This is a genomic window from Achromobacter sp. 1014246743, assembly GCF_059760725.1.
This window is the reverse complement of sequence record NZ_JCBANA010000025.1, coordinates 1-81,816: the sequence shown is the minus strand read 5'-3', so window position 1 is coordinate 81,816 and position 81,816 is coordinate 1. Positions and strand designations below refer to the sequence as shown.

The 81,816-nt window shown below is 65.4% G+C and carries 68 protein-coding genes and 1 pseudogene; 42 read left to right on the top strand and 27 right to left on the bottom strand.

Annotation, left to right across the window (positions count from 1 at the left end; all coding sequences use genetic code 11):
* Positions 1-117: 117 nt before the first annotated feature.
* From AC6LJ2_RS12845 to AC6LJ2_RS12835, 3 genes are all read right to left on the bottom strand, one after another.
* Positions 118-1,092: a LysR substrate-binding domain-containing protein gene (locus AC6LJ2_RS12845; protein ID WP_498151489.1), complete on the bottom strand. Its 975-nt coding sequence runs from the start codon at positions 1,090-1,092 to the stop codon at positions 118-120.
* Between the two features lie 97 nt (positions 1,093-1,189).
* Positions 1,190-1,621, bottom strand: a complete 432-nt coding sequence (locus AC6LJ2_RS12840; protein WP_263909759.1) for a RidA family protein — start codon at positions 1,619-1,621, stop codon at positions 1,190-1,192.
* An 18-nt stretch (positions 1,622-1,639) separates the two neighbouring features.
* Complete coding sequence (locus AC6LJ2_RS12835) at positions 1,640-3,097, bottom strand: 2-hydroxymuconic semialdehyde dehydrogenase (RefSeq protein WP_498151488.1); 1,458 nt, start codon at positions 3,095-3,097, stop codon at positions 1,640-1,642.
* 182 nt (positions 3,098-3,279) lie between these two features.
* On the opposite strand from AC6LJ2_RS12835, the gene AC6LJ2_RS12830 reads away from it, so the two are divergent.
* On the top strand, positions 3,280-3,753 hold the full coding sequence (locus tag AC6LJ2_RS12830; RefSeq protein WP_498151487.1) for a MarR family winged helix-turn-helix transcriptional regulator: 474 nt from the start codon (positions 3,280-3,282) through the stop codon (positions 3,751-3,753).
* Positions 3,754-3,764: 11 nt separating this feature from the next.
* Here the strand turns inward: AC6LJ2_RS12830 and AC6LJ2_RS12825 are convergent, their stop codons facing one another.
* The 5 genes from AC6LJ2_RS12825 to AC6LJ2_RS12805 all read right to left on the bottom strand — a co-directional run bounded on the left by AC6LJ2_RS12825 (position 3,765) and on the right by AC6LJ2_RS12805 (position 8,953).
* The gene (locus AC6LJ2_RS12825) at positions 3,765-4,658 is read right to left on the bottom strand and encodes a YihY/virulence factor BrkB family protein (protein WP_445657500.1); all 894 of its coding nucleotides are present in this window, start codon (positions 4,656-4,658) and stop codon (positions 3,765-3,767) included.
* Between the two features lie 226 nt (positions 4,659-4,884).
* Positions 4,885-6,525, bottom strand: a complete 1,641-nt coding sequence (groL, locus tag AC6LJ2_RS12820; protein ID WP_498151486.1) for a chaperonin GroEL — start codon at positions 6,523-6,525, stop codon at positions 4,885-4,887.
* Positions 6,526-6,562: 37 nt separating this feature from the next.
* Positions 6,563-6,850 carry a co-chaperone GroES gene (groES, locus tag AC6LJ2_RS12815; RefSeq protein ID WP_006221616.1) on the bottom strand — a complete coding sequence of 96 codons (288 nt, stop codon included), beginning with the start codon at positions 6,848-6,850 and terminating at the stop codon, positions 6,563-6,565.
* A gap of 548 nt (positions 6,851-7,398) precedes the next feature.
* Positions 7,399-7,914 carry a nucleotidyltransferase family protein gene (locus tag AC6LJ2_RS12810; protein ID WP_498151491.1) on the bottom strand — a complete coding sequence of 172 codons (516 nt, stop codon included), beginning with the start codon at positions 7,912-7,914 and terminating at the stop codon, positions 7,399-7,401.
* 727 nt (positions 7,915-8,641) lie between these two features.
* Positions 8,642-8,953 carry a hypothetical protein gene (locus AC6LJ2_RS12805; protein ID WP_263909785.1) on the bottom strand — a complete coding sequence of 104 codons (312 nt, stop codon included), beginning with the start codon at positions 8,951-8,953 and terminating at the stop codon, positions 8,642-8,644.
* 378 nt (positions 8,954-9,331) lie between these two features.
* Between AC6LJ2_RS12805 and AC6LJ2_RS12800 the strand changes: the two genes are divergently transcribed.
* On the top strand, positions 9,332-9,781 hold the full coding sequence (locus AC6LJ2_RS12800) for a lysozyme inhibitor LprI family protein (RefSeq protein ID WP_263909787.1): 450 nt from the start codon (positions 9,332-9,334) through the stop codon (positions 9,779-9,781).
* Positions 9,782-9,885: 104 nt separating this feature from the next.
* Here AC6LJ2_RS12800 and AC6LJ2_RS12795 read toward each other — a convergent pair whose 3' ends face one another.
* From AC6LJ2_RS12795 to AC6LJ2_RS12765, 7 genes are all read right to left on the bottom strand, one after another.
* Positions 9,886-11,994, bottom strand: a complete 2,109-nt coding sequence (locus tag AC6LJ2_RS12795; protein WP_498151485.1) for a TonB-dependent siderophore receptor — start codon at positions 11,992-11,994, stop codon at positions 9,886-9,888.
* A 303-nt stretch (positions 11,995-12,297) separates the two neighbouring features.
* On the bottom strand, positions 12,298-13,719 hold the full coding sequence (locus AC6LJ2_RS12790) for an efflux transporter outer membrane subunit (RefSeq protein WP_498151484.1): 1,422 nt from the start codon (positions 13,717-13,719) through the stop codon (positions 12,298-12,300).
* A gap of 10 nt (positions 13,720-13,729) precedes the next feature.
* A complete protein-coding gene (locus tag AC6LJ2_RS12785; protein ID WP_263909791.1) occupies positions 13,730-14,659 on the bottom strand; it encodes an efflux RND transporter periplasmic adaptor subunit in 930 nt (309 codons plus the stop codon).
* Complete coding sequence (locus AC6LJ2_RS12780; protein ID WP_263909793.1) at positions 14,652-14,846, bottom strand: DUF1656 domain-containing protein; 195 nt, start codon at positions 14,844-14,846, stop codon at positions 14,652-14,654. The genes AC6LJ2_RS12785 and AC6LJ2_RS12780 overlap by 8 nt, the downstream gene beginning before the upstream one ends.
* Complete coding sequence (locus tag AC6LJ2_RS12775; RefSeq protein WP_498151483.1) at positions 14,836-16,848, bottom strand: FUSC family protein; 2,013 nt, start codon at positions 16,846-16,848, stop codon at positions 14,836-14,838. The genes AC6LJ2_RS12780 and AC6LJ2_RS12775 overlap by 11 nt, the downstream gene beginning before the upstream one ends.
* A gap of 243 nt (positions 16,849-17,091) precedes the next feature.
* Positions 17,092-18,024 (bottom strand): LysR substrate-binding domain-containing protein, encoded by a 933-nt coding sequence (locus tag AC6LJ2_RS12770; RefSeq protein WP_263909798.1) that lies wholly within the window; start codon positions 18,022-18,024, stop codon positions 17,092-17,094.
* A gap of 136 nt (positions 18,025-18,160) precedes the next feature.
* Complete coding sequence (locus AC6LJ2_RS12765; RefSeq protein ID WP_498151482.1) at positions 18,161-19,045, bottom strand: MurR/RpiR family transcriptional regulator; 885 nt, start codon at positions 19,043-19,045, stop codon at positions 18,161-18,163.
* Between the two features lie 76 nt (positions 19,046-19,121).
* Here AC6LJ2_RS12765 and AC6LJ2_RS12760 point away from each other — a divergent pair, with 76 nt between their 5' ends.
* Positions 19,122-20,018, top strand: a complete 897-nt coding sequence (locus AC6LJ2_RS12760) for an oxidoreductase (protein WP_498151481.1) — start codon at positions 19,122-19,124, stop codon at positions 20,016-20,018.
* Positions 20,019-20,104: 86 nt separating this feature from the next.
* Here AC6LJ2_RS12760 and AC6LJ2_RS12755 read toward each other — a convergent pair whose 3' ends face one another.
* Positions 20,105-20,452, bottom strand: a complete 348-nt coding sequence (locus AC6LJ2_RS12755; RefSeq protein WP_498151480.1) for an antibiotic biosynthesis monooxygenase — start codon at positions 20,450-20,452, stop codon at positions 20,105-20,107.
* Positions 20,453-20,662: 210 nt separating this feature from the next.
* Between AC6LJ2_RS12755 and AC6LJ2_RS12750 the strand changes: the two genes are divergently transcribed.
* Complete coding sequence (locus AC6LJ2_RS12750; protein WP_263909806.1) at positions 20,663-21,073, top strand: VOC family protein; 411 nt, start codon at positions 20,663-20,665, stop codon at positions 21,071-21,073.
* Between the two features lie 99 nt (positions 21,074-21,172).
* Here the strand turns inward: AC6LJ2_RS12750 and AC6LJ2_RS12745 are convergent, their stop codons facing one another.
* Both AC6LJ2_RS12745 and AC6LJ2_RS12740 read right to left on the bottom strand, forming a co-directional pair.
* Positions 21,173-23,053 (bottom strand): TRAP transporter large permease, encoded by a 1,881-nt coding sequence (locus tag AC6LJ2_RS12745; RefSeq protein ID WP_498151479.1) that lies wholly within the window; start codon positions 23,051-23,053, stop codon positions 21,173-21,175.
* Between the two features lie 8 nt (positions 23,054-23,061).
* On the bottom strand, positions 23,062-24,075 hold the full coding sequence (locus tag AC6LJ2_RS12740; protein WP_263909810.1) for a TRAP transporter substrate-binding protein: 1,014 nt from the start codon (positions 24,073-24,075) through the stop codon (positions 23,062-23,064).
* 262 nt (positions 24,076-24,337) lie between these two features.
* On the opposite strand from AC6LJ2_RS12740, the gene AC6LJ2_RS12735 reads away from it, so the two are divergent.
* From AC6LJ2_RS12735 to AC6LJ2_RS12710, 6 genes are all read left to right on the top strand, one after another.
* Entirely contained in the window at positions 24,338-25,165 is an 828-nt protein-coding gene (locus tag AC6LJ2_RS12735; protein WP_263909812.1) for an IclR family transcriptional regulator, read from the top strand.
* A 44-nt stretch (positions 25,166-25,209) separates the two neighbouring features.
* Positions 25,210-26,382 carry an acetyl-CoA acetyltransferase gene (locus AC6LJ2_RS12730; RefSeq protein ID WP_498151478.1) on the top strand — a complete coding sequence of 391 codons (1,173 nt, stop codon included), beginning with the start codon at positions 25,210-25,212 and terminating at the stop codon, positions 26,380-26,382.
* Positions 26,379-28,046 carry an acyl-CoA synthetase gene (locus AC6LJ2_RS12725; RefSeq protein ID WP_498151477.1) on the top strand — a complete coding sequence of 556 codons (1,668 nt, stop codon included), beginning with the start codon at positions 26,379-26,381 and terminating at the stop codon, positions 28,044-28,046. The genes AC6LJ2_RS12730 and AC6LJ2_RS12725 overlap by 4 nt, the downstream gene beginning before the upstream one ends.
* Before the next feature lie 87 nt (positions 28,047-28,133).
* Positions 28,134-28,898 carry an SDR family NAD(P)-dependent oxidoreductase gene (locus tag AC6LJ2_RS12720; RefSeq protein ID WP_263909815.1) on the top strand — a complete coding sequence of 255 codons (765 nt, stop codon included), beginning with the start codon at positions 28,134-28,136 and terminating at the stop codon, positions 28,896-28,898.
* A 151-nt stretch (positions 28,899-29,049) separates the two neighbouring features.
* Complete coding sequence (locus AC6LJ2_RS12715) at positions 29,050-29,535, top strand: PCC domain-containing protein (RefSeq protein ID WP_498151490.1); 486 nt, start codon at positions 29,050-29,052, stop codon at positions 29,533-29,535.
* Positions 29,522-29,920: a PPC domain-containing DNA-binding protein gene (locus AC6LJ2_RS12710; protein ID WP_263909817.1), complete on the top strand. Its 399-nt coding sequence runs from the start codon at positions 29,522-29,524 to the stop codon at positions 29,918-29,920. Before AC6LJ2_RS12715 ends, AC6LJ2_RS12710 begins: the two co-directional genes overlap by 14 nt.
* A gap of 16 nt (positions 29,921-29,936) precedes the next feature.
* On the opposite strand, the gene AC6LJ2_RS12705 is transcribed toward AC6LJ2_RS12710, so the two are convergent.
* Positions 29,937-30,689 (bottom strand): sulfite exporter TauE/SafE family protein, encoded by a 753-nt coding sequence (locus AC6LJ2_RS12705; RefSeq protein WP_263909818.1) that lies wholly within the window; start codon positions 30,687-30,689, stop codon positions 29,937-29,939.
* Positions 30,690-31,056: 367 nt separating this feature from the next.
* Here AC6LJ2_RS12705 and AC6LJ2_RS12700 point away from each other — a divergent pair, with 367 nt between their 5' ends.
* From AC6LJ2_RS12700 to AC6LJ2_RS12670, 7 genes are read left to right on the top strand one after another with little or no spacing between them, the layout of a single operon-like run.
* Positions 31,057-32,031, top strand: a complete 975-nt coding sequence (locus AC6LJ2_RS12700) for a methyltransferase (RefSeq protein WP_498151476.1) — start codon at positions 31,057-31,059, stop codon at positions 32,029-32,031.
* Between the two features lie 31 nt (positions 32,032-32,062).
* Complete coding sequence (locus tag AC6LJ2_RS12695; protein ID WP_263909820.1) at positions 32,063-32,311, top strand: acyl carrier protein; 249 nt, start codon at positions 32,063-32,065, stop codon at positions 32,309-32,311.
* Positions 32,312-32,333: 22 nt separating this feature from the next.
* On the top strand, positions 32,334-33,227 hold the full coding sequence (locus AC6LJ2_RS12690; protein ID WP_263909821.1) for a diiron oxygenase: 894 nt from the start codon (positions 32,334-32,336) through the stop codon (positions 33,225-33,227).
* A gap of 14 nt (positions 33,228-33,241) precedes the next feature.
* Positions 33,242-34,198, top strand: a complete 957-nt coding sequence (locus AC6LJ2_RS12685; RefSeq protein ID WP_498151475.1) for an NAD(P)H-dependent flavin oxidoreductase — start codon at positions 33,242-33,244, stop codon at positions 34,196-34,198.
* 56 nt (positions 34,199-34,254) lie between these two features.
* On the top strand, positions 34,255-35,040 hold the full coding sequence (locus AC6LJ2_RS12680) for a hypothetical protein (protein WP_263909823.1): 786 nt from the start codon (positions 34,255-34,257) through the stop codon (positions 35,038-35,040).
* A complete protein-coding gene (locus tag AC6LJ2_RS12675) occupies positions 35,041-35,424 on the top strand; it encodes a thioesterase family protein (RefSeq protein ID WP_263909824.1) in 384 nt (127 codons plus the stop codon).
* A complete protein-coding gene (locus AC6LJ2_RS12670; protein WP_263909825.1) occupies positions 35,399-35,920 on the top strand; it encodes a 4'-phosphopantetheinyl transferase family protein in 522 nt (173 codons plus the stop codon). The genes AC6LJ2_RS12675 and AC6LJ2_RS12670 overlap by 26 nt, the downstream gene beginning before the upstream one ends.
* 17 nt (positions 35,921-35,937) lie before the next feature.
* Here the strand turns inward: AC6LJ2_RS12670 and AC6LJ2_RS12665 are convergent, their stop codons facing one another.
* On the bottom strand, positions 35,938-36,855 hold the full coding sequence (locus AC6LJ2_RS12665; RefSeq protein ID WP_498151474.1) for an MBL fold metallo-hydrolase: 918 nt from the start codon (positions 36,853-36,855) through the stop codon (positions 35,938-35,940).
* 219 nt (positions 36,856-37,074) lie between these two features.
* Between AC6LJ2_RS12665 and AC6LJ2_RS12660 the strand changes: the two genes are divergently transcribed.
* The 3 genes from AC6LJ2_RS12660 (at position 37,075) to AC6LJ2_RS12650 (ending at position 39,701) form a co-directional block, all read left to right on the top strand.
* Positions 37,075-37,953, top strand: coding sequence for an RNA polymerase sigma-70 factor (locus AC6LJ2_RS12660; protein WP_263909827.1), 879 nt, complete (start codon positions 37,075-37,077; stop codon positions 37,951-37,953).
* Between the two features lie 122 nt (positions 37,954-38,075).
* Positions 38,076-38,492, top strand: coding sequence for a cupin domain-containing protein (locus AC6LJ2_RS12655; protein ID WP_445657485.1), 417 nt, complete (start codon positions 38,076-38,078; stop codon positions 38,490-38,492).
* A gap of 159 nt (positions 38,493-38,651) precedes the next feature.
* Positions 38,652-39,701 carry a LysR family transcriptional regulator gene (locus AC6LJ2_RS12650; protein ID WP_445659211.1) on the top strand — a complete coding sequence of 350 codons (1,050 nt, stop codon included), beginning with the start codon at positions 38,652-38,654 and terminating at the stop codon, positions 39,699-39,701.
* Here AC6LJ2_RS12650 and AC6LJ2_RS12645 read toward each other — a convergent pair.
* The 3 genes from AC6LJ2_RS12645 to AC6LJ2_RS12635 all read right to left on the bottom strand — a co-directional run bounded on the left by AC6LJ2_RS12645 (position 39,676) and on the right by AC6LJ2_RS12635 (position 42,015).
* Positions 39,676-40,431 (bottom strand): SDR family oxidoreductase, encoded by a 756-nt coding sequence (locus AC6LJ2_RS12645; RefSeq protein ID WP_498151473.1) that lies wholly within the window; start codon positions 40,429-40,431, stop codon positions 39,676-39,678. The genes AC6LJ2_RS12650 and AC6LJ2_RS12645 overlap by 26 nt on opposite strands.
* A gap of 9 nt (positions 40,432-40,440) precedes the next feature.
* Complete coding sequence (locus AC6LJ2_RS12640; protein ID WP_263909831.1) at positions 40,441-40,920, bottom strand: carboxymuconolactone decarboxylase family protein; 480 nt, start codon at positions 40,918-40,920, stop codon at positions 40,441-40,443.
* A gap of 204 nt (positions 40,921-41,124) precedes the next feature.
* Positions 41,125-42,015, bottom strand: coding sequence for a LysR family transcriptional regulator (locus AC6LJ2_RS12635; protein ID WP_263909833.1), 891 nt, complete (start codon positions 42,013-42,015; stop codon positions 41,125-41,127).
* 113 nt (positions 42,016-42,128) lie between these two features.
* On the opposite strand from AC6LJ2_RS12635, the gene AC6LJ2_RS12630 reads away from it, so the two are divergent.
* The 7 genes and pseudogenes from AC6LJ2_RS12630 to AC6LJ2_RS12600 form a co-directional block, all read left to right on the top strand.
* Positions 42,129-43,010 (top strand): alpha/beta hydrolase family protein, encoded by an 882-nt coding sequence (locus AC6LJ2_RS12630; RefSeq protein ID WP_498151472.1) that lies wholly within the window; start codon positions 42,129-42,131, stop codon positions 43,008-43,010.
* Positions 43,011-43,071: 61 nt separating this feature from the next.
* A complete protein-coding gene (locus tag AC6LJ2_RS12625) occupies positions 43,072-44,649 on the top strand; it encodes an ABC transporter substrate-binding protein (protein WP_498151471.1) in 1,578 nt (525 codons plus the stop codon).
* Between the two features lie 7 nt (positions 44,650-44,656).
* Complete coding sequence (locus AC6LJ2_RS12620; protein ID WP_263909839.1) at positions 44,657-45,598, top strand: ABC transporter permease; 942 nt, start codon at positions 44,657-44,659, stop codon at positions 45,596-45,598.
* Complete coding sequence (locus AC6LJ2_RS12615) at positions 45,595-46,452, top strand: ABC transporter permease (protein WP_263909841.1); 858 nt, start codon at positions 45,595-45,597, stop codon at positions 46,450-46,452. Before AC6LJ2_RS12620 ends, AC6LJ2_RS12615 begins: the two co-directional genes overlap by 4 nt.
* A 74-nt stretch (positions 46,453-46,526) precedes the next feature.
* Positions 46,527-48,086: a dipeptide ABC transporter ATP-binding protein gene (locus AC6LJ2_RS12610; protein ID WP_263909843.1), complete on the top strand. Its 1,560-nt coding sequence runs from the start codon at positions 46,527-46,529 to the stop codon at positions 48,084-48,086.
* A 34-nt stretch (positions 48,087-48,120) separates the two neighbouring features.
* Positions 48,121-49,431: an omega-aminotransferase AptA gene (gene aptA, locus AC6LJ2_RS12605; protein ID WP_498151470.1), complete on the top strand. Its 1,311-nt coding sequence runs from the start codon at positions 48,121-48,123 to the stop codon at positions 49,429-49,431.
* Positions 49,432-49,435: 4 nt separating this feature from the next.
* A pseudogene (locus AC6LJ2_RS12600) lies at positions 49,436-49,564 on the top strand (alpha/beta hydrolase); the annotation flags it as partial.
* Positions 49,565-49,651: 87 nt separating this feature from the next.
* Here AC6LJ2_RS12600 and AC6LJ2_RS12595 read toward each other — a convergent pair.
* A complete protein-coding gene (locus tag AC6LJ2_RS12595; protein WP_498151469.1) occupies positions 49,652-50,017 on the bottom strand; it encodes a hypothetical protein in 366 nt (121 codons plus the stop codon).
* Positions 50,018-50,362: 345 nt separating this feature from the next.
* On the opposite strand from AC6LJ2_RS12595, the gene AC6LJ2_RS12590 reads away from it, so the two are divergent.
* From AC6LJ2_RS12590 to AC6LJ2_RS12570, 5 genes are all read left to right on the top strand, one after another.
* Positions 50,363-50,914, top strand: a complete 552-nt coding sequence (locus AC6LJ2_RS12590; protein ID WP_498151468.1) for a DUF4148 domain-containing protein — start codon at positions 50,363-50,365, stop codon at positions 50,912-50,914.
* Positions 50,915-50,938: 24 nt separating this feature from the next.
* Positions 50,939-52,096: a glycosyltransferase gene (locus AC6LJ2_RS12585; RefSeq protein ID WP_498151467.1), complete on the top strand. Its 1,158-nt coding sequence runs from the start codon at positions 50,939-50,941 to the stop codon at positions 52,094-52,096.
* 190 nt (positions 52,097-52,286) lie between these two features.
* The gene (locus AC6LJ2_RS12580) at positions 52,287-53,558 is read left to right on the top strand and encodes an EAL domain-containing protein (RefSeq protein WP_263909851.1); all 1,272 of its coding nucleotides are present in this window, start codon (positions 52,287-52,289) and stop codon (positions 53,556-53,558) included.
* Between the two features lie 110 nt (positions 53,559-53,668).
* Positions 53,669-56,962 carry a hybrid sensor histidine kinase/response regulator gene (locus AC6LJ2_RS12575; RefSeq protein WP_498151466.1) on the top strand — a complete coding sequence of 1,098 codons (3,294 nt, stop codon included), beginning with the start codon at positions 53,669-53,671 and terminating at the stop codon, positions 56,960-56,962.
* Complete coding sequence (locus tag AC6LJ2_RS12570; protein ID WP_498151465.1) at positions 56,959-57,603, top strand: response regulator; 645 nt, start codon at positions 56,959-56,961, stop codon at positions 57,601-57,603. Before AC6LJ2_RS12575 ends, AC6LJ2_RS12570 begins: the two co-directional genes overlap by 4 nt.
* Positions 57,604-57,712: 109 nt before the next feature.
* On the opposite strand, the gene AC6LJ2_RS12565 is transcribed toward AC6LJ2_RS12570, so the two are convergent.
* Entirely contained in the window at positions 57,713-58,339 is a 627-nt protein-coding gene (locus AC6LJ2_RS12565; protein ID WP_498151464.1) for a thiol:disulfide interchange protein DsbA/DsbL, read from the bottom strand.
* A 352-nt stretch (positions 58,340-58,691) separates the two neighbouring features.
* Here AC6LJ2_RS12565 and AC6LJ2_RS12560 point away from each other — a divergent pair, with 352 nt between their 5' ends.
* The 5 genes from AC6LJ2_RS12560 to AC6LJ2_RS12540 are packed head-to-tail and all read left to right on the top strand — an operon-like array spanning position 58,692 to position 64,004.
* Positions 58,692-61,652, top strand: a complete 2,961-nt coding sequence (locus tag AC6LJ2_RS12560) for an ESPR-type extended signal peptide-containing protein (RefSeq protein WP_498151463.1) — start codon at positions 58,692-58,694, stop codon at positions 61,650-61,652.
* Between the two features lie 6 nt (positions 61,653-61,658).
* Positions 61,659-61,973 carry a hypothetical protein gene (locus AC6LJ2_RS12555; protein WP_498151462.1) on the top strand — a complete coding sequence of 105 codons (315 nt, stop codon included), beginning with the start codon at positions 61,659-61,661 and terminating at the stop codon, positions 61,971-61,973.
* Positions 61,974-62,005: 32 nt separating this feature from the next.
* On the top strand, positions 62,006-62,500 hold the full coding sequence (locus tag AC6LJ2_RS12550; protein WP_498151461.1) for a helix-turn-helix transcriptional regulator: 495 nt from the start codon (positions 62,006-62,008) through the stop codon (positions 62,498-62,500).
* Between the two features lies 1 nt (position 62,501).
* Positions 62,502-63,221 (top strand): aquaporin Z, encoded by a 720-nt coding sequence (gene aqpZ / locus AC6LJ2_RS12545; RefSeq protein ID WP_263909863.1) that lies wholly within the window; start codon positions 62,502-62,504, stop codon positions 63,219-63,221.
* Positions 63,222-63,269: 48 nt separating this feature from the next.
* On the top strand, positions 63,270-64,004 hold the full coding sequence (locus tag AC6LJ2_RS12540; protein WP_498151460.1) for a carbonic anhydrase: 735 nt from the start codon (positions 63,270-63,272) through the stop codon (positions 64,002-64,004).
* Between the two features lie 80 nt (positions 64,005-64,084).
* On the opposite strand, the gene AC6LJ2_RS12535 is transcribed toward AC6LJ2_RS12540, so the two are convergent.
* Entirely contained in the window at positions 64,085-64,738 is a 654-nt protein-coding gene (locus AC6LJ2_RS12535) for an isochorismatase family protein (protein WP_263909867.1), read from the bottom strand.
* 297 nt (positions 64,739-65,035) lie between these two features.
* On the opposite strand from AC6LJ2_RS12535, the gene AC6LJ2_RS12530 reads away from it, so the two are divergent.
* Positions 65,036-65,932 (top strand): LysR substrate-binding domain-containing protein, encoded by an 897-nt coding sequence (locus tag AC6LJ2_RS12530; protein ID WP_263909869.1) that lies wholly within the window; start codon positions 65,036-65,038, stop codon positions 65,930-65,932.
* Between the two features lie 8 nt (positions 65,933-65,940).
* On the opposite strand, the gene AC6LJ2_RS12525 is transcribed toward AC6LJ2_RS12530, so the two are convergent.
* Complete coding sequence (locus AC6LJ2_RS12525; protein ID WP_445657479.1) at positions 65,941-66,615, bottom strand: lysozyme inhibitor LprI family protein; 675 nt, start codon at positions 66,613-66,615, stop codon at positions 65,941-65,943.
* 242 nt (positions 66,616-66,857) lie between these two features.
* On the opposite strand from AC6LJ2_RS12525, the gene AC6LJ2_RS12520 reads away from it, so the two are divergent.
* The 4 genes from AC6LJ2_RS12520 to AC6LJ2_RS12505 form a co-directional block, all read left to right on the top strand.
* Positions 66,858-67,550, top strand: coding sequence for a hypothetical protein (locus tag AC6LJ2_RS12520; protein WP_498151459.1), 693 nt, complete (start codon positions 66,858-66,860; stop codon positions 67,548-67,550).
* A 4-nt stretch (positions 67,551-67,554) separates the two neighbouring features.
* Complete coding sequence (locus AC6LJ2_RS12515; RefSeq protein ID WP_263909875.1) at positions 67,555-68,103, top strand: RNA polymerase sigma factor; 549 nt, start codon at positions 67,555-67,557, stop codon at positions 68,101-68,103.
* A 16-nt stretch (positions 68,104-68,119) separates the two neighbouring features.
* Complete coding sequence (locus AC6LJ2_RS12510) at positions 68,120-69,088, top strand: FecR family protein (protein ID WP_498151458.1); 969 nt, start codon at positions 68,120-68,122, stop codon at positions 69,086-69,088.
* Between the two features lie 173 nt (positions 69,089-69,261).
* On the top strand, positions 69,262-81,816 hold a 12,555-nt coding region (locus AC6LJ2_RS12505; RefSeq protein ID WP_498151457.1), incomplete at its 3' end, for a filamentous hemagglutinin family protein.

The window sequence follows — 81,816 nt, the reverse complement described above, 5'->3', positions numbered from 1 at the left end:
GTGGCGGGCTTTGCCCGCCGTTGTGGGGGGTAGGGGCTTGTGTGGCGCGTTTGGGATGGCGGCTGAAGTTGGCTTGGCGACTGCTTGTGTGTGCCTGGCGGTGGGTGGCTTGGCCGTCTATTCGGTTGTTGGTGTTGGGGGGCGTTGTGCCGTGATTTGCTTCAGGTAGTCCACCAGTCTTTGGCAGGCGGGGGTCAGGGGGCGGTCGGCGCGGATGGAGTAGCCGACGTCGCCGAAGGTGCCGAAGACGGTGGTGGGCAGGCGGGCCAGCAGGCCCATGGCGAGGAATTGGGCGGCGGCGTCGTAGGGGATCAGGGCCAGGGCGTCGCTGTGCATCAGGATGCCGATGTTGGTCAGGAGCGAGAGCGACTCTACGTGGCGGGCGGGCAGGCGCAGGCCGGCGTCGAAGAAGGTGCGTTCTATCGAGGCGCGCAGGGGCGAGGTGGGGGCGGGCAGGATCCAGATGTGGTCGATCAGGTCGGGCAGGGCGATCTGCGGGGAGCGGGCCAAGGGGTGCTGGGCTCCGACGACCAGGCACAGGTCTTCGCGGTAGAGCTTGTGGTGGTCGACGGCGACGCCGGAGATCGAGGCCATGTCGGGGCCGGGCAGGCGGCCGACGACGATGTCGACGTCGCCGGTGGCCAGGGCGGGCAGGAGCTGGGCCGAGGGGCCTTCGCGGACGGTGACCTGGATGCCGGGGTGGTCGGTCATGAGGCGGGCGATGGCTTCGGGCAGCAGCTTGGCGGACGCGGCGATCAGGGTGCCGACGACGACGTGGCCGCTGGCGCCGCCCAGGACGGCGTCGATGTCGTCGGCCATGTAGCGGATCTCGGCCATCATGGCGTGCACGCGGCGGCCCAGGACCAGGGCCAGTTCGGTGGGGGTGACGCCGCGGTTGGAACGTTCGAACAGGGTGGCGCCGAAGAAGGCTTCCAGGTCGTGGATGGCTTTGGTGACGGTGGGCTGGGTCAGGTGCAGTTCGCTGGCGGCGCGCGACAGCGAGCGGCGCGCCAGCACGCGTTCGAAGATCTGCAACTGGTGCAGTTTCAGCTTGTGGCTGAGCGCGTTGGGCGTGATGCGGAAGTTCGACATGCGCGCGGCCGTCCCGGCGGGGCGCCGGGGGCGGGGATCCTGTTCCGAAGGAAAAGCCGGAAGGCGGTCGCGCGCCATGGCCGTGCGCGGGGAAGGCTTAACGCGCGAGCGGCTTGTAGGCGACCGCCTTGATTTCAATCAGCAATTGCGGGTGCGGCAGCTGATGCACCGCCACGGTGGTGCGTGCCGGCCCATCGGCGTTGAAGAACTCGCCGTAGACCTGATTGTAGCCACCGAAGTCGTTCATGTTGACCAGGAAAGTACTGATCTCGACCACGTCGGCAAGGGTGGCATCGGCGGTGGCAAGGATGTCGCGGATGTTCTCGATGACGGCGCGGGTCTGCACGCGGATGTCGAGCGTGGCCGTGCCCAGGGCGTCGACTTCGGCGCCGGCGATGCGGTTGTCGGGCAGGCGCGAGCTGGTGCCGGAGACGAACAGGAAGTCGCCGGCACGCTTGATGTGGGGATACTTGCCGCGGGGCGTGGCTTTGCCGGCGACGACGGTGGCGCTGACGGGGGCGGTGGTCATGGTGGTTTCCTTGGAGGCCTAGAGCTTGATGCAGACGTTGGTGGGTTCGGTGTAGAAGTGCAGCGAATGGCGGCCGCCTTCGCGGCCGATGCCGGACAGGCCGCTGCCGCCGAAGGGCGTGCGCAGGTCGCGCAGGAACCAGCAGTTGACCCACGCCAGGCCGACTTTCATGGCCTGGGCCACGCGGTGGCCGCGGGTCAGGTTCTGGGTCCAGACGGCGGCGGCCAGGCCATAGCGGGTGTCGTTGGCCAGGCGGATGGCCTCGTCTTCGGTGTCGAAGGGGGCCACGTGGCAGACGGGACCGAACACCTCTTCCTTGATGCAGCGGGCGGTCTCGGGCAGGCCGGTCCAGATGGTGGGCTGCACGTAGGCGCCGGCGTCGCGGGCGTCACCGAATTCGGGGATGCCGCCGCCGGTGACGACGGTGGCGCCTTCTTCGCGGGCCAGCGCGAAGTACGACAGTACTTTCTCGCGGTGTTCGCGCGACACCAGGGGGCCCATGCCGGTGGCGGGGTCGTCGGGCCAGCCGATGCGCAGCGCCTGGGCGCGCTCGGCCAGCGCGGCAACGAAGCGCTCGTAGATCGGGCGTTCGACATACACGCGTTCGGTGCACAGGCAGACCTGGCCGCAATTGGCGAAGACCGAGCGCGCGGTGCCGTCCACGGCGGCATCGAAGTCGGCGTCGGCGAATACCAGCGCCGCATTCTTGCCGCCCAGTTCGAATGACACTGGTTTCACGCCCGGCGCCACGGCGCGCATGATGGCCGCGCCCGTGGCCGATTCGCCGGTGAAGGTGATGCCGTCGATGTCGGGATGCGTGGTCATGAATTCGCCCGCGGACGCCGGGCCGAAGCCGTGCACCAGGTTCAGCACGCCGGCCGGCAGGCCGGTGTCGCGCGCCACTTCGGCCAGCAGGGTGGCGGTGGACGGCGTGACTTCCGATGGCTTCATGATGACGGTGTTGCCAAAGGCCAGCGCGGGCGCGACCTTCCAGGTCAGGAGCAGCAGCGGCAGGTTCCACGGCGAGATCACGCCCACCACGCCCAGCGGCTTGCGATAGGCGTAGTTCAGCGCCTGGCGGCCGTCGGGCGTGTCGGTCAGGTAGCTTTCCATGTCCAGCGTGCGGGCCAGTTCGGCAAAGGCGCGAAAGTTGGCCGCGCCGCGCGGAATGTCGATCTGGCTGGCCCAGGACACCGGCTTGCCGGTGTCGCCCATCTCGGCCTGCAGGAAGTCGTCGAAGCGGCGATTGATGCCGTCGGCCAGCGCCAGCAGGTGCTCGGTGCGGGCGGCGACGGGCAGCGCGGCCCAGGCGGGCAGGGCGCGATGCGCGGCGGCCACGGCGCGGTCGACTTGTTCGCGGCTGGCCTCGTGGGCTTGCGCGATCAGGGCGCCGTCCACCGGGCTGTGCTTGTCGAAGGTGGACGCGCCGTCTTCGAAACGGCCGTCGATGTAGTTGCGCAGTTGGCGGATCGTCATGATCGAGATTCCTGAAGGGGCCGTGGCGGTCTGGCGACCGGGTCAGGCCTTGCTTATAAAGTACGTATACGTACTATTATGGCGATAGTAAGTAGGTGCCAAGGCGAAGTCAATGCCGGGTTTTGCCGGAGGGGGCAAGGTCAGCGCCTACAATCGCCACGCGTATTTCAAGGAACCGCCCGATGCCCGCATCCCGTTCAGCCCCGCCCCAAACGTTGCAGGATTTCGACCTGACCCAGGTGGCGTCCCACTTGCTGCGGCGCGCCCATTTCCGGGCCGAGGGGCTGTTTGCGCAGGCGTTTCCCGAAGAAGACCTGACGCCGCGCCAGAAGGCGCTGCTGATCACGGTGCACCAGAACCCCGGCGCGACGCAAAGCCGCATCGCCGAGCTGATCGCGCTGGACCGTAATTCCTTCGCGGAAATGATCGCGCGCATGACGGCCAAGGGCTACGTGCGCCGCACACGCTCGGCACAGGACGCACGCGCCTACGCGCTGGAAATCACCGACGAGGGCATGGCGTTGCTGGCCCGCGTGCTGCCGCGGGACGCCGAGGTCGAGGCCGAGGTGCTGGCGCCGATTCCACCTGAACTGCGGCCCGTGTTCTTGAAGTGCCTGCGTTTGATGGCAGGGCTGGAGCCGGCAGAGGCGCCGTAAGGCGCGTGGCGTCAGGGAGTAGGCGGCTTGGCCGCACGGCCAAAGCGCAGCGCGAACTGGCGCGTGAACACCGCGCCAAAAAAGAAGATCTGCGCCGAGTAATAGATCCACAGCAGCAACGCGATCAGCGAGCCCGCTGCGCCATAGGCCGACACGGCGGCTCCTCGGCTGAGATACACCCCGATGCCCCACTTGCCCACCAGGAACAGCGCCGCCGTCACGATGGCGCCCGGAATGACGTCGCGCCAGGAAATCCGCGCGCTGGGCAGCAGCTTGAAGATCACCGCGAACAGCGCCACCACCACCGAGAACGAGAACGCGGTGGAAATCCAGTCGGCCACCGTCGCGAAGGCGGACGCGGCCCACAGGTCGCCGTAGTACTTGCGCGCCGCGCCCAGCGCCGCGTTCACCGTCAGCGAAATCAGCAGGAACAGCGCCAGCACCAGCACCAGGCCGAACGACAGCATGCGGCTGCGCACCATCCCGTGCAGCCCGCCTTTCTGGTTGGCTGAGACTTCCCACAGGTCATCCAGGCTGGCCTTCAGTTCGGCGAAGGCCGTGGTGGCGCTGAAGATGAGCACGAAAATGGAGATCAGCGCCGCAATCCAGCCGCCGCCCGACTCATGGGCGCTGGCCAGCACCGTCTGGATCACCTCGGCGCCGCGCTCGCCCGTCAGGTCGCGCAGCGACGAGAACAATTCCGACCGCACCGCGTCTTCGCCAAAGAAGGCGCCCGCCACCGCGATCACCAGGATCAGCATCGGCGCCAGCGAAAACACCATGTACAGCGCCAGCGCGGCGCCCTTGCTGGACGCGCGGTGGGTCGACCACTGGTTGGCGGAATCCATCAGCAGCCCGCCAATCTCGGACGGACGCAGGGCACGCAGGCTCTGGGGTAGACGCATGGGACAGGGCTCGGGCTTGGGATCCCTCATTGTAGGGACGCATGCGTCGCCGCGAAACCCGCAACTTGTAGGCAAGTGTTCCGACTCGGGACATCGGTGCGTCGCAGAACCGGGCGGCCAGGAACGCTTTGCACAAAAAGAAAAACCCCCGGGGCGAAGGTCCGGGGGTTTCTCGGGGTACTGTTCCCCGGCCGAAGCCGGGGAGGCCTTGCAGGGTAGGCGGGACTTAGAAGTCCATGCCGCTCATGCCGCCCATGCCACCCGGCATGGCCGGGGCAGCGGGCTTGTCTTCGGCCAGTTCGACCACGGCGGCTTCGGCCGTCAGCAGCAGGCTGGCGACGGAGGCAGCGTTTTGCAGGGCGGTGCGGGTCACCTTGGTGGGATCCAGCACGCCTTGCTCGACCAGGTCGGTGTACTCGCCGGTCGCGGCGTTGTAGCCGTAGTTGCCCTTGCCGTTCAGCACGTTGCTGACCACGACGCTGGCTTCTTCGCCGGCGTTCGTGACGATGGTGCGCAGGGGCTCTTCCACAGCGCGCAGGATCAGCTTGATACCGGCGTTCTGGTCAGGCGTGTCGCCCTTCAGGTCAGCGATGGCTTGCTTGGCACGCAGCAGAGCCACGCCGCCGCCAGCCACGACGCCTTCTTCCACAGCAGCGCGGGTAGCGTGCAGGGCATCTTCGACGCGGGCCTTCTTTTCCTTCATTTCGACTTCGGTGGCAGCGCCAACGCGAATCACGGCAACGCCGCCGGCCAGCTTGGCCACGCGTTCTTGCAGCTTTTCACGGTCGTAGTCGGACGTGGCTTCTTCGATCTGGATACGGACTTGCTTGACGCGAGCCTCGATCGACTTGCTGTCGCCAGCGCCGTCGATGATCGTGGTGTTTTCCTTGCCCACTTCGATGCGCTTGGCTTGGCCCAGTTCAGCCAGGCCGGCCTTTTCCAGCGACATGCCGGTTTCTTCGGAGATCACCGTGCCGCCCGTCAGGATGGCGATGTCTTCCAGCATGGCCTTGCGGCGGTCGCCGAAGCCCGGGGCCTTGACGGCGGTGGTCTTCAGGATGCCACGGATGTTGTTCACCACCAGGGTGGCCAGCGCTTCGCCTTCGACGTCTTCGGCGATGATCAGCAGCGGACGGCTCGACTTGGCGACTTGTTCCAGCACGGGCAGCAGGTCACGGATGTTGCTGATCTTCTTGTCGAAGATCAGGACAAACGGGTCTTCCAGCACGGCAACTTGCTTTTCCGGGCTGTTGATGAAGTAGGGCGACAGGTAGCCGCGGTCGAATTGCATGCCTTCGACGACGTCCAGCTCGTTTTCCAGCGACTTGCCGTCTTCGACGGTGATGACGCCTTCCTTGCCGACCTTGTCCATCGCGTCAGCGATGATCTGGCCGATGGAGGAATCGCTGTTGGCCGAGATCGAGCCGACTTGAGCGATTTCCTTGCTGGTCGTGACCGGCTTGGATTGCTTCTTCAGTTCGGCGACGGCGGCGGCGACAGCCTTGTCGATGCCGCGCTTCAGGTCGATCGGGTTGAAACCGGCGGCAACGTACTTCAGGCCTTCCTGAACGATGGCCTGGGCCAGCACGGTGGCGGTGGTGGTGCCGTCACCGGCGTTGTCGGAGGTCTTGGAGGCAACGTCCTTGACCAGTTGGGCGCCGATGTTCTCGAACTTGTCCTTCAGTTCGATTTCCTTGGCGACGGACACGCCGTCCTTGGTCACGGTCGGGGCGCCGAACGAGCGCTCCAGCACGACGTTGCGACCCTTGGGGCCCAGGGTGGTCTTGACAGCATTGGCGAGGACATTCACGCCACGGACGATGCGCACGCGGGCGTCGTCACCGAACAATACTTGCTTGGCAGCCATTTGTTAGCTTCCTTCGAAAATTCGTTTGAGGCAGGGTTTACTGGACCACGGCGAGGATTTCGTCCTCGCGGATGACGAGCAGCTCTTCGCCGTCAACTTTCACGGACTGGCCGGCGTACTTGCCGAACAGAACCTTGTCGCCAGCCTTCAGGTCGACCGGCAGGATCTTGCCGTCTTCGGTCTTCTTGCCGGGGCCGACGGCCACGACTTCACCCTGGTCGGGCTTTTCAGCGGCGCTGTCGGGGATGACGATGCCCGACGCAGTCTTGCGCTCGTTTTCGAGGCGTTTGACGATCACGCGATCGCCCAGGGGACGCAAGGCCATGAGGAACTCCTGTTACTTAAGAAGAAAGTGAATGATCGGGTTGGCCCGGGAGACTGTTAGCACTCACCGGAGTCGAGTGCTAATTATAGGGATGATGTGGTGGGGTTCAAGGGGGTGGGGGCGGCCTGTTACATCTTGAGCGGGCAGGGCGGGCTATCTGTCGAATGTCATTCAACTTGGAATTTGTGTCACTCAAGTTGGAACGGGTAGCGTCCCCATATAGTTGTCGAAATTCATCCAACTTGGGATTTACGTCATCCAGTTTGGGAATCGAGAATTTTCGATATACAAGCGCTGGTGCGGCCTCCAGCCGGATTTCGTCCCTGTAGGTCCGATTTCGTGTGCCATGCACTGGCGATGCCGCCTGTCAGCCTCGGGGTGAAGCCTCCGTGTGGCTGGCAACCCAAGGCGCCTGACCTGTGTGCGACGCCCGCCAGGCCCCGCTTTGGCCGTGTACGCTCAATACGGGCGGCGAACGACCGCCGCTCTCTACCTGCTCTGCAATTGGACGACAGGCCGATTCCGACCCAAAGCGGTCCTATGTGCGGTCAGGGTGTACAGATTGAAAGCCGAGGCCATCGGTGGCTGAATCGCTTGGAATTCACCCGGTGCATAAACGTTGAGACGCTCGCCCGCCGAGGGTTGTGCCGAACGCGCAGTTCAAACAGGTCATTCAATCCGTACGGCGCTATGACCTTCAATGATTCATCACCGTCCAGGTAAATGCCAACGCAAGTGGCAAACTCTGGCCAAGTGGCCAGCCCATCGTCCAAAGACGTTAGGGGTGAAACCACCTGGCCGAGGGCTTCTGCGAACCACTCGTGCACTCTGGCCTGGTTTGTCACTTCCCAAGTGAGCGAGGGAAGGAGCCAATGCAGCCGCTCTTGAAGTTCGGCATCCAGAGCTGGAGGCGCATCAGCATCAAAGTACGCAACGTCCACGTCATCCAAGTTCGAGGGCTCCTGAAAGCCATGCAAGCTATCCCAAACCAAGGATCTGATGGCCCCTGCACCGATGCACCACGAGGGCAAACCAAGGCAGCGAACCGCCCGCAGCGCAGCCATCAGTTGCTCAGAGGATTCGACGAGGTCGCATAGTTGTTGCTCATAGCCCACTCGAACATTTGTCATCATTTCGTCTGGAACTAGAATTTCGGGTTGCTTGTATGTGGAAGCAGCATATCCGGAATCGTCGGCTGACCGCACCTGGCCGATGGCAGTCGTTCGTCAACCGCGTCTAGAGCACGGCCGTTGTAGGGTTGGCCAAGCGGCCTGGTATGGGGCCTCGCGATGTGATGCACCCAGGTTCAATGAACTTTCTGGGAAAGAACGCCATGTTCAATGAACCAGCGAGTGCAAAGTGGATGAACCAAATTTCCCCAACTCATTGATTTGAATGGAATCAAGTTTCCACTTTCAATGAACTTCGACATCAGGAAATGGCCGTAGTTCGGAGAAGCAGGTTTTCGGGCAGAGCCGGCCGTGCATCACACCAGTGGCCAGCTCAATATGGTCTGCGGCGTTAGGAAGACTATGCGGAGCAGGGCTATGTAGAACAACCAAACGCCGATCACCTCGACAGGTGGCCAGCGCTTTGCAAAGTCGTGAGGCTCTGCGGTTGGATGGCCATATGTCGCTTCTTTGAACGGCTAGGTCTAGTCACGTCTGCGGCCTTGTTCCAGATCGACTGCTGGCATGCAGTTCGGCGCGGCGCTGCGTGAAGTCCAGGAGACGCAGGTCGCGGGCTGTGATGGCAGGCCGACGCCGTGCGCCTGCGGACCCGAGATGCGGTTCAGGTGGCGGTATCGACGTTCTTGACGCGTAGGTTGAGCGGGCGCAGCTTGGACCACAGCCACAGCCCCGCGGCGGTGCTCGTGCCTACGACCAGCGTGATGCCGGTGGCGATGAGGAAGCCGATCACCGGACTCATCAATAGCGCATCGAGGCCCTCCAGGACGCGGCCGTTCCATTGGATCGAGCCCAAGCCGAAGAAAGAGCCGATGGCGCACACGATCGCGAACGGGATCCAGGCCAGGTACTGCCCGATGGCGATCAGCTTGAACACGGACTTGAGACTTAGCTTGCGGATTTGGATGTCGCGCACGGCGCCTCCGGGTAATCAGGGTTGAGCATGGACGGGCTCGAACTTAGCCAACATTTGCATGAGTCCCGCCCCCAAATCTGTTGCGGGCTCCTGCGCCCGATTCCGGCAACACTGTAACTGAAAGCGCCCAGCAGTCGCGAGCTATGCTGATAACTCTTTTTTTGTCGTGGGATTCTGGTTCATAGTCTGTGCTGGTCAACGCAATGACGGTGCTGGGGTCATTAGGGTCACGCCCGCTTGATGGCCGCAGCCCAATCCTGGACTTCCTTGCCCGGGAAGGCGCCTGGTTCCGCGATTTGCACAACCTTTCGACAAACGGGAAAATCGACCCCTTGGTCCACGCTATCCGTGGCCGCAGACTATTCAGGAGTGAAGGACGTGCGCAACCCCGTTCCCGCGGCAGTACCGACCGGCATCATGGAAGGCCGGTGCCGGCAAAGCGCTCAAGGCAAACGTGCGATCCTGCGTGCTGTCATCTGCGCGGTCCTCGCCGGCTCTCCTTTCCTGCAGATCGAAGCCGCCCATGCCGCCGGCTTCGACTGCAAGGCCGCGAAGACCCATGTCGAACATCTGATCTGCGACGAACCCGCGCTGTCCAGGCTGGACGACCAGGTCAAGGCGCTGTACGACAAGATTCAGGCCGAAACCGCTGGCCGTGATGGTGAAACCGGTGAATGGCGCGATCCTGTTGCGAAAGAGCAGACGCAATGGCGCACGACCGTGCGTGACCGTTGCCCCGATGCCGCCTGCCTGAAATCCGCCTACGTGGAACGCATCGCTGCCATGAAAAAGAACTGGGCAGAGGCGCTGGGCCCCGCGGGCAAGTAATACGCGAAGCCCTCCGGGGGGCGAATTTTGCCATTCAACAGGGTCCTGTCGGCGCCGAAGCAAAAGTGAGCCACTGTGCCGCTTCGGATAAATGCCCCGTGATCTCAGTGGCGAAGCCCCACCGTCAACAAGGTGGTGCGTCCGTTGCCTAGCGCGACGGCGTTACGCACCCCGCCGGCGTAATAGTCTTTGTCGAAGAGGTTGTTCATGGTCAACGCCACCCTCCAGCGTTCCGCGTTGTACGCCACGCCAGCATCCGCCACGACGTATCCAGGCAGGTCATAGCCGTAGGTATAGCGGTTTCCTTCTGCGCGCAGGCCGCCCGTGAGCTCCCAGCCGGCCAGGCGGCCGTGCATCCGGTAGCGCGCAGTCAGGTTGACACTGTGTCGCGGCACGCTGTTCAGGCGGGTATTGTTGGTCGTCGGCTGTTGGCCACCATCGTCAACGGTAATGGCGGAGAGATAAGCGTATCCCCCCATGAGGCTCAGGCCATTGCCCAGGTCCGACGCCCATCCCAGTTCAGCGCCCCGCGTGCGCTGCTTGCCGACCGCGATGCTGTAGCCGTCGTTCACCGGGTCCGACTGAAGGACATTCCGGCGCTCAAGATCGAACGCCGCCAACGTGATGCTGGAAGCGCCCTCGTCAAGATCGATCTTCACCCCGGCTTCCCATTGATTGCCACTTTCCGGCTTGAACGAGCTGCCGTTCGCGTCGGTGCCGCTGTTGGGATAGAACGACGTGGCATAGCTGACATAGGGGCGCACGCCCGGCAGGACTTCGTACATCAGTGCGGCAGAGCCCGTGATGGCATGGTCGGTGCTGTCCTGCCGGACCTGCGTGCGATGTTCGGTCGAGTCGGTCGTGGCGGTGTCATGGCGCAGGCCGAAGACGGCGTTCCATCGCTCGCCGAGCGCGATCTGGTCGCGGGCATACAGGCCGACCGAGCGCACGGTGCTGCTGCTGTCGGTGCGCGGGTTGGCCGGGCAATTGATGGGGCTGCCGTAAACCGGCTTGTAGACGTCGAGATCGCGCACCGAGCAGTTGTACGACAGGCTGTTCTCGCGCGTGCGCAGGTAGTCCAGGCCCAACGTGATGTCGTGCCGGCCGAACCCGGTGTTGAATCCTCGTTGCGCATTGGTGTCCACGGTGAACGTGTCGCCGTCCCAATGCTGGTCTGTCGCCGTGCGCCGCAGCGTCCGATTGTCGGCGCGCAGCAGGCCATTGGCGACCAGCTGGCCATTGAGCGTGAACGTTTGCCAGCGCAAATTCTGGTTCACCGTCCAGCCATTGTCGAAGCGGTGCGTCAGCGCATAGCCCACGCGGCTTTGGTAGCCTCGATAGGGGGCCTGGTCGGGCTCGCCGGTAAAGCGGTCACGGGGAATCGCGCCATTGGGGTTGGACTGGACCGACCCCACGATCGGCAATCCCTGCTGACGGATGTAGCGGCGTTCCTGGTAGCTGGTCAGGATGGTGAAATCCGTGCGTGCGCCCAGATCCAGGGACAACGCCGGGGCGACGAACCGGTTCTTGAACCAGACGTGGTCGGTTTCGTCATGCGAGTTCATGGCCAAGGCATTGATGCGAAACGCCGCCTTGCCGCTGTCCGACAAAGGGGTGCCCATGTCCAGCGTAGCCTGCCGGAAATCGTGGCTGCCCACGGTGACGGCAGCATCGGCGAAGGCCTCGGCGCGCGGGCGCTTGCTGACCAAGTTGACCAGGCCGCCCGGAAGGACCTGACCGTAAAGCAGCGAGGCAGGCCCTTTCAGGACTTCCACTTGTTCCACGCCGGAAAGCGCTTCGGCGATCCGGTTGCTTGCCGCCGTGCGCAGTCCGTCCAGGAACAGGGAATCCGAGGCCACCTGGCCGCGGATGATGAGGTCGTCCCAGCCACGACGGCCGAACTGATTGGTGACCACACCGGGCACGTTGTCCAGCGCGTCGGCCAACGTCTGTGCCTGCTGCGCGTCCAAGACCGCCCGGGGCACCACGGTGATCGACTGGGGCGTCTTTGCCAGGGGAACGGACGATTTGTTGACCGCCGGCGGCGCGACCGGGTTGAACAGGCCGCTTTCGCCGGAATCGCCTTCGCCGGTCACGCGGACGGCGGGCAGTTGTACGGGGGAATCAGACGTCTGGGCAACGGCCTCGAACGGGGCGAAAGGGGTGGCCAGGGCCAGGACGGTGGCAAGTGCCGGAACGGAGCGTAGGGGCATGAAGGGACGGCAGGCGGTGGAGGACTGAGGAGAACGAATGCGCGAGACCATTCCCCATTAATGAGAATGGAAACTATTTATTGTAGACTTACCTCGTTCGACGGGGGCGGCAATGTGCGCGAAATATCCGCTTTGGGCCGCTTCCGATCACGCTCCCGTTCATGCGCCGCCTGCCGAACAGGCGCATCCCGGCCTGCGCTTGCGCAGCCTGGCTGCCCCGCATGGCGACCGCTTTGCCGCCGAGGCGCTCATGCGCCAGGCAAACGGTGAACTGCGGCGGGTGTGGGAAATGACCTGATGTGACTATCCGGCACCCAGCGCCTTGTACAAGGAGATCGCGCCGCGCAGTTGCGCCAGTTGACTGAGCGCGAGGGCATCGCGTGCTTGGTTCAGGCTGCGTTGCGCCACCAGTACCGGCAGGTAGGCGCTCAGCCCGCGCGCGTAGCGTTGGGTCGCCTGTTGCAAGGCCTGCCGGCTGTCGGCCACGGCCTCCTGCAATGCGGCTTGCCGCTGGCGTTCGCTTGTCCAGGTTGTCAAGGCGTCCTCCACGTCGCGCAACGCGGCTCGCACATCCCTCTCGTAGACGCGCCGCACGGCATCGGCGTTGGCCTGTGCCGCGGTCACGCCCGCCTGCGCGCGTCCTGCATCGTAGAGGGACTGGCTACCTTGCAGCGCCGCCGACCACGCCAGGCTCGCGCCCGAAAACAGGTCATGTATGACGCTGGCGGTGGTGCCGATACCCAGCGGAATGCGGAACCTGGGGAAGCGTTCGGCCTGGGCCGCGCCGATCTGCGCGGTGGCGGCGGCCAGGCGTCGTTCGTCCGCGCGCAGGTCGGGGCGCAGGCGAATGACGTCCGAAGGCAGCGACAGCGGCAAGTCGGCAGGGATGGGCAACGCCGGCGCGGGCGTGGCCAAGGCGGCATGCCAGTCACCGGGGAACCCGCCCGCCAGCACGCCGATGGCATGGCTTGAACGGGCGATGTCCGCTTCCAGCAGGGGGGGCTGTGCCTCGGCCGCTTCGCGCTCGGCGCGGGCTTGCGTGACGTCGGCCAGCGTGCCCAGGCCGCCGCGGTGCGCTCGTTCGGCCAGACGCTCGGCTTCACGCAGCGTGTGAATGTTGTCCTGCGCGATGACCAGGCGCCATTGCGCGGCGCGCAGCCCGACGTATTCGGACACCAGTTCGGCAGCCAGGCTCACTTGCAGCGCACGATGGTCCTCTGCCAGCGCCTGGATGCCGGCGTTGGCGGCCTCGATCGCCCGGCGCGTGCCGCCGAACAGGTCGAGTTCCCAACTGGCATCGAACCCCAGATGCCAGGTCCGCGCCCGTCCGCCGGGCTGCGAGCTGAGCGCCTTGCTGCCACGTACGGCATCGCCGGCGGCCCCGATCGATATCTCCGGCATGGCGGCCGAGGCGATCTGCACACGCTCGGCGCGTGCCTGGCGCAGGCGCGCCAAGGCGATGTCCAGGTCCTGGTTGTGCGCCAGGGCCTGCTCGACCAGCCGGTCGAGCAAGGGATCCTTGAGGGCGCGCCACCAGGTGCGCAGGCCATCGTGCTCGCCGCCGGGCCTCGCGGCATCGGCCTCGATCCAGTGCGCGGGCACGTCCAGCGCCGGCGCGTGGTAGTCCGGGCCCACCGTGGTGCAGCCGACCAGAACTGTCAGCAGCGCGGTCAGCAGGGGGGCCTGCCGCAGGCGCGTTTGCTTGTGAGGGTTGGGGGCGTGCATGGCCTGGCCCTCACATCCAGTCGTGCAGCAGCGAGAGCAGCCGGCCCTGGGGAACGGGGGAGCCTGCCGATGGGGTGACCTCGATGCTGCCGGTCATGCCGGCCGCCAGCACGACCTCATGCGGGACAAGCTCGAACTCGATGCGCACCGGGATGCGCTGCGCCAGTCGCACCCAACTGAAACTGGGCTCCACGCTCGGCAGACCCTGCGCATCGGCCTGCTGGTTGGTATCGGCGATGCCCCGCCCGATGCTTGCCACCCGTCCCGCCAACACCTGGTCGAACCCCATGAGGCGGATTCGCGCCGCCGCACCGGGCTGGATGCCGCGCAGTTTGGTTTCCTCGAAATAGCCGGTGATCCAGAAGCTGTTGGCGTCGATCAAGGCGATATTCGGCTGGCCCGCCACGGCATAGTCGCCTTTGTTCAATCGCAGGCGGGTGACGTAGCCGTCCGTCGGCGCGCGCAGCACGGTGCGCGCCAGGTCCAGCTTCGCCCTGTCCACGGCGACCTGCGCGCTGCGCAGCTCTGCCTGGGCGATGGTCACCGCCTGGTTCGCGCGCTGGATTTCCTCGGCAGGTACCAGGCTTTCCATGCCGCGGCGCCGCCGCGCATCCTCGGCCTTCTGGCGCAAGGACGCTTCGGCTACCGCCAACTGCGCCTCGGCTTGAGCCAATGCCAGCGCGAAGGTGGCGTTGTCGATGCGATAGAGCACCTCGCCCTGTTTGACGTATTGATCGTCCGTTACCGACACGTCGGCAATGGTGCCGGACACTTCAGCGGCAACGCGCACGATCTGTGCGCTGACCCGACCATCGCGCGTCCAGGGGGCGACGACATAGGCGCGCCACAGCGCGCTGACCAGGAAGCCCGCGGCGATGACCACCGCGAGAGTCAGTCCTGCTCGCAGCAGGGGTTGGGTGGGCAATGAGCGTTCAGACATACAGTACCAGCAGGGAAACGAGACAAAGGGAAATGGCGAACTCGAACAAGCCGGGATGCCACACCCGGCGCAGCATCCCGCTGCGCGCCAGCGCGTAGCGTATGCCCAGGTAGATCGGCAGGGCCGCGCAGGCATAGACGAAGAACGGCGGCAGGTAGATGCCGGCCAACGAGAACTCACTGAGCATGGGCATGGCCTTCAACGGGGGGCGAAACGTCATTCGCATGGCGGTCCAGCAGCGCGGCGATGTCCTGCAGCAGGGCGGTCAACGGCTGCAAGTCGCCCATCGCCGTGCTCGAACGCGCCGGCAAGCGCGCCAAGGATTTCGCGGCGCGGCGGGCATGTCGCGCCGCGCGAGCGGGATCAGCGGCCCGCTGGCGCAAATGGCGCAGCGTGCCGGCCACCACGCGCGGCCATTCGGCGTCCTGGGGCGCCTGGCGCAGCCAGCGTCGCAAGCGCAGGACTTCCTGGCCCAGATGCAGGCTGGTCAGCGCCTGGGCGATGGCGCGATCCATCGCCTGCGGCTGTGCCCTGAGCAAGGCGCCGAGTTGCGCGATGCGGTGTTGCTGGCGCCATTGCCATGTCCTGGCATCGGCAGGCTCGCCGCGCAAGGTTTCCAGCGCCTCATCGCGGATGCGCCGGCGCAAGCGCGTGACGTCGCGCGCCAGGTTGCGCGGCAGCAGGATCCTGAACCCCAACAGCGTGAAGCACGTCGCCAGGATCCAGGCCACGGAGCCATTGAGGAACAGTGCAAAGTCGTAGCGCATCGGGTTGTCCGCTGCCGCCAGTGTCGTGAAGGCCACCAAATAGGCAACGCCCGCCAAGGCATGGCGCGGCATCGTGGTGGCATAGACGCCCGGCAGCCAGAACAGGCACAGGACCACCAGCAACAGCGGCAGGCCTGAGACATGCGGCAGCACGATGAAGGTGCATAGGAAGGCCATCGCCACGGCAGCCACCGTGCCCTTGATGAACTCGGCGGCGCCCAGTGCGGGATTGGCGGCGGTGGATAGCAGCGCACACGCCGCCGCCATTCCGGCCAGCATCAAGTTGCCGTACGTCCAGCCGGTGGCGATCCAGAATGCGCCGCCCATCACCACGCTCAGCAGGGCGCGCAAGCCGTTCTGGAGGGCCGCTGCCGTGTCGCGGTGAAACGGCACCGACACGCGCGCCGGCGTCGGCCTGGGTTGGTGGAAATGTCCGATGCCCTCGATGGCTTGCAGGTAATCGTCGAGCTGCTCCAGCAATCGGTCGCCCGCGATCATCAGCGCAGCCTGGTCGGACGGATCGTCTGGCGAGGTCGCGCTGATCGCGGCCGCCAGCCGGGCGCGCAGGCCGGTCAGGAGCCTGGCTGCGCGCGCCCTTCCGACGGGGCCGGGTTCCTGTGCCAGGGCCTGCCCGGCTTGCCGCCATGCCTGCTCCCACTCCGGCTGCAGCGCGCGCAGCGTGGCGAGGCTGGTGCTGTGTTCGCGCAGGGGCGGCACGCCGCCCACCAGGGAAGAAAACAATGACACCATCGTGTGTCGCACCGTGCCGGCGCGCCGGGCCAGATCGGCAGACTCAGCCTTGCCCAGTGCCAACAGATCGTCTATGCCATACACCTCGGTGATAAGGTTGCGCCGTCCGGCGTCCAGGGGCTTGCGGCCGGCTTCGGCGCTGTCCTGAATGGCCTGGTGATCGGTCGCCAGCACATCCGCCGTGGCAATGGCCAGGCGGTCCAGCTGCCGGGACAGGCGATTGCGCACACTGAGGGTGCTGAACAGGGCCGACACCACCGCCAGGCACACCACGCCGAGCAGCACGGACGCGCCGCGCCCCATCACCTGGTCGAAGGTGCGTTCGGGATGCTGCATGGCGCCGTACGCCGCCAGCCCCACGGTGTAGCCCGCCAGCGCTGCGCCATAGGCCCGGAAATGACGCAGCAAAGTCATGCCCGCCACGCATAGCCCCACCCATGTGCCAAACCCGAGCAGGAACAACCAGGGCATCTGTCCGAAGGCGCTCATCAGCACGAAGGTGGCCAGCATGCCGGCCAGCGTTCCCACGACCCGCCACACGCCTTTGCCGATCACGCCGCCCTGGACGGGATTGATGACAAGCAGAACGCTGGAGGCCGCGGCATAGGGCGCGTGCAGTTTCAGCAAATAGGCCGCTACGAGGGCCAGGCTGGCAGCCAGGAGTGAACGCATCACATAGGCGGCACGCGGTGTCGTCAGGTCGAGATACGGCAGTCCGCGCGCCAGCCCTGTCCAAAGCCAGGCATGGCGTGGGAAAACGCCTGAATCCGCTTCAGGCCCGTCCGCCGGAGGCATGATGCAACCCTTTTACAGTGAGCAATACGTGTCACTGTAGGCAGGCCCAATCATTCCGAAAAGTGAATTTATTGCAATCGATTGATTGCGTATCACGCACGCCTGAGGGCGTGTCTGCCGCTAGGGTTGGGCAAGCTTTGCCGCTTGGGCCTGGCTGTCGTGGCACAGCGCATGAATGGTCTGCCGCAGCCATTGATGGGCGGGGTCGCCATCCAGTCGCGGGTGCCAGGCCTGCGTCAGCAGCACTGTTTCCAGCGGCGTCGGCAGGTCGAACAGGCGAATGCCCAGGCCCGCGGCCAGCGCACTGCTGGCCAGATGCCGGGGCAAGGGCAACAGCAGATCCGAATCCTGCAGCGCGAACAGCGCCGTATACGGATTGGGTACGACCAGCGCGACGTGTCGGCGCAGCCCCAGCGCTTCCAGGGCGTCATCGACTGGCCCGCCGGCCTTGCCGCGCCGCGACACGCTGATGTGTTCCCAGCGCGTGAGGCGTTCGGGTGTGATTTCGTCGTCGAAAATCGGGTGGTTGGCGCGTGCGGTGCCCACGAACGTCGTGGTGAACAGGGACTGCGCGCGAATCTCCGGCCCCAGCTTGCGCGAGGCGCTGATGAACAGGTCGATGCGCCCGCTGCGCAGCGCTTCTTCGTCCACATCGTCTTCCTCTGGCGAGAAGCGCAGCATCGCGCGCGGCATCTCGCGCGCCATTGCGTCCAGGAGACGGCCCAGGTGGATACTCACGAATTCATCGGTCGCGCGGACATTGAAACGCCGATCCAGCGACTTCAGGTCGATCTCGGCGCCCGCGGCGAACACCTGCGAGGCCTGCTCGACCGCCACCCGCACCTGTTCGCGCAGCGCCAGCGCCTTGGGCGTGGGCACGAGCTTGCGCCCGACCTGAACAAACACGGGATCGCCCAGCGCCTCGCGGATGCGGCTCAACGTGCGGCTCATCGCCGGCGCGCTCAGATGCATGCGCCGCGCGGCGCCAATGACGCTGCCCTCGTCCAGCAGCGCATCCAGCGCCAGCAGGAGGTTGAGATCGGGACGTGCCATCGATGCGCCTTCGTTGTTTACCTGCATGCAATCATAGGGTCTTTCGAATAACGCTCAAAGCATGCAGCAGACGGGTCGATCCCCACCGCATGCGCCACCGCTGCAGCGAGAACCAGTGCGATGGTGCCGGGCGGCATCAGGAAATGTCAGGCAGATCGATGCCCGCTCGCTCCGCCCGGCGGCTTCGCGCTTGATCGCGCAGAGCGAGGGCGGTGACAAGCGCGTCAATGACGACGAGCTGGGCCAGCCGGCTTCCCGCAGCGGCCATCTGTGACGGCAACGGCATGCCGCCGACGACAAGCGCGACTTCCGCGAGGGCGGCAAGCGGCGTGTCGTACTGGTTGGTGACGGCAATCAGCGAAGCCCCGGCCGAGACGGCCGCGTCGGCGACCGCGAGGGTCGATGCCGTGCGGCCGGTTGAACTGATGGCGATTACCACGTCCCCAGTGCCGAGGAGCCTTGCCGCGATCATTGCCGACAAGTGGTCCGGGATGCCAACGGACATCACGCCGATCGTGCGTAGACGGAAGACGGCATCGGCGGCCACCGTCGAGGAAGGACCCGCGCCGAATGAAAACACCTGGCGCGCGTGCTGGATTCGCTCGACCGCCTTGTCGAGCGCGGACAGGTCGATGGCCCCGCCGAGTGCGGTCAGTGCGTCGGTGCCTGCGCGAATGGATGTTTCCAGCACAGAGGCCGACGTCGCATCCGCGGTAAGCACTTCAGGAGGCGCGAAGAACCGGGCCGTGCCGCGAGCCCGCGCGATGTCGATCTTGAGTTCGGTGAACCCGGTGAACCCGAGCGCACGCGCGGCGCGGACCACGGTCGGCGGCGACACGCCAGCCCGGGCAGCCACTTCCGCGGTCGTGCTTGCTCCCACGAATAGAGGATCGGCGAGCAGGAGGTCGACGACTTTCGCCTCGCTTGCGGCGAGGTCGCCACTGCGGGCTTGAATGCTGCCCATCCATTGCTGCAATCGTTTCTCGCTTTCTGAAACGCCATTACCTGTTTCTTTGTCCATGTGAAATAGATTACATTCACTGGGCGGCGGGCACAAGCCTCGCGCAAGCAGATGCTGTTACCAGGATGACGCGCTCATGAACATGGAAATCAACACGGTTGTCGCGGTCGTGGGGCCGGGGGCAATCGGCACCACCATCGCGGCGGCGCTGCACCAGGCGGGCCGTTCGCCGTTACTGTGTGGGCGTACCCCACGCGATCACCTGACCCTGCTGGACGGTGAGCGCGCTATGACCGTCCCCGGCCCTGTTCGGACGCATCCCGCACAGGTCGATCGCGTCGCGGACATCGTCTTTCTGGCGGTCAAGTCCACACAAATCGAGGCGGCAGCGCCATGGCTTGCGGCGCTGGTCGGTCCCGAAACCGTGGTGTGCGTCCTGCAGAACGGGATTGAACAGGTGGACAGGGTCGGCCCGCACTTGCCGCAGGGGCAGATCGTTCCCGCTGTCGTGTGGTTCCCTGCGCAAGCACAAACCGATGGCTCGGTACGCCTGCGCGGCGATGCGCGGCTCAGCTTGCCAGACACGTCGGCTTCCCGCATCGTGGCCGAAGCGTTGCGAGGCAGCTGGTGCGCCGTCGACTTGGCCCCGGACTTCAGTGCGCTGGCTTGGCGCAAGCTGATGCAGAACGCGGCAGCGGGACTCATGGTGTTGACGTCGCGTCGCTGCGGCATGTTCGGCCGCGCTGACATCGCCCGGCTTACGCTGGATTATCTGCAGGAGTGCCTGGCCGTGGCACGTGCAGACGGGGCCGTTCTCGGCGACGACGTGCCGCAAGCGATTCTCGAAAAATTCCAGGCGGCTCCCGCCGACATGGGCACGTCGATCCTCACGGATCGAGAAGCCGGCCGGCCACTCGAATGGGATATTCGCAATGGCGTCATCGCGCGGCGCGGCCGGGTTCATGGCGTTCCTACGCCGATCAGCGACATTCTGGTGCCGCTGCTGGCGGCCGCGAGCGACGGCCCGGGTTGACCCCAAGGCCGGGCCTGCGTGGTTGAGGGCGAGGCGCACCTTTACGGCCTGGTGACCGTGCCTTCGATGCGGGCGGCAGGGCGGGGCTACGTCATCGCCGGCAGCACCAGGTCGTCGACCCGGTAAGTGTGGAACTCGCTGGTGGATACCTCATCGAGCTTGCGGAATTTTTCCAGAAACACCGGATCGGAAAAGAACTCGTCCACCTGGTTTTCGCCGGCAATGGCTTCGATGTTGACCACGGTCTTGCCGTCGGTGCTCTTGGCCAGGTTGCTCCACAGAAATCCGGCCTTGGTTCGAGCCACGTAATGCACCACATCCTGGATGGCGGCAAAGGCGTCTTCCTGCTTGCCCGGATGGGCATGAATGACGTTGACGATGAAGACGGTAGGCTTGTCGCCGGCGGCGAAGGCGGCGGCGTGTACGGATGTCATGGGCAGGCTCCTTGGGCAGTGATCAGGGAGGGCAGTTTGCCAGCCTGGAATCCACGAAAAAAGGTGTTGGCGGGCGTGACTTTGCGGACACGAGCATCCGGAATCGCGCGATGGCGCCGAATGCGTGGCGCACAATGGGGTAACTTCCCCCGAACGCATGTCGACGGACGGCGTGTCGGGAATTCAACGTCAGATTGAGGATGCAAAATCATGTTCAGCCATGTCACGGTCGGCGTCAGCGACCTGAGCCGCGCGTCGGACTTCTACGATGCGATTCTTGAGCCGCTCGGCCTGCGCCAGCGGCCCGTCACGCCGGATGGCGGGCCAGGCGCGCGCTGCTGGATCGTTCCTGGCGCGGCATTGCCGCGCTTTTATGCCTATTCGCCGTTCAATCGGCTGCCGCCTAGCGCAGGAAACGGCAGCATGGTGGCGTTTCTGGCGCCAGACGAGGATGCCGTCAGAAGCTCCCACGCCGCCGGTCTGGCCGCCGGCGGCGCGGACGAGGGCGCGCCGGCGCTTCGGCCGCATTATGGCGACGGCTACTACGGCGCGTACCTGCGTGATCCCGACGGCAACAAGATCCATATCGTTTATCGCGGAGATCTCACCGGCGACCGATGAGCGAGCCTGGTCAGGTCGGCCTGGCCATCAGCCTCGTGGGCAGCGGCAGCGGTTCGTGGCGTGGCGGTCTCGTCGAGCCGCCACCCGCCGCCGGCCTCATCACTTCAAGAACCCCGTGGAAATCCACGGCACCGCGGCCACGATCACGATTCCGACCGCAATCGAACAAAGATAGCCCGCGATAGGCCGGATGCCGGATTCGGGGGCGACCCGGCCAATTGCGCATGCCGCGTAGTAGCCGACGCCGAAGGGGGGCGCGAAAAGGCCGATGCCCATGGACAGGATGACGACCATCGCGTAGTGCACTTCGTGGATGCCCATCTGGTGCGCGATCGGAAACAGCAGCGGGCCGAACAGCACGATGGCCGGAATGCCCTCCAGCACGCTGCCCAGCACGACGAAGGCGACGATGGACACGGCCATGAAGGTGGTCGCGCCGCCGGGCAGTCCTCCCATGACGCCGGCCAGTTGCGTCGAGAACCCCGATTGGGTCAACGCCCAGGCCATGCTGGTGGCGGTGCCGATGATGAGCAGGATGGCGCCGGACAGGCAGGCCGTGTCGACCAGCATCGGCAGCAGGCGCCTGGGGTCGAAGCAGCGGTAGATCAGCAGCCCCACCAGCGTGGCGTAGACGATGCCGATGGTGGAGACCTCGGTCGCGGTGGCGATCCCTTCGACCACGGCGGCGCGGATCACGAAGGGCAGCGCCAGCGCGGGCAGGGCCACCAGCAGTGCGTGGCCGATCTGGCGGCCGGTGGCTTTGCGGACGTTGCTGAGGTCTTCGCGGCGATTGCGCCACCAGACGACGAGACAGAGCATCACGCCCAGCACCAGGCCCGGCAACAGGCCGCCGGTGAACAGCGCCGTGATCGACACGCCCGTGACCGAACCTATGGTGATCAGCACCAGGCTGGGCGGCACGGTTTCGGTCTGTGCGCCCGTGGCAGAAAGCAGTGCGACCAGATCGCCTTCGTTGGCGCCGCGCTTGCGCATTTCCGGAAACAGCACGGGTGCCACCGCCGCCATGTCGGCTGCCTTGGCGCCGGATATGCCGGACACCACATACATGGCGCCGATCAGCACGTAGGACAGGCCGCCGCGCACGTGGCCCAGCAAACTTGCCAGAAAGGCCACCATGCGTTGCGCCATGCCTGTCATTTCGATCAGCACGCCCAGGAAGACGAACAGCGGCACGGCCAACAGGATCAGGTGGGACATGCCTTCATCCATGCGGCCCACCACGACCATCATGGGCAGGTCGGTGGTCAGCGACAGGTATCCGAAGGTGGCCAGCCCGAAGGCAAAGGCAATCGGCACGCCGGCGAACACGGTGGCGGCGACCACGCCGACGAAGAAGATCAGCAGGTTCAAATTGCCCAGGCCGACCAGCACCGGCTGCAGCGCGGCCATGGCGGCCACCACGCCGCCCACCAGCACTATTGCCAGCCCGGTGGTGCGCCACTGCGCTTTTTCAACGAGGCGCAGCAATGCAATCAGCAGCATCAGCGCGCAGCCCACGGGCAGTGCCGCCGCTCGCCAGGCGTTGGGGATTTCCATGGCGGCGGTCGTGACGTAGCGCTCTTCCGAGGCGTATTCAAAGCCGGGGCCTTGCAGCATCAGCAGGAATGCCAGCGCGGCGGCGATGGAGACCATGTCCAGCACTGCCCGGGTGGAGGGCGATGCCTTGTTGACCAGCGCAGCCATGCGCATGTGCTCGCCGCGGCGGAACGCGACCACCGCGCCCAGCATGGCCAGCCACAGGAACAGGATGGAGGCCAGTTCGTCGGACCAGACCAGCGGCGTGTGCAGCACATAGCGCGCCACGATGCCCGAGAACAGAATGACGATCTCGGCGACCACCAGGATGGCCGCCGGGATTTCGACCAGGTGCCCCAGCGCACGGTCCAGGGCGGCGGCCCAAGGCCGGCTGACCGCCGCGGGCGCCCCGGCGTCGGCCAGCACGTCCCCGGCGTGGGTCATTGCCACTCTCATGACAGGCTCCCGACGGATTGCTCCAGCAGGCCCCAGGCCTTTTCGCCGTACTTTTCTTTCCAGCCGCTATAGAAGCCGGCCTTGCGCAGTGCTGCGCGGATGGGCTCGGGTTCCGGCGTATTGAACGCCAGGCCTTGTTCCGCCAGTTTGGTCTGCAGCTGGTTGTTCAGCGCCAGGACGTCGGCGCGCTCGGCCATGCCGGCCGCGTTGATGTGCCTGGCGACGACTTCACGGATGTCGGCGGGCAGCTTTTCCCAGGCGCGGCGGTTGCCCAGGAACCAGAAGCCATCCCACATGTGGTTGGTCATCGAGCAGTACTTCTGCACTTCGTAGATCTTGGCGGTCTGGATGATGGCCAGGGGGTTTTCCTGGGCGTCCACCACGCGGGTCTGCAGCGCGGAATAGGTTTCGTTGAAGTTGATGCTGGCGGGCGAGGAACCCAGGGCCTTGAACATCGATGTCCAGAGCGGGCTGACGGGCACGCGGATTTTCAGGTCGCGGAAGTCGTCCGGGCCCTTGATGGCACGGTTGCTGGTCGTAATCTGCCTGAAGCCATTGTCCCAGATGTGGTCCATGACGAACAGGCCCTTGCCGTTGATTTCCTTGCGGATGTGCGCGCCCAGGTCGCCGTCCATGGCCTTCCAGACACTGGTGTAGTCGGGAAAGGCAAAGCCCACGCCGCTGATGGAGGCGGTGGGCACCAGCGTGGACAGGATCAGGCCGGACAGCGTGAAGAACTCGACCGCGCCGGCCCGCAGCTGGCTGAGCGTATCGGTATCGGACCCCAGCTGGCTGCTGGGGAAGACCGCCAGTTCGAAGCGGCCGCCCGTGTCGCGCGCGATGTTCTGCGCGGCCTCGTTGGCGCGCAGGTTCATCGGGTGGGTCGGGGGGAGGTTGTTTGCGTATTTGTAGCGGAATTCCGGCGCGGCCAATACCTTGTGAAAGGGCGCCAGCGCCAAGAGTGCGCCGCCTCCTGCGGCGCTCATGAGTTTGCGTCGAGTCGTGTTCATGCTGTCTCCTTGGTTATGAGATCCGGCCGCCATCGAGGGCGGCCGGATAAAGCGCCGATGCCGGCTTCTTGCTTTATCTTTGCATGAGGTCCAATATATGGACCTATGTACTACCCTTGGAATTATTTAATCATATTGATTCTCTAGCGTAAATCAATAAAATAGGCTCAAGATGAAAAATCAGACTAAGAATATTGGTCCATCAAGTGGACCATCGAATGCAGCGGGTGGCGAGTCCGACACCGGGCTCCAGGGAGACGACGTGCTGGAAAGCTCTGCGCCGGTCGGCGGCGCGCAGGCCATTTCGCGTGCCATGCAGGTGCTGCGCGGCGTGTCGCGCACGCGGGGCGACGGCGCGGGGCTGCTGGCGCTGACGCGCGACACCGGCATGAGCAAACCGACCGTGCATCGCATCCTGGCAGCCCTGGCGGCCGAAGGCATGGTCGAGCAGGATCCCGCCAGCCGGCGCTATTTCCTGGGGCCGGAATGCCATGTGCTGGGCCATGTCGCCAGCGAGCGATTCGGTATCAACCGGCTGGCCGCGCCGGTGGTGGCACGCATCGCGCACGAATGCGGTGATTCCGCCTTCTTTTCCCTGCGCCGCGATGTGTTCGCGGTGTGCGTGCTGCGCGAAGACGGCGACTACCCCTTGAAGACCCACGTGCTGCTGCCGGGCGATCGGCACCCGCTGGGCATCGGTGCGGGCAGTCTTGCCATCCTGGCCGCATTGCCGGACGACGAGGTGGAATCCTCGCTGCAAGCCAACGCCGCGCTCATTGCGCGCCGTTATCCGCATTACTCGGTGCCGCTGATCCGCACCCTGGTCGATGAAGTGCGCGAACAGGGCTATTCCGTGAACCGTGGCCTGGTGGTGCCGGGTTCGTGGGGCATCGGCGTGCCGCTGCGCGACGAGCAAGGCCACGTGCTTGGCGCCTTGAGCATTGCGGCGGTGGAAGCGCGCATGGATGAAGAAAGGCAGTTCCAGTTGGCCAAGCTGTTGTCGCGCGAGGCCAAACGCCTGCTCGCGCAGGCCAGTTCCGGGGGGAAGGGGGCGCGACCGCGTCCACCGTCCCCCAAGCCCAAGTCCTGAGTCCGCCAGACGCGGGCAAGGGGCTGCACCCTGAGGAGACAGCAATGAGCAAGCGTGCCGTGATTGCGGGATGGTCGCACATCCCCTTCGGCAAACTCGATGATCCGGACACGGAAAGCCTGATGGCAAGGGTGTCCGGCGCAGCCCTGGATCATGCGGGCGTGGCGGCCGACGCCGTGGACGGCATCTACGTCGGCGTCATGAACAGCGGGTTTCAGAAGCAGGATTTTCAAGGGGCGCTGGTGGCGCTGGCGCATCCGGAATTGGCGCACGTGCCGGCCATGCGCCTGGAGAACGCATGCGCAACGGGCTCGGCCGCCATTTATGCCGCCATGGATTTCATCGAGTCCGGACGCGGCCGGATCGCGTTGGTGGTCGGCGCGGAAAAAATGACCGCGCGTCCCAACGCCGAGATCGGCGACATTCTGCTGAACGCCAGCTACCGCAAGGAAGAGGCGGATATCGCAGGCGGCTTCGCGGGTGTGTTCGGCCGCATCGCGTCGGCGTATTTCGAACGCTACGGCGATCAAAGCGAAACGCTGGCACGGATCGCGGCCAAGAATCACAAGAATGGCGTGGACAATCCCTATGCCCAGATCCGCAAGGACCTGGGCTTTGAATTCTGCAATGCCGTCAGCGACAAAAACCCCTATGTCGCCGCCCCGCTGCGGCGTACGGACTGCTCGCTGGTCTCGGATGGCGCCGCCGCCCTGGTCTTGGCCGACGCGGACCTGATGCCCGATCTGAGGCGTGCCGTGGCGTTCCGGGCCCGGCGCCAGGTGAACGACATCCTGCCCTTGAGCCGCCGCGACCCGATCGCCTTCGAGGGCGCCGCCCGGGCCTGGCGCCAGGCGCTGGCCGATGCCGGGCTGGACCTGGACGACCTGAGCCTGGTCGAAACGCATGATTGCTTCACGGTCGCCGAGCTGATCGAATACGAGGCGATGGGCCTGACCCCGCGCGGGCAAGGCTACAAGGCGCTCAAGGAGGGCTGGGTCGAAAAGGGCGGCCGGCTGCCCGTGAACCCCTCGGGTGGGCTGAAGGCCAAGGGGCATCCCGTGGGTGCGACCGGCGTGTCCATGCATGTGATGGCGTGCCTGCAGCTGACGGGGGCGGCGCAAGGCATGCAGATTCCCGGCGCTGCGCTGGCCGGTGTGTTCAACATGGGAGGCGCGGCCGTGGCCAACTACGTCAGCATCCTGGAGCGCGCCAAATGAATGCCCCGCATCCCGTCCTTTCCCCCGGGCTTGGCCAGCCGCCCACCGCGCCGCCGGGAGGTGTTGCGCCGGTCTCGCGGCGGGTAATGAACCTGGCCCACTTCCTGGTGCAGGCGGCGCGCCGCCATCCCTTGCAGCCGGCCCTGATCAGCGGCGACAGCCGCTGCAGCTGGCGCGAACTCGATGAGCGGACGACGGCCTTGGCGCAGGCGCTTGCAGACCATGGCATAGGCAAGGGTGACCGCGTGCTGGTGCACTCTCGCAATTGCTTCGAGTTCGTCGAAACGCTGTTTGCCACCCTGCGGCTGGGCGCGGTGTGGGTGCCGACCAATTTCCGGATTTCGCCGGACGAAGCCGTGTACCTGGCACGGACGTCGGGCGCCAAGGCCTTCCTGTGCCATGGCGACTATCCCGGGCATGCCGCGGCGGTGGCGGACGCCATGCCGCAGTTGTCGCTATTGGCGCGGCTGGGGCCGGGCGATTTCCCCGCGCGGGACGTGGCCGACCTGATCAAGGCGCGCCTGGGCGCGACGCCGGTTTGCGCCGACGTGGAGCACGATGACCCCTGCTGGTTCTTCTTCACTTCCGGTACCACCGGACACCCCAAGGCGGCGGTGCTGACGCATGGGCAGATGGCCTTCGTCATTACGAACCACCTGTGCGACCTGATGCCTGGCACCACCGAGCGCGACGTGAGCCTGGTGGTGGCGCCCCTGTCGCACGGCGCCGGCATCCATTTCCTGACCCAGGTGGCGCGGGCCGCCTGCACCGTGCTGCCCGCCGGCACGCGTTTCGATGCCGACGAGATCTGGCAGCTGGTCGAGCGGCACGGCGTGACCAATATGTTCACCGTGCCCACCATCGTGAAGATGCTGGTCGAACATCCTTCCGTGGACACCTGGGACCACCGCAGCCTGCGGTACGTGGTCTACGCCGGCGCACCGATGTATCGCGTGGACCAGAAGCGCGCGCTGGAAAAGCTGGGTCCGGTGCTGGTGCAGTACTTCGGCCTGGGCGAGGTCACCGGCAACATCACCGTGCTGCCGCCTGCTTTGCACGACGCGACGGATGGCCCGGGGGCGCGCGTCGGCACCTGCGGCTACGAGCGCACCGGCATGCAGATCAGCATCCAGGACGATATGGGCCGGCCATTGGCGGCCGGCGAAACGGGTGAGATCTGCGTGTGCGGCCCGGCGGTGTTCGCGGGGTATTACGCCAACCCGCAAGCCAATGCGAAGGCGTTTCGCAATGGCTGGTTCCGCACCGGGGACCTGGGCTGCATGGATGAGGAAGGGTTTCTCTACATCACCGGCCGGCAGTCGGATATGTACATCTCGGGCGGCTCGAACATCTACCCGCGGGAGGTCGAGGAAAAGGTGCTGGCGCATCCTGCGGTCGCCGAAACCGCGGTGCTGGGCGTGCCGGATCCGACCTGGGGAGAAGTCGGTGTGATGGTGTGCGTGCTGCGCGCGGGCCATGCGCTGAGCGCGGAAGAATTGATGGAATGGATGGCGCCTCGCATGGCGCGGTACAAGCTGCCGCGCCAGATCTTCTTCTGGGATGCCTTGCCGCGTTCGGGCTACGGCAAGATCACCAAGAAGCTGGTGCGCGATGCCCTCTATGAACGCGGCTGCCTGGCCGAGGCCACCGAAGCCGCGCGCTAGTCAGGCTGACCGGCAGCGCAGGCTGCCGCGCAATGCGCAGCACAACGGCTGCACAACAACGACATCAATGAACGAGGAGGCTGGATCATGGAGATGATGCAAGAGGCAATCCTGGTGACGGGCGGCGCGTCCGGCATCGGGCTGGCGGTCGCGCGCGGCCTGCTGGACGCCGGGCGATGCGTGCTGGTGGCGGATGTGTCCCAGGAGCGGCTGGACGATATGCGTGACCTGGCGCCGGCCGATCAGCTGGGCCGCGTGCTGATGGATGTATCGGACGAGGCGCAGGTGGTGGACGCGCTGGCGCGGCTGGAACTGGATTTCGGGCCGATATCGGGCCTGGTCAATTCCGCCGGCATCGGGCGCGATCTTCCGTTCCTGGACACCGACACCGCCTTGCTGCGGCGCATCCTGGAAGTGAATCTGATCGGTTCTTTCGTGGTGGCGCGAGAGGCCGCGCGGCGGATGCGGGAACGGCGGCGCGGGTCCATCGTCAATATCGCGTCGGTGTCCGGCATACGCGGCAATGCGGGGCGCGCCGCCTACGGCGCATCCAAGGGGGCCGTGGTGACCTTGACCCGCGTGATGGCGGTCGAGCTGGCGGCCTATGGCATTCGGGTCAACGCCGTGGCGCCCGGCCCGATCGAAACGCCGCTGGTCGGGCAGATGCACACCGCCGAAGCCCGCCAGGCCTGGCAGCAGGTAGTGCCCCAGCACCGGTATGCCGCGCCTGAAGAACTCAACGGCACCATCGGGTGGTTGCTTGATGAGTCCAAGTCCAGCTATGTTACCGGGCAGATTATCTGCGTGGATGGAGGGTTCACGGCCGCAGGCATGCTGCCCGCCATGCACTGAGTTTGTCATTGCCCAGGTTCCACTTATTGCGCCACAAGCGCACGGAGTCCAGACCATGCGATACACCACCGTGGATCGTTCGTTGCGGGGAATACAAGCACTGCCCCGTCCCAGAACGCTGATACACCCGGGGGCGTTCAACCCGGTACGCATTCATAGCCGCTCGGCCGGACACGGCCGCCATATCCGCCTGTCGTTGCGCCCCGGCGCCAGCCTGTTTGACGCCATGGTCGATGCACTGGCCACCGCCGGTGTCGCCAACGCCTCGATGACCATATTGGGTGGCGCCTTCCGGCACATCGACTACTGCACGGCGCCGCCCGATCCCCAACATCGGATGGTGGTGGCCTACACCGCGCCCATTCCCGCCGGCCCGGCCTACCTGATTTTTGGCAATGCCACGCTGGGCAAGACCGATGCCGGCGCGCCCCTGGTCCACTGCCATGCCGCCTTTTGCCGCGATGGCCATGCGCCGCTGGGAGGGCACATCATTCCCCAGACGAGCATCGTCGGGGATCGTCCCGTGCCGGTGCTCGTGACCTCGCTGGAGGGATTCGAGCTGCGTGCCACCTACGACGCGGAAACCAATCTACGGCTGTTGCAGCCCCAAGGAGGCGGCCAACATGAACTCGCCTGAAATCGAAAGCGGCAGCATGGGCCGCGTTGCCTATGCGCGGATCGGTCCGAACGAGGACCTGATCCAGGGCGTGGAAAAACTCTGCCTGGCCGAGGGCTTTCGCAACGCGTTCGTGCGCGGGGCGTTGGGTAGCCTGGTGGATGCCTGCCTCTACACCCGCGAAGGCGGATATCGCCACATCGCGGGCCCGGCGGTAGAGATCGTCAGCCTCGCCGGGGAAGTGCGCGCGCAGCCGGATGGGTCCTTGACGGCGTCGCTGTCAGGGGTGGTGGCGGACCCGGAGGGCCAGGTGCATGGCGGCCCCTTCGTGCCTGGCGCCAACCCGATCTGCATGACGTTCGAGGTCACGCTCGAGGAATGGCTGCCGGCGCCGAGCGGCGGCTAAGGATGGCGCGGGGCGTTCAGAACCAATACTTCGCTGCATAGATCACGGTCATGACGGCGCCGGTGACGATGACGAACGCCCGGATGGCCGACGCGGGCAGGACGCGGATCAAGTGGCCGCCCAGGTAGCCGCCTGCCAGCGCGCCGGCCAGCATGAACAGGGTGGCCGGCCAATGCACCGATCCCTGCACGATAAAGATGACGATCGCCGCGGCGGTGACAAACGTCGCCAGCAGGTTCTTCAGCGACTTGATGGCGCGCAGGTTGCCGGGATCCGTGATGGAAATCACCGCGGTCAGGATCACGCCCAGCCCGGCGCCAAAGAAGCCCCCGTAGATGGAGGCCAGCGCGATCGGCAGCACGCCGCGTGCGGGGCCGTCCTGCGCCTGTTCGCCGCGCCGGCGCGCGCTCCAGGCCTGCACTTGCGGGGCGAAGGCAAATAGCAGGGTGGCAAACGCGATCAGGGCCGGCACCGGCAGGATGAAATAGGCGGGGGGAATGGCAAGCAGGATGCATGCGCCCAGCGCGCCGCCCGCGGTGGTGGCGGCCGAGAGCAGCCAGAAGCGCCGGTCGGGGGCGGGCAGGTTTTCACGGTCGGCCAGCGCCGCCAGGATGTGGCCGGGCGATATGGCCACCGCGCTGGAGGCATTGGCGATGACGGGTGGCAGGCCCGCCGCCACCATCGCGGGAAAGGTAATCAGCGTGGCGCCGCCCGCCAGCGCGTTGATGACGCCGCCCAGCGCACCCGCGCCGGCCAGCAGTGCCGCCATGCTCCATTCCATGCCTGCACCTTTCAGGTTAAACAGTGTTTTGGTCCATATAGCGGACCTATATATATCGTGTGAAATTTATTATTGCCTATTTTGCCGGCAGGTATAGAATTCTCGAAAATAAAAGAATAAATAGAGGTTCATAATATGGACCTATATAGAGACTCCGGCGACATCCTTTAGCCGCCACCGCAAGATCGCTGTCAACTCCCAGGATGGCGCATGCGGCCGGATCACCCTCGGCTTTGCGTGCCACGTCCTGATCGCTGGTTTCCAACCCCGTCCAGGGGTTGTTGCGTGTTCACCTGTTTGGCCCGTCGGGCCATCACTGCTGAATCAGGAGGGAATCTCGATGGATGTGAGCTTCATGGCGTTTTCCCGTTTGGCGTTCGGGCATTGGGAGGGGCAACCCTTGTATGCCCTGGCCGATCTGGGCATTGCCCAACGCTTGTCCGAACCCCGCACGTGCGCCGAGCTGGCTCGGGAACTGGGTTGCGAATCCGAGCCGCTGGAGCGCTTGCTGGACTGCGCGGTGGCGCAAAAACTGCTGATCTGCGAGGGCGGGCGCTACGCCAACACCGATCTCAGCGCGCGCTTTCTCACCGAAGACAGCCCCGAATCGCTGTTGTGCTGGATCCGGGTCATGGATCGCTGGAAGCGGCCCTGGATGCAACTGGCCGAAGCCGTGCGGCGGGGCGAGGCGGTAGACAACCAATCGAAGTGGCTGGGCGAAGATCCGCAGTTCATGCGGGACTTCATCCTGGGCATGCATCAGTTTGCGTCCCGTTCGGGGCCCGCGTTCGCAGAGGCCTTGAAAGACGTGCCCATTCGCCGCCTGGTGGACGTGGGTGGGGGCGCCGGCACGTATTCCCTGGCCTTGTGCGCGGCGCGGCCCGAGGCCACCGCAAGGGTCCTGGATCTGGCGCCGGTGGTCGAGATCACGCGTCAAACCGCGCGGGCGGCCGGCCTGGCGGACCGCGTCAGCGCCCAGGTGGCCGACTATCGCCAAGACGGCTTTGGCGAGGAGGCCGACGCGCTGCTCTTTTCAAACGTGCTGCATCAAGAGAGTGCGCAGGTCTGTCGATCGATGCTGCATCGTGCGTGGCAGGCGCTGCGCCCAGGCGGCACCTTGCTGGTGCAAGGCTACTTCCTTGCCGAGGACCGGCGTGCGCCGCAGTTCACCACCTTGCACAACCTGTCCGCGCTGGCGCTGTGGGACGGCGGGCGCAGTTGGACAGTGGGCGACATGCAGGCGCAGATCGCGGCTGCCGGCTTTGAGCGCCAAGCCGTGCTGCGCCAGGAGAGCAGCGGTTTCTGCCTGCTGTCGGCCGTCAAGGTCTGACGCGATATCCACTTATTGAACCGGAGCCTATATGTCCACACTGACCGTCACCGATACCGAAGCCGAAGTGATCGCCTGGCTGAAGGAAAACCGCAATGCGCAGGTCGAAGGCATCAAAGAGAAGAACCTGATCGAAGAGCGCATCCTGGACAGCATGCAGTTCCTGGACTTCATCATGTTCCTGGGCGAACTGGTGGGACGAGACGTCTCTACCGCCATCACCGTCGAGGACCTGCGCACGGTGGATGCCATCGTCAATTTCGTCCACGTACAGCGCTAGCCCGGGCGGCAAGGAAGTCATCATGGAAATCGACTACGCAAGAATCGGCAGGCTGATGACGCTATCCAAAGGGCGTTCGCATGATCCCTACGAGCGCTTCGAGTGGCCCGCCCATATCCCGGAAGACCAACCCTGGTGCAGCAATGACTTGCTCACGACCTACGGAACGCCGCTGCAGGCGCAATTGGACGCCGCGCAGCAGATACGCCTGAGCAAGTGGGAGGCGGTCAATTTCTTCAGCCTCAACGTGCATGGCATCAAGGGGGTGCTGAGCTTTGTCAGCCGGTGCATCTACGAAGAGCGCTATGCCGATGTGTCCGAGTACCTGCATGTCTTCATGGGCGAAGAGAACTTCCACATGTGGTACTTCGCCAAGGCCTGCCTGGATTATGCGGGAAAGATATATCCGTCGATTCAGCTGCAGGGCGATGCGCAGGCGTCCACGCCGGAACTGGACGATCTGTACATGTTCGCCAGCACGCTGATCTTTGAAGAGTTCGTCGACTACTACAACCATAAGGTCGGCACGACGGACGGCATCACCGAGATCCTCAAGCAGATCAACTACCAGCATCATGTCGACGAATCCCGCCACGTGTCCTTTGGCCGGGAAATGGTGCCCCGCCTGTACCGGCTGGCGCTGGAACGCGCGGACGACCCGGACGCGACCCGGGCAGAAGTGGCGCGCACGGTGACGAACATGTTCCGGTATTTCATCAGCCTGATGTACAACCCGGCTGTGTATGCCGATGCCCAGGTCTACGAGCCGCTGGGATTTCGCAACGGCAACGCCATGCGCAACGCGCTGCGGTCGCACCCGGCGCGCAAGGCCGTCCACGAGCAATGGTTCAAGCGCAGCGCCGCCTACTTCACCAAACAGGGGCTGGTGACGGACTTGAACCTGGCCGCGCTGTAGCGCAGGGGCACACCATGGCGCAGATTGTCAGCAGTTCCCGGGTGGCAGCGCTGTTGGGCGCGCGCTTGCCCGTTCTGCAGGCCGGCATGGGCGGCGTGGCACAGCCGGAACTGGCGGCCGCCGTGTGCGAGGCCGGCGCGTTCGGCATGATAGGCCTGTACCGCCACACGCGTGACGAGATCGGCCAGTTGCTCGCGCAGACCGCCGCGTTGACCCGGGCGCGCTTCGGCGTGAACCTGGTCCCGTTCGTGCTGGATGCGGACGCATTGCTGGATCGGTTGGCCTATGTGGCGGACCGGCCGGAACGGCCGATCGTGACCTTCTTCGGTCTACCTGACCCCGCCGTGCTGCGGGCCTTGCCGACGGGGATGGACTACGGCGTGCAAGGGGGCACCTGGGATGAGCTGGACGCGGCGTTCGATGCCGGTGCGTGCTTCGGGGTGTTGCAGACGACGGAGGCGGGCGGCCATCACCTGGGCAAGATCACGCGCGCGCAAGCGCTGGATCAGGCCGCCCGCCTTGGCGTGGACACGCGCATGGTGTTTCTGAGCGGCGGCATCAGCAATGCGGCCGAGTTGCGCCAGGTATTGGATGCCGGGTTTTCCGGCGCGTTGTGCGGCACGGTCTTCGCGGCCACCCGGGAATCCGCCGCGCACGACCGCTACAAGCAGGCGATCGTGGCAGCCGAGCCCGGCGACACCGTGGTCACCGACCGGTTCAGCGTGGGATGGCATACCCATCGCCACCGGGTGATCCGCAACGCCAGCTGCGGGGGATCGCTGCCGGCGGGCGTGATCGGCTTTGCGCACTATTTTGGAAAACGCTATCCCATCCTGCGTTACAGCGTGGCGGTGCCCACCGCCCACACCGAGGGGTTGATCGAGGACATGGCGTTGTATTGCGGAACGTCCTGCAAGGACACGCATTCCATCCGAACCGTGCGGCAGGTGCTGGCCGACTTGACGGCGTAAGGCGTCGTCCTGTCCGCATTTTCAAGTGCATTCAGGGACTTCCAGGAGATTGCATCGTGATCATCGAAAAACAATGGCATCAGGTAAAGAACGTGCTGCAGGCAAAGCTGGACGACATCTTCTCGATCGCGCCCGACGCCACCGCGGAGTTCGACAGCTTGCTGGCCCATGAAGAGATCAATGCGCTGGGCTATGTACGCAATTTTCCCCATCTGACCTGCGTCATGTGCTCCATCGAAGAAGGCGAGTTGCTGGGATTTGCGCGTGGCCAGCGCAAGCTGGACCGGGATTTCAAGGCGCTCACCGCCGATGTGGCCCTGCTGCCGGCGACCTGCTACAAGGTCTACCTGGGGCTGCAGGGGCAGCGCCTGGACGGCGCGCGGGTGGAATCCTGCATTGCGCGCTGCTTCCGGCACGAAGACAAGGCGTTGGACCGTTACCGCGCCTTCAACTTCACCATGAAGGAATACGTGTACCTGGGCACCGCCGAGGGCGCGCAGGCGCATCTGGAAGCGGGGTACGACCGCCTGTTCTCCTTCTTTGCGCAACTGGGAATCCGCGCGGGTTGCGAAGAAGCCAATGATCCCTTCTTTGATTCAGGCAGCGCCGTGGCGCGCCTGTCTGCGTTGACGCCCACCAAGCGTGAGCTGGTATTCGACGGCCATGCCGTGTCGTCGCTGAACTATCACCGCAACTACTTCGGTGAAAAATTCAATATCCGCCTGGACGACAGTTTCGTGCATACCAGTTGCGTCGCGTTTGGATTGGAGCGCTGGATATCCATGTTCAAGGATCGTTTCGGCAATGCGGCCGATACGCTCGCCGCGCTGGAACGCGCCTAGATGGGCGGCCCGATGCTGCAGGCGCAGGCGTTGTTCCAGACAGGCCAGCAGTTCGAGAAGACCTGCGTGGTGGATGCCGCCGCGGGCGCGCTGAACTATGGCGGGGATCTGGACGTGCTGGCCACCCCCGTCATTGTCTATTGGATCGAGTCGTATGCGACGGAGTGCATCCGGTTGGCGGGCGGCGGGCGCTGGGGGTCGGTGGGGCATGCGGTCAGCGTGCGGCACCTGGCGCCGGCGCATCGGGGCAGCGCGGTGCACCTGACGATCACGGTCGAGGCCATGTTCGGCAATTCCCTGCGGTTCAGTGCCCGTGCCGTGGCAGGCGAGGCCGACACCCTGATCGCGACGGGCACGCATGACCGCACCCTCGTCGAACTTTGACGTCACGGTCGTGCTGGGCGCCCAGGGCCCCGCACGTGCCGGGCAGGCCGCGCGCACGAAGCTGGGCAAGCCCTACCTTTCCGGTCTTGCCGGCTTCGGCGTGAGCGACAGTTGCGGTGTGCAGGCGCGGCTATACGCCAACCGCAAGTATGTGGGCATCGATATCGAGCATCTGGACCGGCCCGACCTGGCGGCCCGCCAACAGCGCCTGTCGGCCTGGCTGGCGCGACGGGACCAGGTCGCCGTGGATTTCCTGCCCGGCTGGGTCGCCCGCGAGGCTTGCGCGAAAAGCGTGGGACTGGGGTTGCTGCATGCGTTGCCACGCTTGTCCATCACCTGGACGCGGCCGCTCGGCCCAGGCGGGAAGGAAGAAATCGGCCTGGTCTTCAGCCGCTGGCGATTCGTCGCGCGGTGCGAGCGGGTCGGCAGGGTGCTGCTGTGCGTGTGCTATCGGCAGGAATATGGCAAGCCCCGCATGGCGGTGCTGCAGCCTTGACCAGGACGCGGGGCCGGTCAGTAATCCCAGATGACCGGAACCCAGCGAAACGCGTCGCCATGGACGGCGACCCGTCCGACGGACGGGAACGGCAGATGAGCCGCCACCAGCAGCCCGCCGTTGCTGGCGAGCTCCTGGAAGAGGCCGATGCGGACGCGGGCCGATTCTTCGGGATCATGCTCGAAGCCGTTGTGCCAGTCGGGGTGGTCAAAAGCCACCGGGAACATGGCGTCGCCGGCAAAGGTCAGGCGGTCGCCGCCTGACACCAGGTCGACGACGCTGTGCCCCGGGGTATGGCCCCCTGTCAGGCGGACGCTCACCCCCGGCGCGACTTCGTGCGTGTCCTCGAAAAGGCACAGTCGATCGCGGTATTCGTTGTAGAACGCGGTGGCGGTGGCACGGAGCACGTCGGGCACTGGCCTGGGCATGACGGTATGGGTGAAATCGGGCGATGTCCAGAACGCGACTTCGGTTGCGGACACATGGATGCGCACGTCCGGGCGCAGACGTTCTTTCACGCCGGCAACCAGCAACCCGCCCACGTGGTCCATGTGCATATGGGTGATGATCACGTCCGTTACGGATTCCAGGGCGATGCCTGCGGACGCCAGCCGTTGAGGAAATTGGCCGGCACGCGGAAAGCCCGGGAACTGCCCGCCCAACCCGGCATCGATCAGGATCGTCTGGTCGCCACGACGGGCCACCATCACATTCAGCGGCCAGTCGAATGCGTCCGGCGGCATGCACATGTGGCGCAGCCAATCCGCCAGGTCGGCCGGGTCGGCGTTGGTGGCCATCGTCGACGTGGGCAAGGGCAGCACGCCGTCGCTGATCACCAGCGCGTCGATGTCTCCTATCTGCACGGCGTAACGGGACGGAACCAGATCGATGGGCTTGCGGTGGTCGCAAGGCAAGGTATGGTCTGGGGAAAGCATGGCGTATGCTCCTGAACAGGGGGTGAGGATTGCCTGGCACGGCTGCTGCCGCTGCGGCCTGGAAAGTGAAGGCATCGTAGGTCTGCCGCCCGGCATGCGGTAGATCCGCGGCGGGAAGCACGCTGTTGTGCTGCGCGCACCAATATCCTTGTCGCTGCCCGGTGGCTACGGCAAAATGCCTTTCTTCCCGTGTTGCCTTGCCTGGCGTTGCTCCTTTCCATGACTGACTCCTTGCTCCTTTTCGAGCGTCACCGTCCGCGCCTGTACGCGATCGCCTACCGCATGCTGGGGACGGTGGCCGAGGCGGAAGACGTGGTGCAGGAAGCATGGTTGCGTTGGAATGGCGCGGATCGCTCGGCGGTGCAGAACGCGGAAGCCTGGCTGGTCACCGCCACGACCCGCTTGTCGATCGACCGCCTGCGCGCGGCCAAGGCCGAACGGGAACATTACGCGGGGGTCTGGCTGCCCGAGCCGATGCTGATGGCCGCGCCCGCCACGCCCGAACAGATCCATGAACAAGCCGACGACGTGTCGGTGGCTTTTCTGTACCTGCTGGAGCGCCTGTCGCCGGACGCCCGCGCGGCCTTCCTGATGCGAGAGGTCTTCGATGCCGACTATGAAGACATCGCGCTGACGCTGGACAAGACCCAGCCAGCCGTGCGCCAGCTCGTGCGGCGGGCCAAGCAGCAATTGAGCCAGGGCGCGCCTCGCCAGGCCGTGCCGCGTGCGACGTTGCAACGCCTGCTGCACGCTTTTGCCGATGCGATGCAGCGCAGCGATTTTCACGGCTTGCATGCGCTCTTGAGCGACGACGCCGAGCTCATCGGCGACGGGGGCGGCAAGGTATCCAGCTTTGCCAGCCTGGTGGGCGGAAAACGCCTGGCGCAGCTGTTCTACGCCGGCAAGCGCCGGTACCGCGATGCCCTGCGCGTTGACGTGGTCCAGGTGAACGGGCAATGGACCTTGCTGCGCTTCATCGATGGCGAACTTGAATCGGTGCACGCCTGCGAAACCGATGGCGAGCGCCTGACGCGCATCCTGGTGCAACGCAATCCGGACAAGCTGGCACGCATCTCGGCCGCGCTGGCGCAGGGTTGAGACCGGGATCGGGCGAGGGCGTTGGTGCCTGCGCGGCAACACGGTGATCCCCCGCGGGGGCCTACCGCGGTGCGATGGGCGCTCCTACGATGGGGCTTCCCCAACGTTGCCAAGGATCGGCCATGTCAAAGCTCACGAAATTCGCACTGCCCCTTCTCGCCGCCGCGCTGTTCAGCCCGTTTGCCCATGCCGCGTCCGGGGCGGCCCCGGCCGACGCCATCGTCACGGAGCTGATGCACAGGAACCTGCCGGACATCCCGGGCAAGGACGCGCAGATGATCGTCGTCGACTACCCGCCCGGCGCGGCCGATCCCATCCACCGCCACGATGCCCATAGTTTCGTCTACGTACTCGAAGGCAGCATCGTCATGCAGGTCAAGGGGGGCAAGGAAGTGACGCTGACCCCCGGGCAGACCTTCTACGAAGGCCCCCAGGATATCCACACCGTGGGCCGCAATGCCAGCCAGACACAGCCCGCCAGGTTCCTGGTGGTCCTGGTCAAGAAGCAGGGCGCGCCGGTCCTGACGCCTGTTCATTAAGGGACGAATAAGGCGAGTCCCGGCTTCCGACGCTGCAAGCCCGTCCGTGTGGCGGGGGGCTTTCCTCCCGGAGGCATTCTCTTTTTTTGCGTGCATTGTCACAGAATGGCCCGGCGCGCCGTCTTATGGGTAGGATCAACCTACTTGCGACGCCGCCCCATGCCGCCCTCTCTTTCCGCTTCGCCGGCTCTTGCCTGCGCCAACGGCCCGGATTCCCTGGCCGACAGTTTCGCGACCAGCTATGCCGGCGTCATGGCGTTCATCGCCGTTGCCGTGGAAGGCAATTTCGCCAAGGCCGGTGACCGGCTGGGCATCGGCCGATCGGCCGTCAGCCGCAGTGTGCAAAAGCTGGAAGACCAGCTGGGCGTGCGGCTGTTCGTTCGCACCACGCGCAGCACCTCGCTGACTGCCGAGGGCCAGCGCTTCTATGAGGCGTGCCATCCCGGCGTGGATGGAATCATTCGTGCCCTGGACGACATGCGCGACCTGCGCGAGGGCCCGCCTTCGGGGCAATTGCGCGTGTGTTCCACGGTGGGCTTCGGCCGCAAGGTCGTGGCGCCGCTGCTGCACGGATTCCGCCAGGCCTACCCGAACATCGCGGTCGAACTGTTGCTGGATGACGGGCCGACCGACTTCGCCGCGGACCGCGTCGACGTGTCGTTGCGCAATGGCCGGATGGAAGACAGCCGCGTGATCGCCAAGAAGGTGATTCCCATGCAGATGATGTTATGTGCGTCGCCCGCGTACGTGGCCAGGCACGGCCTGCCGGACAGCGTCGACGCCATCTCCGGCCATCAGTGCGTGAACTTCCTGTTCGCGTCGGGGCGAGTCTACGAATGGGAATTCAAGGTGGGCGGCCAGTTGCGCAAGGTGGCGCCGTCCGCCATGCTCACTTTCAACGACGCCGACCTGGTGCTGCAGGCGGTGCTCGATGGCCACGGCATTGCGCAGATGGCGGGCTACCAAATCTGCGATCACCTGCGTGCGGGCCGCCTGGTCGCCTGCCTGCCGCAATACGCGCCGGACGACCGAGGGCATTACCTGTGCTTCCTGAGCCGCGCGCATTTGCCGGCGCGCATGCGCGTCTTCATCGACTACATGACCGAGGGCATCCGTGCCCAGGACCTGCAGATATTGGACGGCCTGCCGACCGCGCCATCAGCGCACACCGCGCAGCGCGGTGCTACTTTCTTGCGCCGGACCGGCTGAACCAGGTTTCGAAGTCGATCTTCCCCAGCCACGCACCGGCGCCTGGCACCAGCGTGTCATCGTCGAGCAAGGCGCCAAAGTACCGCGCTTGCGGGTCTGCCCGCACGCTGCGCGCGTCGCCGGTTTTATGCAGGTAGCGCTGCGCCAGCTCGGCCAGGCGTACCCGTTCGGGACCGGCGATTTCCACCGTGCCGTTCACCGGCGCGGCCAACGTGGCGTCAGCCATGGCCAGGGCCACCTCGTCGGACGCGATCGGCTGCACGAAGGCGGGCGACAGCCGTACTTCGCCGCCCTCGGCCCCCGACTGCACAATGCCGCCCAGGAACTCGAAGAACTGCGTGCTGTGCACGATGGTGTAGGGGACGCCAGCGGCCACGATCAATTGCTCCTGGGCGATCTTGCCGCGGAAGTATCCGCTTTCGGCCAGGCGATGCGTGCCCACCACGGACAGCGCCACGTGGTGGCGCACGCCGGCGCGGGCTTCTGCCGCCAACAGGTTGCGTCCCGACACCTGGAAGAATTCGAGCACGGCCCTGTCTTCGAACGACGGCGAATTGGCCACATCGACCACCGTATCCACGCCCGCGAGCGCCTCATCCAGGCCTGCGCCGGTGATCGTATTGACGCCCGTGGCCGGGGATGCGGCCATGGCTTGGTGGCCGCGCTCGGTGAGCCGCTTGACGAGTTTGGAGCCGATCAGGCCCGTCCCGCCGATTACCAGGATTTTCATGATGCGTCCTCAGTTGAACTTGGCCTTGTCCAGGCCATATGCCTTGTCGGCCGAACCGGGGACGGTCCGGAACCCCACGTTCAGGCGATTCCAGCCGTTGATCGCCATGACGGCAAAGCTGAGGTCCGATATTTCCTTTTCGGACAATTGGGTTCGGACGCGTTCATAAATGTCGTCGGGCACGCCCTGCGCGCCCAGGGTGGTGAGGGCCTCGGTCCACGCCAGGCAGGCGCGTTCGCGTGGCGAGAATTCGGTGGATTCGCGCCAGATCGCGACGTGGTGCAGACGCAGTTCGCGTTCACCGTGGATCTTGGCCTGCTTCACATGCATGTCCAGGCAGAAGCCGCAGCCATTGATCTGCGAGGCGCGGATCTCGATCAGGTCCAGGATGGATTGCTCGATCGTCCCGGACTTCAAAAGCATGCCGAACTCGACGAATTTCTTGAAGAGCTCGGGTGACAGCGCGAAAGCGTTCAGGCGTTGACTCATGATGATTCCCTCGATGGATTGGCGTGTTTCGGCCATGCCGGACCTGGCCTGGCGCGTGTGTGGATGACGCCCAGATCGTAGGTCCGCAGGGAAATCAGCAGTAGGCCCGGCCGAGGGATCATGGTGTTGCCGCGATGGCAACAATCGGCGGCAGGCCAGGGGGGGCGAACGGGCCATGTCTGCCCGAGCATGGCGGCGCGCTGTCTAGGGGATGCCGCGTGAATCCAGGGCGACGCGCAACGACCTGATGATCTCGCCTGTGAGATGGCGTTTGCGGCCTTGTTCCACGATGCTGATGCTGCGCAATTCCTGGGGGCCGGGCAGCGACAGCACTTTCAAGGCCGGGTCTTCATTCCAATAGACGTTTTGCAGAAGAGGGACGAGGCTGACTCCCACTTGCTGGCGCACCAGCGCCGCGATGCCAAGAATGGAATTGAGCTCCAGGATTTCCTGCGGCTTGACCCTCAGGCGGCGCAATACTCTGTCGGCTTTGGAGCCGGTGGCCGTATTGCGGTCATAGCGAATATAGGGCTGGGTGGCCAGCAGCGCTGTGATGTCCGGCGTCCTGGCATAGGCCTCGGCGCTGGTCAGCAAGACCAGGGGTTCGTCATACAGCCGGGAGCAGCTCAGGCCTTTGAAGTCCTGGCGGGGCGACTTCACCACCACGGCGGCGTCCAGCTCGCCGGCCAGCAGCAGTGGCGCCAACTCATCGGAGCGCGCACTGGTCAGTGTGACGGACACCTTGGGATGAACGGCCTTGAGCTGCACCAGGCAATTGGCCAGCAGGCCCATCGCCGAAATGATGCCGCCGACGGTGATTTCGCCTTCCATGCGCACGTCATGATCGGGGTCTTCCAGCATCGCGTCGTAATCGGCCACCAGGCGCCTGGCGCGCGGAAGCAAAAGCAGCCCTTCGCGGCTCAAACTCGTCTGCCTGTGATTGCGCGCAAACAGCGCGCGGCGCATTTCGTCTTCAAGCGCGCGCATTTGCTGGCCCACGGCGGCGCTGGTCAATGCCACCCGGTCGGCAGCAGCGGCAAAGCTGCCTTCCTCAGCGACAGCGATAAATGTTCTGAGAAATCGGATGCTGCTCATGTCGAGTCGGTTTTGGGTAAAGAAACACTTTACTCTAATTAAAATTAAATTAGATTTTCTTTGTTCAGGTGCTGACGGATACTGCGGGTCTTTCTCATTGAGTGGTTTAGACCATGAGCACTGCTATTCCGGATTCCCAGGCCGAACTGCTGGCGCGGCAAGCCGCGCGACGTCTCTACGATCAAGGGCCGACGACGGTCTATTCCCATGCGGGCGACACGCGCTTCGCCTATTGCCTTTATGTTCCGGAGTCCATCGAAGATGCAACGCGTCCGGTGGACCTGGTGGTCGTGGTGCATGGTTCCAACCGTGCGATGGAGACCTATCGGAACAGCTTTGCCGAGTTTGGCCGCTGGAACGACTGCATCATCCTCGCACCGCTGTTTCCCGTGGGCGTGCTGGGCGATGGCAATGGCGACGGCTACAAGCAAATTCTCGAGGGCGATATCCGCTACGACCAGATCCTGCTGGATATGGTCGCCGAGGTCGGCAGGAAGTACGGCCGCAACTTCGACACCTTCGCGCTCTTTGGCTATTCGGGTGGGGGCCAGTTCACCAATCGCTTCTGCTATCTGCATCCCGATCGGCTGTGGGCCGCGTCGATCGGCGCACCGGGTTCGGTCACGCTGTTGGACACCGAGCGCAAGTGGTGGGTGGGTGTCGCCGATATGGAGACACGTTTTGGCAAGGCGCTGAACCTGGACGCCCTGCGTCAGGTGCCTATCCATATGGTGGTGGGCGCAGCCGACCTCGAAACCTGGGAGATCACCCATCGCCCTGGCGGCAAGCACTACATGGAAGGCGCCAATGACGCGGGCCGCACCCGACCCGAGCGGCTGGAACGTCTGCGCGCCAGCTTTGAAGCCGCCGGGGTGAATGCCACGCTGGACCACATCCCCAACGTGCCCCACATGGGCATCAAGGTCATGCCAGCCGCGCAGAAGTTCTTTGCGGCGGTGTTGCGCCAACGGCGGGCGCGCCCGGTGCAGCAATAAGCACAGGCGGCATGGCCTGGATACGGCCATGGCGCCCATCCCATTGAAGGAGGAGTACTTCATGCGCAACACTGTAAAGATCGCCTTGGGCTACGCCGCGTTGGCCTTGGGCCTGGCGATGGCCGGGGCTCACGCTGCCGAGCCATCACGCATCCAGGTCGGCATCAGCGGAGATATCCGCAGCACCGACCCCGGCGTCAACCGGGACGAGAACACCGACGCCGTCGTCATGCATATGGTGGAGGGCCTGGTGGCCTACCGCGAGGACGCCACCGTGGGCCCCATGCTGGCCGAATCGATCAGCGTTTCCGACGATGGGCGCAGCTACCGCTTCACGTTGCGCAAGGGCGTGCGCTTTCATAATGGTGCGCCGCTGACAGCCGCCGAGGTCCTGTGGACCTGGCGCCGCTACCTGGATCCGAAGACCCAATGGCGCTGCCTGGCCGACTTCGATGGCCGTGGCCTGTTGAAGGTGCAAGACATCAGCAGCCCGGATCCGATGACCGTGGTCTTCACGCTGGAACAGCCCAACGCCCTGTTTCTGGCGACCATGGCCAGGACCGATTGCGGCGGGACCGGCATTCTGCATCCGGACTCGCTGACGCCAGAGGGGGCCTGGCGCGCCCCGGTCGGCACCGGCCCCTTCAAGGCGGGGCAGTGGCAACGCGGGCAATACATCGAACTGCAACGCTTTGCCGACTACGCCGCGCGTGCCGAGGCCAAGCCGGATGGCTATACCGGCAACAAGCAGGCGCTGGTGGATCAAGTGCGTTTTGTCGTGATCCCCGACAACGCGACGGCCAAGGCGGCGCTGATGGCGCGTGGCATCGATCTGCTGCCCGACGTCACGGCGACGGACGCGGCCGATTTGAAACTGGCCAAGGGCTTGACGATCCAGGTCAGCCCCGCCATGTCCATCAACGGCTTGCTGTTCCAGACCCATGACCCTTTGCTGAAGGATGTGCGCATTCGCCGCGCCATTGCGCTGTCGCTCGACTACGGGCAGATGGTGGCCACGCTGTCCAGCGGTCTGTCGCAGGTCAACAACTCGCCCGTGCCCAGCAGCAGCACCTACTATGACGCCGCCACGGCCAAAGGCCATGGCACCGATCTGGCCGAGGCGCGCGCCTTGCTCAGTGCCGCCGGCTATCGCGGCCAGCCGATCAGGATGATCGTGAACAAGCGCTATCCGCAGATGTTCGATATGGGCATTCTGAGTCAGGCCATGCTGGCGGCCGTGGGCATCAACATCCAGATGGAAACGCTTGAATGGGGCACGCAGCTCGAACGCTACCAGAGCGGCAACTATCAAATGATGTCGTTCTCTTATTCGCCGCGCTTCGATCCGGCGTTGAGTTTCGAGCAACTGCTGGGCGACAAGTCCAAGGAAGCCCGCAAGGTCTGGGACAACGCTGACGCCATCGGCATTCTGCACCAAGCCATGCGTGAGGCCGAGCCGGCTAAGCGCCAGGCGCTGTTTGATCAGTTGCACGGCATGCTGATCCAGGACGTTCCCATGGTCATCATCTACAACGGCACCGCCATCGGCGCCTTCCGTGATGGCATTCAAGGCTATCGAACCTGGCCGATTTCCAAGCCGCGCCTGTGGGGTGTGTCCTTGGCGGCGACCGCGAAATAGGCCGGCCATGTTGCGATTCTTCGTTCAGCGCCTGGGCATGGCGCTGCCCACACTGCTGCTGATCTCCATCATGGTGTTCGGCCTGATCCGCTTTATCCCCGGGGATCCTGCCCTGCTGATGCTGGGCGACATGGCAGACGCGCACAGCCTGGCCGAGATGCGCAGGACCCTGGGTCTGGATCACTCTTTCCTGACCCAATACCTGATCTGGATCCGGGCGGTGTTGGGCGGCGATTTCGGCTTGTCCATCAGCAGCAGCCAGCCGGTGCTGGATCTGCTGGTCGAGCGCTTCAGCGTCAGCGCCGTCATCGTCCTGATCTCGGTGGGCCTGGCGGTACTGCTGGCCGTGCCGGTCGGCCTCTACGCGGCCTGGAAGCAGAACAGCCTGATGGATCTGGGCCTGGTTGCCAGCGCCACCTTGCTGTTGTCGATTCCGGCCTTCTGGCTGGGCTTGCTGCTGCTTTACCTGTTCGGCATGAAGTTGGGCTGGCTGCCTATCGTTGGCTACGTCAGCGTCAGTGCGGATCCCTTGCGAGGGCTGAGCTATCTGGTCCTGCCCGTGGTGACGCTGACGCTGGTGGAGTTCGGCTCGATTGCCCGCATGGCGCGCGCCAGCACGATCGAGGTCTTGCGGCTGGAATACATCGCGCACGCCCGCGCCAAGGGCCTGTCGGAAACGGCGGTGTTGTGGGGCCATGCCTTGCGCAACGCCTTTGCGCCGACCTGGACGCTGGTGGGCCTGATCCTGGGCAATCTGCTGGGCGGCATCGCGGTGCTGGAAACCGTCTTCACCCTGCCGGGCATCGGCCGGCTCATGGTGGATTCGATTTTTGCTCGCGACTATCCCGTCCTGCAGGGATGTCTTTTGTTGATCACCAGCATCTATGTCGTGGTGAATCTGGTCGTCGACCTGCTGTATCCGGTCTTTGATCCCAGGGTGAAACTATGAATGGCAACGCCATCTCTTTGCCTGCCGCACCTGCGCGGCGCCGCAGCCTGCCGGCGCTCAATGCCTTGATCGGTGGCGGCCTTCTGCTGGGTCTGGTCGCGCTGGCCCTGCTGGGCCTGGTGTGGACGCCGTATGACTCGCTGAAGCTGAATCTGGGCCTTCGCCTTCAGGCGCCGAGCGCGCTGCATTGGCTGGGTACGGACGAGTTCGGCCGCGATGTCCTGAGCCGTCTCATCGTTGGCGCCTCGACCAGCCTGTGGATCAGCCTCTTGTCCGTGGGGGTGGCCCTGGTATGCGGCACCATGATAGGCATGCTGGCCGGCTACCTGCGAGGCTGGACCGACCGCATCCTGATGATGTTCAACGACGCCTTGCTGGCCTTCCCCGGCCTGTTGCTGGCGCTGGGCATCATGGCCGTCTTGGGGGCCAGCCAGTACAGCATTGTGCTGGCCCTGGGCATGGCCTATACGCCGTCGGTGGTGCGTGTGGTCCGTGGCAGCGTCTTGTCGCTGCGTGAACGCGAGTTCATCGAGGCGTCCAGAGTCATCGGCAATTCCGAGCTGTACACGATGTTCCGCCACATCGTTCCCAATTGCCTGGCGCCGGTGTGCGTGCTGGCAACCAGCATGTTCGGCTGGGCCTTGCTGTCAGAGAGCGCTTTGAGCTTTCTGGGCCTGGGCGTGCCGCCACCGGCCGCCACCTGGGGCAGCATGTTGGCTGCCAGCCGTCCGTATATCGCTTCGGCCGCATGGTTGGGCGTGTTTCCCGGTGTGCTGATCAGCGTGGCCTTGCTGGGTATCAATCTGTTTGGCGATGCCTTGCGCGATCGCCTCGATCCGCGCATGAGGAAGTGAGCATGACCGAGAAAGCGCCACTATTGTCTGTCAAGCAACTCAGGATACGTGCCGGTCTGGATGGACCGCTGGCCGTGAATGACGTGAGTTTCGAGCTTGCGCCGGGCGAGATCCTTGCCTTGGTGGGCGAGTCGGGCAGCGGCAAGACCATGGCCGCCCGCGCCGTGATCGGCCTTTTGCCCGCACCCATGCAGATGGCTGGCGGCAGCATCGGCTTCAAGGGCCAGGTCCTGGACACGCAGAACGCCCGCGCCTTGCGGCGTGTGCGCGGAGCCGAGATCGGCATGGTGTTCCAGGAGCCCATGGTGTCGCTCAATCCGGCTTTGACCATCGGCCGGCAAATGAGTGAGGCCCTCAAGCTGCATACCCGTCTGAGCGCCGCCGATATTCGACGGCGCTGCCTGACCATGCTGGAGCGCATCGGCATCAAGGATCCGGTGCGCTGCCTGACCGCCTATCCGCATGAATTCTCGGGCGGCATGCGCCAGCGCATCATGCTGGCATCGGTCATGCTGCTGCGTCCGGCCCTGTTGATCGCCGATGAACCGACGACGGCGCTGGACTGCCTGGCGCAATTGGACGTCATCGATCTGATGCTGGAGCTGACCCGCGAGCAGGGTACCGCAGTGCTCTTCATCAGCCATGATCTTTCGCTGGTGGCGCGCTACGCCAACAAGGTCGTCGTCATGCGCAATGGGCAAGCGGTCGAGCAGGGGCCGACGGCCTCCATCCTGCTCAAGCCGCAAGCCGAGTACACCCGCCAGTTGCTGGAGGCGCTGCCGCGCCGTGGCGTACTGCCCCCTTTGCCCGAGGCCGGCGCACCGCTGGTCGAGGTCAAAGGTGTGTGCATCGAGTACCCGGGGCAGCGCAGCTTCTGGCGGCGCAGCGCCGCCTGTCGCGTAGTGCACAGCGTCGACCTCAGCATCGCGCCGGGTGAAACGTTGGCCCTGGTGGGCGGCAGCGGCTCGGGAAAGACCTCGCTGGGGCGCGCCGTGGCGGGTTTGGTCAAGCCCAGCGCTGGCAGCATCGAGTTTGAAGGCGTGGATCTGCTCAGGTCGATCCATCGCAGCACCCGCCTGCAATGTCAGATGATCTTCCAGGACCCCTATTCTTCTCTGGATCCCCGCATGCGGGTCGGGCAGATTCTGGAAGAGCCCTTGCGCCATAGCGATGACCTGAACGAATCGCAGCGTCGCGTGCGAGTGGCGGAAACGCTGACTGATGTCGGCTTGAACCCGTCGTTCCGCGACCGTTTCCCGCATCAGCTGTCTGGCGGCCAGCGTCAGCGTGTGGCCATCGGCCGCGCCCTGGTGCGACGGCCGAAGATGGTCATTGCCGATGAGCCGATCTCGGCGCTGGATATGACCATCCAGAAGCAGATTCTGGACCTGTTCGAACGCTTGCAGAAGCAATACGGGTTTGCCTGCCTGTTCATCTCGCATGATCTGGCGGCAGTCGAACGGATCGCGCATCGCGTCGCGGTGATGAGCCAGGGAGAAATCGTGGAAGTCGCCAGCCGCGATGCCTTGTTCGACAAGCCGCAACACCCCTACACACGCAAATTGCTGGCAGCCGCCAGCCCGCTGGAGCGACTGGCGGACGGCGGCTATCGCGTCCGCCTGGCGCAGGCCTGAGCCGGCTTGCGTTTCAACCATTCAAGGAGATTCCATGACCGACGCCAGTTCCGTTTCCGATGCATTCTGGGCGCCTTTCACTCCCATGCGGCAGTTTCAACAGCAGCCCGTGATGTTCGATAGCGCCGAGGGCATGTACTACCGCACGCCCGACGGCCGCGACATTCTGGATGCCATGGCCGGCCTGTGGTGCGTCAACGCCGGTCACGGCCAGCCCAGCATTGTGCAGGCCATTCAGCAAGCTGCCGCTCGCCTGGACTTCGTGTCCTCGTTCAAGATGAGTCACCCGGCCGCCCAGGCCATGTCGGACGCCTTGATCGCCTTGGCGCCCGAAGGCATGACCAAGGTGTTCTTCACCAACTCTGGTTCCGAAGCCGTCGACACGGCCTTGAAGATTGCACGCGCCTACCATCAGGCACGCGGAGACTGCCGCCGCACCAAGCTGATCGGCCGGGCCAAGGGCTATCACGGCATGGGTTTTGGCGGCCTTTCCGTCTCGGGGATTGGCCGCCAGAAGCGCGACTTCGGCCCGCTGCTGGGCGAAGTCAGCCATTTGCCGCTGCCGTATGACGCCAGCATGCGCTTTAGCGCGGGGCAACCCGAGCAAGGCGCCAGCTATGCGGAGGCCCTTGCACAATTGCTCGATATCCAGGACCCGAGCACGGTCGCCGCCGTCATTGTCGAGCCGGTAACCGGGTCGGGCGGCGTCTATCCGCCACCGGTCGGTTATCTGCAGCGCTTGCGCGAACTGTGCACGCAGCACGGCGTGCTGCTGATTTTCGACGAAGTGATCACCGGCTTCGGCCGGATTGGCGGCAACTTCGCCTCGCAGGTGTTTGGCGTGACCCCGGACTTGATGACCGTGGCCAAGGGGTTGACCAATGGCGCGGTGCCCATGGGCGGCGTCATCGTCGGGAGCGGTGTGTATGAGGCCTTCATGGCCGGCCCGCCACAAGTGGTGGAACTGATGCACGGCTACACCTATTCCGCGCATCCGCTGGCGTGCGCCGCCGGCCTGGCGACGCTTCGTTTGCATCAGGAACTGGATATCAACGCCCTGGTTCGGGCGATCAGTCCCTTCTGGCAGTCCAGTGCGCTGGCGCTCAAAGGCCTGCCCCATGTCAATGACGTGCGCAGCATAGGCTTGTTGTGCGCCGTGGACCTGGCGCCGCGGGCCGGGGCGCCAGGGGGGCGAGGCGCCGAGGTCGCCCGCTATTGCTTCGACCATGGCGTGCTGGTGCGCGCGTCCGGCGACATGATCGTGATTTCGCCGCCGCTTATCATCAGCCCTGCCCAGGTCGAGCAGATATTTGAATGTTTGCGGCGGGCGCTTTTGCTCGAATGAAACGTTGAATCAGCGCGTGGTGCAAGTGCCCGGAGTGGGCCACAACAACCAGGGGATGTTCACGTCGGTGTGCGGCATTGCCGTATTGTTTGATCGCCCCGTTCCGGCGAGCTGTCCGGTGATGGGGCGATGACGCCGGGGAGACCGGCGCGGTCCTGCTGCGGGTGTCGGCACGTGGCCTGTCAAGGCGCCAGGCGGGGAAAACCGGCGCGCGGTCGCCCTACAGGGTCGGTTGCGGAATCGGCGTGTCTTTAGGAAGCGAGCCCGAGATGCGTTTCGGGCAATCCGCAATGCCCCATTTGGTCACCACGCCCTTTTCGATCATGAATTTTTCCTGGCATACGTGGTAGGCGGACATGGGGCCCCAGATGTCTTCGTACGAAATGATCTTTGCCCCGCTTTCAAGCGTATAGCTCTTCTTGGGCGGACCCCATTTGGAAATCAGTTGCTCTTCCGTGCTGCCGACCCAGGCCGCATTGACGTCGTTGTAGGTCTTGTTCCGCTTGCCGGTCAGCATGTTCATCTGTCCGGAAGTACATCCCGCGAGCAGCGATGGCAGGATAACCAGCAGTGCAATTTTTTTCATTTTGACTGTCGCCTTGGATGTCGACTGTTGAGAGATGGGGCCTTGACGCCGTACGTCATTGAAAGCACGTTGCGGGCCCTTGTGCCATGCCCGGCGCAGGCCGGGCCGCGAATAGCCTTCGCGCGGATGGGCTTTTGGGCGTCAATGTATCAGAAACCCTGCGGCCTGGCTGCCCGGTGTCGCTCGCTCCGGTCCAGGGGGCGCGTCGCTGGCCGGCGTATTGGCTGTCTCGCTCTCCTTACGCAGATGTAATCCGTAGGTTGGATTCTGGTAATTCTCGACTGCGTAGAGTTCAGTTGTCGACCGGGCTCCCGCCTGGTCAAGCTGAAGCTCAAGGAGCGATACATGTTCAATCGAAAGATCCCGTCCAGCGCTGCTGCGACCTCCCCACTTCAATCTTCGGTTTCGGCCAAGTCGGCAAATCACATCGAAGGGGCGGTGGGCCAGAGCAGTCCGACGCATCCTGCACCGGGTGTGTTCGAACGTGTGTGCGCTGCAATAGGGGGCCGCATGAAGAAGCGTTCCGCCGCTGGCGTACTCGTATTGACAACCTCAATAATGCCGATGGCGAGCGTACATGCCGAACCTCTGACCCGGGAGCAGGTACGAATTGAACTGGACCAGGCGAAGGCCGCCGGTTTGGTGCGATATGGAGAACAGGAGTATCCCGCGCCGATCGTGTCGACGCAGAGCAAGAGTCGGGCACAGGTACAGGATGAATTGCAACGGGCCAAATCGGCAGGCCAAGTGACGTTTGACGAGATGTCGTATCCGCCGGACGCGTCCGGAAAGAGTGGAAAGTCGAGGGAGCAAGTGACGCAAGAGCTGCGGGATGCGAAGGCTGCCGCTCTCGTTACTTCCGGGGAACTGGACTATCCGCCCAGGGCTGGAAATTGAAAAGCCACTGGACCGGACACGACGATGAGAATCCTTTACACGAACTTTCATCGAGGCGATGGAGGGGGGCATACGACGTATGTACTGTCTCTGGCGGGTGCGTTGCGCGCGGCCCATGAAATACTCGTGGCCGCTCCGCCGAGCAGTCGAATCTTCATCGAGGCCCGCGCGATTCCCGGCGTGCGAGCCATCGCGATGGACTTCAAGGGCGGGCCGATCGCGACGCTGGAAAATGCGCTTTGCCTTCGCAGAATCCTGCAGGGTGAGCAGGTTGACATCGCGCACGTGAATGGTGCGGCTGACCATCGGTTGGGCATGTTGGCTGCGGCGGGAATGGGGGGGCGACGTCCAGCTTTTATATATACCCAGCACAATGACCGACTGCCGACCAGCATTGGAGCTTGGCTGCGGGCTCGCTTCGCGACTGATCGAGTCATCTGCGTCTGTGAGCACACCCGCCAGAGGCTCGCGAGGTCGGTATTCAGGAACAGTGAGCTGCGGACGGTGCATAACGGGGTGGATGTGGAGCGATTTCGGCCTGCAGGGCAAGGGGAAGTCGCCGAGGCGAAACGGCGCTGGCTTACGCCTTTGCACGCGGGGCGGCTGGTGGTCGGTAGCGTTGCAGGGACCGCTGACTACAAGAATTGGCTGGACATGGTCGAGGGCGTCGCAGGCTTGCCCGCCGATGTGCGCAGCCAGATTGTGCTTCTGATTGCTGGCGAGCTTCCAACCGAGGCTCAGCGGAGCCGCGTGCTCGCGCTAGGAATGGCGGGCAGCGTGATCTTCAGCGGACTGTTGAAGGACGTGCGCAAGTGTATTGCGGCCTTTGACGTCGGCTTCGTCCTGTCTTCAAAAATGGAGACCATTTCCTTCGCATGTCGGGAAATGATGGCGATGGGGGTTCCTGTGATTGTCAGCGCTGCGGGCGGACTGAGTGAGAATGTCCATGCCTTGCGTGATGGCTGGATTGTTCCGGCGAAGGCGCCCGATGCGGTGGCGGAAATCCTGAGCAAGCTGGTCGCGCAGCCGCACATCGCTCGCAACCTTGGACAGGCGGCGCGGGAAAAGGCAGTCCGGGAGTTCGGGTTATCGGATTTTGTCGCCAAGACGCATGACGTATACCGAGAGGCGCTGGGTCGTCAATCGCAGCTCCCGCAGCGGCCGGCCCTTTGGGGGCGGTGATAAGTATCCGATGAGGCGCATGAAAATCGAAGTTGTCCGAGTGCTTATTGCCGGTGCCCTGCGTAGACTGCCCCCCAGATGATCTCCCTCCACGTGTGATGACGGGTAGAGGCATCGAGGCCACACTATCCGCAATTCGAGGATGTGTCCTGGCCAACTTTCCTATCCCTCTACGTGCCAGGTGGCAAGAATGTCCCTAAAGGTTTTGATCGTCGACGACCAGCGCTTGCAGCGAGAGTACATCTCCGGGCTGCTGCGGCGGCAAGGAGTCTTGCATGTTGAAACCGCGGTGAATGGCGCCGAGGCGCTGGCCAGGATCCGCGCGGTGGAGTTCGATCTGGTCATGACGGATCTGCGGATGCCGGGGGGAGACGGCGTTCAGCTGATACAACGCATTGCTGAACTGGAAAATCGACCCCAACTGGCCTTGATCAGCGCTTCGCCAAAACAGTTGGTCGGCACTGTCCACCTGCTGGCAAAGTTGCTGTCCATCAAGGTTATCGGCCAGCTATGCAAGCCGGTACAGCCTGCGGACATTCAATCGCTGATTCAAAACATGGCACCGTCCGAGTTGGCGCGCTCCACGGCCAAGGCCGTGCCTTTGGTCAGCGACAGGAATCGCATGCTGGAGGCGATGGCCAATGGAGAGATCCAGGTCTGGTATCAGCCCAAGCAAGTCGTCGAACGGGGAACGATATTCGGTGCAGAGGCGCTGGTGCGATGGGTATGTCCCGATGGCACCGTTCTGCCACCAGCCAGCTTCTTGCCCTCCATGGCCATGCACGGACTCGAGAAGGATCTGACGCTTCACGTGTTGGCGCAGAGTCTGCTTGCGCAAGCCGCGTGGCGAGAGGGGGGGTATTCGCTGAGCGTGTCAATCAATCTGCCCTCGCAATTGCTGGATGATCGCGTTTTGCCCGACGAGTTGTTCGAGATTGTCATTGGAGCGGGAGGAGACCCTTCCAGGATCTGCTTCGAGCTCACCGAAAACAGCACCACCAGTCGGCCCAGCGACTACTACGCGGGCGCTTGCCGCTTGCGCATGATGGGCTTCGGGCTCGCGCAAGATGATTTCGGGCAAGGCTACAGCTCCATGCACAATCTGGCGACAACGCCTTTCACCGAACTGAAAATAGACCGCGAGTTTGTTCAACGGCTGGTCGAAGACGAGAAATCGCGCGCGATCGTCGAGAGCGCCATCATGCTGGGCAGCCGTCTGGGCTTGACCGTGGTGGCCGAAGGTGTGGAAACGGCAATGCAATACGGGCTGTTGCGCGAGCTGGGCTGTTACGCGGTGCAGGGGTTTTACGTATCGGGGGCGGTGAACCCGACCATTTTGCTGCAAATGTTGCGACACCAGTCCATGCCTCGCCAAGGTGTATACGCTGGGACTGTAGGCGATAGCTATAAAAAAGGTGATAGCGATTTTTTGGGGCTATCGCTTCCTGTTGTGAAACATTGAATTTCCGCCGATTCTCATTGCGCTTTATCGCGCGATATTTCAATATTCGGCTCTGCGAGTCTTTAGTTTGCCGTCCCGACCGGCGGCATACATTTCGAGTCCACGAGTCCATGGCAGTTCTTTCCGCCCGGCAGATTCAGGTTACCGCCTTGATCGTTGCGCTGTTGGTCGTGCTGACCGGCTCGTTTGCCTACGTGGCCGTGCAACGCGAGATTGGTCTGTCGTCCCAGCGTTTGCAGCATCATATGGACCATCTGGAAGCGGACATCCAGGCCTTGAAAACCGCGTTGGGCCAAGTGTCGCTGAGCGGGGACAAAGGTTTTTTCCCCGGGGTCAGGCGCCGTCTGCAGATTGAGCCGATTGGCGGCGCGTCAGTGCCGGACGTGAACCAGTACCTTGTCTACGATGCCGTATTCCAGTCGCGGTTGCGGCTGGAAATGCCCGCATCACTGCACGACGACCGAGTCGAACTCGCGGTATTCGGCTTGTCCACTGCGTTACAGCTCTACAGCAGCCTGGCGCAGGCCCCTTCGGGCAGCATGTTTCCTTTGATGCTTCTGTCCAAGGACGGCCGGGTTCGGATGAGCACGCCTTGCCAGGGAGCGCCCGCCGAGGAAGATCGCCAGCGCGGTCAGGTCGCGCCGTGCGCAAATCAGAGGGTGATCCTGAACGGCATGCTGACGAAGTTGTCGGAGGCCGACGATAACGTACAGCTTACCGCGGTCAGGCTCGAAGGTGGCGAGACAGCCGTGCTGGCTTATCGCCTGGTAAAACCCTATTCGAATAGCGATGTCCCCTGGGTTGCCGATCGCGAATGGGTCGTTGTGTCCTACTTTGATACCGAGGACTCGTTGTCGCAGCGCTACCAGGGCATGCAGGGCCTGATGGGGCCGATCATTACATCCCGGGTGGAGCTTTTCGACGCCCAGGGAAAGGCACTTGCCCCTGCGCCGCTACGGACAGCGGATGCCAGCCCGGGATGGAGCATGCACAGGGATGGCACCGTCTTCCGGATCGATGGCGACCATGGAATTTCGGCGCGGTATTTCACTCCCTATCGCCACTACGCCGAAGAGTTGGGCCCCGGGCTGGCGGCGGTTGGGCTCTTGGTCCTGGTGAGCTGCATTGCCACGCTTTTTTTCGCCAGATGGTATGTGCAGCGCTTCTACGAACCGGCCAAACGGCAAATCAAGCGCATCGAGGAAAGCGACGCGTTCGGCCGACAGGTAATCGATGCGGCGCAGCTTGCGATAGTGGTGTGTACTTGGCCGGAGGGAAAAATCCTGCGGTGCAATGAACTCGCCATCGCGTGGTTCGATGACCTGGCCCGGATGCGGCGGGCGGTCATCGATTGGAGAACGTCGAATGCAACGGCTCAGCAAGAGGGCGAGCAGCGATTGACGCTGGGAGACCGTCACATTGTCGGGAAATTCCTGGCTACGCGATATGAAGATCAGGATGCGTTGCTGTGCACGTTTCGCGATGTGAGCGAGGATGTCCAGGCCCACGAGACCCTGGAGCAGGCAAGGCAAGCCGCCGACGAGTCAAATGCCGCCAAATCTGAATTTCTGGCCACCATGAGCCATGAAATTCGTACGCCGTTGTATGGCGTGCTTGGCATGCTGGAGTTGCTGGCGTCCACGCCCCTGTCGCAGGTCCAGCAAGGCTTTATTCGAACGATTGAATCGTCCTCCGACCAGTTGCTGAACGTTATTGGCGATGTGCTCGATATGTCCAAGATCGAGGCGGGCGGGCTCACGCTGCACAATGAGCCGTTTTCAGCCATCGAGTTGACCGAAAGCGTTGTGCAGGTATACGGCCCCAAAGCGGCCGGGCGAGGAATTTTCTTGCATTGCACCATCGCTACCGATGTTCCCGTCACCCTTCTGGGCGACGCAGGCAGGGTGAGGCAGATCCTGAACAACCTGGTCAGCAACGCGATCAAGTTCACGGAAATCGGGCGAGTCATGGTGGCACTGACCGTCGAGACCAAGGATGCCCAGGCCGTACATCTTCGTTGGCGCGTATCGGACACGGGAGTCGGCATGTCGGAAACGGAGCTGACGCATGTGTTCGAGCCGTTTTATCAGGCCCGGTCGGCCCGGCTCGGCGGCGGCGGTACCGGGCTGGGATTGGCGATTTGCCGCAAGCTGGTGAAAATGATGGGGGGCCATATCGAGGCCATCAGCCACCGCAATGTGGGCAGTACCTTCCTGGTGGAACTTCCCTTTACCCCAGGCCAGTCGGAGCCTGCGCAGGCGGAGGCCGAAACCCTGCACGGGCTGAAAGTCTACGTGCGTGCGCCGACCCAGGAATTGAGGGATCACTACCGGAACTGGGTGACCAGATGGGGCGCCACTTGTGAATTGGTGTCAGGCGGCGACCTGCCCAGTATGGAAGCTGAATCGGTATTGGTTCAAGTGCTTCCGGAGCAGATGAGTCCCGTGCCCGCCCATATGCGCCAGGTCTTCTGCACCCAGACCGGGCCATTGCATCCGAATCCCGTCCAGCAGGGTTGGCAGGTCAATTGTTATGCGATTCGATCCATTCGGCAGGCAATACTGCTATCGGCCGGGCGACAGTTGGTTGCCTCGGCAGACACTGTCGGCTACGCGCCCGAGGCGACGCGGCAGGCCATGGATCGACTTGGACTGCGGATACTGGTTGTGGAGGACAGTGTGCTCAATCAGGAGGTCCTGAAGTGGCAATTGGAGTCGCTTGGCTGCGAGGTCACGCTATGTGGCAGTCCGAGGCGAGCGATCGAACTATGGTCCGATGAGCATTTCGATATTCTGCTCACCGACGCAAACATGCCCGAACTGAGCGGCCGGGAAATGGTCAGCGCATTGCGCGAACGCGGCATGAAGCGGCCGGCGGTATGCGTTACAGCAAACGCCGTATCCGAACTGTTCACTCCCGCGGCGGCCGGTGGTCTCATCGATGCTTGGCTGGCAAAACCGGTGTCGGCTCAATCACTCAAGGTTTGCCTGGTCAAAGTGTGCGCCGATAGGCGACTGCTGAATTCTGCTGTGGATCCGGTTGCGGATCCGGGGCAATCCCTGTTGGACGAGAGCGACGCCGATGACGTTCCGTACTTTGTGCGTGAAGTCTTCGTGACGGCAATGGGGGGGGATGTGATGCTATTGCGTGGTGCCGCCGAGCGTGCCGATTCCCATGGGCTGGATGAGATATTGCACCGCGTTCGAGGCGGGCTGGTCATGTCCAATTCAAGGGGACTCGCCAGCGAGTGCGCCCGGTTGGAATCCAGCCTGGCCAATGAGGGAATGTCCGAGGGAGTATCGGCTGATTTGAAGACTTTCTGCGATGCGTTGCAAACCATGGTCGATGCCGTGAGGAACAAGATGGCAACGCAAAATTCACCGCAACCTGATGGAACGCCATGAACGAGAAAATACGCATAGTGCTGGCGGATGACCACCCTCTGGTAACCGCGGGAATCAGGCACATGCTCTCGCAACGACCGGATTTTGACGTCGTGGCGGAAGCGCGTACGCCTGATGCCCTGGTCGAAGCGATCATCGCCTTGCGCCCGCAGGTCGTCATCACGGACTACAACATGCCGGGACCGACGCGATTCGGAGACGGCATCAAGCTGGTCAGCCATATCAGGAACAATTACCGGGATGTCCGGATCGTCGTCCTGACGATGATTTCCTCGCCGGTGATCGCCTCAAGCTTGTACGGCTTGGGCGTTTCCGCCGTACTGCTGAAGAGCCACGATTTGAGCGAACTCACGAATTCGATCACCTCCATGATTCTTGAAAAGCGACGGCCGCCAGGCCGGCGCAAGGCCGGCCAAATCGATGAGGGTGTGGACGATAGGATCGCGCAACTGACGCCCAAGGAAATGGAGGTGTTGCGCTATCTGTTCTCCGGCATGAGTGTGAGCGAGATAGCGTTACACGTGAACCGAAGCGTCACGACGGTCAGTTCGCACAAAATGGCGGCCATGCGAAAGCTCGGCGCCGAGAATGATCATGAACTGATTATGTTCTGCGTGCATAACGGGCTATTCACCTCGTGACATCACATGCCCTGTCCCTGTACGGCCGGGGTATGCCGGCAAGCCGCGGGACGCACCGTCGACCGTTCGACGGCCCGGCGCAATCGATCACCAGCAGGGTCTCACGCGCCTAGTCACGCGTCATCGGGATCAATTTGTCGATTTCCCGGATCGCGCCTTCGTAGCTATTGCCAGCCATGGCCGGTGAGGTCATGAACCTGCCTCCCACGGCGAACGAAGGCGTGCTGTCGATCCGGTAGGCCGCGGCGAGTTGGTTTGCGCGTTGCACCTGAGTCTGCACGCTGAATGAATCGAAAATCGCGTCGAATCTGGCTCGATCCTCACCCTGCGCGGCGACCCATTCACCCATCGCCTTCTTGTCGAGCAGCCGCTTGCGTTCCTGGTGCAGGGCGGTGAAGACCTTGGCGTGCAGATCTGCGCGGTCCAGGGCATGCAACGTGAAATACAGCTGTTGCAGTGGCTCCATGCCGGCATTGAACGCAATCGGCACGCGTTTCAAATGCACATCTGCTGGCAGCGTCCTGGACCAGTTTTCGATCATGGGTTCAATGGTGGCGCAAGGCCCGCAAGCGTAGGTAAAGAACTCCAGGATTTCGATCTTTCCCGGCGTCTCGGACGGTTGCGGTGGGCTGAGCGTGACGTAGGCCTGCGGCTGCTGGGCTTGGGCAGGGGATGGAAAGAGGGATGCGGCGGCGATAGCCGTGGCGACGATGCGAGTGAATCGAAAAGCTGGCACGAGGGGCCTCGAAGGGTGCAAAGAGTAGGCCGACCAGTATGTTGTCGTTCACTTGGGCAGCGCAATCGGAGAACTCCTGGATTTCAGGCCCGCCGACAAGCCGGTCCCCCTGGTGTGAACGCCGGACCCTGTTCGGATCGCGATGGAGCCGGTCTGCCGAGGCGTCTTTTTGTTTCTTTGCATTTGCGCAGAGGGTTTCTCGGAATCCTACGATTCTCCTGAAAACCAGCGCTATCTATAGTTTCACCCACTTGGAATCTTCCATGAATTCTCCGCGCTTTTGTTCGTCCGCTCAGCGTGCGCAGCCGCATCAAGGCGCTCCTTGAAGCGAAACTCTCTTTCTGATTTAGCCATGAACCGAATTTATCGCCTTGTCTGGAATGCCGTGACCCAATGCTGGAGCGCCGTTTCGGAAAACGCGAAAGCGCAAGGGAAATCATCCCGGCCGGGGGTGCTTTCGTGCGCAATATTGGGGGCAGTTGTCACGACCGGCGGGGCGCTGTTCAGCTCCGCCGTCCAAGCACAGGCATTGCAGATTTACAACAGCGGCTTCGATGTGGGGCGCGTGTATGCCCACGACGGCGCCGGTGCTATTGGCGGGGCCGGTTCAAGCTTCAGCCTGCAAAACCTGGGCAGCGGGCCTGGTGGCGGCGGTCACAATGCGTCGACGGTTTTCATTCGTGGACGCGAAGACCTGACCCTGCTATTGGGTGGGTTGAGCGGGATCGTCATGCTCAACCCGGTGAACCTGTCGGGTAACAAGATTCGTAACCTTGCCGCGGGTGACGTGACCGCGGCCAGTACGGAGGCGGTCAATGGTTCGCAGTTGTTTGTAACCAACACGAATCTGGCGACCGCCCAGACGTCGATCAACCAGAACACCACCGCCATCACGAACCTGTCGGGGCGGATGACGACGACGGAAGGCAACGTCACCAACCTGGGCGGACGGATTACGCAAACCAATACCAATCTGACCAATCTGCAGACGCAGATCAACAACGGCACGACGGGGCTGGTGCGCCAGGACGCGGCGAGCGGCAACGTGACGGTGGCCGGGGCGACGGGCGGCTCGTCGGTGAACATGGCAGGTACGGCGGGCGCGCGCACCGTGACGGGCGTGCAGGCGGGGGCGTTGAGCGCCACGAGCACGGACGCGGTCAACGGCTCGCAGCTGTTCAAGACCAACGCGGACGTGACGGCCAATACCAACGCGATCACGAAGAACACGACCGACATCGCCAACAACACGACGGCGATCACCAACGTGGGCAATCGCGTGACCACGGCCGAAGGGAACATCACCAATCTGGGCGGCCGGATAACGACGGTCGAGGGCAGCGTGACCAATCTGCAGACGCAGATCACCAACGGCACGGCGGGCCTGGTGCGCCAGGACGCGGCGAGCGGCAACGTGACGGTGGCCGGCGCGACGGGAGGCACGTCGGTGAACATGGCGGGCACGGCGGGCGCGCGCACCGTGACGGGCGTGCAAGCGGGCGGGCTGAGCGCCACGAGCACGGACGCGGTCAACGGCTCGCAGCTGTTCAAGACCAATGCGGACGTGACGGCCAATACCAACGCCATTGCGCAGAACACGGCCAATATCGCTAACAACACCACGGCAATTACCAATGTCGATAACCGCGTGAGCACGGTCGAAGGCAACGTTACGACCTTGCAGACGCAGATCACCAACGGCACGACGGGTCTGGTTCGCCAGGATGCAACGACCGCCAATGTGACGGTGGCGGGCACGACGGGCGGCACGTCGGTGAATATGGCGGGCACGGCGGGCGCGCGCACCGTGACGGGCGTGCAAGCGGGCGGGCTGAGCGCCACGAGCACGGACGCAGTCAATGGCTCGCAGCTGTTCAAGACCAATTCGGACGTGACGGCCAATACCAACGCCATTGCGCAGAACACGGCCGATATCGCCAATAACAGCACGGCAATCAGCAATGTCGATAATCGCGTCAGCACGGTCGAGGGGAATATCACGACCTTGCAGACCCAAGTTAACAACGGCACCACGGGCCTGGTGCGCCAGGACGCGGTGAGCGGCAACGTGACGGTGGCCGGGGCGACGGGCGGCACGTCGGTGCATATGGCGGGTACGGCGGGCGCGCGCACCGTAACGGGCGTGCAGGCGGGCGGGTTGAGCGCCACGAGCACGGACGTGGTCAACGGCTCGCAGCTGTTCCAGACCAACGCGAACGTGACGGCCAACACCAACGCCATCGCGCAGAACACGGCAGATATCGCCACCAACAGCACAGCGATCAGCAATGTCGATAACCGCGTGACCACGGCCGAAGGAAACATCACGAATCTTGACGGCCGGGTGACGACGGTCGCAGGTAGCGTGACCAATCTGCAAACGCAGATCACCAACGGCACGACGGGCCTGGTGCGCCAGGACGCGGCGAGCGGCGAGGTGACGGTCGCCGGGGCGACGGGCGGTACGTCGGTGAACATGACGGGCGCGGCGGGCGCGCGTGCAATAACGGGCGTGCGGGCCGGCGTGCTGAGTGCCGCGAGCACGGAAGCGATCAACGGTTCGCAGCTGTTCGAGGCCCATGCAAACATTGCCGCCAATAGCGCGTCCATCAGCGTGGTGGCCGGGACGACGGTGCAGCACGGCAACCAGATCCAGGCGTTGAGCCAGGAGGTGGCTCGGGTCACTGCCGCCAATCAGGAACTTGTTCGCAACACCGCGGCGATCGCCACGGATAACGCGAGCGCGGTCGAGCGGCCGACGGTGGCTGCGGGCAGCCAGGGCAACGCCATGGGGTCGGGCGCCAGCGTGACGGGCCAGGGCGGCGTGGCATTGGGCAACGGCGCCACCGCCAGCGCGGCGGGCAGCGTGGCCGTGGGTGCGGGGTCGGTGGCGGATCGGGCCAATAGCGTCTCGGTCGGCAGCGCGGGTCAGGAGCGGCAGATCACCAATGTCGCGGCGGGCACGTCGGCTACCGATGCCGTGAATCTGGGCCAAGTGCTGGAGTTGTCCAGCCAGTCGTCGGGGCAGGCGGTCCAGCAGGCCAATGCCTATACGGACAGCAAGATCGGCCAGCTGCGTTCGGAAGTCAATGGCGGCATCGCTTCGGCGATGGCCATGGCGGGCTTGCCCAGCGCCAGTTTGCCCGGCAAGGGCATGCTTTCGATGGCGGTATCGACGTACGCGGGCCGCTCCGCGATGGCCATGGGAGTTTCCGGCATGTCGGGCAACGGGACCTGGGTGTACAAGGCCTCGGGTTCCACGACGACGCGTGGGAAGGTAGGGGCCACCGTGGGTGCGGGCTTCCATTGGTAAGGCGATATGGAGTTTCTATCTGATTCGGCAGTCAGAGGGCTGGGAATTCCCGGGCAAGAGAGGAAGTTGCCCTGCCCGTGGCATATCGAAGCAATGGTCCAGACGTACGGCTGGACAGCATTGCGGGCTTGGCGATCGTGGCTGTCATTTTCTCAGGACGCGATGGCGGCCCGTCTCGGGATCGCGACCGCAACCTATGCGCAGATCGAGCAGGGCGTCGTGGCGCTATGTGAATGGACCGAACCGGGCATTGCCCGGAGAGTTTTCCAGATGGTTCCGGCAATGCACTACATGGCCGTTGAGAAATCACCGCTCGCGTAGCAGCCATTCACGCCATTCGGTATGGACGCTTGATGAATATGACTCTAGTGGCCGCCTCGGGCAAGCCGCCGGCGAGAGCGGGCGCAGAACGCTCCCAATTGGCCAGGGCGAAGCTGCGCGTGGAAATGCTGTCGTGGCTTGAGGCGCATAGCGCCGATCCCGCGATTACCGCCGCGCAACTGGCCGAAGTGTTCGGCGTTTCGGTGCGTCAGTTGCACATCGTGTTCAGCGAAGACGATGTCCACGGCACATTTTTCCGCTCACTTCAGTATCTGCGTATGAAGCGGGCAAGTGTCTTGTTGAAGGATCCGGCCCTGAAAGACCTACCCGTGAAACAGGTGGCACACCGTTGCGGATACTTGGATTTCAGTGCCTTCAGCAGGACCTTCAAGCTTCATTTTGGAATCACTGCGGCTGACTACCGAAAGCGGCTGCGGGACGCTGGAGGGGGCGGGGTGATCTTCCCCCAAAAGCGGCGTAGGGCGCGATTGCGCGAAATATTCAAGGTTCTTGATTCGGAGGGATGACATGTTCTCGCTTTCAAGGCGCTGCGGCGCTGAGTTTTTCGGCACATTCTGGTTGGTGCTAGGAGGTTGCGGCGCAGCGGTGCTGGCCGCTGGTTTTCCGGAATCCGGGATAGGGTTCCTGGGCGTTGCCTTGGCATTTGGATTGACGGTGTTGACGATGGCGCTGGCGGTAGGTCACGTTTCTGGTGGACATTTCAATCCCGCCGTCACCATCGGCCTGGTAGCAGGGGGCCGATTTCCCGCCAAGGAGATTGCCCCCTACGTGATTGCCCAGATCCTGGGCGCGATCGCCGCGGCGGCTGTGCTGGCCTGCATTGCCAGCGGCAAGCCGGGCTTCGATCTTGGGGCAAGTCAATTCGCGGCAAACGGCTATGGGGAGTATTCGCCCGGCAAGTATTCACTGATGTCCGCTTTAGCCACGGAGGTCGTGTTGACTGCGGGGTTCGTGTTTGTGATTCTTGGCGCCACGGCCAGGCGCGCGACGGCTGGCTTGGCTGCCTTTCCGATCGGGCTGGCGCTGACGTTGATCCACCTGGTCAGCATTCCCGTCACCAATACGTCCGTGAATCCCGCGCGCTCCACCGGGCCAGCACTGTTCGTGGGAGGGTGGGCATTGGAGCAGCTGTGGCTATTCTGGGTCGCTCCGATCGTGGGGGGCGTCATCGGCGCCATCGCCTATCGCGTGATCGGCAGTCCGGCAGTGAAGCCTGCCAATCAATAGACGGAAGGCATTCCATGGAGATGCGCTTGAAATTCTGGAGAGGGTCAAATGTGTGACGAGAAAGCCTGCCCGGAGGTGACTTCGGCGCCGCCTCGCCGATCATTCCTGCTGGCGGCCGGTACGTCGGTGTTCGCAGCTGCTGTCGGCGATGTTCTGTTCGCTACCCAGGCCCATGCGCTGCCCAAGCCGCAGAACGCGTTGTCGCCTGACGATGCGATGAAGCACCTGATGGAAGGCAACACGAGGTATGTGTCCGGGGTTACCCGTCGCCATGATTTCGCTCACCAACGCGAGGTGCTCAGTGGTGGGCAGAATCCGTATGCTGCGGTGCTGAGCTGTGCAGACTCTCGGATCGCGCCAGAATATACGTTCGATAGTGCGCGAGGCGATCTTTTTGTTACGCGCGTCGCGGGGAATATTGTCAACGATGACGTGACAGGAAGCCTCGAATATGCAGTCGCTGTGTTGAATGTTCCAGTCATTCTCGTGCTCGGTCACGACAAATGCGGCGCGGTGGATGCAGCAGTCAAGATCGCGACGAAGGGGGCGACCTATCCTGGAAAGATCCATTCGCTCGCAACAACAATGCTGCCGGCGGTGAACAAGGTCAAGGGCGAAGTCGCGAATCTGCTGGATGCGACGATCGCGCAGAATGTTCGAGATGGCATGGCCAATCTGCGCACGAAGTCGGCGATCATCCGAGAAGCCGAAAAGTCAGGAAGGCTGAGGATCGCCGGAGGCGTCTACCGTCTGTCCACTGGAAAGGTGGATCTCCTCGGATAACGCGGCTTGCTCCCCATCCGCACGACGCGACGCGCCGCGACTCATCGGATGCCAAGCGGCCGCGACATCCCCGGGCGTGGTCAGCCTGCCGTGTCTGACACGAGTGTATTGAGCAACTGCTGTTCCCACAGATACGCGATGCCGCTGCCTGCGGCGTGCTGAACGAGGATGTCGGTCAGCGCGGCGGCGGTGGCCACGCGGGCCCAGTCGCGTTGCCATTCGGCGGCCACGGCCAGCCACGTCATGAGGTTCACGCCCGCCGCGGCCATGCGTTGCAGGGCGACTTCGTGCGCTTCCACCGACACGCCTCCCGACGCATCGGTGACCACCGTCACGTCCCAGCCTTCGCCTGCGGCCTGGATGGCCGGCATGGCCACGCAGATCTCGGTCCACAGCCCGGCGATGATCAGCTGCTTGCGGCCGGTGGCCTTGGCGGCGTCGACGACCTGCTTGTCTTCCCAGGTGTTGATGAACGTGCGGTCGATGACCTTCTGTCCGGGAAACACGTCGGTGATCTGCGGGAAGATGCGGCCGCCGCGCGCGGCGATCACGCTGGTCAGGATCGTGGGCACGTCGAAGGCCTTGGCGGCCTTGGCCAGGGCCGTCGAATTGTTGACCACCCATTGCGGGTCGTGGCTGTTCAGGTTAGTCAGCTGATAGGGCTGGTGATCAATCAGGACGAGTACCGAATCTTCGGGGCGTAGCAGTGAGTTCAGGCCGTTGCGAAAGGTCATTGTGGATCCCTGAGTGGCTGTGATTGATGAAGATGGCTGTGCGATTGGCCATGGAACATGGCGGTCCGGAAAGCGTCTGGATAGGAAGCGTCAATCGGACTCGACATTATGTTTTTGCCGATCCGGATGCGGTAGTCGCGTGCGAAGGCAAGCTGTGTCGCACGATCAGGAACGCCCTGGGCGGGCACCGTGGCGATGGAATGTCGGCGCATTCGATACGCGCCGCGCAGTGCTATCCTGCGGCGAAAGGCGTCGCACATCGGGAGCCGCGCAACGCACAACGGGGAGCCGCAGAATATGGATATCGAAGAGCTTCAGACCTTCATCGAAGTCGCCGATGCGGGAGGCGTGTCGCCCGCCGCGCTTCGGCTGGGCGTGTCCAAGTCGATCGTCAGCCGTCGCTTGCTGCGACTGGAAGAGGCGCTGGGCGTGCAGTTGCTGGCGCGCACCACCCGCGGGGCCGCGCTGACCGAAGCCGGCGCGCTGTTCCGGGACCACGCGGCCCGAGCCTGCGCCGAAATCGACATGGCGCGGGAAGCGATCCTGCCGGCGGGCGAACTACGCGGCCGCTTGCGCGTGGCCGTGCCGGTATCTTTCGGCCTGACGCATTTTGCGCCGGTGGTGGCGGAATTGGCGCGTCGCCACCCCACGCTGCATGTGCAGACCTGCTACAGCGACCGTTTCGTGGATCTCGTCGCCGAGGGCTACGACTGTGCGATACGGGTGGGCTATCTGCAGGATTCCAACCTGGTGGCCCGGCGCGTCGGCCCCATTCGCGGCAAGCTGCTGGCCAGCCCCGGCTACATCAAGGCGCATGGGGCGCCGGAAACGCCCGCGCAACTTGCGGCGCACGAGGCCCTGATGCAGGGCACCGAGACGTGGCAGTTCATGGATGGTGACAAGGTGGTGGTGGCGCGGCCGCAAGGGCGCTTCAAGGCCGATAACGGCGCGGCGCTGGTCGCCGCGGCGGCGGCCGGGCTGGGAGTGGCCTATCTGCCCGACTGCCTGACCCATGACTATGTGGCGGCCGGCGCGCTCGTGCCAATCATGACGCGGTATCCGCCGCCGCCGGCCGGGGCGTACGTCATTCGCCCGCCCGGCCAGCATCCCGCGCGAAAGATACGGGTGCTGACGGAACTACTGATCGAACACTTCGGCCAGTCTCCGCATTTTGCAGGAACGGGCACGGACTGAAGGCGGGGTCAGCGCACCGCGAACCAGTCGCCGGCCAAGCTGCCTTTGCGGCCGCAGAAGGGCGGACCGAAGCCGTCGTCCTCGACGCCGGCGGGCGGAATCTGACGCACGACCAGCACGGCGCCCCGGCGGGTCATGGAAAGGGCCCAGGGCGGGCCGTCCTGGTAGGTGACCTTGAGGGTGTCGCCCGAGACGGTTGCCTTGCCGCTCAGGTCGCAGACCCACAGGCCGCGATAGGGCTGGTTCGAGTTGGCCGCCACGAACAGCTGGCCATCGGCGGTTTGCGTGATCTCGATTTCACCTTCGATGTTCTTCCACTTGCCGACGAAGCCGGCGGGCGGCTGCGGGTTGATGGCCTTCAGGAACGCGAGGCGAGCGCGCATGCTGGTGGAGATTTCCTGGAAAGGCGTGCTGCCCTTGAAGGGATCGGCATAGATGTTCTCGCGCACGCCTATGAAATAGCGCTGGTCGGCTGCCAGCGCTTTGGCGGCATCGGGGTCCAGCTGGTCCCGCACGGCCTTGTATTGCTGTGCGATGGCGTTGTCCTGGTCGGCCAGTACCGAGTTGCCACACAGGGATTTTTCGACCGGGGTGGCCGCTTTGGCGCAGTTGAACGAGGGGGCGGCCGCGGCGCTGCCGGCCAGGGTCATCGACGCTGCCAGGACCAGATGACGGATCATCATAGGGGGATGCTCTCCAGAAGACGTGCACGGTCGGCTTGCCCGTTGGCGCCGAGGTCGGGGCTCAGTGTACCGGGTTCGCCGTTCGCGTCATCCCGGTGTCATGTCCGGGTCATATCGCCGGGCTAGCCTGCTGGCCGGTGTCGCCTTGTTCGGGCGTGCGCCGGCCCTGTTCCCTTTCCCGACGTCCATATCGCCCGATGATAGGTACCCCGGCACCGCTCAGTGTGTTGGCGCTGGTTGGCGTGTGTCTCCTTTGCCTGGCGACGCCCATCCTGGCGGGCGGGACCGCGTCCGCGGCGCTGGCCGATCGCCTGCGCGGCGAGCGGTATGACTTTGCCTTGCCCGCGCAGCCGCTGGGCGACAGCCTGGAGGCCATCGGCCATGTGGCGGGCGTGGCCGTGCTGGTCGATGAGCGGCATGCGCGCCAGGCCGCGCCGGCGCTGTCGGGGCGGCTGACGGTCATGGACGCGCTGCGCCGCTTGCTGGATGGGTCGGGACTGCGCATTCGCCAGACGGACGGCGAAGCCATCGTGGTCTATGCGCCGTCCGCCGACGGGCCGGGCCGTGCCCCTTTGGATGCCGGGCCCGCCTTGCGCGCCGAGGACATTCCGGGCGCGCGCGCCGGAGGCGCCGATTTCAGTGGATACATCGGGCGGCTGCAGAAGGCCCTGCTGCGCACGCTGTGCGGCAGTGCCGCCGCCCGGCCGGGGGAATACCGCCTGGCGCTGCAATTGCGGCTGGATGACGTCGGCCACGTGACGCGGCTGCGCCTGCTGGACAGCACGGGCAGCGGGCGGGTGGATGCGGCGGTGACACGCGCCCTCCAGGGCATGGACGTGGGCGCGCCGCCGCCTGCGGGCATGCCGCAGCCGGTATCGATTCTGCTGTTGCCCGGCGGCACGCATTGCGCGGCGCCGCGCCGGCCTGCGGAGTGATGCGATGTCGATGATCTCCGCTGCGCTGCTGCGGCTGCGCCTGATTGCCCGCTACGCCGAACTGCGGCGCAGCCTGGAACGCATCGTCGGGTCGCGTGACCAGGCGTCGGCCGCGCTGCACGAAACCTGGCTGCGGCTGGATGTGGCCAAGCCCGCCAGCCCGGTGCTCAACCCCGATGCCTACCTGCTGCGCATGGCGGCGCGGATTGCCACGGACGACTGGCGGCGCAATCGTGAGCCGCTGGCCGACGACGAGCGCGAGGCGCTGCTGCACGTGGCCGACGAAACCGCGGACCCGCAGCGTATCGTGGCGGCGCGGCGCGACGTGCGCTCGCTGGAGGTCGCCATGGACGAGCTGCCGCCGCGCCAGCGCGCCATTCTGGCGGCGGCGCGCGTGGATGGGCTGCTCAATGCCGAGATCGCCGAACGCTTCCAGATTTCGGTGGCGATGGTGAAAAAGGAACTGGCGGCCGCGATGCGGCATTGCCGCGAACGCCTGGCCGACACCGAGGCCGTGGCCAACGGCGATGTTGTCGGCCGGCGGAAATTCTGACACGATGCTCAGCGCCATGAACCCCTCCCAAGACCCCGATCGCTTGCGGCGCGAAGCCGAGCAATGGTGGTTGCGCCTGCGTGACCGCGATGCGACGCGCGGCGACGCCGAAGCGATGAAGCAGTGGCGGGCACGCAGCCCGTCGCACGCGCAGGCCTGGGCCGAGGTGACGCGGCTGTGGCAGGACCTGGACCCGGTGTTGCGCCAGGCCGCGCGCCGCGATCCGGGGCTGGCGCATCCGCCGGCCAGAAAGGGCCAGACCCGGCCCGCCCGCCGGGCGTTTCTGGGGGCGGCCATGGCCGCGGGTGGTACGGCGGTGGCGGTGTGGCCGCCACTGTCCCTGTGGCCGTCGCTGCTGGACTACACCGCCGACTTCCGCACCGGCACGGCCGAACAGCGCGAATTGGCGCTGTCTGACCAGCTGCACGTGCAGATGAATACCCAGACCCGCATCAACCAGCGCGGCGTGCAGGCCGGCGGCGCGGCCATCGAACTGGTGGCGGGCGAGGCCCAGGTCGAGGCCGCCGGCAGCGGCGCGCCGGTGATCGTCTACGCGGGCGCCGGCGCCACGCGGGCGCGGCAGGCGCGCTTCAACCTGCGCTACACCGGACCCCAGGTCTGCGTGACCTGCCTGCAAGGGTCGGTGCAGGTGGACGGGGCGGGCGCGCAGCGCACCCTGGCCGCGGGCGAACAGCTCATCTATGACGACACCGGATTGCAAACGCCGCAGGCGGTGGACACCGCGCAAGTGGCCGCCTGGCGCACCGGCACGCTGACGTTCGCGGGGCAGACGCTGGCCGAGGTGGTGGACGAGATCAACCGCTATCGCCCGGGCCGCGTGCTGCTGCGCAATGCCGACCTGGCGGCGCGGCGCGTGCGCATGCGCTTCGAAATTACCCAGACCGACCTGGCGCTGCACATGCTGCGCGACCTGTACGGCGCGCAGTTGACGCGCCTGCCGGGCGGCATCGTGCTGCTCAGCTGATTGCGCTGTTACAAAATAATCGGGGGTTTTCGGTAGCCCTTCCTTCGCGTCCCTCCGTCATTGGAGTATGAGCCGCCATCACGCGCCACGAACGCGCCGATGACGTGATCTCGCTCCCTTGGCTACACGGATCAGGATTGCCCGCTATGACATCGCGTCTTCGCAAACTCCCTATGACCCGCCTTGTTGCGGCTGGCGCGCGGGGAGGTCGGCTCAAGCCGCTGCCTGCCGCGCTGGCGCTGATGCTGGTGTCGGGGGGCGTGGCCATGCCGGCCTCGGCGCAACAGGCGTTCAGCAGCGGCTGGTTCGCGGCCAAGAACGCGGCGCAGACGCAGGCCATCACGACGGGCCGGCTGCCCAACGGGGCGCCGGTGAGTTCGCTGACCGGTGCGCGCCAGGCGCAGGCGGCGCGCGAGCAGTTGCAGCGGTCGGTGGGCAACCTGGGCACGACGGCGGCGGCGATTGCCGCGCAGCAGGCGGCGCAGCGTGCCGCGCGCGACGCGGCGCTGGCGTCGGGCGCGCCGGTGCCGGACGGCCTGGTCGAAGGCGGCCTGAAGGTGGATGCCAATCCGCTGACGGCGGGTTGGCGCAATGCCCGGGCGCCGGTGGCGACCGTTGAAGACGGCCGCACCAGGATCGCGATCGAGCAGACCGGCTCGAAGGCCGTGTTGAACTGGGAGACCTTCAACGTCGGCAAGCGCACCACAGTGCAATTCCAGCAGGAATCGACCTGGGCCGTGCTCAACCGCGTCAACGATCCCAAGGCGCGGCCGTCGGTGATCCAGGGGCAGATCAAGGCCGCCGGCACGGTCATGGTGGTCAATCGCAACGGGGTGGTGTTCGACGGCACCTCGCAAGTGAACGTGCGCAACCTGGTGGCGGCGGCGGCGCGCATCAGCGACACGCAATTCGAGAACAACGGCCTGTACGGACCGGACGACAAGACGCCCAGCTTCACGGACGCGCTGGGCAAGGTGGAGTTGCGGCCGGGGGCGGTCATCGAGACCAACCGGCCCGCCACGGTGACGCAGTCCGGCGGCTATGTGCTGCTGCTGGGCCGCGACGTGGACAACGCCGGCACCCTCACGACCGCTCGCGGACAGTCGGCGCTGGCGGCGGGCGACAGCTTCATCATCAAGCGCGGCCAGGGCACCGAGGGCAACGCCGCGTCGACCACGCGCGGCAACGAAATCACGCCGACGGGCGAGGGCGTGGTGACGAGCCGCGGCCTGATCCTGTCGCCGCAGGGCGATATCACGCTGGCGGCCCGCACGGTGGACCAGGCCGGCGTGCTGGCGGCGTCCACGTCGGTGGATTCGCGCGGCACGATCCATCTCAATGGCGTGGGCGCCAAGGCGGCGGTGACGCTGCGTTCGGGCGCGGTCAGCGCCATTCTGGTGGACGCGGACAACGCCACCGCGCTGGACGGCCAGCGCGACAACCTGATGCCATCCAGCGTCGACACGACCGGCAAGCTGGCGCAGACCGACCGCAACCGGCGCGACCTGTCGCTGGTGCAGATCGACAGCGGCGGCACGGTGGATTTCCAGCGCGATTCGTTGACGTTGGCCACCGGCGGCCAGATCGCGGTCAAGGCGGCCGGGCGCAGCCTGGTGCGTGAAGGCGCGCAGCTGGACGTGGCCGGCGCCATCGGCGTGGCCGTGTCGATGGAGTCGAACAATCTCAAGATCAACCTGCAAGGCAACGAGCAGCGTGATTCGCCGCTGAACCGCGACGATGCGCGGTTGAACAACAACGACGTATGGCTGGACCGGCGCTCGCTGCTCCGCGTGGCTGGCGGCACCGGCGGCTACGAGGGCGACCGCTGGTACAGCGGCGGCGGCCTGCTGGAAGTGGGCGGCTACCTGGGTACGCTGGCGGTGCCGGCCAGCCACTGGCTGGCGCAGGGCGGACAGGTCCGCTTCGAAGGCGCCGAGGTCGTGACGCAGGCCGGCTCGACCATCAACCTGTCGGGTGGCACGCTGGACGTGCAGGCCGGCACCTTGCAGCAGACCTGGCTGCGCGGCCAGGACGGCCGGCTGTACACGGCCGACCGGGCGCCGGCCGACCTGCTGTACACCGGCATCTACAACGGCTTCGAGCAGCGCTCCGAACGATGGGGCGACAAGGCCACGCGCCGCTTCTACAACGCGCTGCTGGCGCCGCGCACGCGCCAGGAAGATGGCTACACGGTGGGACGCGATGCGGGGGCGCTGGTCATCTCGACCCGCAGCGCCGTGCTGGAAGGCGACCTGGTCAGCAACACCTACCAAGGCGTGCGGCAGGACCGCGCGCCGCAGGCGGGCCTGGACGGCTACAGCCAGTCGCAACGCGCGGTGGCGCGCGGCGCCGCGCTGGTGGTGGGCAACGATGTGCGCTACTACGACCCCGTCACCAGGCAGCTGTACTACCAGCTGGGCGCCACGGCGGATACCGTGGCCGAGGTGACGGTGGGCGCGGGCGGACCGCGCGTGGCCGACGGGCTGGACCTGGCGGCCGCGCTGCCCAAGGAAAACCTGGGCAGGTTGTTCCTGGACGCGGATCGGCTCAATGGCTTTTCGCTGGGCCGGGTGCGCATCGCCGCGGGCCGCTCCATCACGGTCGATTCGGCGCTGCGCAGCGCCGACGGCGGGGAAATCACGCTCTATGCGCCCGAGGTGGACATCAAGGCCGATCTGGTCAGCCGTGGTGGCCTGATCCAGGGCGGCAACATCCTGCTGCAACCGAGTTTCCTGGCGGCGCGGATCGAAGACGCGGGCCTGGCGCCCCAAGCCGATCAGAAGCCCCGGGTGCACGTGGCGTCGGGCGTGCTGCTGGATGCCCGCGGCGTCTGGGCCAACCTGCTGCGCGATGCCGAGGGCCTGGCGGGACTGCCGGTGCGTGATGGCGGGCGCGTGGCGCTGCGCAGTTCGGGCGATGTGATCGTGGACGCGGGCAGCGTGCTGGACGTGTCGGCCGGCGCCTCGGTGCTGGCCGACGGCAAGCTGCAAGGCGGCCAGGGCGGCAGCGTCACGCTGGCCGCCTATGCGCCCAGCAGCATGGCGGCAAGCGGCGGCCTGCTGTCGATGAAGGGTGACGTGCGAGGCTATGGCGTGACGGGCGGCGGCACCTTGTCCGTGTCCAGCGGCGGGCGCATTGTGCTCGGCGGCCCGCTGGACCCTCAAGAAAAGGGCACGCTGCGGCTGGATGCGTCGTTGTTGCGCACGGGGTTCGGCAGATACGAGATCAACGGTTACGACGGCCTGACGGTGGCCGAGGGCGCGCAGATCGACGTCACCATGCCGGTGCTGCGGTTGCAGGGCAGTACCGCGCAGGCGCCGGGTTCGGGCATCGAACCGGGCGAGGTGCTGTCGCGGTGGACGCCGCCGCTGTACACCGAAGACCCGCTGCGCGGCCGCCTGACGCAGCGCGGCGGCGCGGACCTGGCGCTGTATTCGGACCGGGCCACCGTCGGCGGCCCGATCGTGGTGGGCGAGGGCGCACGCGTCAGCGTGGACCCTGGCCGCACGATCCAGATCAAGGGCGCGGACCAATTGACGGTGCTGGGCCGGCTGGACGCCTGGGGCGGGCGCATCGCTATCGGTGAGCCGCGCATCGGCGAGCAGCCCTACGGGCCCAAGGCGAATCCGCGCTCGGTCTGGATCGGCGAGCAGGCGGTGCTGGACGTGGCCGGTCGCAGCCATGTGGCGGTGGACACGAAGGGCCAGCGCTATGGCGTGGTGCAGGCGGGCGGGTCGATCGAGATCGGCGGCAAGATCGACTGGGAAGCCGACGTCGATACGCTGAACCGGCCCATCGACCGGCACATCATCCTGCGGCCGGGGTCGCTGCTGGACGCATCGGGCACGCAGGCCGTGCTGGACCTGCCAGGCCGCGGCGCCACTGTCGTGGGGTCCGATGGCGGCACGATCGTACTGTCGTCCGCCAACGGCCTGCACCTGGATGGCAGGCTGCGCGCGGCGGCCGGTTCCAGCCAGGCGGCCGGCGGCACCCTGGGCGTGTCGCTGGCCGGCGCGTTCTACATGCGCAACCAGTCGCCGGAACTGGCGGTGCAGGCGGAACGCCAATTGATCCTGGCGCAACGCCAGGGCGAAAGCCTGCTGGCCGCGGACCTCAAGCCGGGCCAGGCCAGTGCGGCGTTGGCGTATGGCTATGGCCGTCTGGGCGTGGATCGCATCGAGGCGGGCGGTTTTGACAACCTGGCGCTGCACGCCGATGTGCGCGCCGATGGCAACGTCTCGCTGGCCTTGCGCCAGAGCCTGCGGCTGTCGGGCGCGCTGTCGTTGCAGGAAACGGCGCCTGGCGCCAGTGGGGTGAACCTGAGCGCGTCGTATGTGCTGTTCAACCAGGCGCGCTACCGGCCGCTGGACGGCGCCGACGCCTTCCTGCAACTGGTGTCCGCGCCGCTGAAGTATCTGAACGCAGGGCACCGGTTGAATGTGGCAGCCGACCTGCTGGATGTGCGCGGCATGCGCGACCTGATCACCTTTGACGACGTGCGGTTCGACGTGCAGGGCGACATGCGCATGGGCGCATCGGGCTTTGGCGACCGCGGCCTGATCAACAAGCTGGCCGCGCCCGGCCGCCTGACGCTGACCGCGGCACAGATCTACCCGGTCACCGGTTCGGGCGGCACCATCGCCGTCGGCGACTACATCGTCAAGGGACCGAACGGCGACATCGCCAGCTACAACCACGATGCCGTGCTGACGTTGCGGCGCACGGACGGCCAGACGCCGGCCATGCCCTATTCCGCATTCGGGGCGATCACCCTGGCGGGGCCGCTGATCGAGCAGGGCGGCGTGCTGCGCGCACCGTTGGGCGCCATCACCTTTGAAAGCCGCTCCGAAAAGCCGAGCACGGTGCGGTTCCTGCCGGGCAGCATCACGTCCATCAGCGGCGGCGGGCTGCTCATGCCCTACGGCGGCACGGTGGACGGCGTGAAATACGCCTATGCCGGCAAGGACGTCACGCCGGATCCGACCCGCAGCGACGATTTACTGGGCAAAAAGATCCAGATCCAGGGCAGCGTGATCGAGGTGGCCGCGGGCGCCGTGCTGGATCTGTCCGGCGGCGGCGAACTGACGGGCGGCGCATTCGTGCGTGGCCGCGGCGGTTCGGTCGACGTGCTGCGCTATGCCATGGCCGACGCCAATCCGGGATTCGGCTTCAGCCGGTCGGGCAACGCGGTCTATGCCATCGTGCCGGGTTTCGCCGGCAACCAGGCGCCGGTCGCACCCGATGCCGGCGCGGGCAATCCCGCGGTGGGGCGGCAGGTCACGGTCCAGGCCGGCGTGCCGGGCCTGCCGGCGGGCACCTATACCTTGCTGCCGTCGACGTATGCGCTGCTGCCCGGCGCCTTCCGCGTCGAGCTGGGCCCGCAGGGCGCCAATGAAGCGTCGGTGACGGCGGCGACGCGCGGCGGGTCGTGGGTGGGCAGCGGGTTCCTGGGCACGGCCCGGACCGGGCAGCTTGCCGCACTGCCGACGCGCCTGTTGATCACGCCGGCCGACGTGGTGCGGCGCCATGCGCAGTACAACGAGACGTCCTATAACGCCTTCGTGCTGGCCGACGCGGCGCGCAAGGGCATTGCGCGCGGCATGCTGACCACGGATGCCCGTGGGCTGCATCTGAACCTGGCGCAAGGCGCCGGCATGGGCGATGCCCCGGCGCTGTCGTTCAAGGGAACCGCGCGGTTCGACGTGCCCGCGGGCAGCGGCAGTTACGCCGGCCGCCTGGCGGTGACCGGCCCGGCAGACGGCCTGGAGATCCTGGCGGCTGGCCAGGCGCCTGTGCTCGGCCCGAAGGCCGCGGCGATCCATGCCGCGGACCTGAACGCCTTGTCGCCTGGCGCGATGTTCATCGGCGGCACCGTCGGGGGCCAATATGCGTCAGGCGCCCGCAGCGTAGGGGGCAACGTAAAGCAGGTGGTCGTGCGTAGCGGCGCCGCGTTGCGGGCGCCCGAGATCTTCCTGTACTCGCTCGATGGCGGCCGGGGCATCCTGGTGGAGCAGGGGGCGACGCTTTCCACGCTGGGGCGCGGCGACGTGGCGCAGGATGCGCGTACGGGCCTTTACTACGACTTGACCAGCGGCGCCATGCTGGCCCTGTCCAACGGGCTGGTGAACCTGCTGGTGCCCAAGTACGGCAGCGGCACGGCCATCGATGTGGGCGGCTGCCTCACGGATTGTTCGGGGCCTGCCCGCCTGCTGTCGGAAGGATCGATCGGCGCCTCCACCAGCGGCGCGTTCACCTGGCGCGACACGGTGCAATACGGCACCCGCAATCTGGCGCTGAGCGTGTCGGCCGTCAACCTGGGCAGCGCCCAGGCCCTGCAACAGGCCGGCGCGGCAGGCCGCCTGCCCCCGGGCCTGGCGCTGAACCAGGACGTGCTGGGCAATCTGCTGCGCGGCAACACCGCGCTGGAAGCCCCGGCGCTGGAAAGCCTGATCCTCAACGCGGGCGAATCGGTCAACGTGTACGGCGCGGTCTCGCTGGACGCGCGCGGCGCGGGCGGGCGATCGTTGCAGCGGCTGGTGCTGGGCGCGCCGGCCATCTATGGCTACGGCGCGGCGGGCGATACCGCCACGATTGCCGCCGCTGAATTCGTGTGGGCGGGGGCGACGGCCGCCGACCGTGGCGGTTCAAGCGGCGCCGGCGCCAACAAACCGCAGGCGCCGGGCGGCGCGATCCTGGACAGCCTGGGCAGCGGCGCGCTGAACATCGCGGCCGATGTGATCCGGCTGGAATCTTCGCCCTATCAATTGCCGAACGACCTGGTGCCGGCCGAGCGCCTGGTGCTGGGCTTTTCGTCGGTGACCCTGGACGCCGCGCAGATGATCTCCGGCCGCGCCAAGGGCGGCCTGTCGGTCTATCACGCGCCGGATGGCTACACGGCGCAAGACGGCTGGCGCTATCGCGATGGCGATCTGCTGATCCGCACGCCGCTCTTGACCGGCGAGGCCGGGTCGGTGACGGCGATCAAGGCGGGCGGTGCGCTGGCCATCACGGGCACGGGGGCCGCCGCCGCCGCACGCAACGGGCTGGGCGCCACGCTGAACCTGGCCGGCCGCAGCGTCTTCGTGGATACGACGGTGGCGTTGCCGTCGGGCAAGCTGTCGGTCAAGGCCGATGGCGATATCACGCTGGGCGCGGGCGCGCGCCTGGACGTGTCGGGCCGCGAGGTGCGGCTGCTTGACCAGTTGCGCTACAGCTGGGGCGGCGATGTGGATCTGCAAAGCACGGCGGGCAACATCACGCAGGTGCGTGGCGGCCTGATCGATGTGTCGGCGGTCAACAACCGCGCAGGCCGTATTCAGGCCATTGCGCTAGGCGACGGCGCCGGCCGCCTGGACCTGGGCGGCTCATTGCGCGGCACGGCGTCGGGCCTGTATGACGCGGGCGGCACGCGGGTGGCGTACGAAAGCGCCGAGGCCGTGCTGCGCGCGCAGACCGTGGCGGATTTTGCCGACCTGAACGCGCGCCTGACCGAAGGTGGCGTGTTCGGCGCCCGCCGTTTCCAGATCAAGCGCGGCGACCTGGTGGTGGGCGACGAGGTGCGCGCCCGCCAGGTCGAGCTGGTGCTGGACGGCGGCAGCCTGACCGTCAACGGCCGCATCGACGCCAGCGGCGCGCAGGTGGGCAGCATCCGCCTGGCGGCCATGCGCGACCTGGTCATCAACGGCCTGCTGGACACGCACGGCACCGGCCTGCGCGTGGACAGCTACGGCAAGATCATCGACAGCGTCAACCGCGCCATGGTGGACCTGACGTCCCGCGAGGGCACGCTGGTGCTGGGCACCGGCGCGGCGGTGGACCTGCGCGCCGGCACCGACGCGCCGAACCATGATGGCGTGGCGCGCGGCACGCTGGACCTGAACGCGCGCCGCCTGGGCGGCGGCAGCGGGCAGGGCGCCTTTGCCGGGTCGGGCGACGGCGCCAACGACGTGGCCGTGACGGTGCTGGGCACGCCCGCCATCCTGGGGGCCAAGACCGTCGCGGTGAATGCTTTCCGCCGCTACAACGATGCGCCGCTGGCGAGCGCGCCGGACGTGACGGGCAAGGTGCCGCAGCTGATCTCGCAGGCCTACCTGGACGGCATCGATAGCCAGAGCCAGGCCTTCATGACCGCAGCGCTGGGCAATCCGGCGTTGTCCGCCCGTCTGGCGGGCCTGGGCAATTACCATCTGCGCCCCGGCGTCGAGGTGGTCAGCGCCACGCCGGAGGGCGACCTGAGCGTGGTGGGCGACATCGACCTGTCCAACTATCGCTACGGCCCGAACGTCGACCGCATCACGCCGGCTCGGCGCGGCTATGGCGAACCGGGCGTGCTGGTGTTGCGCGCGGGCGGCAACCTGAACATCTACGGCAGCATCAACGACGGCTTTGCGCCACCGCCGGATTCGCCGGACGATGCCGCCGGCTGGCAGTTGGTCGAGGGCCGCTACGGCTCGCAGGCCGTGACGCCGTTCGGCGGCGACCTGGTGATGCCGATCGGCGGCGTCAAGCTGGAAGCGGGCACCTCGTTCCCCGAGGGACGCACGCTGAACTACGACTTGCCCGCGCGTCCCGCCACGTTGCCGATGGGCACGGTGCTGCCGGTCGCCATGACGCTGAACGCGGCGTTGTCGCTGCCCGCCGGCCTGGTGCTGACGGGCGATGTCACCACCGCCAGCGGCAGCGTGCTGCGCGCCGGTACGGTGCTGGCGGGCGAGGTCAAGCTTGAAGCGGGGTCGATGCTGGGCGCCGGCTTCGTGCTGCGCAGCAGTGCGTCGATGCGCGCCTTCACCTGGCCCAAGGGCGTGGCGTTGCCGACCGAACTGGTGGCCAGCACGCAGATCGTGCTGGCGCAGGGCGCGCTGATTCCGTCCCAGACCAAGGTGGTGCTGCTCGATGGCAAGCCGGTGGATCTGCGGCCCAAGGGCCCGGATGGCAAGCAAGGCCGCAACTGGGCGCTGGCGCCCATGCTGGGTCCGGGCGCCAGCGCCTGGAGCCTGACCGCGGTGGCCGGCGCCGACCTGGACTCGGCCGACGTGCGCGCCCGCAACGTGCTGGGCAAGGGCGACCTGGTGCTGGCCGATACGCACTACGGCCTGGCGGCCCGCGCGACCCAGACCACCAAGACGATCTTCGTCGGCGTGATGGTGTTGACGCCGGCCGGCGCCGAAGAGCTGTTCGGCGACCCGCTTTTGGTCGGCAAGCCCATCAAGGAATTGGCCGAACAGTGGGGCTTCGAATGGGAGGAGATGTGTGGCTGGGGCGACTATTGCACGCCCGCGCCGCGCACGGTGTCGGAAACCGGTTCCTTGAACTGGTGGGGCGACTTGAGCTGGGTGGGCAAGCCGGTCGAGCAGCTCGTGGCCCAGTTGGGTATCACCGTAGACGAATTCTGCGCCGATGCCACCAATTGCCTGGGCGGCGGCACGAGCGAAACCATCGTCACCCGCGAATACAAGTATGGCTTTGGCTCGCCGGCCTTCAGCGTGCTGCGCACCGGCACGGGCGACCTGTCGCTGCTGGCCGGGCGCGACGTCGGCATGACGTCGTTGTACGGCGTGTACACGGCGGGCACGCAATCGTCGCTGGGCGCGGCCGATGCGCGGTTCAACCTGCCGCGCGGAGCCGACAAGGACACCGGCACGCTGGGGCTGATCCAGCTGGACGGCAAGTATGACGCCGCCCTGTCCGTGTACCAGGCCTGGTATCCCGACCAGGGCGGCAACCTGGTGGTGCAGGCCGGGCGCGACGTCTACGGCGATGCAGTGGGTTCGGCCGCCGATGCAGGCATCCCGCTTGAAGGCTCGTCGCCCCGTGCACGCTATGCCAACACGCTGACCGGCGCGTGGCTGTGGCGCCAGGGCAGCCTGGGCACGCCGGGCGTGGCGGACATCGCGCCCAGCTGGTGGATCAACTTCGGCAGCTATGCGACGAAGGCTTCCGTGGCCGGCGGCTATGAAGAGCCGCGGCTGCTTGGCTTTACCGGCTTCGGCACGCTGGGCGGCGGCAACCTCAGCATTTCCGCCGGGCGTGACGCGGGGATCCGCGATGCCCGCGGCGATGCGGCTCGGTACGTCAATGGCGTGGAACCGCGTTCGCAAGGCCTGACCGCCGTGGTCGGCAGCACCGGCCGGGTGCTCGATGGCAACCTGGTGCTGACGGGCGGCGGCGATCTGGACCTGCGCGTTGGCGGCAGCATCAATCCGTCGCTGGCCGCCACCCAGCTGAACGCGACCGGTCCGCACACCGGCGGTAGCGACCACCTGGACCTGAACGGCGTGCTGGCGAACCTGCGCGGCCGGCTGGCCGTGTCCGCCGGCCAGATGGGCGGCATGGATCTGAACTACGGCGATGGTGGCGGCCTGCGCGCCGCCGATCCGTATGCGGTGGCGGGCGGCCGGCCGATGGGCGGACCGCGACTGGTGCTGGGCGATGCCGTGGCCTGGATCGACACGCGCTCGGACCTGGTGCTGGGCGGCGTCAGCGACCCCGGGCGGACCCGGCAGGTCAATGCCAGTCCGTACCAGCGGGTCAGCGATGCGCAGCCCGCGACGGGCGGCGGCGAAAGCTGGTTCACGCTCTGGACGCCATCGACGGCCATCAATCTGTTTTCGGCGGGCGGCAACCTCACGCCGATGACCGTCACCAATGCCCGTTTTTCCGGTGACGAAGTGCGGCCCGAAATCACGCAGATCGATGGGACGGGCCGCAGGTATTTCGTGTACCCGTCGATCCTGCGGGCGGTGGCCGCCAACGGCAATATCGTGCTGGCCAGCAACGCCACCGGCGAGAACAATCCGGTGCTGCTGCTGGCGCCGTCGGCGGGCGGCCAGCTGGACATGCTGGCGGGCCGGTCCATTCTGGCCACAGACGCGCATACGGTGTCGATGTCGGCGGCCGATGTGGCGTTGCCCACGCCGTTGCGGCCGGCCTTCAGCGCCTTCACCACGGGCCTGTACAACAATCTGATCGTGACCAACACCAGTACCCAAGGGGTGTTGCAGGCGTTCGCATGGGACTACAAGCCGCTCTTTGCGTTCGGGCCCGGCACCCCGCTGGACCGGGCGCTGCACGCGGGGGACGCGACCGTCGCCCGCTTCTATGCCGCGACCGGCGACGTGGTGGGTTTGAAGAGCGGCGCGGTGGTGAAATTTGGCGGGATGGCCGGTGTGCGCAGCGTCGACACCTGGTACGAGGCCGCGGTGCCCGTCTCGGTGCGGGCGGGCCGCGACATCCTGGGGCTGGACGTCACCGCCTTGCACAACAACGCCCGCGATTTTTCGCTGATCGAGGCGGGCCGCGACATCGTCTACGCCAATGCGCAGGTGGCGGGGCCCGGCACGCTGTTGATGCAGGCCGCCCGCCAACTGCGCCAGGAAGACGTGGCCAGCGTGCGCAGCCTGGGCGCCGTCGTGCGCGGCGATACCCGCGCCGGTGCCGACCTGGCCGTGCTGGCCGGCGTGGGCGCGGCAGGCCCGGACTACGCGGCGTTCCTGGCGCGTTACCTGGACGGCGCGCGCGGGCTGCAAGCCGGCGAAGGGCTGGGCAGCCACCCGGGCAAGGTCGTGCAGGCCTATGGCGGCGAGATGACGCTGCGCGGCTGGCTGGCGGCCGAGTTCGGCTATGCCGGCGATGACGCCGGGGCGCCGGCCGAGCTGGCGCGACAGCAGGCGCTGCGCGATGCCGACACGAGCACGGCCCGCCGCGACCTGAAGAACGACTTCGAGCAGGACAGCGGCGTCTACCTGGTCAACTGGCTGCGCAAGCACCATGGCTACCAGGGGGATGAGGCGGGTGCGGGCGCGGCCCTGGCGGCGCTGGCCCCGGCCGAACTGGGCATCTACGCGCGCCAGCTGTTCTTTGCCGAACTGAAGGAAGGCGGACGCGAGTACAACGACGATGGCGGCCCGCGCTTTGGCAGCTATCTGCGTGGTCGCCGCGCCATCGCAGCGCTGTTCCCCGACGTCGACGCCGCGGGCACGCCGCTGCGCTACGACGGCAGCTTCACGATGTATGGCGGCGCCGGGCTGCGCAGCAACTTCGGCGGCAACATCCAGCTGCTCACGCCGGGCGGCCGGCAGGTGCTGGGCGTGGAAGGCGTGGCGCCGCCGGCCAGCGCGGGCGTGGTGACGCAAGGGCAGGGCAACATCCAGCTGTATGCGCAAGGCAGCCTGCTGCTGGGCCAGAGCCGCATCATGACCACGTTCGGCGGACACATCCAGGCCTGGTCGGCCGAAGGCGACATCAACGCGGGCCGGGGCGCCAAGACGACGGTGCTGTATACGCCGCCGCGGCGCGTGTACGACGCCTTCGGCAACGTCACGCTGTCGCCGACCGTGCCGTCCGCCGGCGCGGGCATCGGCACGCTGGCGCCGATTCCCGAAGTGCCGGCGGGCGACGTGGACCTGATCGCTCCCCTGGGCACCATCGATGCGGGCGAGGCCGGCATCCGCGTGTCGGGCAACGTCAACGTGGCGGCGCTGCATGTGGTCAATGCCGCCAACATCCAGGTGCAGGGCGACAGCAAGGGCATTCCGGTGACGGTGTCGGTCAACACCAACGCGTTGACCAGCGCCAGCGCGGCGGCGACCTCGGCGTCGTCCGCGGCGCAGGACGTGATGCAGCGCGACCGGGCGGCGGCACGGCATAACCAGCCGTCGATCTTCAGCGTGCAGATCCTGGGCTTTGGCACGGAGCAGTTGCCGGCCGGCGGCGCCGCCGAGGCGCCGCCG

Bases quoted from the DNA above. Each gene is read 5' to 3' on its own strand.
- AC6LJ2_RS12845 (WP_498151489.1), bottom strand. From the start codon at position 1,092: ATGTCGAACTTCCGCATCACGCCCAACGCGCTCAGCCACAAGCTGAAA.
- AC6LJ2_RS12840 (WP_263909759.1), bottom strand. From the start codon at position 1,621: ATGACCACCGCCCCCGTCAGCGCCACCGTCGTCGCCGGCAAAGCCACG.
- AC6LJ2_RS12835 (WP_498151488.1), bottom strand. From the start codon at position 3,097: ATGACGATCCGCCAACTGCGCAACTACATCGACGGCCGTTTCGAAGAC.
- AC6LJ2_RS12830 (WP_498151487.1), top strand. From the start codon at position 3,280: ATGCCCGCATCCCGTTCAGCCCCGCCCCAAACGTTGCAGGATTTCGAC.
- AC6LJ2_RS12825 (WP_445657500.1), bottom strand. From the start codon at position 4,658: ATGCGTCTACCCCAGAGCCTGCGTGCCCTGCGTCCGTCCGAGATTGGC.
- groL (WP_498151486.1), bottom strand. From the start codon at position 6,525: ATGGCTGCCAAGCAAGTATTGTTCGGTGACGACGCCCGCGTGCGCATC.
- groES (WP_006221616.1), bottom strand. From the start codon at position 6,850: ATGGCCTTGCGTCCCCTGGGCGATCGCGTGATCGTCAAACGCCTCGAA.
- AC6LJ2_RS12810 (WP_498151491.1), bottom strand. From the start codon at position 7,914: ATGGCTGCGCTGCGGGCGGTTCGCTGCCTTGGTTTGCCCTCGTGGTGC.
- AC6LJ2_RS12795 (WP_498151485.1), bottom strand. From the start codon at position 11,994: ATGCCCCTACGCTCCGTTCCGGCACTTGCCACCGTCCTGGCCCTGGCC.
- AC6LJ2_RS12790 (WP_498151484.1), bottom strand. From the start codon at position 13,719: ATGCACGCCCCCAACCCTCACAAGCAAACGCGCCTGCGGCAGGCCCCC.
- AC6LJ2_RS12785 (WP_263909791.1), bottom strand. From the start codon at position 14,659: ATGTCTGAACGCTCATTGCCCACCCAACCCCTGCTGCGAGCAGGACTG.
- AC6LJ2_RS12780 (WP_263909793.1), bottom strand. From the start codon at position 14,846: ATGCTCAGTGAGTTCTCGTTGGCCGGCATCTACCTGCCGCCGTTCTTC.
- AC6LJ2_RS12775 (WP_498151483.1), bottom strand. From the start codon at position 16,848: ATGCGTTCACTCCTGGCTGCCAGCCTGGCCCTCGTAGCGGCCTATTTG.
- AC6LJ2_RS12770 (WP_263909798.1), bottom strand. From the start codon at position 18,024: ATGGCACGTCCCGATCTCAACCTCCTGCTGGCGCTGGATGCGCTGCTG.
- AC6LJ2_RS12765 (WP_498151482.1), bottom strand. From the start codon at position 19,045: ATGGACAAAGAAACAGGTAATGGCGTTTCAGAAAGCGAGAAACGATTG.
- AC6LJ2_RS12760 (WP_498151481.1), top strand. From the start codon at position 19,122: ATGAACATGGAAATCAACACGGTTGTCGCGGTCGTGGGGCCGGGGGCA.
- AC6LJ2_RS12755 (WP_498151480.1), bottom strand. From the start codon at position 20,452: ATGACATCCGTACACGCCGCCGCCTTCGCCGCCGGCGACAAGCCTACC.
- AC6LJ2_RS12750 (WP_263909806.1), top strand. From the start codon at position 20,663: ATGTTCAGCCATGTCACGGTCGGCGTCAGCGACCTGAGCCGCGCGTCG.
- AC6LJ2_RS12745 (WP_498151479.1), bottom strand. From the start codon at position 23,053: ATGACCCACGCCGGGGACGTGCTGGCCGACGCCGGGGCGCCCGCGGCG.
- AC6LJ2_RS12740 (WP_263909810.1), bottom strand. From the start codon at position 24,075: ATGAACACGACTCGACGCAAACTCATGAGCGCCGCAGGAGGCGGCGCA.
- AC6LJ2_RS12730 (WP_498151478.1), top strand. From the start codon at position 25,210: ATGAGCAAGCGTGCCGTGATTGCGGGATGGTCGCACATCCCCTTCGGC.
- AC6LJ2_RS12725 (WP_498151477.1), top strand. From the start codon at position 26,379: ATGAATGCCCCGCATCCCGTCCTTTCCCCCGGGCTTGGCCAGCCGCCC.
- AC6LJ2_RS12720 (WP_263909815.1), top strand. From the start codon at position 28,134: ATGGAGATGATGCAAGAGGCAATCCTGGTGACGGGCGGCGCGTCCGGC.
- AC6LJ2_RS12710 (WP_263909817.1), top strand. From the start codon at position 29,522: ATGAACTCGCCTGAAATCGAAAGCGGCAGCATGGGCCGCGTTGCCTAT.
- AC6LJ2_RS12705 (WP_263909818.1), bottom strand. From the start codon at position 30,689: ATGGCGGCACTGCTGGCCGGCGCGGGTGCGCTGGGCGGCGTCATCAAC.
- AC6LJ2_RS12700 (WP_498151476.1), top strand. From the start codon at position 31,057: ATGGCGTTTTCCCGTTTGGCGTTCGGGCATTGGGAGGGGCAACCCTTG.
- AC6LJ2_RS12695 (WP_263909820.1), top strand. From the start codon at position 32,063: ATGTCCACACTGACCGTCACCGATACCGAAGCCGAAGTGATCGCCTGG.
- AC6LJ2_RS12690 (WP_263909821.1), top strand. From the start codon at position 32,334: ATGGAAATCGACTACGCAAGAATCGGCAGGCTGATGACGCTATCCAAA.
- AC6LJ2_RS12685 (WP_498151475.1), top strand. From the start codon at position 33,242: ATGGCGCAGATTGTCAGCAGTTCCCGGGTGGCAGCGCTGTTGGGCGCG.
- AC6LJ2_RS12675 (WP_263909824.1), top strand. From the start codon at position 35,041: ATGGGCGGCCCGATGCTGCAGGCGCAGGCGTTGTTCCAGACAGGCCAG.
- AC6LJ2_RS12670 (WP_263909825.1), top strand. From the start codon at position 35,399: ATGACCGCACCCTCGTCGAACTTTGACGTCACGGTCGTGCTGGGCGCC.
- AC6LJ2_RS12665 (WP_498151474.1), bottom strand. From the start codon at position 36,855: ATGCTTTCCCCAGACCATACCTTGCCTTGCGACCACCGCAAGCCCATC.
- AC6LJ2_RS12660 (WP_263909827.1), top strand. From the start codon at position 37,075: ATGACTGACTCCTTGCTCCTTTTCGAGCGTCACCGTCCGCGCCTGTAC.
- AC6LJ2_RS12655 (WP_445657485.1), top strand. From the start codon at position 38,076: ATGTCAAAGCTCACGAAATTCGCACTGCCCCTTCTCGCCGCCGCGCTG.
- AC6LJ2_RS12650 (WP_445659211.1), top strand. From the start codon at position 38,652: ATGCCGCCCTCTCTTTCCGCTTCGCCGGCTCTTGCCTGCGCCAACGGC.
- AC6LJ2_RS12645 (WP_498151473.1), bottom strand. From the start codon at position 40,431: ATGAAAATCCTGGTAATCGGCGGGACGGGCCTGATCGGCTCCAAACTC.
- AC6LJ2_RS12640 (WP_263909831.1), bottom strand. From the start codon at position 40,920: ATGAGTCAACGCCTGAACGCTTTCGCGCTGTCACCCGAGCTCTTCAAG.
- AC6LJ2_RS12635 (WP_263909833.1), bottom strand. From the start codon at position 42,015: ATGAGCAGCATCCGATTTCTCAGAACATTTATCGCTGTCGCTGAGGAA.
- AC6LJ2_RS12630 (WP_498151472.1), top strand. From the start codon at position 42,129: ATGAGCACTGCTATTCCGGATTCCCAGGCCGAACTGCTGGCGCGGCAA.
- AC6LJ2_RS12625 (WP_498151471.1), top strand. From the start codon at position 43,072: ATGCGCAACACTGTAAAGATCGCCTTGGGCTACGCCGCGTTGGCCTTG.
- AC6LJ2_RS12620 (WP_263909839.1), top strand. From the start codon at position 44,657: ATGTTGCGATTCTTCGTTCAGCGCCTGGGCATGGCGCTGCCCACACTG.
- AC6LJ2_RS12615 (WP_263909841.1), top strand. From the start codon at position 45,595: ATGAATGGCAACGCCATCTCTTTGCCTGCCGCACCTGCGCGGCGCCGC.
- aptA (WP_498151470.1), top strand. From the start codon at position 48,121: ATGACCGACGCCAGTTCCGTTTCCGATGCATTCTGGGCGCCTTTCACT.
- AC6LJ2_RS12595 (WP_498151469.1), bottom strand. From the start codon at position 50,017: ATGAAAAAAATTGCACTGCTGGTTATCCTGCCATCGCTGCTCGCGGGA.
- AC6LJ2_RS12590 (WP_498151468.1), top strand. From the start codon at position 50,363: ATGTTCAATCGAAAGATCCCGTCCAGCGCTGCTGCGACCTCCCCACTT.
- AC6LJ2_RS12585 (WP_498151467.1), top strand. From the start codon at position 50,939: ATGAGAATCCTTTACACGAACTTTCATCGAGGCGATGGAGGGGGGCAT.
- AC6LJ2_RS12580 (WP_263909851.1), top strand. From the start codon at position 52,287: ATGTCCCTAAAGGTTTTGATCGTCGACGACCAGCGCTTGCAGCGAGAG.
- AC6LJ2_RS12575 (WP_498151466.1), top strand. From the start codon at position 53,669: ATGGCAGTTCTTTCCGCCCGGCAGATTCAGGTTACCGCCTTGATCGTT.
- AC6LJ2_RS12570 (WP_498151465.1), top strand. From the start codon at position 56,959: ATGAACGAGAAAATACGCATAGTGCTGGCGGATGACCACCCTCTGGTA.
- AC6LJ2_RS12560 (WP_498151463.1), top strand. From the start codon at position 58,692: ATGAACCGAATTTATCGCCTTGTCTGGAATGCCGTGACCCAATGCTGG.
- AC6LJ2_RS12555 (WP_498151462.1), top strand. From the start codon at position 61,659: ATGGAGTTTCTATCTGATTCGGCAGTCAGAGGGCTGGGAATTCCCGGG.
- AC6LJ2_RS12550 (WP_498151461.1), top strand. From the start codon at position 62,006: ATGAATATGACTCTAGTGGCCGCCTCGGGCAAGCCGCCGGCGAGAGCG.
- aqpZ (WP_263909863.1), top strand. From the start codon at position 62,502: ATGTTCTCGCTTTCAAGGCGCTGCGGCGCTGAGTTTTTCGGCACATTC.
- AC6LJ2_RS12540 (WP_498151460.1), top strand. From the start codon at position 63,270: ATGTGTGACGAGAAAGCCTGCCCGGAGGTGACTTCGGCGCCGCCTCGC.
- AC6LJ2_RS12535 (WP_263909867.1), bottom strand. From the start codon at position 64,738: ATGACCTTTCGCAACGGCCTGAACTCACTGCTACGCCCCGAAGATTCG.
- AC6LJ2_RS12530 (WP_263909869.1), top strand. From the start codon at position 65,036: ATGGATATCGAAGAGCTTCAGACCTTCATCGAAGTCGCCGATGCGGGA.
- AC6LJ2_RS12525 (WP_445657479.1), bottom strand. From the start codon at position 66,615: ATGATGATCCGTCATCTGGTCCTGGCAGCGTCGATGACCCTGGCCGGC.
- AC6LJ2_RS12515 (WP_263909875.1), top strand. From the start codon at position 67,555: ATGTCGATGATCTCCGCTGCGCTGCTGCGGCTGCGCCTGATTGCCCGC.
- AC6LJ2_RS12510 (WP_498151458.1), top strand. From the start codon at position 68,120: ATGAACCCCTCCCAAGACCCCGATCGCTTGCGGCGCGAAGCCGAGCAA.